The organism is Vreelandella titanicae (assembly GCF_014697095.1).
Classification (GTDB): domain Bacteria; phylum Pseudomonadota; class Gammaproteobacteria; order Pseudomonadales; family Halomonadaceae; genus Vreelandella; species Vreelandella titanicae.
This window is the reverse complement of the sequence record NZ_CP059082.1, coordinates 2,468,308-2,583,650: the sequence shown is the minus strand read 5'-3', so window position 1 is coordinate 2,583,650 and position 115,343 is coordinate 2,468,308. Positions and strand designations below refer to the sequence as shown.

At 55.0% G+C, this 115,343-nt stretch carries 94 protein-coding genes and 1 tRNA gene (2 of these 95 only partly in view); 38 read left to right on the top strand and 57 right to left on the bottom strand.

Going from position 1 to position 115,343, the window contains the following annotated elements:
* The 8 genes from HZS52_RS11825 to HZS52_RS11790 all read right to left on the bottom strand — a co-directional run.
* Positions 1–321, bottom strand: partial view of a sugar phosphate isomerase/epimerase family protein gene (locus HZS52_RS11825; RefSeq protein ID WP_190374821.1) — the start only. 531 nt of this gene lie to the left of the window's left edge; only the first 321 of its 852 coding nucleotides appear in the window; the start codon lies at positions 319–321; the stop codon falls past the left edge of the window.
* Between the two features lie 9 nt (positions 322–330).
* Positions 331–1,212 (bottom strand): NAD(P)-dependent oxidoreductase, encoded by an 882-nt coding sequence (locus HZS52_RS11820; RefSeq protein ID WP_223828121.1) that lies wholly within the window; start codon positions 1,210–1,212, stop codon positions 331–333.
* 7 nt (positions 1,213–1,219) lie between these two features.
* The gene (locus tag HZS52_RS11815) at positions 1,220–2,479 is read right to left on the bottom strand and encodes a TRAP transporter large permease (RefSeq protein ID WP_190374819.1); all 1,260 of its coding nucleotides are present in this window, start codon (positions 2,477–2,479) and stop codon (positions 1,220–1,222) included.
* Positions 2,476–3,039: a TRAP transporter small permease gene (locus HZS52_RS11810; protein WP_144811024.1), complete on the bottom strand. Its 564-nt coding sequence runs from the start codon at positions 3,037–3,039 to the stop codon at positions 2,476–2,478. Before HZS52_RS11810 ends, HZS52_RS11815 begins: the two co-directional genes overlap by 4 nt.
* Before the next feature lie 15 nt (positions 3,040–3,054).
* Positions 3,055–4,035: a TRAP transporter substrate-binding protein gene (locus HZS52_RS11805; RefSeq protein ID WP_190374818.1), complete on the bottom strand. Its 981-nt coding sequence runs from the start codon at positions 4,033–4,035 to the stop codon at positions 3,055–3,057.
* Positions 4,036–4,124: 89 nt separating this feature from the next.
* On the bottom strand, positions 4,125–5,120 hold the full coding sequence (locus HZS52_RS11800; RefSeq protein ID WP_190374817.1) for a transketolase family protein: 996 nt from the start codon (positions 5,118–5,120) through the stop codon (positions 4,125–4,127).
* 12 nt (positions 5,121–5,132) lie between these two features.
* The gene (locus tag HZS52_RS11795) at positions 5,133–5,993 is read right to left on the bottom strand and encodes a transketolase (RefSeq protein ID WP_190374816.1); all 861 of its coding nucleotides are present in this window, start codon (positions 5,991–5,993) and stop codon (positions 5,133–5,135) included.
* Between the two features lie 577 nt (positions 5,994–6,570).
* Positions 6,571–7,593, bottom strand: a complete 1,023-nt coding sequence (locus HZS52_RS11790; protein WP_190374815.1) for a LacI family DNA-binding transcriptional regulator — start codon at positions 7,591–7,593, stop codon at positions 6,571–6,573.
* Between the two features lie 263 nt (positions 7,594–7,856).
* On the opposite strand from HZS52_RS11790, the gene HZS52_RS11785 reads away from it, so the two are divergent.
* From HZS52_RS11785 to HZS52_RS11770, 4 genes are read left to right on the top strand one after another with little or no spacing between them, the layout of a single operon-like run.
* Positions 7,857–8,855 (top strand): tripartite tricarboxylate transporter substrate binding protein, encoded by a 999-nt coding sequence (locus HZS52_RS11785; protein WP_190374814.1) that lies wholly within the window; start codon positions 7,857–7,859, stop codon positions 8,853–8,855.
* A 30-nt stretch (positions 8,856–8,885) separates the two neighbouring features.
* Positions 8,886–9,356: a tripartite tricarboxylate transporter TctB family protein gene (locus HZS52_RS11780; RefSeq protein WP_022522477.1), complete on the top strand. Its 471-nt coding sequence runs from the start codon at positions 8,886–8,888 to the stop codon at positions 9,354–9,356.
* 4 nt (positions 9,357–9,360) lie between these two features.
* Complete coding sequence (locus HZS52_RS11775; protein WP_190374813.1) at positions 9,361–10,887, top strand: tripartite tricarboxylate transporter permease; 1,527 nt, start codon at positions 9,361–9,363, stop codon at positions 10,885–10,887.
* Complete coding sequence (locus HZS52_RS11770) at positions 10,884–11,672, top strand: HpcH/HpaI aldolase family protein (RefSeq protein WP_027959990.1); 789 nt, start codon at positions 10,884–10,886, stop codon at positions 11,670–11,672. The genes HZS52_RS11775 and HZS52_RS11770 overlap by 4 nt, the downstream gene beginning before the upstream one ends.
* Positions 11,673–11,776: 104 nt before the next feature.
* On the opposite strand, the gene HZS52_RS11765 is transcribed toward HZS52_RS11770, so the two are convergent.
* From HZS52_RS11765 to HZS52_RS11725, 9 genes are all read right to left on the bottom strand, one after another.
* A complete protein-coding gene (locus tag HZS52_RS11765; RefSeq protein ID WP_190374812.1) occupies positions 11,777–12,682 on the bottom strand; it encodes a ribokinase in 906 nt (301 codons plus the stop codon).
* Between the two features lie 105 nt (positions 12,683–12,787).
* Complete coding sequence (locus HZS52_RS11760; protein ID WP_009288677.1) at positions 12,788–13,741, bottom strand: D-ribose ABC transporter substrate-binding protein; 954 nt, start codon at positions 13,739–13,741, stop codon at positions 12,788–12,790.
* Positions 13,742–13,819: 78 nt separating this feature from the next.
* Positions 13,820–14,917, bottom strand: coding sequence for an ABC transporter permease (locus HZS52_RS11755; protein WP_223828120.1), 1,098 nt, complete (start codon positions 14,915–14,917; stop codon positions 13,820–13,822).
* A gap of 25 nt (positions 14,918–14,942) precedes the next feature.
* Positions 14,943–16,484: a sugar ABC transporter ATP-binding protein gene (locus HZS52_RS11750; protein ID WP_052475594.1), complete on the bottom strand. Its 1,542-nt coding sequence runs from the start codon at positions 16,482–16,484 to the stop codon at positions 14,943–14,945.
* Between the two features lie 9 nt (positions 16,485–16,493).
* Positions 16,494–17,138 (bottom strand): DUF2291 family protein, encoded by a 645-nt coding sequence (locus HZS52_RS11745; RefSeq protein WP_223828119.1) that lies wholly within the window; start codon positions 17,136–17,138, stop codon positions 16,494–16,496.
* 69 nt (positions 17,139–17,207) lie between these two features.
* Positions 17,208–18,314, bottom strand: coding sequence for an MDR/zinc-dependent alcohol dehydrogenase-like family protein (locus HZS52_RS11740; protein WP_159177150.1), 1,107 nt, complete (start codon positions 18,312–18,314; stop codon positions 17,208–17,210).
* A gap of 434 nt (positions 18,315–18,748) precedes the next feature.
* Complete coding sequence (locus HZS52_RS11735) at positions 18,749–19,717, bottom strand: sugar-binding transcriptional regulator (RefSeq protein ID WP_022522469.1); 969 nt, start codon at positions 19,715–19,717, stop codon at positions 18,749–18,751.
* 38 nt (positions 19,718–19,755) lie between these two features.
* Positions 19,756–21,486, bottom strand: coding sequence for a dihydroxyacetone kinase family protein (locus HZS52_RS11730; RefSeq protein WP_159177151.1), 1,731 nt, complete (start codon positions 21,484–21,486; stop codon positions 19,756–19,758).
* 93 nt (positions 21,487–21,579) lie between these two features.
* Complete coding sequence (locus HZS52_RS11725; protein WP_022522467.1) at positions 21,580–22,053, bottom strand: RpiB/LacA/LacB family sugar-phosphate isomerase; 474 nt, start codon at positions 22,051–22,053, stop codon at positions 21,580–21,582.
* Between the two features lie 355 nt (positions 22,054–22,408).
* On the opposite strand from HZS52_RS11725, the gene tal reads away from it, so the two are divergent.
* Complete coding sequence (tal, locus tag HZS52_RS11720; protein WP_009288670.1) at positions 22,409–23,356, top strand: transaldolase; 948 nt, start codon at positions 22,409–22,411, stop codon at positions 23,354–23,356.
* 39 nt (positions 23,357–23,395) lie between these two features.
* A complete protein-coding gene (gene tkt, locus HZS52_RS11715) occupies positions 23,396–25,411 on the top strand; it encodes a transketolase (protein ID WP_190374811.1) in 2,016 nt (671 codons plus the stop codon).
* Positions 25,412–25,490: 79 nt separating this feature from the next.
* Here tkt and HZS52_RS11710 read toward each other — a convergent pair whose 3' ends face one another.
* The 3 genes from HZS52_RS11710 to ybaK form a co-directional block, all read right to left on the bottom strand.
* On the bottom strand, positions 25,491–26,366 hold the full coding sequence (locus HZS52_RS11710) for a PA4780 family RIO1-like protein kinase (protein WP_009288324.1): 876 nt from the start codon (positions 26,364–26,366) through the stop codon (positions 25,491–25,493).
* A 33-nt stretch (positions 26,367–26,399) separates the two neighbouring features.
* Complete coding sequence (gene dbpA, locus HZS52_RS11705) at positions 26,400–27,833, bottom strand: ATP-dependent RNA helicase DbpA (protein ID WP_190374810.1); 1,434 nt, start codon at positions 27,831–27,833, stop codon at positions 26,400–26,402.
* Between the two features lie 99 nt (positions 27,834–27,932).
* The gene (gene ybaK, locus HZS52_RS11700) at positions 27,933–28,400 is read right to left on the bottom strand and encodes a Cys-tRNA(Pro) deacylase (RefSeq protein ID WP_190374809.1); all 468 of its coding nucleotides are present in this window, start codon (positions 28,398–28,400) and stop codon (positions 27,933–27,935) included.
* Between the two features lie 219 nt (positions 28,401–28,619).
* Here ybaK and HZS52_RS11695 point away from each other — a divergent pair, with 219 nt between their 5' ends.
* A complete protein-coding gene (locus HZS52_RS11695) occupies positions 28,620–28,805 on the top strand; it encodes a DUF3008 family protein (RefSeq protein ID WP_035584858.1) in 186 nt (61 codons plus the stop codon).
* Positions 28,806–28,867: 62 nt separating this feature from the next.
* Here HZS52_RS11695 and HZS52_RS11690 read toward each other — a convergent pair whose 3' ends face one another.
* The gene (locus HZS52_RS11690; protein WP_022522459.1) at positions 28,868–29,140 is read right to left on the bottom strand and encodes a hypothetical protein; all 273 of its coding nucleotides are present in this window, start codon (positions 29,138–29,140) and stop codon (positions 28,868–28,870) included.
* 101 nt (positions 29,141–29,241) lie between these two features.
* The gene (locus tag HZS52_RS11685; protein WP_190374808.1) at positions 29,242–30,108 is read right to left on the bottom strand and encodes a cation diffusion facilitator family transporter; all 867 of its coding nucleotides are present in this window, start codon (positions 30,106–30,108) and stop codon (positions 29,242–29,244) included.
* Between the two features lie 115 nt (positions 30,109–30,223).
* Here HZS52_RS11685 and HZS52_RS11680 point away from each other — a divergent pair, with 115 nt between their 5' ends.
* Both HZS52_RS11680 and HZS52_RS11675 read left to right on the top strand, forming a co-directional pair.
* Positions 30,224–31,093 carry a LysR family transcriptional regulator gene (locus tag HZS52_RS11680; protein ID WP_009288327.1) on the top strand — a complete coding sequence of 290 codons (870 nt, stop codon included), beginning with the start codon at positions 30,224–30,226 and terminating at the stop codon, positions 31,091–31,093.
* Positions 31,094–31,308: 215 nt separating this feature from the next.
* A complete protein-coding gene (locus HZS52_RS11675; RefSeq protein WP_022522457.1) occupies positions 31,309–32,718 on the top strand; it encodes a PhoH family protein in 1,410 nt (469 codons plus the stop codon).
* A 74-nt stretch (positions 32,719–32,792) separates the two neighbouring features.
* Here HZS52_RS11675 and HZS52_RS11670 read toward each other — a convergent pair whose 3' ends face one another.
* The 10 genes from HZS52_RS11670 to HZS52_RS11625 form a co-directional block, all read right to left on the bottom strand.
* Complete coding sequence (locus tag HZS52_RS11670; RefSeq protein WP_190374807.1) at positions 32,793–33,776, bottom strand: YihY/virulence factor BrkB family protein; 984 nt, start codon at positions 33,774–33,776, stop codon at positions 32,793–32,795.
* Between the two features lie 39 nt (positions 33,777–33,815).
* Positions 33,816–35,585, bottom strand: a complete 1,770-nt coding sequence (locus HZS52_RS11665) for a complex I subunit 5 family protein (RefSeq protein ID WP_190374806.1) — start codon at positions 35,583–35,585, stop codon at positions 33,816–33,818.
* Positions 35,582–37,087 (bottom strand): complex I subunit 5 family protein, encoded by a 1,506-nt coding sequence (locus HZS52_RS11660; protein WP_190374805.1) that lies wholly within the window; start codon positions 37,085–37,087, stop codon positions 35,582–35,584. Before HZS52_RS11660 ends, HZS52_RS11665 begins: the two co-directional genes overlap by 4 nt.
* On the bottom strand, positions 37,084–38,574 hold the full coding sequence (locus HZS52_RS11655) for a complex I subunit 5 family protein (protein ID WP_190374804.1): 1,491 nt from the start codon (positions 38,572–38,574) through the stop codon (positions 37,084–37,086). Before HZS52_RS11655 ends, HZS52_RS11660 begins: the two co-directional genes overlap by 4 nt.
* Complete coding sequence (locus HZS52_RS11650; RefSeq protein WP_190374803.1) at positions 38,571–39,269, bottom strand: hypothetical protein; 699 nt, start codon at positions 39,267–39,269, stop codon at positions 38,571–38,573. The genes HZS52_RS11655 and HZS52_RS11650 overlap by 4 nt, the downstream gene beginning before the upstream one ends.
* Before the next feature lie 40 nt (positions 39,270–39,309).
* Positions 39,310–39,975 (bottom strand): alpha/beta hydrolase, encoded by a 666-nt coding sequence (locus HZS52_RS11645; RefSeq protein WP_022522451.1) that lies wholly within the window; start codon positions 39,973–39,975, stop codon positions 39,310–39,312.
* Positions 39,976–40,065: 90 nt separating this feature from the next.
* On the bottom strand, positions 40,066–41,835 hold the full coding sequence (locus HZS52_RS11640) for an SLC13 family permease (protein WP_190374802.1): 1,770 nt from the start codon (positions 41,833–41,835) through the stop codon (positions 40,066–40,068).
* Between the two features lie 220 nt (positions 41,836–42,055).
* Positions 42,056–42,262: a cold-shock protein gene (locus HZS52_RS11635; RefSeq protein WP_022522448.1), complete on the bottom strand. Its 207-nt coding sequence runs from the start codon at positions 42,260–42,262 to the stop codon at positions 42,056–42,058.
* 204 nt (positions 42,263–42,466) lie between these two features.
* Complete coding sequence (locus tag HZS52_RS11630) at positions 42,467–44,152, bottom strand: GMC family oxidoreductase (RefSeq protein ID WP_052475598.1); 1,686 nt, start codon at positions 44,150–44,152, stop codon at positions 42,467–42,469.
* 26 nt (positions 44,153–44,178) lie between these two features.
* Complete coding sequence (locus HZS52_RS11625) at positions 44,179–45,690, bottom strand: CoA-acylating methylmalonate-semialdehyde dehydrogenase (protein WP_190374801.1); 1,512 nt, start codon at positions 45,688–45,690, stop codon at positions 44,179–44,181.
* Positions 45,691–45,840: 150 nt separating this feature from the next.
* On the opposite strand from HZS52_RS11625, the gene HZS52_RS11620 reads away from it, so the two are divergent.
* The 3 genes from HZS52_RS11620 to HZS52_RS11610 all read left to right on the top strand — a co-directional run bounded on the left by HZS52_RS11620 (position 45,841) and on the right by HZS52_RS11610 (position 49,064).
* Positions 45,841–46,749: a LysR family transcriptional regulator gene (locus HZS52_RS11620; protein ID WP_190374800.1), complete on the top strand. Its 909-nt coding sequence runs from the start codon at positions 45,841–45,843 to the stop codon at positions 46,747–46,749.
* Between the two features lie 107 nt (positions 46,750–46,856).
* On the top strand, positions 46,857–47,480 hold the full coding sequence (gene msrA, locus HZS52_RS11615; protein ID WP_190374799.1) for a peptide-methionine (S)-S-oxide reductase MsrA: 624 nt from the start codon (positions 46,857–46,859) through the stop codon (positions 47,478–47,480).
* A gap of 201 nt (positions 47,481–47,681) precedes the next feature.
* The gene (locus tag HZS52_RS11610) at positions 47,682–49,064 is read left to right on the top strand and encodes an NAD-dependent succinate-semialdehyde dehydrogenase (RefSeq protein ID WP_190374798.1); all 1,383 of its coding nucleotides are present in this window, start codon (positions 47,682–47,684) and stop codon (positions 49,062–49,064) included.
* An 89-nt stretch (positions 49,065–49,153) separates the two neighbouring features.
* Here the strand turns inward: HZS52_RS11610 and HZS52_RS11605 are convergent, their stop codons facing one another.
* The 5 genes from HZS52_RS11605 to HZS52_RS11585 all read right to left on the bottom strand — a co-directional run bounded on the left by HZS52_RS11605 (position 49,154) and on the right by HZS52_RS11585 (position 56,529).
* The gene (locus tag HZS52_RS11605; protein WP_009288337.1) at positions 49,154–49,642 is read right to left on the bottom strand and encodes a phosphatidylglycerophosphatase A family protein; all 489 of its coding nucleotides are present in this window, start codon (positions 49,640–49,642) and stop codon (positions 49,154–49,156) included.
* Positions 49,642–50,388 carry a tellurite resistance TerB family protein gene (locus tag HZS52_RS11600; protein WP_022522432.1) on the bottom strand — a complete coding sequence of 249 codons (747 nt, stop codon included), beginning with the start codon at positions 50,386–50,388 and terminating at the stop codon, positions 49,642–49,644. Before HZS52_RS11600 ends, HZS52_RS11605 begins: the two co-directional genes overlap by 1 nt.
* Before the next feature lie 129 nt (positions 50,389–50,517).
* On the bottom strand, positions 50,518–53,583 hold the full coding sequence (locus HZS52_RS11595) for an AAA family ATPase (protein WP_190374797.1): 3,066 nt from the start codon (positions 53,581–53,583) through the stop codon (positions 50,518–50,520).
* Positions 53,580–54,728 carry an exonuclease SbcCD subunit D gene (locus HZS52_RS11590; protein WP_190374796.1) on the bottom strand — a complete coding sequence of 383 codons (1,149 nt, stop codon included), beginning with the start codon at positions 54,726–54,728 and terminating at the stop codon, positions 53,580–53,582. Before HZS52_RS11590 ends, HZS52_RS11595 begins: the two co-directional genes overlap by 4 nt.
* Before the next feature lie 151 nt (positions 54,729–54,879).
* Positions 54,880–56,529 (bottom strand): DASS family sodium-coupled anion symporter, encoded by a 1,650-nt coding sequence (locus HZS52_RS11585; RefSeq protein ID WP_223828118.1) that lies wholly within the window; start codon positions 56,527–56,529, stop codon positions 54,880–54,882.
* A gap of 302 nt (positions 56,530–56,831) precedes the next feature.
* Between HZS52_RS11585 and HZS52_RS11580 the strand changes: the two genes are divergently transcribed.
* The 8 genes from HZS52_RS11580 (at position 56,832) to HZS52_RS11545 (ending at position 71,644) form a co-directional block, all read left to right on the top strand.
* Entirely contained in the window at positions 56,832–65,483 is an 8,652-nt protein-coding gene (locus HZS52_RS11580) for a glycoside hydrolase family 94 protein (protein ID WP_190374795.1), read from the top strand.
* Between the two features lie 99 nt (positions 65,484–65,582).
* A complete protein-coding gene (sstT, locus tag HZS52_RS11575; RefSeq protein ID WP_009288341.1) occupies positions 65,583–66,803 on the top strand; it encodes a serine/threonine transporter SstT in 1,221 nt (406 codons plus the stop codon).
* Positions 66,804–66,959: 156 nt separating this feature from the next.
* Complete coding sequence (locus HZS52_RS11570; protein ID WP_022522427.1) at positions 66,960–67,490, top strand: helix-turn-helix domain-containing protein; 531 nt, start codon at positions 66,960–66,962, stop codon at positions 67,488–67,490.
* Positions 67,487–68,227 (top strand): AzlC family ABC transporter permease, encoded by a 741-nt coding sequence (locus tag HZS52_RS11565; protein ID WP_039860494.1) that lies wholly within the window; start codon positions 67,487–67,489, stop codon positions 68,225–68,227. The genes HZS52_RS11570 and HZS52_RS11565 overlap by 4 nt, the downstream gene beginning before the upstream one ends.
* Positions 68,224–68,559: an AzlD domain-containing protein gene (locus HZS52_RS11560; protein ID WP_027958561.1), complete on the top strand. Its 336-nt coding sequence runs from the start codon at positions 68,224–68,226 to the stop codon at positions 68,557–68,559. The genes HZS52_RS11565 and HZS52_RS11560 overlap by 4 nt, the downstream gene beginning before the upstream one ends.
* Positions 68,560–68,667: 108 nt before the next feature.
* Positions 68,668–69,612, top strand: coding sequence for an ABC transporter substrate-binding protein (locus HZS52_RS11555; protein ID WP_423250067.1), 945 nt, complete (start codon positions 68,668–68,670; stop codon positions 69,610–69,612).
* Complete coding sequence (locus tag HZS52_RS11550; protein ID WP_190374794.1) at positions 69,606–70,610, top strand: FecCD family ABC transporter permease; 1,005 nt, start codon at positions 69,606–69,608, stop codon at positions 70,608–70,610. The genes HZS52_RS11555 and HZS52_RS11550 overlap by 7 nt, the downstream gene beginning before the upstream one ends.
* Positions 70,607–71,644, top strand: a complete 1,038-nt coding sequence (locus HZS52_RS11545) for a FecCD family ABC transporter permease (RefSeq protein WP_190374793.1) — start codon at positions 70,607–70,609, stop codon at positions 71,642–71,644. The genes HZS52_RS11550 and HZS52_RS11545 overlap by 4 nt, the downstream gene beginning before the upstream one ends.
* An 84-nt stretch (positions 71,645–71,728) precedes the next feature.
* Here the strand turns inward: HZS52_RS11545 and HZS52_RS11540 are convergent, their stop codons facing one another.
* Positions 71,729–73,867 carry a TonB-dependent receptor gene (locus HZS52_RS11540; protein ID WP_190374792.1) on the bottom strand — a complete coding sequence of 713 codons (2,139 nt, stop codon included), beginning with the start codon at positions 73,865–73,867 and terminating at the stop codon, positions 71,729–71,731.
* Between the two features lie 282 nt (positions 73,868–74,149).
* Here HZS52_RS11540 and HZS52_RS11535 point away from each other — a divergent pair, with 282 nt between their 5' ends.
* Positions 74,150–74,986, top strand: coding sequence for an ABC transporter ATP-binding protein (locus HZS52_RS11535; RefSeq protein ID WP_190374791.1), 837 nt, complete (start codon positions 74,150–74,152; stop codon positions 74,984–74,986).
* 50 nt (positions 74,987–75,036) lie between these two features.
* Here HZS52_RS11535 and HZS52_RS24630 read toward each other — a convergent pair whose 3' ends face one another.
* The 4 genes from HZS52_RS24630 to HZS52_RS11515 all read right to left on the bottom strand — a co-directional run bounded on the left by HZS52_RS24630 (position 75,037) and on the right by HZS52_RS11515 (position 80,983).
* Positions 75,037–75,162 (bottom strand): hypothetical protein, encoded by a 126-nt coding sequence (locus tag HZS52_RS24630; protein WP_263365926.1) that lies wholly within the window; start codon positions 75,160–75,162, stop codon positions 75,037–75,039.
* 120 nt (positions 75,163–75,282) lie between these two features.
* A complete protein-coding gene (locus tag HZS52_RS11525) occupies positions 75,283–76,626 on the bottom strand; it encodes a serine hydrolase domain-containing protein (protein WP_190374790.1) in 1,344 nt (447 codons plus the stop codon).
* Between the two features lie 168 nt (positions 76,627–76,794).
* Entirely contained in the window at positions 76,795–78,858 is a 2,064-nt protein-coding gene (locus HZS52_RS11520) for a TonB-dependent siderophore receptor (RefSeq protein WP_190374789.1), read from the bottom strand.
* A 250-nt stretch (positions 78,859–79,108) separates the two neighbouring features.
* Positions 79,109–80,983, bottom strand: coding sequence for a putative bifunctional diguanylate cyclase/phosphodiesterase (locus HZS52_RS11515; RefSeq protein WP_190374788.1), 1,875 nt, complete (start codon positions 80,981–80,983; stop codon positions 79,109–79,111).
* Between the two features lie 457 nt (positions 80,984–81,440).
* Between HZS52_RS11515 and HZS52_RS11510 the strand changes: the two genes are divergently transcribed.
* Positions 81,441–82,160 (top strand): Crp/Fnr family transcriptional regulator, encoded by a 720-nt coding sequence (locus tag HZS52_RS11510; RefSeq protein WP_190374787.1) that lies wholly within the window; start codon positions 81,441–81,443, stop codon positions 82,158–82,160.
* Positions 82,161–82,358: 198 nt separating this feature from the next.
* Positions 82,359–83,072: a Crp/Fnr family transcriptional regulator gene (locus HZS52_RS11505; protein WP_190374786.1), complete on the top strand. Its 714-nt coding sequence runs from the start codon at positions 82,359–82,361 to the stop codon at positions 83,070–83,072.
* Between the two features lie 127 nt (positions 83,073–83,199).
* On the opposite strand, the gene HZS52_RS11500 is transcribed toward HZS52_RS11505, so the two are convergent.
* From HZS52_RS11500 to HZS52_RS11480, 5 genes are read right to left on the bottom strand one after another with little or no spacing between them, the layout of a single operon-like run.
* Positions 83,200–84,426, bottom strand: a complete 1,227-nt coding sequence (locus tag HZS52_RS11500; RefSeq protein ID WP_190374785.1) for a metal-dependent hydrolase family protein — start codon at positions 84,424–84,426, stop codon at positions 83,200–83,202.
* Positions 84,427–84,461: 35 nt separating this feature from the next.
* On the bottom strand, positions 84,462–85,769 hold the full coding sequence (locus HZS52_RS11495; protein WP_190374784.1) for a TRAP transporter large permease: 1,308 nt from the start codon (positions 85,767–85,769) through the stop codon (positions 84,462–84,464).
* Positions 85,770–85,779: 10 nt separating this feature from the next.
* Positions 85,780–86,280 (bottom strand): TRAP transporter small permease, encoded by a 501-nt coding sequence (locus HZS52_RS11490; RefSeq protein ID WP_027958583.1) that lies wholly within the window; start codon positions 86,278–86,280, stop codon positions 85,780–85,782.
* Positions 86,277–86,906 carry a TetR/AcrR family transcriptional regulator gene (locus HZS52_RS11485; RefSeq protein WP_190374783.1) on the bottom strand — a complete coding sequence of 210 codons (630 nt, stop codon included), beginning with the start codon at positions 86,904–86,906 and terminating at the stop codon, positions 86,277–86,279. Before HZS52_RS11485 ends, HZS52_RS11490 begins: the two co-directional genes overlap by 4 nt.
* A gap of 56 nt (positions 86,907–86,962) precedes the next feature.
* Positions 86,963–88,099 (bottom strand): C4-dicarboxylate TRAP transporter substrate-binding protein, encoded by a 1,137-nt coding sequence (locus tag HZS52_RS11480; RefSeq protein ID WP_190374782.1) that lies wholly within the window; start codon positions 88,097–88,099, stop codon positions 86,963–86,965.
* Positions 88,100–88,273: 174 nt separating this feature from the next.
* Between HZS52_RS11480 and HZS52_RS11475 the strand changes: the two genes are divergently transcribed.
* The 4 genes from HZS52_RS11475 (at position 88,274) to nadS (ending at position 90,073) form a co-directional block, all read left to right on the top strand.
* The gene (locus HZS52_RS11475; protein ID WP_190374781.1) at positions 88,274–88,996 is read left to right on the top strand and encodes an AzlC family ABC transporter permease; all 723 of its coding nucleotides are present in this window, start codon (positions 88,274–88,276) and stop codon (positions 88,994–88,996) included.
* Complete coding sequence (locus HZS52_RS11470; RefSeq protein WP_190374780.1) at positions 88,993–89,304, top strand: AzlD family protein; 312 nt, start codon at positions 88,993–88,995, stop codon at positions 89,302–89,304. Before HZS52_RS11475 ends, HZS52_RS11470 begins: the two co-directional genes overlap by 4 nt.
* A gap of 149 nt (positions 89,305–89,453) precedes the next feature.
* Entirely contained in the window at positions 89,454–89,792 is a 339-nt protein-coding gene (locus tag HZS52_RS11465; RefSeq protein WP_190374779.1) for a type II toxin-antitoxin system RelE/ParE family toxin, read from the top strand.
* Positions 89,789–90,073 carry a NadS family protein gene (gene nadS / locus HZS52_RS11460; protein ID WP_190374778.1) on the top strand — a complete coding sequence of 95 codons (285 nt, stop codon included), beginning with the start codon at positions 89,789–89,791 and terminating at the stop codon, positions 90,071–90,073. The genes HZS52_RS11465 and nadS overlap by 4 nt, the downstream gene beginning before the upstream one ends.
* A 285-nt stretch (positions 90,074–90,358) precedes the next feature.
* On the opposite strand, the gene HZS52_RS11455 is transcribed toward nadS, so the two are convergent.
* A tRNA-Ile gene (locus HZS52_RS11455) sits at positions 90,359–90,435 on the bottom strand.
* Positions 90,436–90,547: 112 nt separating this feature from the next.
* Between HZS52_RS11455 and HZS52_RS11450 the strand changes: the two genes are divergently transcribed.
* Complete coding sequence (locus HZS52_RS11450; protein ID WP_035584989.1) at positions 90,548–91,138, top strand: hypothetical protein; 591 nt, start codon at positions 90,548–90,550, stop codon at positions 91,136–91,138.
* A 17-nt stretch (positions 91,139–91,155) separates the two neighbouring features.
* Here the strand turns inward: HZS52_RS11450 and HZS52_RS11445 are convergent, their stop codons facing one another.
* The 5 genes from HZS52_RS11445 to HZS52_RS11425 all read right to left on the bottom strand — a co-directional run bounded on the left by HZS52_RS11445 (position 91,156) and on the right by HZS52_RS11425 (position 96,968).
* On the bottom strand, positions 91,156–92,964 hold the full coding sequence (locus tag HZS52_RS11445; RefSeq protein ID WP_190374777.1) for an ABC transporter ATP-binding protein: 1,809 nt from the start codon (positions 92,962–92,964) through the stop codon (positions 91,156–91,158).
* A 131-nt stretch (positions 92,965–93,095) separates the two neighbouring features.
* The gene (locus HZS52_RS11440; RefSeq protein ID WP_190374776.1) at positions 93,096–93,914 is read right to left on the bottom strand and encodes an ABC transporter ATP-binding protein; all 819 of its coding nucleotides are present in this window, start codon (positions 93,912–93,914) and stop codon (positions 93,096–93,098) included.
* Positions 93,911–95,008 (bottom strand): FecCD family ABC transporter permease, encoded by a 1,098-nt coding sequence (locus HZS52_RS11435; RefSeq protein WP_423250072.1) that lies wholly within the window; start codon positions 95,006–95,008, stop codon positions 93,911–93,913. The genes HZS52_RS11440 and HZS52_RS11435 overlap by 4 nt, the downstream gene beginning before the upstream one ends.
* A 38-nt stretch (positions 95,009–95,046) precedes the next feature.
* Positions 95,047–96,015, bottom strand: a complete 969-nt coding sequence (locus HZS52_RS11430; RefSeq protein WP_159177955.1) for a FecCD family ABC transporter permease — start codon at positions 96,013–96,015, stop codon at positions 95,047–95,049.
* Between the two features lie 53 nt (positions 96,016–96,068).
* Positions 96,069–96,968 (bottom strand): ABC transporter substrate-binding protein, encoded by a 900-nt coding sequence (locus tag HZS52_RS11425; protein WP_370657680.1) that lies wholly within the window; start codon positions 96,966–96,968, stop codon positions 96,069–96,071.
* Positions 96,969–97,270: 302 nt separating this feature from the next.
* On the opposite strand from HZS52_RS11425, the gene HZS52_RS11420 reads away from it, so the two are divergent.
* Entirely contained in the window at positions 97,271–99,403 is a 2,133-nt protein-coding gene (locus HZS52_RS11420) for a TonB-dependent receptor domain-containing protein (protein WP_190374774.1), read from the top strand.
* A 155-nt stretch (positions 99,404–99,558) separates the two neighbouring features.
* Here the strand turns inward: HZS52_RS11420 and HZS52_RS11415 are convergent, their stop codons facing one another.
* Positions 99,559–101,523: a ligand-gated channel protein gene (locus HZS52_RS11415; protein ID WP_190374773.1), complete on the bottom strand. Its 1,965-nt coding sequence runs from the start codon at positions 101,521–101,523 to the stop codon at positions 99,559–99,561.
* A 203-nt stretch (positions 101,524–101,726) separates the two neighbouring features.
* Here HZS52_RS11415 and HZS52_RS11410 point away from each other — a divergent pair, with 203 nt between their 5' ends.
* The 5 genes from HZS52_RS11410 (at position 101,727) to HZS52_RS11390 (ending at position 107,778) form a co-directional block, all read left to right on the top strand.
* Positions 101,727–102,641: a LysR family transcriptional regulator gene (locus tag HZS52_RS11410; protein ID WP_190374772.1), complete on the top strand. Its 915-nt coding sequence runs from the start codon at positions 101,727–101,729 to the stop codon at positions 102,639–102,641.
* A 79-nt stretch (positions 102,642–102,720) separates the two neighbouring features.
* Entirely contained in the window at positions 102,721–103,596 is an 876-nt protein-coding gene (locus HZS52_RS11405) for an AEC family transporter (protein WP_022522400.1), read from the top strand.
* 83 nt (positions 103,597–103,679) lie between these two features.
* Positions 103,680–104,867, top strand: coding sequence for a PQQ-dependent sugar dehydrogenase (locus tag HZS52_RS11400; protein WP_190374771.1), 1,188 nt, complete (start codon positions 103,680–103,682; stop codon positions 104,865–104,867).
* Positions 104,868–104,920: 53 nt separating this feature from the next.
* Entirely contained in the window at positions 104,921–106,366 is a 1,446-nt protein-coding gene (locus HZS52_RS11395; protein ID WP_022522398.1) for an ATP-binding protein, read from the top strand.
* Positions 106,367–106,377: 11 nt separating this feature from the next.
* Positions 106,378–107,778 (top strand): sigma-54-dependent transcriptional regulator, encoded by a 1,401-nt coding sequence (locus tag HZS52_RS11390; RefSeq protein ID WP_027958616.1) that lies wholly within the window; start codon positions 106,378–106,380, stop codon positions 107,776–107,778.
* A gap of 161 nt (positions 107,779–107,939) precedes the next feature.
* Here the strand turns inward: HZS52_RS11390 and HZS52_RS11385 are convergent, their stop codons facing one another.
* The gene (locus HZS52_RS11385; protein ID WP_223828115.1) at positions 107,940–108,377 is read right to left on the bottom strand and encodes a hypothetical protein; all 438 of its coding nucleotides are present in this window, start codon (positions 108,375–108,377) and stop codon (positions 107,940–107,942) included.
* Positions 108,378–108,773: 396 nt separating this feature from the next.
* Between HZS52_RS11385 and HZS52_RS11380 the strand changes: the two genes are divergently transcribed.
* The 4 genes from HZS52_RS11380 (at position 108,774) to HZS52_RS11365 (ending at position 113,733) form a co-directional block, all read left to right on the top strand.
* The gene (locus HZS52_RS11380; protein WP_190374769.1) at positions 108,774–109,976 is read left to right on the top strand and encodes a quaternary amine ABC transporter ATP-binding protein; all 1,203 of its coding nucleotides are present in this window, start codon (positions 108,774–108,776) and stop codon (positions 109,974–109,976) included.
* On the top strand, positions 109,976–110,806 hold the full coding sequence (locus HZS52_RS11375; protein ID WP_009288360.1) for an ABC transporter permease: 831 nt from the start codon (positions 109,976–109,978) through the stop codon (positions 110,804–110,806). The genes HZS52_RS11380 and HZS52_RS11375 overlap by 1 nt, the downstream gene beginning before the upstream one ends.
* 167 nt (positions 110,807–110,973) lie before the next feature.
* Entirely contained in the window at positions 110,974–111,849 is an 876-nt protein-coding gene (locus HZS52_RS11370; RefSeq protein ID WP_022522395.1) for a glycine betaine ABC transporter substrate-binding protein, read from the top strand.
* Positions 111,850–112,092: 243 nt separating this feature from the next.
* Positions 112,093–113,733 carry a BCCT family transporter gene (locus HZS52_RS11365; RefSeq protein WP_190374768.1) on the top strand — a complete coding sequence of 547 codons (1,641 nt, stop codon included), beginning with the start codon at positions 112,093–112,095 and terminating at the stop codon, positions 113,731–113,733.
* Between the two features lie 124 nt (positions 113,734–113,857).
* Here the strand turns inward: HZS52_RS11365 and HZS52_RS11360 are convergent.
* A protein-coding gene (locus HZS52_RS11360; protein WP_223827930.1) for an IS3 family transposase occupies positions 113,858–115,215 on the bottom strand; the annotation gives its coding sequence in 2 pieces (ribosomal slippage) (positions 113,858–114,733 and positions 114,736–115,215; 1,356 coding nt in all).
* A gap of 94 nt (positions 115,216–115,309) precedes the next feature.
* Positions 115,310–115,343 carry the end of a 3'-5' exonuclease gene (locus tag HZS52_RS11355; protein ID WP_022522392.1) on the bottom strand. Its footprint extends 692 nt past the window's final position, so the window shows 34 of its 726 coding nt (coding positions 693–726); its start codon lies off the right edge, out of view; its stop codon occupies positions 115,310–115,312.

Here is a 115,343-nt window from a genome sequence, read left to right as displayed (position 1 = left end):
CGTGGCGGCGTTAGTAATTACACAGGAGGCCCCTAAAGACGCAGCAAAACGACAGCGTGCTTCAAGCCGGGCGGCTGCGTTCTCAATGCCCAAATCAATATGGCCGGAAAAATAGCGGCACTGTTGGCCATGGCGCTGCATTTCACTTTTTAGCTCAGCTGCGAAAGCGGCAGTAAAATCGCTGTCGGTGAAGGCCTCTACATAGCCATCAATAAAGGCAAACTCCACATTCCTTATGCCACACCGCGCTAGCGATGGCAGAATCACATCGAAATCATAGCCGTCGTAAGCCGCGGTACTGACAGATATAAAACTGGGCATTGTATCCCCTTAGGCCGTTCCATTAAGCAGTCGGTAAGTGCGAATCAGCTGGCTGTCATCTAACTTGCCCTCTCCTCGCTCAGCGCTGGAAACAAATAGCTGACGCGCGGTTTCAGCCAATGGCGTAAACGCCTTGGAGGCCTTGGCTGAGTCGCAGACAATTCCCATGTCTTTGCAGAAAATATCGATCACACTGGTAATATCACTGGGCTCGGCGATCATCCGAGGGCCACGATCCTTCAGCATCCAACTGGAAGCTGATGAGCCCTGTAACAGGGTTAGTATTGTTGAGGCCTCTATACCGCTCTTCTCTGCCAGTGCCAGCGCTTCTGCAGCAGCGGCAATGTGCACACCGCACAGCAGTTGATTGACTGCTTTCATCGCCGCGCCCTGTCCTGGCTGCTCTCCGGCTTCAAATACAACTTTGCTCAACACTTCAAACGCTTGACGGCATTTCGACAAAGCATCTTGGGTGCCCGCTGCCATAATCGTGAGTTCACCCGCCTCGGCGCCTACCACTCCGCCTGACACTGGGGCATCTATGAAGTTAAGGTCAGGCCTAATCGCCGCGACTTCTTGTGAGATAGCCGCCGCATCGTCCGGGGCAATGGTCGACATTTGGACAACACAAGCACCTTGCCTAAGCGACTCAATACTGTTGGTACCCAACAGTACAGAACGCACCTGACCTGCATTTACCACCATGATAAAAAGCGCTTCGCAACGGGTCAGTCCGCGCTGTTTTTGCTCGGGAGACATCACCTGGTCGTTGAAAGCCGTTTCCGTTGACTCAACGGCATCCATACCCAGCACCTTGAAACCACCTTTTTTCAACCGGGTTGCCATAGGCCACCCCATGGCGCCAAGCCCTGCAAATGCGATAGTTTGCATAACCACCTCAGTAAATAATCAGAGCTGGCACGTAGGACACCAGCAGCAACACGACAATGGCCACCAAATAGAAAGGCCCCAGCTCCTTTACCACGGCGCCAATACGTTCACGGGCAATAGCAGAAGAGACAAACAGAGTGGTACCAATGGGGGGCGTGAACAGACCAATACTGAGGTTCACGCACATGATGATGCCAAGTTGCACCAGATCTAGCCCAATCGCGTTGGCGATGGAGACCAGCGTTGGCCCTAACAGCAAGATGGCAGCGGGCAAATCGAGAAACATGCCGATAAATAGCATCAGCAAGTTGATCGCCAAAATGATTAAGATAGGGTGTTTCAGATACTCCACCGCCCATTGGGCGACAGCCTGCGGGACACCGCCTGACGTCAGAATATAAGCAATGATGTTGGCCGCCGCGATGATGAGCATCACAATGCCAGTGGTAATCACTGTATTTGTCAGCGCACTCATGACGCGTTCAGCCGTCAGATCCCGATAAATAACCGTACTGACCACCAGCGCATAGGCAACGGCAATGACACTTACCTCAGTGGGTGTGGCAATTCCCGCACGCAGTAGCACAACGATAAATACCGGCATCAACAACGCTGGCAAAGCGGTGAACAGCGTGTTTCTTATTTCAGCGCCCGTATACTTGAGCGTAAGACGGGGGAACCCACGACGTCTGCCAATGATATTGCAGGCCAGCATCATGCCACCCGCGAGCATCAGTGCGGGAATCACTGCGGCAATGAACAGTGATGCGATGGAGGTGTTCGAGACAGTAGCAAACAGGATGAGTGGGATAGAAGGCGGCATCAGGCCAGCAATCACAGAAGAGGCTGAGGTAACAGCAGCACCGAAAGCGCCAGGATACCCCTCTCTCTTTTGCCAAGGGATAAGCATGGAACCCAGTGCGGACGCCTCCGCTACCGAAGACCCTGAGACCCCTCCAAATACAGTGGAGCCCACCACGGTGACCTGGCCGAGCCCGCCGTGATATTTACCCACCAACATGGAGGCTAAACTCACTAGCTTCTGTCCTAGCTTGCCGGACATCATCAGCCCACCAGAGAGTATAAAAAAGGGTATCGCCAGCAGAGGGAAACTTTGCGTCGGTTGAAAGATCTTCATAACCGCCATACTGGATGGCATAGGGCCAAAAACGGATAGTGCCGCCCATCCGCTTATAACCAGCGAGTAACCAACCGGCATCGCCATTAACAGCAACAAGACAAAGCCAATGAGCATCTGGGCCGTCATATCCCTTCCTCCCCGTGAGAAACTTGAGGTTCAGAGGATTGATCTCCCCCGGTAAGCACCATTGCGATGTTGATGAACGAAATAACAGCTAACCCCATAAAACCAACGACGACTGACCAATAAGCCCAGGACATACCAATCCGGGTTATCGGCAATCGCTGGGAGCCTGCAATTTCAACGACATCCAATCCGTTAACGGCCATGAAGCTAAAAGCGATCATTGCTATTAGGTTGACGGCCAATACCACTAAGTTCTTCGGTAGTCTTGGCAGCTTTTCGACTACCAGCTCGACGCCAATATGCTCGTTTCTTGCCGCAGCGGCGACGATGGCGCACATGGTTAACCAGGGAAAAACCAAGTTGGGCACTTCCGCTACCCAGCCCAAGTTGGTAGAAAACACATAGCGAACCACCACACCCAGTAATAGCGACACGAAGATAGCCACAACGGCGACGATGGATACCCATTTGAAGATGTGATAAATCACACGCTTTGAGCTCGCTAACAGTGAAGTGGGCCCGCCCACTCCACTGTCGCGGCTCTCTATTGAGAGCGTCATGAAAAGCCCCTTCCGTTATTGCGCTTCACGCTGAGCCGCATTGACGACCATCTCGACCAATTCTGGGTACTCTTCTGCCCACTGGTCATAAACGGATGAAGTGGCTTCGACGAAAGGTTCAGGATTTACTTCGTTAAAAGCGACACCCGCCTCTTCCATCTTACTTCTCAGCGCATCGTCGGCCTCAAGTGACGCTTGACGATTGAACTCACCCGCCTCGACGGCCGCTTGCTGAATCACTTCTTGGTATTCGGGTGAAAGCGTATCCCAGACCATCTTGCTCATAAGCAGCGGGGTTGACTCATACTTGTGGCCGGTTAAGGAAATATAGTCCTGCACCTCGTGAAGCTTGGATGAGTAAATATTCATTAATGGATTTTCCTGACCATCAACGACCCCTTGTTCAAGAGCAATATAGAGTTCAGAGAAATTCATTGGGGTGGGGTTTGCGCCAAGCGCCTCAAAGATATCAACCGTCATCTCATCGGGAGGGGTTCGAATCTTAAGGCCTTCCAAGTCATCAGGGGTCTCAATAGGGCGAACATTATTGCTGACATGACGAATGCCGTTATCCCACAGCGCCAGTAGTACAAGCCCCTTCTCTTCAGAAAGCCTTTTCAGTTCATCGCCGACTTCGCCGTCCATAACCTCCCAAGCGCTGGGAAGAGAGTTGAACAGAAACGGTAGTCCCAGAATGGAGAACTGCGGTACAACGCTGGATGTCGAGCCCTGGCTATTGGTACTAAACGCTAAGGTACCCATTCTCATCTGGGTGATGGCTTCCATATCGTCGCCATACTGCGCATTACCACCAACATCGACTATTAATTCCCCATTGGTTCCTTCTTCGACGAGCTCTGCGAAGAGTTCTGAAGCATCCCACTTGGGGTTACCTTCCGCCGCATTGTGGGCGAGTTGCAGGGTTTGCTGAGCGGCGGCATTACCACTAATGAAGAAGGCGCTGGCAATGACAGAAGCAAGAACTGTTTTTTTCATGACGTTTCTCTCTATTAAAATATTTGTTGTTAGAAATAGCGGTTATCAAACGTAGCTGGAGTCTTAGTTTTTTGATTTAGTTAGTAGATTCATGCAACGTGCTGCTTTAGCGTTTTGATCACCTCCTTGGTGGAAATACCGTAACGATCATGCAGAGTGGGTAAAGCACCGGCATCCAGAAACTCATCGGGAAGGCCGATCTGATTAAATTTGACAGATACACCCTCTTTCATCAGCAGCGATGCGATGCTTTCGCCCAGACCACCAATGATTGAGTGGTTTTCGGCCACGAAGACGGGACGTTCAGGATAGCGACGAACCTCCTCCAGAATGGTATCGGTGTCTAGCGGCTTGATTGTGGCGCAGTGTAAAACCGCCACGTTGGTGCCTTTCTCTCTCAGCTCATCGGCAGCCTCAATCGCACGCATCGTCATCAGCCCAGAAGAGATAATTAGGGCATCTTCTCCATCTAGCAGCCTTTTAGCCTTGCCGATCTCGAATTGGTAACCTTCAAAGCGATCTAAAACACGGGGCACCTTGCCACGCAGTAGGCGTAAGTAGACGGGGCCATCAAACTCGACCATCGCTTGAACTGACTGCTCGATATCAACCGCATCACAAGGGTCGATGATGGTCAGGTTCGGCATGCCGCGGAAGATTGCGATATCTTCGGTAGCCTGGTGGCTCGGGCCATAGCCCGTGGTAAGCCCAGGAAGTGCGCTAACAATTTTGACGTTGAGTTTCTCTTCGGCAATAGCTAGGCAAATAAAGTCGTAAGCACGACGTGAGGCGAAAACGCTATAGGTCGTCACGAAAGGGATAAAGCCTTCGCGTGCCATACCCGCACCGGCCATCATGAGTAGCTGCTCAGCCATGCCCATCTGGTAGTAGCGATCCGGGTAGGCCTGGGCGAAGATGTGCAGGTCGGTATATTTGCCCAGATCTGCAGTCATACCAACAATCTTGGGATTTTTCCCAGCAGCCTCTACCAACGCATGGCCGAAGGGCGCAGCGGTCGTTGGCTGGTCTTCGCCCGCGATGGACGCAATCATTGCCGAGGTCTTTAGCTTCTTCTTGGCGCTCATTTCATTTCCTCCTTACTGGACACCGTAAACTTCATCGAGCTGTTTGAGCGCCACACTCCACTCATTCTCATCAACACGAATAAAGTGGTTCTTGTCACGTTCTTCGAGGAAAGGCACACCGCGCCCCATCAGGGTGTCGCAGATAATCACCCGGGGCTTATTTGAGTCACTTGCTAGCGCACTGTCGAAGGCTTCGACTAGCGCTTCAAGATCATTGCCATCAACACGGTAGGTTTCCCACCCAAACGCAACCCACTTATCGGCGATCGGCTCGTAGTTGAGTACGGTGGAGGACCTGTCGTCGGCCTGCTGATCGTTGACATCGACAATGGCAATCAGGTTATCCAACTTCCAGTGGGCTGCGGATGCGACAGCTTCCCAGGTCGAGCCTTCATTTAGCTCACCATCTGAAAGCAGGTTAAAAATCCGTGAAGTACTCTCTTTGCGCTTGAGGCCCAGCGCCATTCCTACGCCGATACCCAGACCGTGACCTAGCGAGCCACCGGTGATTTCCATGCCCGGCGTGTAGTCGGCCATACCTGACATGGGCAGAATACTGTCATCGCTGCCGTAGTCTTCGATCTCTTCCTCGCTGATAACACCAGCCTCGATCAAAGCGGCGTACAAGGCGATGGCGTAATGCCCGATAGAGAGCAAGAAACGATCTCGTCCTTCCCAGTCAGGGTTCTTGGGATCCAGCTTCAGGGCATGGAAGTAAGACACCGCCAAAACATCGGCAATCCCGAGCGCTTGACCAACGTACCCCTGCCCTTGCACCTCACCCATCCGCAGAGCGTGGCGGCGAATTTTGTAAGCTCGCTGCCGAAGCACCTCAATAACACCAGCCCTCGACGCGGTAGCTGTTTGACTCATTCCAGTCACCTCCAAATGGTTGACCATTTTAAGATAGAGATAATTGCGGCGGCTTGAAACGAAACTTTAGTCTAAACAATAACGGAATCGCGCATTAAACATCAGTAAAATCGCTCAAAGCCAATGCGCATTCATAAAAATAGTGTTTAAAAACATAAACATGTAATTATTTAAAAAACCATCACTGCCCAGTGAAATAAACCACAATCACTGACTTTGAATACCAGAGGAAAAATAAAAACACCTCAACACTCAAAATGGTCAACCATTTTGAAACATTTGAAAAATAGCTGGATAGATCCTCACGACAGGACAAGCACTGATGTATCGAATGCTGCTGCTAAAAGAATTCCATACCGGGTAGACCAAACAATGATGCCGACACCTACGTTCTTGTACGGCCAAAGTGACGCCCTAACGCTGATAACGTGGGCATCATGGGTGTAGGTTTAGGTAGGTTGGGTTGGGTTGGGTTGGGTTGGGTAGCGCAGGATCGGATCGATAGGCGTCCATTTCAGGACGTTCAGTTACCATCACCGCTATCTTCGCCATAGCAGAGGTCAGGTGAGTGCGAAACTCATGCTACCGGCCCGGTACTCGCCCGCACCACCAGCTCGGGCGGCACCACCTTCCGAACCGGCGGAAATTGCTCCCCCGCCATACGAGAAAGCAGCAACTCACTGGCACACTGGCCAATTAGGTCAGTGCGCACCCGCACACTGGTCAATGCTGGTGCCGAGTAGGCGGCCGCAGCCATATCATCGAAACCGGTGACAGAAATATCCACACCTGGGCGCACCCCATGCCGGTAGCACGCCGCCAGCACACCAAAGGCGATAATGTCCGAAAAACACATAATTGCGGTCGGTGGTTCCGGCATCGCAAGCAGCCGCTTTAGCATGGCGTCACCGAATTCCAGTGTCGTTGGCCCGTGGTGAACCGAATCACTGGTGACAGGCAAACCGGTAGCATCCATCTGCTGCCGGAAGGAGCATTCTCGATCACGGGCAGTGGACGTATCACCGCCACCACCCAACCAAGCAAAGCGCCTATGCCCTGCTTCATATAAGTGTTCGAATAAAAGACGGATGCCTAGCACATCGTCGTTGATGACTCGATCGAAACTTGTATCAGCGACATCCCGGGAAATCAGCACCAGCGGAAAATCCTGTAGATGCCTTACCTGCGGCCCATCAAGATCTTCTCGGGTGGTACCGGCGACAGGCACTAAAATCAGCCCCGCGGCACCATGCTCGGCCATCTGACGAATGAAGCGCGCCTGGATCGATGGTGTTTCATGGGCATGGCAGAACAGCATCATGCGATCCGCCTCGCGGAAGCGCGCTTCCATATGCCCAAGGAATTCGGTGAAAAAGGGGTTGCTCAGATCATTAAGGCATACCGCTACAGTGCCGCTATCGCCTCTCCGCAACCCCGCCGCATGCCGGTTATAGACGTAACCCAGCTCCTTCGCAGCCTGTTGGATACGCTCCCGCGTCGCTTGGGAAATTCGCAGATCATTACGCAGGGCTAATGATACTGCGGAAACGGTGACGCCTACCTGATCGGCGATAGTTTTAAGTGTCGGACGACTTGCCATATAAAAAACTCAACTCCCATGATTTATAGGCGACGGAACGCGATCTAGTACGCCAGCCTCCTTTTGGAATTATGAGCAACATACTCTCATAGCGGCTTTTTTAGTGATATCGCAAGCCTCGTAAACACGGAATTCCAATTCTATAACGACCAAAGTTGTATTTATTCAATCGATTGAACTAGGTAAAAAATGACAATGAAGGCATCCCAACAACTATCAAAAAACGCCGTCAATATCCCTCGCCACTGCCAGGAGCACACAGCATGACACGCACAAACTCGACAACAATAATGACTATCTCACTGGCCCTATGGGCCTCGTTGGCAGCCACTTCCGCCTCAGCCGATAACACTGAAACCTGTCACTGGCAGCCCGAACGAGCCGTTACCTTCATCGTTCCCTGGGGTACTGGTGGCGGCACCGACGCCAATGCACGTCGGTTGGCCAGCCTGCTTGAGGAACAAATGGGTGTGCCCTTCAACGTCATCAACCGTACCGGTGGAAACGGCGTTGTAGGCCACACCTCGCTCGCGCGTGGCAGACCTGACGGCTATACCATTGGTGCCGCCACTGTCGAGATCGACACCATGCACTGGCTCGGCCTAACGCCGCTGACTTACCAGGACATCACGCCCATCGCATTGATTAACCGCAGCTCGCCTGGGGTAGTGGTACAAAATAATTCGCCCTACGAAACGCTTGAGGATCTACTCGACGAGGCACGCCAGACCCCCGGAGAATTGACCGCATCGGGAACCGCCCAGGGCGGCATCTGGCATCTCGCCCTAGCCGGTATGCTCAAGGCCGAAGGACTGGCTCCCGACGCCATTCGCTGGATCCCCAGCCAAGGTGCTGGGCCTGCACTCAAGGAACTGATGGCAGGGGGCATTGATGTTGCGACACCTTCACTCGCTGAGGCCCGCAACCTGATCGAACAGGAGGAACTAAAGGCGCTGGGCTACATGAGCGATACTCCGATGGCACAGATGCCTGAAGTCCCTTTGACAGCTGACACACTGGAGAGTGGATGGACACTGAGTGCCTTTGTGACGGTCAGCGGCCCTGACGGTCTACCGGACGAGATCTCCTGCACCTACGAGCAAGCAATCGAGACAGCTATCAACAGTGAAGCCTGGGCCGAGTTCAAGCGCAGCAGTGGCACTCAGGTAGTGTTCGAAAATCGTCACGAGACCGCTCAACTCCTCGCTGAGGCTGATCGTCAATTGGGCGAAGTGGTCGAAGCGATCGGCCTCGCCAAATAAGCGAGGCCGATTGATAAGCAGGAGGTGTTCATGTGCAATGATCGATTGTCGGGGAGCCTACTGGTTCTCTTCGGCGCACTGGTGCTCTGGCGCGCCTCAACCTTCCCGTCCCTGGCCGGGCTGGAGTACGGCCCCGGCCTGTTTCCCTCTATCGCGGCGATTGGCCTGATAGTTTGCGGAGCGCTAATCGGCTTTGGGTCGCGGGGGCGGCGGAAGGCGCCGAGCACTTCGACAATGCCACCTCGGCAAACAGGCTGGAGGATGGCAGCACGCCCCATGGCCCTGCTGATCGTGATACTCGGCTATGGCCTATTGCTCGATCTCCTGGGCTTTCATATTGCTTCCTTCATGGCAGTCTCCGCCACAGCCCTGATCTTCGGGATGCGTGCTGGGGGCGCAGTGCTGCTAGCACTCCCTCTGGTGATCGGCGTGCATCTGCTGTTCTATTCACTGCTGCGCGTCCCGCTCCCCTGGGGCCTGCTGACGCCAATGGCATGGTGATTGTATGAGCGCCTCTACTCTCGCCGCCCTGTTCAGCCCAACGTCCTTAGCGGTCATCCTCGCCTGCACGCTCTACGGCACTTTCATCGGCGCCATGCCGGGCCTAACCGCTACCATGGCGGTGGCCCTTCTGGTGCCCTTTACCTACTTCATGGATCCGTTGATCGCCATCAGCGCCATTGTCGCCACAACTACCACAGCGATTTTCGCTGGCGACGTACCCGGCACCTTGATGCGTATCCCCGGCACGCCCGCCTCCGCGGCCTACGTCGAGGACGCTTACCGCCTGTCACGCGCAGGACGCTCCCGCTCGACGCTGATGGTGTCATTGTTCGCCGCCTGCATTGGAGGCCTGGTTGGTGTCGCCCTTCTAGCGCTCATTGCCCCTCAGTTGGCCCGTGTCGCAGTGCAGTTTTCCAGCTTCGAAACCTTCTGGCTGGCCTGCCTAGGACTGAGTTGCGCGGTACTAACTAGTAACGGTAGCGTCGCCAAGAGCTTTTCCAGCCTCTTCCTCGGCCTATTTATCGCCACTATCGGCATCGATGTCGCCGTCGGCCATCCACGCTTCACCTTCGGCAATTACGAACTGTTCGATGGCATTAGCTTTATTCCCGCCATCATCGGCCTGTTTGCGCTCAGCGAGATTCTGCGCAGTGCACAGATAGGACATCGCGACCAACCTGCCAATGCAGTACAAGAGTCATTTTCCAAAGCGCTGCGTGAGGCAGCGCTCGTACTGCGCCGCTTCAAGCGCAACATCGCCCGCTCCAGCGTACTTGGCACCCTGATCGGCGCGCTGCCCGGCGCCGGGGCAGATATCGCCGCTTGGATCTGTTATGCGATTTCACGGCGCTTCTCGCGCCATCCCGAACGCTACGGTACGGGGTACATTGAGGGCGTAACCGATGGTGGCTCCGCCAACAATGCCGCTATCGGTGGCGCCTGGACGCCAGCATTGGTGTTCGGTATCCCCGGCGATAGCGTCACGGCTATTGCCATCGGCATCCTGCTACTCAACGGGATGTCACCTGGGCCGCAGATATTTACCGAGTCACCAGAACTGGTACATACCCTTTACGGCGCCTTCGCACTAAGCAATCTCGCGATGATCCCTGCTGGCCTGTTGGTGATCATGGCTTCCAGTCAGGTGGTACGTATCCCGCGTCGGGTCCTCATGCCCTGTGTACTACTGTTCTCGTTGGTGGGAGCTTACGCCATTACCAACTCGGTCATTGCCATCTGGACAGTATTGGCGCTGGGTGTCCTGGGTTACGCCATGGAGGCCAATGGCTTTCCACTGGCACCCGCCATACTGGGTATCGTTCTCGGCACAATCGTCGAGGAAAACTTCATGACATCGATGATGAAGGCCCAAGGCGACTTGCTGGCCTTCTTCGATCGCCCCTGGGCGGCGGCGCTAGGCACACTCACCCTGCTGCTCTGGGCGTTGCTGCTGACTCGCGGTATCTATGAGAGTGTTCAGCGTCGTCGCCATCCTAGCCCCTCTGCGGAAACGGAAACCTATCCATGAGCCATCGCAACCGTACCAAACTTGCCCTTAAGCAGGGTCGAGCCATTAGCGCCCTGTGGTTGGAAAGCGCCAGCCCCGAACTAGCCGAAATTGCCGTTTGGGCCGGTTGGAAAACCATTCTGATCGACAACGAGCACGGTGTCTCCAGCCTCGAGCATACCGCGCATCTAGTTCGCGCCATCGAAGCAGCAGGTGGTGAAGCGGTTTTACGCATTCCCGCCAACGACCCCACCTACCTGAAGAAGATCCTGGATATGGGGGTACGCTCGATCATGGTGCCGATGGTCAATAGCGCTGCACAGGCTCAAGCTATCGTCGATGCCTGCCGCTACCCTCCTCATGGACAGCGTGGCTATGCGGCTCCTATCGTACGCGCCTCAGGCTACGGCGCTTTCAGTGATTACGCCAGTCAAGCCAACGATGACCTGCTGTTGATCACCCAGATCGAGCATACTGAAGGGGCAGATAACGTCGAGGCGATCGCCGAGGTCGATGGCATAGACATGCTGTTCATCGGCCCCAACGACCTGGCGGGCTCAATGGGCTTGCTCGAACGTCTCGAGGCACCCGAGGTACGCAGTCTGATTGAGGATCTTGAGCGCCGCATCGCCAATAGCGGGCGCTGGATGGGCACCATCACCGGGCCCGGTCGCGATGTCACCACTCTGACCAATAGTGGCTACCGCTTCGTGGCCGGCCCCAACGACATCGCACTGCTCGCCAGCACCCTACGCCACGAGGCGGCACTATGGCGTGAACAATCCGCTGATTTCGGAGGATCCTGATTCGGATATGGTCCTTAGTGGCCGGGGCGTCACTGCCGCCGGCCTTCTGAAGACGCTAAGATAAAGTGATTAAGATAATGCTGAAAACAAATCGCTGCCGCACTCTATAGCGCTTCTTGTTGACACATCAATCTATCAACCTCTTCCGCCATTGGAATACTACTGGCAGCGCCGCGTTTTTGAACCGCCAGGGCAGCCGCCGCTGTTGCTCTTTGCAAACACTGTGAAGGCTTTAGGCCAGCTTGCCTAGCGGCAAGGAAGTAACCCACAAAGGTATCGCCTGCGGCCGTTGTATCGATGGCCTTTACCTTTAAAGCCGATTGAAAAAGAGTCTCACTGCTGCGCTGATACCAAGCCCCCTCGCTACCTAGGGTAAGAACCACCTCGACATCGCCAAGCGATTCTTTACAACGCCTTAGCAAATCTGCGGCGCTCGACTCTACCGGCATCTCTAATAAAGCGGCGGCCTCTGTACGGTTAAAAAAAAGCAGTTCACATTGGTCTAGAGGGAGTGATGATACCTTCGAGGTCATTGGTGCTGGGTTAAATATCACCTTGCAGCCGTGGCTCACTGCTAATGGAATAAGCTGATCAAGCCCGTTACATTCGTTCTGAATAAGTATTGTGTCGCCAGGAGCGGTGTGCGCAATAAGAGCCGTCATTTTCTCCTGCGTAAAACCATGATTGGCGCCAGAGAACAAAAGAATAGCGTTTTCACCCAGTGCGTCAATTTGAATAATGGCATGCCCACTTGGCTCTGAGGTCAATTCGACATCTTTCACACCAACACCCGCAGACTCAAGCTCACTGGTCACCCAGGCATCTATCGATGAAACTCGCCCCCAGTGACTCACCCTTCCTTTGGCACGCGCTATTGCCAGTGACTGATTGACGCCTTTTCCACCTAACCCAATATTATAATCACCGCTTTCCAAGGTTTCGCCAGGGCGGACAAAATAGGGTACACGGTAAGTATAATCGATATTGATGGAACCAAAATTAAAGATCATTGACACCCCCTCTTATTCAAAAAGCCAGCCAGCTTTAAAGCTGACTGGCCTCTAGGCAAGTTCCTCTAACACCTACTCTTCTAACGCTTACTCTTCTAAAACCTATTATTCCAACACAAAGGGGGAGGTATAGCTATCTACATTATCTTGAGTAATAAGGAAACAGTCATAAAGCTGTTTTTCACTATCCAACCCTGTTTCTCCGGTATTAATATAATGATCAGCAATTTTTACTGCATGTTCTGCAAATACGGCCACCGGCTGTAGAACGGTATAGGCCAGTTCACCCGAGCGAACCGCATCAACAGCATCTGGTGAACCGTCAAAACCACCTACTATTACATCGTCTAGCCGCCCCTCCTGTTTTAGAGCCACAATGGCACCTAAGGCCATTTCGTCGTTACCACTAATGACGCCTCGAATATCAGGATGAGAACGGAGCATGCTCTGCATTTTATTGCGCCCTTCCGTCCGATCCCAGTTAGCGATGTCAGACGCAGCAAGGCTAAGATCGGGGTATTGGCTAAGCACCGTCTCATAGCCATTGGATCTTGTCGCAGCATTATTATCAGAAGGGGGTCCCTTTAACTCTATATAGGATCCCTCGCCATCTAGTTGCATTGCCCACTGTTGCGCTCCTAACGCGGCTCCTTGCGCATTATTGGAAACCAGTTGCGCTTTGGCCAATCCCTGCTGGTTAATCTCAGCGTTAATAATAAATACCGGAATTCCCGCCTCGATTGCTCTTCGCACAGCGCCAATGGAACCGTCCGCATTAGCAGGGTCGAGAATGATTGCTTTAGCCCCATTGGTAATTGCCGTATCGACCTGATTGCTTTCAGTGTTGGTGTCACCCACATGGGAACTTACATTTGCATCATAGCCCAATTCTTCTGCTGTACGCTCAGCAATTGTTCCTTCCGTTTGCCAATAGGGGTTTGACATATCATTGACAATAATTGAGATCAGTCCCTTGTCCTGAGCAACTATAGAGCTACTAAAGAGCATCGAGACACTGGCGAGAGCTGTAAAAAGCACTTTTTTACTTTTTGGAAGCATGATTATTACCTCATAGTTATGATTGTTGGTCTTTGAATCGGTAGACCTGAGCAGGCCACACTTCTAAGCAATGCTACGTTAAGTAGCACTTGCTCTAGAACCTTCACGCTTACTTTCTGTCGTTTTCTCGGCTTGTTGAGAGGACTTGTGTTTAGCACTGTATTGGACATTATTTAACATGACAGCAAAGACAATCACGCTACCCGTGAAGACCATTTGCCAATAAGCAGACACACCGATGATGACCAGACCGTCGGCGAGAAAGCCAATTACAAATGCGCCCAATAAAGTATTTCGAACCGTGCCACGTCCCCCCATCAGTGAGGCGCCACCGATAACAACAGCAGCAATCGCTGTCAGCTCATAGGTAGTACCTGCCGTAGGCCCAGCAGAGGTCAACTGTGAGGCAAGCACAATCCCAGCCAGGGCTGCGCACACGCCGGAAATAATGTAGACGGAGAGCTTAACGCGATTGACGGGCACCCCTGATAGCTCTGCAGCACGCGCATTGCCACCGGTAGAGTAAATCCACCGGCCAAACGGCGTACGACTGAGCGCCAACATGCAAATAACCGCAGCACAAAAGAGAATCAAAACACCTACAGGTATACCGAATAGTTTATTAAACCCAAGCCATTCAAACCCAGTATTACCTAATGTAGGGTCACCACTTAAACTATTGAACGTTAACCCATCGGTTAGCAGCAGTGCGGCTCCACGCGCGACATACAACATGCCCAGTGTGGCCACGAAAGCAGGCACTTTGAAGTAGGCAACTAATACGCCATTGATAGCCCCCACGAGGCCGCCCAGTAAGCAGGTAAGGACCACGACGACCCACACTGAAGGAAAGAAAGCCAAATTAAACGCTTCAATCTCCACCCCTTCTAACAACATACCCGCGAACACTCCGCAAAGTGCCAACGTAGAGCCAACCGATAAATCGATACCGCCAGTCAGAATGACAAACAGCATGCCAATGCCTAGCAAGCCAAAAACAGCCACATGCGAAGACATGGTTAAAAAATTACCCGTTGAAAAATAAACAGGCGAGAGTATGGAAAAGACAATAATGATCACGATTAATGCAAAAAAAGCCCTACCTTCCAGCAAAATCTTGACGATATCGATACTGTCTTTTTCAACTTGTAACGCGTTATTGTTGTGATGAGACATAGTCATTACCTATCCGATTGAATAATCATGCAGCAACTGATTCGCCCGAAGCAGCCATAATTTCATCTTTCGTTACACCCGGTTTGAATTCAGCGGAGATCCGTCCTTTGCTCATCACCAGCACTCTGTGTGGAATACTCAAGCACTCGCTCACTTCAGATGTTGTAAAGACAACCGCCAACCCCCGCCGAGCCCCTTGGCTCAATAACTTGAACACTTCGGCCTTGGCACCCACGTCGATACCACGGCTTGGCTCATCAAGTATGATGACGTCTGGATGGGTAGCCAACATCTTACCGATCACCACTTTTTGCTGGTTACCGCCAGACAATGAACCAATGGAAGCCTCCCCGCCGTCTGTTTTAATGTGCACCTTATCGATAGCTGAATTAATCATTTCTGCCTCCAAGCTGGAAGAAGTAAGCCCCTTGCGAGTAAACGCATGAATACTGGCTAGCGACAGATTTCTACCGACTGACAGGGTGGGTACTAACCCATCACGCTGGCGATCCTCAGGCACTAACACCAACCCTCTCTCGATTCGCTGTGCAATGTTGTAATGGGATACGTCAGTTGAGTTGAGCAAGATATCTCCCTTGGACTGCCGGGTTCGCCCTGCCACACACTCCAATAACTCAGTTCTTCCAGCGCCCATTAGCCCATAAATGCAGACAATCTCGCCTGCGCGCACATCAAGAGAAAGATCCTCAACAACATAGCGACCTGCCACTTTATCGTCGCTTATGTAAAGGTTCTGAATAGAGAGCGCGGTGGAGCCCTGCTCATACCCTGTGGGCGGTGAGCCAAGGTCGAAACTCTCTCCTACCATATGCCTGACGATCCACTGCAGGTCGATATCACTACGTGGGGCATAAGCAGTCATGACCCCATCACGGAGAACAACGGCATGATCGGTAATCTGCAGCGCCTCCTCCAAATGGTGAGAAATATAAACAATCGACACACCCTTGTTTTTGAGATCCTGGACGACTTTGAATAACGTCTCGACTTCCGTGGCACTCAATGCGGAAGTCGGTTCATCCATAATCAAAATGCGAGAGTTCTTAGACAGCGCTCTCGCGATTTCAACGATTTGTTGCTGCCCCACCCGTAGATCTTCGACCAGGGTAAGAGGGTGGATCGGTTCATCCAGCTCCTCCATTAACAATTCAGCCTGACGTGCCTCTTCTTTATAGTCGACGCTGCCTCTTCCTTTAGTCAGCTCACGCCCCATAAAAATGTTGTCACGCACATTCAGGTTAGGGGCCAAGCTCAACTCCTGATGAATAATGGTAATCCCCAGCGCTTCAGCATCCGACGGTGAAGAAAAGCTGACGCTCTCTCCTTCCAATACAATCTCCCCAGCCGTCTGAGCAATGACACCAGACAAAATTTTCATCAGCGTAGATTTACCCGCTCCATTTTCGCCAAAGAGCGTTGTCACCTGTCCTCGATATATATCGAAGTTCACTTCTTTGAGGGCTTGCACGGCACCGAAACGCTTTTCGATATTGCGTGCAGAAAGAATCACCGGAGCCACTTCCACTGTTGATGTATCGATACTCATAGCCGCCCCTCACTCAATGATCGCTATACTCACCGGCGTAATTAGCCAGTTTTTGGGATTTATCATGGTAAAAGAGCCAACTACCTCTAACGTTTTTCCGGTTAACTCTTGTCCGGAAATATCCGCAAGCACTTGACGCTTCATTTCATCATTGAGCGCTGCGCCGACATCTTGGTACTCAATCTGATTGGTAAAGTCGCCAAATTGAATATTGCCGGTTGTATCTCTCAGCGTAGTGCCATTAATGGCTGGGCCTGTTTGCACACGAATGACGATATCTGAAGGCACATCGGCAACCTCTAGGGTGTAAACGCCCCCCCGGCTTTCTACAGCAACTCCGGATAAAGAGACCGGCACAATATGGCCAATGCCGGCAGCGACGCCGTATTTCTCACCTGCCGCTCCGGCATCCTGGAGAACCTCTGGCGCCAATACCGATGCATTTACAGCGTTATTCTCGACATACGCTTGGATCTCTGGAAATGTTTCCTGAGCAAATTGCTGTGGTGAAAACCCCACCGCGCTCTCAAGTTCAGTAAGACTAATGACTTTAGTATCAAGCGCCATGAGTGCAACCAGCGCTAAAGCAAAAGCAGCTGCCACATAGGCCCTGATACGCTTATCACCGGGCACCGAATTTAATGTCGCCGACATAATCACTCCGGTTATCATTGTAGTTATAAATAAGTTATAAATAAGTTATAAATAAGAAACTTCCACTACCTACTTCCCGCCAGGTATAAGCACAACCTTTAACGCGTTAGGGTCATTGCGCATTAGATCTAGCCCTTGATGAAATTCGGCTAACGGCAGCTTATGGGTCACCACATGGTCCGTTGGGAAATCACCATTACCAATGCCTTCAATGACAGGTGGGTAACAATAAGGGCCTAGATGCGCACCCAGTACATCCAGCTCTTTACGATCGCTAATAATGCTCCAGTCAACAGTCACTGGCTCTTTGAATACACTAAATTCGACAAAGCGACCCAATTTACGGATCATATAAAGACCTTGCTCTACCGACTGTACCGCACCGCTCGCCTCAATATAGATATCGCAACCATAGCCTTCCGTTATGCCTTTAACGTAGTCAATAACATCGACTTCAGCGGGATTCAGGACAATGTCAGCACCAAACTGTTTAGCAAGTTCTAAGCGCTTGTTATTGAGATCCAGTACGACCAGCTTGGAAGGCCCGGACTTTTTGATCGCACCGATCATTCCTAGCCCTAAGGTGCCTGCCCCGGAGAGGACAACCACATCTCCCAGTTCAATCTGCGCACGCTTAACGGCATGTAACGAACAAGCATAGGGTTCAATAAGAACCGCTTTCTCCATCGGAATCTCATCTGGCAACTTGTGATTAATGGCTTCTTTGGGAAAGACCATATATTCAGCCATACCGCCATTTACGTTGTGCTGAAATCCATACACATCGTGCTTTTCGCACATCCAGTACTGCCCACGGTTACAGAAACGGCACTCCCAGCAAGGCACGATTTGCTCGGAAATAACGCGATCACCGACCTCAAGGTTTTTAACGCCCTCTCCTAAAGCCATCACATGACCAATAAACTCATGGCCTGGAATCATCGGTGCTTTGATATAAGCGGGCTGGGTTTCGTCTCCCCAAAAGCTGGGGGCGCCTTCATAGGCTTTGAGATCGCCTGCGCAGATTCCGCACGCTTCAACCTTTATCAGGACTTCACCCTCTCCCACCTTCGGCACGCCCACCTCTTCAAGACGATAATCACCAGGCGCGTAGGCTACGACGGCTTGCATGGTCAGAGGCAGTTCGGTGTGATTGTTGTTATCGGCGTTATGCATTACTCACTCCTAATATATCTTGTATTGCTTGGCTAGCGGCGCACGCTTTACAAAAGATCTTGTTGTGTACATATGAATTAACTGCTTTAAGCATAGCTGAGTCAATCCATAATGGAATTTTCTAATCTTATACTTTAGACCAATAGCATAATTGGCTGTTTTTTATATTTAAATTTTAAAAATGGAAACTATTTATTATTACGGCCATGCGAAAGCATCACTTAAAGCCATGCTATATGTTCCAGCATCGTACAAATGTACAAGCACCCGCCAAATATCACTGACATCGGAGCGAGGGACAAGGGGGAAACCAAGCATGCCAAAGAGTGCCCACATGCCCAAGAAAAGCCAATAAATGCAACAGAGGAAGTTGGGCCGACCTAAGCGTAAGGTGCCGAGAAATCCTAGATTTTGAATACAAATCAAGCGCGCACTTACCCGGTAGTCGCTTCATCGAGACGCAGAATGGTGTGCGCGTTAGTGACACTAGTCGCCAAGGTATCGATAACCCCGGTACGCAGCGCCCCCAGTATCCCAACCGCTTTAGTATTTTCACTGGCGATAGCAATAACGTCTGGAATACGCGTGAGATCCTGTATATTAAGTCCCACCACACGCCCCTGCATCTGCGTTGCGGAAGGCTTCCCATGGATATCGATAAAGTCATAGCCCATCATATCGCCCACGGTTCCAGAGAGCCGTGCTTCTGCAATTTCCTGGGCCGAAAACCACCCCATACGCACCATATTACTGTCTTCACTTACGTCACCCACGCCAATCAAAGCGGTATCCGCACGGCGAGCCCGGTCTAGCGTCTGGCGCACGGTAGAGTTTTCATACAATGCATCCCTAAGTTCACCGCTCTGTACCAGCGCAGGGGCATAAAGCGTCTCACTATCACCTCCAAACCTACTCGCCAAACGTCGACAAATATGATCGGGATTCATATGCTCGCCTGCGCGCAGCGAGCCACCAATTGCGCACACAAATGAAACCTTCAACGACTCCGCCAGGAAAACGTTATCCGCCACGGCGGCCACGTTACGACCCATGCCAACGGCTACGATCTGGCCATCGGTCAAACTACGCGACAGATGGTCTGCCACTAGGCTAGCGACTGACGAGCGCTGCACATCCGGGTCGGCATTATCCAGAGCAATCAACGCTCGCTTCAGGCCAAAGCGCCGTTTGAGCTCCTGCTCAATCTCAACACTAACGGCGGGATGCAGGCGCACTCGGACATCGACAATTCCTTCTGCCTGGGCACGCTTGAGCAGCCGCCCTATTCGCACACGCGAATGCCCGAGCCTATTTGCGATCGCTTCCTGCGTCTCCCCCTGCACATAGTAGAGCGTTGAAATCTCTGTCATTAAGTCTATATCTGCAGCGTCTTGACCATTCATCCTCGGCATCCAGGGGTTATTGAAGGGCATGTATCATGTCAGCTTGCTTGACACTTTTTCAACACAGGAATCAGCGCCTGAATAATCAGCGCCAATGAAACAGAGCCGGCATCAGGCGTACCCACGCTTTTTTCAGCCAATGGGCGTGCGCGGCCAACACGGGGAATTAATTGCCTGGTAGCCTCAGCAGCCTCACTCGCTATGCGTGCAGCGGATTCCCAGCAAGCCAAAGCTCCCTGGCCTTTCTCAGCCTCCCACGACAGGGCATCGGCAAAAGGCACCAGCACGTCGACAAGCGTTTTATCGCCCAATTCAGCCTTACCAAATGCCATGACTTGCTGGCGAGCATTGACCACGCCAGCAGCAAGACGCTGTCCTGATAACGGCTTCTCATTACCAAGCGACTCCCCCATCGCTTTTAAGATAACCCGCCAGATAGCACCAGAGGTACCGCCCGCTTCGTCTGACCAGCGCTGCCCAGCCCACTGCAGCACTGTCTCCGCGCCCGCGCCGCCATCAAGAGCCTCTTTGGCCGCTTCAAGCGCAGCCCTGCTGCCCCGCTGCATACCAATACCGTGATCACCATCCCCAGCCACAGCATCAATCTGGCCCAGCATCTCGCAGTTTTCATTGACCGTATTTGCGAGCACTTCGAGCGATTCAACGACGCCGCACGCTAATTTTCGCGAGGCATCGCTAGCCTCGGGAATCTCATCTTGCGTCACCACCTCTACCTCGGCAGGATCCAGCGCCTGCGCTGGCGTCACGCTGCCTTTTCGATAGCCCGGCGCATCCGCAGCGGCGGTCCACAGCGGCTCCATGTCTTTATCAAGCCAGAACAACGTCAGCGAAACCCCGGCCATATCAAGACTGGTCACCAGCTCGCCCACATCAGGCTCCACAATGCTTAATCCAGCTTCCTGCAGCAACTCGTCAACCTTGCGATAAATAACGAACAGCTCTTCATACTTAATAGTACCCAGGCCATTGAGTATCGGTGCCACCCGAGCTCCTTGGAGTCTGATACCGTCAGGAACTTCTTCCAATAATCGGGCAACGAGGATTTCTGCCAAGCCATCTGCGGAAGGAATATCCGTCTCACTAATACCCGGCTCGCCGTGAATCCCCAGCCCTATGGCCATCCTGCCTTCGGGCACATGAAAGAGCGAATCGGCTGCACCCGGTAACGTGCATCCCTCAAACGCCACTCCAAAAGAGCGCGTGCAGCGATTTGCCTCTTTCGCCACTTGAACTACTTCTTCCAGTGATAATCCCTTTTCTGCTGCAGCGGCGGCGGCCTTGAAAACGGTTAGATCACCTGCGATGCCCCGGCGCTTATCAATCTCCGCCAAGGGTGCACTGGCGACATCATCAGTGACCAGCACGATTTCACAGGGAATACCGTCCGCAATCAAACGCTCGCGCGCCTCACCAAAATGCAGCACGTCCCCCGCATAATTCCCAAAAGAGAGCAGCACACCACCGCCGTTGTTGGCGGCTTTGGCGACGGAATAAACTTGCTGTGCAGAAGGCGAGCAAAACAGATTTCCCATGACCGCCCCATGGGCCAACCCTTGCCCTACCAACCCCGCAAAGGTGGGGTAATGGCCGCTACCACCACCAACCACGACCGCAACACTATCTGGCTGGCTGCGCGTACTGCGTACGACACCTCCCGGCACAGCCATCAGCTTATCGCGATGAGCAGCTACTAAACCTAAACGAGCTTCTTCAGGGAAATCATTTGGATCATTAAATAGGCGTGTCATTATTATATCCTCTGGAGTGAGGCCAAACTGCGTGATCACAGCTTGCATGCTGTTGTTATTAATCAGCGTCGACGAATATGAGCGATACCACGGTTACGGAGTATTCAATCGAGACTCATATTCGTCAATCTTTGCTATTTTTAATTCGGAATTTCCACCCGAAAAGTTGCTGCCCAAAAAGGTTGCCACTATTGATTTAGCCAACTCTGGCCCAATCACTCTGGATCCCAGCGTGACAATCTGTGCATTATTACTGGTGCGCGCCTTTGCTGCTGAGTAAGTATCGTGCGCCTGCGCAGCGCGGATACCGGGCACCTTATTGGCAGAAATAGCCACTCCGATTCCCGTGCCGCATACCAGTACTGCACGATCGAAGCGCCCCTCCTTAATCGCCGTAGCCACCTCAAAGGCAACATCGGGGTACAGCACCGGCTGGGCATTAAAAGTGCCAAAATCTTCAACCTCGTAGCCTAACTCTCGGATATAACCAATGAGAATCTCTTTCAAGTCGTAAGCGGCCTCATCACCGCCAATGGCGACTCTGAGAGAAGACGTCGCACTAGACATTCATGCTCTCCCTTTCTAGGAAATAGAAACGCGGACGACTAACAACGATGAAAACCACCACGCAGTTGCCAGCCGTCTACTGACGCTATTCAATCTATCACTAACCGAGCATTTGTAAACACACCGATCATAAGATCTAGTTGTATTTTTTTGGAGGATTCAGGATAAAAACCAAGAAACAATCAATAATATATTGATAATAAAAGAATTATATGGATATAAAGCATTATCTACCAAGCACTATACTTTGTTCAATGACCTTAAAATCGATTTCAGTGGCACGCTGATTTGACTAAATCGGTCTAAATGGACAATCATTTGAACACAGAATGTTCATTTTTAAGGAGAGTAGGCAATGTCGCTTCTGGATGGATTACGCGAACACTCACTGGTCGTGGCCGACACGGGCGACTTGGATGCCATAAAGCGCTATCAACCGCAGGACGCTACCACTAACCCCTCATTGATTCTCAAGGCCTTCGAACTGCCTCGTTATCAAGAGTTGATCGACAAGGTGCTTGCTGAATCATGTAGTGATGAGAGCGACCTGAGCCGAATAGTTGACCAACTTTCGGTTGCGATTGGCGGGCAAATTGCCAATGTGGTACCTGGACGAATATCGACAGAAGTGTCCGCACACCTCTCTTTTAATACCCAAGCCAGTATTCACAAGGCCTACGAACTGATTGAGCGCTACGAAAAAATGGGCATTAACCGCAGCCGTGTGCTGATCAAGCTCGCGTCTACCTGGGAAGGGATCCGTGCGGCTCAGCAATTAGAGCGTGAAGGCATCAACTGCAACTTAACGCTCTTGTTCAGCGATGCTCAGGCACAGGCCTGCTTTGATGCTGGGGTGTACCTGATATCGCCCTTCGTTGGCCGCGTTAGCGATTGGTATCAAAAGACAACAGGTGAACAGTTCACACCAGAAGAAGACCCTGGCGTGCTATTTGTAAAGGGGATTTGCGAGAGGGCTGCCGCTGGTCATTATGACACTGTCGTCATGGGGGCAAGTTTTCGTACCACCGATCAAGTATTAGCGTTGGCGGGCTGCCATCGCCTGACCATCTCTCCCGCACTGCTAGAACAGCTTGATAGCATGGAAGGAGAGGTGGCCTCAAAAATCCAGCAGAAAACCGTCACTCGTAAAGCATTCACACCGCTATCAGAAGCTGGCTTTCGTTGGCAGCATAACCAAGATGCAATGGCCAACGAGATGCTGGCTGACGGGATCCGACGCTTCGCCAGCGACCAACAAACATTAGAGTCGCTGATTGCTCAACGCTTGACTGCTCGCGCCTAACGACACGCTACTCAATATAACAACTAAGGTATCACTGCTATGAATAACCGTTTTGAGCTGGCCAATGCCATTCGCGCCCTGTCCATGGATGCCGTTCAGAAGGCCAAATCCGGCCACCCGGGCGCCCCCATGGGTATGGCTGATATCGCCGAGGTGCTATGGAATGACTACCTCAAGCACAACCCCGAAGACCCCAAGTGGGCCGATCGTGACCGCTTTGTGCTCTCCAATGGCCACGGCTCCATGCTGCTTTACTCGCTGCTCCACCTCAGCGGCTACGAGCTGAGCCTGGAACAGCTGCAGAATTTCCGCCAGCTGCATTCGCCCACCGCGGGCCACCCGGAATTCGGCTACGCGCCGGGCATTGAGACCACCACTGGCCCGCTGGGTCAGGGCTTTGCTAACGCCGTGGGTTTTGCCATCGCGGAAAAAACCCTGGCGGCGCAGTTTAACCGTCCCGGTCACACCATCGTCGATCACCACACCTGGTGTTTCCTGGGTGACGGCTGCTTAATGGAAGGTATCTCCCACGAAGCGGCCTCGCTGGCCGGTACCCAGCAGTTGGGTAAATTGATCGCCCTTTATGACGACAACGGCATCTCTATCGATGGCGAAGTGGAAGGCTGGTTCACCGACGATACCGCCAAGCGTTTTGAAGCTTACGGCTGGCACGTGGTGCCCAATGTGGATGGCCACAAGCCTGAAGAGGTTAAAGCCGCTATTGAGCTGGCCAAGAGCCACGACGATAAGCCGAGCCTGATTATCTGCAAGACCATCATTGGCTTTGGTGCCCCCAACAAGCAGGGCAAGGAAGACGCCCACGGCGCCCCCTTAGGCGATGACGAAGTGGCTCTGGCGCGCACTCAGCTCGACTGGCCCCATGCGCCCTTCCATATTCCCGAGCCGATCTACTCCGCCTGGGATGCCCGTGAAGCGGGCAAAGCGGCTCAGCAGGCGTGGGACGCGCGGTTTGCCCGCTACGCGGAAGCCTTCCCCACAGAAGCGCGGGAGTTCACCCGCCGGATGAAACGTCAGTTGCCCGCGGAACTGCCCACCGAAGCCTTGATCGAGCAGGCCCAAGAGCGCGGCGAGACCATTGCGTCACGCAAAGCCTCGTTTGAAGCACTCAATGTGATCGGCCCGCAAATGCCGGAACTGCTGGGCGGCAGTGCCGACCTGGCGCCGTCTAACCTGACCTTCTGGAAAGGCGCCAAAGCGATCACCCCGGAAGACGCCAGCGGCAACTACCTGCACTACGGTGTCCGTGAGTTTGGCATGGGGGCGGTCATGAACGGCATCGCCCTGCACGGCGGTCTGGTACCTTACGGTGCAACCTTCCTGATCTTTATGGAGTACATGCGTAACTCGATCCGCATGGCGTCTCTGATGGGCCAGCAGGTGATTTACGTGTTTACCCATGACTCCATCGGCCTGGGTGAAGATGGCCCGACTCACCAGCCCATTGAGCAGCTCACCAGCCTGCGTACCACGCCGAACCTCAATACCTGGCGCCCCTGTGATGCGGTGGAAACCGCCGCCGCCTGGGATGCGGCCATCAAGCGTCACTCCGGCCCCACGGCGCTCGTACTGTCACGCCAGAACCTGCCTCACCAGCAGCGCACGAAGGCGCAGTTGGCAGCGATTCAAAACGGGGCTTATGTTCTTAAAGACCCGGTTCTGAAAGATAGCGAAGGCACGCCCAAAAAGCCGGAGTTGATTCTGATTGCCACTGGTTCTGAAGTCGGCCTGGCCATGGACGCCGCCGCCGAGCTCGAGCAGCAAGGCAAAGCGGTACGCGTGGTCTCCATGCCTTCGGCCTATCGCTTTAACGGCCAGGACGCCGAGTACCGTGAGAGCGTACTGCCTAAGGCGGTCACCAAGCGTATCGCCATCGAAGCCGCCCATGCCGACTACTGGTACAAGTATGTGGGTCTTGACGGCCGCGTGATCGGCATGACCACCTACGGTGAATCCGCACCAGCGGGGGATCTGTTCAAGCACTTCGGCTTTACCGTCGACAATGTGGTCAAGCAAGCGAATGAACTACTGGGTTAAATCTTAAAAGCAGGCAAAAGCTCGAACCTGGCTCCTCACTTTGCTATCAAACGAGAGGAGCCAGCTTTATTGAGGCTTTTCAGTAAGGCTGCGGAATCTCGCCGTCGTCATCATCGTCGCGCATACGCGCCTGGCGTTCCGCCTCTTCCTCTTTGGCATCGTCGATGACTTCCATCAACTCATCGACGTTAGCAATATGGGTATCGGCATCGAAGTGGCCGGTGAGCTTGCTATCCGGATGCAGTTCACCGGTTTCATACAGCGCCCACATCTCTCTGCCATATTCGGTATTCAGAAGCTCTGGCGCGAACTGGCCGAAGTAATTGCGCATGTTATCCACATCGCGATACAGCATCGCGGCCGCGCTGTTATTACCGGCAGCGTCAACGGCCTGGGGCAGATCGATAATCACCGGGCCAGAGGCATCGACCAGCACGTTAAATTCCGACAAATCGCCGTGAATCAGGCCCGCGCACAGCATCTTAACCACGTCTTGAATAACCTTGGCGTAGTAGGTCTCGGCCTGCTCTGGGGTAAGCGTGACTTCGTCCAAGCGCGGCGCGACGTTGCCTTCGGCGTCGCTGATCATCTCCATCAACAGTACGCCGTCCACAAAGCCATGAGGCTCAGGTACCCGCACACCCGCCGAGGCAAGACGGTAGAGCGCGTCGACTTCGGCATTCAGCCACGCCTGCTCCTGCTCTTTCTGGCCGTAACGGGTTTTTTTGGCCATCGCCCGTGAACGGCGGCTGTTGCGCTCTTTACGCCCCTCTTGATATTGAACGGCCTGTTTAAAGCTACGCTGTTTGGCCTCCTTAAATACCTTGGCACAGCGTACTTCTTCACCGCAGCGCACCACGTAGACCTGCGCTTCCTTGCCACTCATTAACTGCACCAACACCTCGTCGATCATTCCATCATCGACCAGGGGTTGTAATCGCTTAGGGATTTTCATGGTTAGCTGCGTCGGCTCCTCTTTGGTACGCGTTCAATAACGGATACGGCGAACACGGAAAGCCCGCCCTTTTAATTTATCACGCTCGAGCTTGGCCTGAGCCTGCTGAATCACATCGCGGTCAACGGCCACATAGGCACTGCGGGCGAGCACTTTAATTTTACCCACTTGATCGCCGCGCAAGCCGCCTTCACTGGTCAGTGCGCCAAGAATATCGCCGGGGCGCAGCTTGTCTTTTTTGCCACCGGCTAACTGCAATGTCGCCATTAGCGGCTCGAACGGCACCGAGTGCTGCGGTTTAGGCAAGGGCTCAGTTTTAATCGCCTGCTCCAGCAACCCTTCCAGTCGCTCCAGCCGGTAACTCTCTTTAGGGGTTACCAGCGTACAGGCAATGCCACTGGCCCCGGCACGCCCGGTGCGACCTACCCGGTGCACGTGAACATCAAGCTCGCGGGCAATTTGGTAGTTAAATACCGCGTCCAGCTGGGCAATATCAAGGCCGCGGGCGGCAACGTCCGTGGCCACCAGAATAGACGCACTCTGATTAGAGAACAGAATCAGAATGCGATCACGATCCTTCTGCTCTAAATCGCCATTGAGCGCCACGGCGCTAAAACCAGCATCGGTCAGTTGCTCAGCCACTGCCTGGGTTTCGCGTTTAGTGTTGCAGAATACCACGCTGGTCGCGGGCCGATAGACCAGCAGCAGTTGGCGCAGGGCGTCAAATCGCGCCTCTTCATTGGCGACACTGTAGAAGTGCTGTTGAATCGTCGTGGCGTCGTGCACCTCGGCGATTTTCACCATCACCGGTTCACGCATGACGCCACGGGTCATCTCGGTTAGACCGCCCGATGTCTGCTCGTCTGGGAAGGTCGCGCTGAACAGCAGCGTTTGACGGTCAGTTGGGGTCTCGGCAATGATGTCATCAATGGTTGCCTGGAAGCCCATATCCAGCATGCGATCCGCTTCATCTAACACCAGCATCGCGAGGGATTCCAGAGTGAGCGAGCCTTTGCGCAAGTGCTCGTCAATACGCCCTGGTGTGCCTACGACAATGTGTGCCCCGTGCTCCAAAGAGCCGAGCTGCGGGCCAAAGGGTGCACCGCCGCAGAGGGTCAGTATTTTTACATTGGCCATGCCGCGGGCTAAACGGCGCAGCTCTTCAGCCACCTGGTCAGCGAGCTCCCGGGTAGGACACAGCACTAGGCCTTGCACCGCAAAGCTCTCGACTCTCAATTTAGCCAGCAGTGCCAAACCAAACGCCGCCGTTTTGCCTGAACCGGTTTTCGCCTGCGCCAGCACATCGCGCCCGGCCAGCATCGGCGGCAGGCTCTCTGCCTGCACCGGCGACATTTCGTGGTAGCCAAGGGACGCAAGGTTGCTCAGCAGAGCTTTTGGCAACGCTAACGAGGAGAAAGAGGAGTCAGACACGATATTACCTTGCTTGGGCCACAGGTAGATGGCCATCGGAAAACAGCGCACGCAGCCTAAAAGACAAACGACACACGCAAATATTACCGCACCATACCAGAAAGTGCCTGGGGCTGCGCCGCCATCACAGTGACATCAGGTTGCCAGGGGCACAAAGGTAGCCTGACTCAGCGTGGCTAAATCCCCCGGGGCCAGCTCGATTTCAAGTCCACGACGCCCGGCGCTTACATAGATACTGGCAAAGCTTTCGGCAGAATGATCAATAAAAGTGGCCAAGCGCTTTTTCTGACCCAGCGGGCTAACACCGCCCAGCACATAACCGGTTGTGCGCTCTACTTCCGACGGTTCCGCCATGGTCGCTTTCTTTGCGCCGGCGGCTTTAGCGATCTGCTTTAACCCCAGCAGGCCATTCACCGGCACAATGCCTACCGCCAGCTGTTTGCCATCCAGCTTGACCACTAAGGTTTTAAATACCTGCTCCACCGCGACGCCGAGTTTTTCAGCCGCCTCCAATCCATAGGAGTGCGCGGTGGCGTCGTGATCGTACTCATGGATTTGAAAGGCAATGCCTGCGTGTTTTGCACTATTGATAGCCGGTGTCATGGCGTTCTCTTCATTAATAGCGTTGATACGATGACTTTACTGAATGGCACACTTCGCCCGATAGGTTAATAGCGCGACAGGCAAATGGAAGTCAACCGGTGGCTGAGCATGAATGTTAGCACGCTATAAATGGAAAGCTGAGCGCCAGCTACTATGCTTAAAGATGCAATGCTCAATAGTGCAGTAGGTAAACGGAAGCTAAATGAAAGGAGTTCAACAATGCCAGCAACCTCCAAGGCGCAACAGAAAGCGGCGGGCGCGGCACTATCCGCTAAGCGCGGAGAAACCAAGCCCAGTGAACTTTATGGTTCGTCTAAAGAGATGTATGACTCCATGAGCGAGGAGGAGCTAGAAGATTTCGCGAGTACAAAGCGCAAAGGCAAACCGGAAAAGAAACAGGATTAACTATCCTCTTTGATATAAAACCGCCAGCTTATCGAAGCTGGCGGTTTTGGTTTTGCTAACGACTACTGCTTGCAAGGCACCACTTTACGCAGGGTGTCTTTTGCCCATAGCGTTTGGCCATCCGGCGTACGGCCATGCTCATTCCAGCGTTCGGCGGTTTCCAGGCAGAACGATCCAGCGCTTTCAACGCTCGCATCGCGATTAGCCGGGCGCTCACCGCCAATCCGCATAACATCAGGATTGTCGGTGGTATAACTTGGCGCAATGGTAGAACTTGCACAGCCAGCGACCAGTGCGGTCAGTAGCAGTACGGGTAAACAGCGGCGCAGTGGCATGTTTTTACAACCCTCAACGTAGCACTATTAAGCCGACACCTATTGTCGGTAGCGCTAAATAGCACTGCCTGTAACAGAACGTCAATCTTTTTTCACCCTTCTCAGCCAGCGACTAAGGTTAGACTGGTAATAGGGCGCAGGTTTAGCCGTTTACAGCGCTTCTCTACACTCTCCACTATCTCTTGAGCGTCGTCGAACTGCTGCTTGTCGAGCTGGATATCGACCATTAAAAAGCTGCCCACCTGGGCCAGGCGCACATCGTCGGCAGAGACATCAAAGTCAGCTATATCCTCCACCACATCGCGTCGCACGCTGCTGCATGAACCGCCAAACATCAGCTCACGCAGTGCTCCCTTCACCATGCGAACCGGCGTGGGCAAGAAGTAGCCTGCAATGATCAGCACCATCACCGGGTCGGCAAAGCGCGCGTAGCTGGCCCATGGCGACTGGGTTAACACCCAGGTAAGCCCAAACCCCAACATGACAGCGGCACTTAGCCAGGTATCCATCTGCCACTGTCGTAGCTCGGCGGTCAACAGCGAAGAGCGCGCTACACCGGCGTAGCGCGCCAGCCACCACCAAGTTAATAAACAACCCGTGACGTTGACCACACCAAACATCAGCGCCAAATCCAGCGTGACCAACCGCCCACCATCGAGCAGGCTCCATAGCGCGGAGACCAATGACACGATACACACTATCGCGATCACTACGCCTTTGAGCAGCACTGCAAGCGGCTCTACCGTCAGCCGCCCAAAGGGGTAGTGTTCATCCGCAGGTTTACGCGCCTGCTGAAGTGCAAACAGAGACAACGATGCCAGCACAAGGCTCAGCAGCGAGTAGCCGCTGTCAAAAAGAATCGTTATAGAACCGCTGGACAGCCCTAGCGTAAGCCCGGCAAACGCAAATAGGCTGGCTGAAATGGCTGAAAATCTTAGCGCACGGCGCTCGGCAACAAAGGGGGTCACGCGGATAACTCCATCACTTTAAGCGAATTATGCGCCATAATAGAGAAGAGTTATGACAATCACGAATCGCTCAGCGCCAAGTTAACTGGCGCTCAAGGCGTTAAACGAGGCGACTATGCGTGCAGAACAGGTACAGGCCTTTATTGATGTCACCGAGCATGGCTCCTTTGCCGCAGCAGCAAGACATACCGGCCTTAAACGGAGCACACTGAGTGCCGCCGTCAATGCGCTTGAGGATAGCCTGGGCGTGGCGCTATTTGAGCGTTCGGGCAATAGCCTAACGCTCACCGCCGTGGGCGATAGCGTGCTTCCTGACTGCTACCGCCTGCTGACCAGCGCAAGCCGAATCAAAAAACACTGCCACCAGCATTTGCAGGGCGTTGAAAGCCAACTCGGCATCGCCCGTGATGACGCCCTGCCCGAGGTGTTTTGGCGTCAGGTAATGCATGATTTAAAACAGCAGTTTCCGCTAACCGCGATTTCAGTGTACCTAGTGCCACCCCAGGAACACACCCAGTTTGTGCAGCGCCAAACGGTGGATATTGCCTTCGGTCTGTATACCGCTGAAGGCATTGATACCAACGCGGCCAACCTTGCTCCCGTCAGCATGCGTTTAGTGGCAGCGCCCCATCACCCTTTAAGTCGCCTCCCTAGCGTTAACCGCGACGACTTGGCCCAGTACACCCAAGTGTGTTTGACCTACGTACAGGATGACAAGCTGATCAGCGAGGCGCTGTTTTCAGGTAATTATCTGGGTTTAACCATGTTTGAGGTGATCCGCGATGCCGTCATCAACGCGACCGGCTGGGCGCTGCTGCCTTACCCGCTGGTTAAAGGCGCCCTAGAGGCAGGCACGCTCTGCACGCTAAATCACGATCTAGTGCTAGACAGCCACTATTACCGCTATGTGGAGAGCGATAACCGCGGCGTGGTGGCCACCGCCTTGTTAAACAAAGTGGCGCACTTCTTAGCTTCCCAGAACTGAGCCCTGGGCGAATACCAGGCTAACACTCAGGACTTGCTGACATATCGTTGAAATCTTTTTATGGAAAAAAACACCAAAGCCTTCCACGCTATTACAAAGAGCTAAATAAGGAGCCGCCAGGACACGCCACGTGAGGAACACTGGCGAGTGTCATCTGGGCGTAATACGCACCTGCCAGTGTCGATGTTGCCGTCAACCAAGGAGTGATTCCAACGATGGTACGACTCGATAAGAAAGCCACTCGGCTGTATGTGTTGGACACCAATGTCCTGATTCATGACCCCACCGCGCTCTACCACTTCGATGAGCACGATGTCGTTATCCCCATGACCGTCCTGGAGGAACTTGATAAGCACAAAAATGGTGTACGTGAAATTGCCCGCACGGCTCGCCAAATCAGCCGTACGCTCTCCGACCTTACCAGCCAAGTCACCTTTGATGAGATCCAACGCGGTATTCCGATTCCCCGTATCAGCGGCGACACAGGACGCCTGCACTTTTTATGCTACAACGATTTAAAGCTCTTTGACGCCCTCGACGATAGCCCCGATAACCGCATACTGGCGGAGACCTGCCGCCTTCGCGAAGAACGCCCCGACGCCTCGGTCATCCTGATTACCAAAGATATCAACCTCCGCGTTAAAGCCGCCGCGCTGAAAGTGCCCGTTGAGGATTACCTCAACGATCGCGCCTTCTCCGACAGCGACGCCATGATTGAGGGCGCCCAGGTCTACGCCTCCGCTGGCCAGCATGGCGCTTCACTGTGGGAAGCGTTGAATGTTGATGTCACAGTGGAACGACTCGATCACCACACTTTCTACCAACTCACCGGCACTATGCCCCGCCACTGGCACGTGGGCATGCTGGTCTCGGATAGCGAAAACGGGGCGGAGTTCGAAGCAATCGTTCGTGAACTGGGGCCCTCTTCGGCGCGCCTGCAATTGCTGACGAACTATCGCCACCACGCGGGCGTTTGGGGCGTTCACGCCCACGACAGCCGGCAAAACTTCACATTAAATCTACTCATGGATCCCGATATTGATCTGGTTACCATTGCGGGTAATGCCGGTACGGGTAAAACTTTTATGACCCTGGCCGCCGCCTTTCAGCAAACCCTGGATGCCAAGCTGTTTGAGCGTATTGTGTTTACCCGCGCGCCAATCCCCATGGGGGAAGACATTGGTTTTCTACCCGGCACCGAGGAGGAGAAGATGTCACCGTGGATGGGTGCCTTCCACGACAATATGGATAACCTGCTGCGCAACGAGGAGGGAGAAACCAGTTGGGATAACGGCGCCACGCGGCAGTTGATTGGTTCACGGGTACAAATCCGCTCGCCGAGCTTTATGCGCGGTCGTACCCTAAACGACACCTTTTTAATCATTGATGAGGCGCAAAACTTCACCCCCAAACAGCTTAAATCGCTAGTAACACGGGCGGGGCGCAATACCAAAATCGTCTGCCTGGGCAATGTCGGGCAGATTGACACCCCCTACCTTACCGCCAACACCTGCGGCATGGCCGCAGTGGTGGAGCGCTTCCGTGATTGGCCCCATGCCGGGCATATTACGCTGAAAAGTGTTGAACGCTCGCGCTTGGCCCTGGCGGCGGAAGAACTGCTTTAAGCTTTCTTCTTTAAATCTGCTTTTGTTAAAACCAACTGCCTCCCACCGCTGGTGGGAGGTGCTTTTCTACACCCTCAGGTATCGTTACTCTCCTCAATGTCCTTCCATGGCCGGGGGGCGCCAATGGTGTCCGCGGCAAACGCCTCGCGCTCCCCTAACGGACGCGCCTCGCCAATGGTGGTGTCGGTGAAGGTTTGGCGCTCCATCTCACAGTTGATCTCCGCACCCAACAGCACCACAAAGGCGGAAAGCCAGAACCAGATCATGAGCGCCACCACCGCCCCCAACGAACCGTACAGCTCACTAAACATAGAAAAGTAGCGTACATAGAGCGAAAGTCCGCCGGAGCCCAACAACCACATCACCGTCGCCAGCAGCGTCCCATAGCTTAACCAACTCCACTGAGCTGAGCGCCGATAAGGGGCGTAACGGTAGAGCAGCGCAATTAGCATACTCATTACCACCAACAGCGCTGGCCAGCGTAGCCACTGAAGGATCTGGTTCAATGGAGGATCAATCGCCAAAGAGTTGACGACTACTGGCACGATGGCGATAAAACCCAACGAGATCAGCGTCATAATAATCAAGCCAAAGGTCAGCGCGATCAGTACCGTACTGCGGTGTAGCAGGCTGCGCTTTTCAGTTTCTCCGTACACCACGTTAAGGCCAATGACCAACACCGCCACCCCTTTGGAAGCGATAAACATCGCAATCAGCAGACCAGCTAAAGCACCCAGGAAATTACCCGATTCCGCACTCTCCACGACCTTTTGAGCCTGCTGATCAATCAGCTTGGCAGCATCCGGCGGCATAAAGCGGCTGATTTCATACAACTGCTGACCGGCTTCATAAGGGTCAAACAGTAATCCCCAGAGAGAAATGACCGCCGCGATAGTGGGAAACAGTGCCAGCAAGGCGTAGAACGCCACACCGGCGGCCAACATGGTAATGCGGTTACGACGAGCGGCGCGCACTACCCGCCAGGTAATATCTTGCCAACCCCGCTGGGGAATATCACCGGGTACCTGCGCACGGCGACCGCGCGGGAGCTTACCCATAGCAAGCTCCTGACAAGCACAGTCCACACAACCATCTCATTACTGACCTTCCCACATCATTAGTGCCACAAGTAGTACGGCAAGCAACATCATCAACCCACTGACATGGTGACGCAACCAGGACTCCGTCGACAACAGGCGAGTTAAATGGCCCATCAACACCTCTTCTGTTTTTTGTGCGCTTGCCACGCTTGTCGCTTTAAGCTCGGCGCAGCAGTGCCCAAGTCGACGTATCGGCACCAATGCAGCGCCGACAATCCCCGCATAGAGCCACCATAGATCTCCCGCGGGGAGGGATTTACCCTTAAGCGGGCGCGTTAATAGCCAGCCCACCCCGGCGAAAAGTACCCCCACCGGGAATGGCCACATAATCCCCAACCACTCTTTCAGCGGCGGCATCTCAATACTGCCCGCAGGGAGGGGAAGCCAAAGTGGCGTGAACAGCGCTGCCGCTATGGCAACTAACCAGGCGCCCCACTGCTCTCGGTTACTGCCTCCTTTATGGCGCTGCTGCCACTGACGCCATAAAGCAACGCTTACCAGAGCCGCCGTGCCAACAGCCGCCCAGCTGAGCAGTTTGATTAACGATTCATGGTGCATTTCGTAGAGTGGACTCTTCACCCCCCACTTGCTGATCATGCCCGCCCCAATGGCACCCGCAAGCGAGATACCCGGCAGTGCCAGCAAACCCCAGACCAACGGCAGCGGCCACCGGGGGAGATGTTCACTGATACTGGTGCCCATAAACAGTGAGCCTTTAGCCAGCGCGTGGTGGGCAGCAAACAGTACCAAGCCTGGCCACAGCAGCGACCATACGTCTGGCGCGACTAACCCCATGGCCACCAAAGCGGTCATCATGCCCATCTGGCTGATACTGGAGTAGGCTAAAACGGCTTTAGGGTGGCGCTGAAAAACGCCATACAGCGCGGCGCCAAACGCTGCCGCCAGCCCTGCCATTAGCATGATGTTGCCAAACTGGGCTAAGGAAGCTGAAATCTGCTCATCACCTAACGGCAGCACACTGATCCAGCCCAGTAGCCCTGCTTTAATCATCGCGCCGCTAAGCACCGCGCTGGCAGGGGCCGGTGCCACCGGGTGAGCTAACGGTAGCCATACGTGTAAGCCAATAACCCCTGCTTTCACGCCAAAGCCCAAGCACAACAAGGCGGCCATCCATGCGCCTTGCTCTGCGACTAAAATGCCTTCACGCAGGCCTTGCAACGTTAATGTGTCAGCTTCACCGGCTGCCCATAGAAAGCCGCCTATAATAAGCCCTTCACCCACCACGGCTAACATCAAATAGGCCTTGGCCCCCAGCCGGGCCTCTGCGGTACCGCTATGCACTACCAGTGCGTAGGCGGCGAAGGTCATCAGCGCAAAGCCTAGATAAAAACTGGCGATATCCTGGGCAATAATCAGTAGTACGTTGCCCAGCAGTGTCAGCGGCCAAAGCAGCGCTAAGCGCAACAGGCGTCGCTGAGAATCCTGATCACCCTCCTGGGCCTTCGCCTGTTCCGTCGCAAAATAGCCCCTCGCGTGGATGGCTGCCAACCCCCAGAGCAGCGCGGTAAACGCAAGCCAGGGGCGGCTTAGCGAGTTAAGCGCCCATTCGCCGCCCAGCATCCAGGCATCCATCGTCCACTGCGCTTCACCGCCATAGGCTAGCAGCAGCGCTGGCCAAGCGGCGCTTAGCCATAGTGCTGAAAAATAGCTTTGATGAGCAGCGGGAGCGCGGTAGGCGCTCCATAGCGTCCAGCCGATGACGACCAGCGGCCAAAGTAGCGCCAGGGCAAGCAGCATGGTCATCATGGCAGATACTCCCCGTTGGCTACCCGAGTCGCCCAATCCAAGGGGCTAAAGGGGAGCCCGGCAAACAGCCCGGCCCCCAAACTCACCAAGGCGGTAAACACCATCGGTAACAGCAGCCAACTATGAGTTTCAAAACGGCCTAGACGCTGCTCTTTGGGCCAACTGCCTTTGCCATGGGCGGGCCCTGAACGGAACCACAAGCGGTGCACAATGGGCAAAAAGTACATGGCATTGAGGGTACTGCTCGCCACTAGCACGGCGACGACCCAGTACATCTCGGCCTGAATCGCGCCAACGCCGAGGTACCACTTGGTAATAAACCCCGCAACGGGCGGAAGGCCAATCATGCCAAACGCGCCGATAGTAAACGCGATGCTGGTCAACGGCATACGTTTACCGGCGCCATCCATTTCATCAATACGATGGATCCCCAGCTCTTCGGCATAGTTGCCCGCACAGAAGAATAGCGTGACCTTCATTAAGCCCTGATGCAGCAAGTGCGCTAAAGCACCGACGGTGCCGAAAGGGCCAAACAGGCCTATACCGAGAATGACATAGGAGACCTGACTGACGGTGGAGAACGCTAGGCGGGGCTTGAGCTCCTCTTGGGCAATGGCCCTTAATGAACCATAAATAATCGTAAATGAGGCAGCTACCGCTAGCGCGGTAATAACGCCGAGCTCCACGCTCAGCTCAATGCCAAACAGGTCGTAAACTACCCGCAGAATCCCGAAAGCCCCCGCCTTCACCACCGCTACCGCGTGTAGCAGCGCACTCACCGGCGCGGGGGCGACCATCGCCCTGGGTAGCCACCCATGCAGCGGTACCATGGCCGTTTTTACCGCTAACCCACCCACTAGCAGGGCAAATATTAGCGTTAGCAAACCGCGATGATCGTTTAAATAGTCGCCCAACCCCTCTTCTGAGGAGAATGACTGATCCCCGGTCAAGCTATATAGCAACACGGTGCCAAGCAGCAGTACCACTCCAGCGCTTAAGGTGTAGCGCAAATAGACACGCCCTGCATCGAGTGCTTGCTGGGTACCGTTGTGAACCACCAAGGGGTAGGTGGAGAGCGTCAACATTTCGTAGAAAATCAGGAAGGTAAACAGGTTATCAGCCAGCGCAATGCCGATCGTGCTCGCAACGCAGAGGCTAAAAAAGCCAAAAAAGCACTTCCGGTTAGCTGAACCTTCCAAGTAGCCAATGGCGTAGATGGTGGTGCATAGCCACAACAGTGACGATAGTCCAGCAAACATCACCCCCAGTGCATCGCTGCGCAGTACAAAATCAACGCCACCGATCACTTGAAAGCTAAAAATATCCTCATGCCCCGCGGCGACCCGCCTGACCATAAGAGTAACCAGAATAATCTTAACCACTGCCGCCGCTAGGTTAATCGTCGTGCGCAGCCGCCGGGCGTCTTCCGGCAGCGCAAAGATAATCACCACCACCAATAGCGAAGTGGCCAGAGCCGTTAGCGGTAACCAGGCGGCGTTCATGGGCTACCTCCATGCATCAATTCCAGCGGGAAATGCGCCAATAACCCTAGAGCGAACGCAATCAGAGCAAGCGTTAGTGCGATCAGATCCATGCCCGGCGCCAAGGGTTGATAACGATGCCGTGGGTCCGTCTCATCAAAGCAGTAGCGAAACATGCGAAATATATAGGCAGCAGTGAGTAGCGTACCGGTTAAAAGCGCGGCCACCGCCCACCACTGCTGGGATATCACCATCGCCTGTAGCAGCATCCACTTGGCGGTAAACCCCGAGCTGGGCGGCAGCCCCATCAAAGTAATGGAGGCAATACCAAACACTAATAGCGAAAGCGGCAAGCGGCGGCTGGTACCGGCCAGGCCTTTGAGCGTACTCTCCCCGGTGGCCAGTATCAGGTTGCCTGCGGCCATAAACATGGCGGCTTTAGCAAAGGCATGGCCCATTAGCTGCAGCCAGAATCCTTCCCAAGCCAAAGCGCGGGGTAGCGGGGCAATATCCGGCCCCAGTAGTAGCGGAAAAGCCACCATCAGGTAACCCAGCTGACCTACGGTAGAAGAAGCGACCAGGGTTTTAAGTGAATCGGTACGCCACGCAAGTAACCCGCCCCATACAATCGCCAGCAGGCCTAACCAAGCGATAACACGCGGGGCGTAGAACGTATCGGGGAGCAGAATGCTCCACAGCTGCAGCAATATAAACAGCGACGCCTTGATCACCAGCGCCGCATGCAGCGCGCTCACCGGTGTCCAGGCATTCTCGTGGACAGGAGTCAGCCAGGCATGCAGTGGAAACAGCGCGGCTTTCAAGGCCAGCCCGGCGCCTATCAATGCGGCGGCAAACCACGCCACCGGCCCAGGCTCGACGACCTCAGCCAAGCCCTGCAAATCCAACCGCCCCCAGTGGCCCAAAATCAGCGCGACCCCGAGTAAATAGGTTAACGAGCCCATCAGGGCCAAGAGCAAATAGCGCATTCCCGCCACCAACGCGGCTACCTTGCCCGATAGCATCAGCATGCCGACCGCCGCAAGGCCCAACAGCTCCAGCCCGGCATAGAGGGTCAACAGGTCAGTGGCCAACCAAATTAACGAAAGCGCACTCAGCACTACGCCCATCAGCGGCCACAGCCAGCGTGCCAACGGCCCGGTTTCGCTTAAGCGCAGATACCCTGGCGTATAGATCGCTGCCGCAACGCCAATCATCTGAGTCATTAATAGCAACAGCGCGCTCAGCCCGTTTAAGCGCAGCGACAGCTGAACGCCTGCTATGTCCCAATGCCAGCGCAGTAGTCCCGCTTGATCGTAAGCAGATAGCAGCATTAGCCCAGAAGCCAACACCGGAACACTCGCCAGCACCACGGGCCATGCCCGCTTAGGGGGGAATAGTGCCGCCAGCATGCCCAGCAGCAGGGGTAAGCCAAGCGCAACTAACAGCGCCCAGTGGGTAGGGAGAAGGGGTTCAAAGGTGCTATCGAAAAGGCCAAAGCGCCAAATCATGTGGCGCCCTCTTCAGTTCGACCGTCACGCCCCAAAGCCTCGACCCCTTCGATATGCAAAAGCTGCCGAATCAACAGCGCACCCAGCATTGAACCCAGCCAAGCGACTAGCAGCCCTAAACTAATTAGTGCCTGAGCAGTCGCCGAGGTGCCTGCCACGCCAGCCAGTAGTATAAATACCGCCGAGCCGAGCAGATTAAACGCCAGCAGCCGACGCAGCAGATGACGGTGTAGCGCAAACGCCCCTAAGGCGGTAGCGGCAATCACTACTCCAGCAACAAGCAGCGGATGCTCTGACGGTGCATACGCCATATCGGCGACGACATAGCGAATCGCGGCGCCGACCATGACAAACCAAGCCAGTGCCAACAACACCCGCATCGCCACCCGCGACCAAGGCTCGCTGAATTTATCGCGCTCTAAAGGTGAGGAAGCGCCGGGTAAGACATGGCCCAGGGCATAAAAAAAGCAGGGCCCGGTTAACCCTACCCCTAGCACCAGCTCGACAGCCGCCAGCCAGGGGGCACCGAGCTGCCACCAGGCCGCAGTCATTGCGGCCGTAAAAGCCACAAAAAAGTAGCAGGCGCGCACCAGGTGGCGGTCAAACAGGCATACTAGCGCTGATGCCGTGAGGAACAGCGCCAGCAGCACTTCTATTGCGTCAAAAGATTCTATTGCATCTAAGGAGGCTGTCATTCGTTTTCGCTACATCCTTGCATCGGTCACGAATAGGCGCTTAGTGTAGGCGAGAACTCAGCCACTTGCCGATATCATTCACTTGCTGGGGGCAGAGCGCATGGGCCATGGGGTATTGACGGTAGTTGACCGCGTAACCCATCTCTTTCAAGCGGTCGGCTCCGCTACGACCCAGGCTTTCAGGCACAATGGGGTCAAAGTTACCGTGCTGCACTTCTATAGGGATTTGACGATTGGCTTCCGCCAGGTCGATATTGTCCGCGGTCGCGAAGTAGGTCGACATGGCCAATAAGCCCCCTAGCGGCGCTGGGAAAGTCAGCGCGGCGTGGTAGGCAACAGCACCACCCTGCGAAAAGCCCGCCACAATAATACGTTGGCTATCGATACCCTGGTCGATCTGCTCTTGAATCAGTGTTTGGATTCGCTCAGCAGATTTCTTGAGCTGGATCTCATCGACCCGACGCCCCAAATCCATGGCCAAAATATCGTACCAAGCGGGCATCACCATACCGCCATTAATCGTCACCGGCAGCCGTGGCGCATGGGGCATGATAAAGCGTACGTGGGAATCTTTAGGCAGCGCTAACGCGGGCACCAAGGGTTCAAAATCGTGCCCATCCGCGCCTAAGCCGTGAATAATAAACACACAGGCATCGGCGGGTTGACCATCTTTCGGCTCAATAATCAGTTCGCCAGGAGCAGTCATGACATCGTATTCCTTATTCAAAAAGGGCCACCCTAGCGCAAACCCGCGTTAACAGCGAGCCATGGCATGCTTAAAAAGGTCACGCCACGCTCAAAAGGGCCACACGAGGGGAATCAAAACGAGCGCTATGGCACCCGTCAGTATATTTAATCCACCGCCCAACCGTAGAAAATCACTCACCCGGTAACCACCCGGGCCATATACCATCAGGTTGGTTTGGTAGCCGATGGGGGTTAGAAAGCTCGCTGAGGCGGCAAACATTACCGCCACCACATAGGGCATCGGGCTCGCGCCCAAGCTTTCGGCTGCGCTCATCACCACCGGAAAAATAATCACTGCCGCTGCATTGTTGGTCACCAGCTCGGTGAGTAGCGCCACCACGCAGTAAGTGCCTACTAACAGTAGCAAAGGGTTCCCGGCCACTAAGGTGAGCACTCCGCCGGCCATTACCTCGGCAGCACCAGAGCTTTGCAGCGCGGCCCCCACCCCAAACGACGCGGCAATGGTGAGCAACACCTGGGTATCCAAGCCACGCTTGGCGGCGCCCACCGAACAGCAGCCCGTGAGTAGCGCCAATGCCGCCCCCAACATGGCAGCGTTGAGCATACTCAGCACCCCGAAGGCGGCGAGCAGCACGGCGCCTAACAGCACTCCCCACGCTAGCGGCGCTTTCTCATGGATCGGCCGCGCCGCGCCATTCAACTCACTAATCAGCAAAAAATCCCGCGACTGGCGGTGCCGCTCAATAAAAGGCGGCCGCGCCTCCAGCAGCAGCACATCGGCAGGCTGCAGCCGCACTTGGCCAAGATTACCCTTAACCCGTTCACCGCCACGGCAGATCGCCAGCACTGCTGCCCCATAAAGGGTTCTAAAGTGACCATCGCGAATACGCTGGCCAATAAACTGGCACTGATTTGAGACCACCGCCTCGACCAAGCGACGCTCTTTAAACTCTTTCTCCAAACTGGAAGTACCATCCCGGGAAGGGATTAAGCCACGAATTTGCTGCAACTCCACCGCCGCATCAGAGGTACCTGCAAACACCAGCCGATCGCCACCTTTTAGCTGCTCGCCAGGACCAACAACGCTAACCACGTTGCCTGCGCGCTCAATCTCAACCAGAAACAACTCCTGCAGGTGGCGTAGTCCCGCCTCTTCGACAGTGCGATCCACCAACACGCCTGACGGGTCGACTTCCATTTCGATAGTGAATTCGCGTGGGTTGGCAAACGCATTGGCCAGCCCTTCCCTGGCAGGCAACAACCGCGGCCCGAGCAAAATAAGATAGCCAAGCCCTACGACGGCGACGGGAACACCGACCCAGGCCAAATCCAACAGGCCCATACCGAGTTCTGGGTAACGCTCCAGCAATAGCCCGTGCACCACCAAGTTCGTGCTGGTACCAAAGAGCGTGATGGTGCCGCCGAGGATAGAGGCGAAACTGAGCGGCATCAGCAGCCGCTGGGGAGACAAGCGCAGCCGACGGCTCCAGCTCATGACCGCGGGAATATAGGTAGCAACGACGGGGGTATTATTGACAAAACCGCTAAGCGTGGCCACGGGGAGCAGCAGGCGAACCAACGCGCCTCGCTCGCTTTTTGGCCGTTTGAGCACATAGCGAATGATCAGGTCGATGCCGCCGGTTTCGCGAATGCTGGCCACCAGCACATACATAAACGCCACGGTAAACAGGCCGCTATTGGAGAAGCCCCCCAGCGCCTGCTGTGGGTCAATCACCCCCAGCGTCATTAGCAAAATCACCGCGCCCAGCAAAATAATATCCGGCCCCAGGCGTGAAAAGGCCATCAACGGGAAGATGGTGAGCACCACCCCGACCGCTATCCAAGCATCCAGCGACATAACCACGACATCCTTAACAAATAAGCATGGCGGTATTGTGAAGCCAATCGCATATTCTAAAAAGTTATTTTTAGAAACATTTAAAGATCAAAATGGAATATGAGGTGTGAGGAAAGCATAAGGATTGCCTTAATTATACAGATACAAAAAACCCCGCGCTCGGCGGGGTTTTCTGGTCAATCAACGCTAGGCGGTGATTGTTAACACCTTAGTAAAGGAATTAACCTTCTACTTTGATGTTAGAAGCCTGAAGGCCTTTTTTACCCTGGGTGACGTCGAAGGAAACCTTCTGGCCGTCTTGCAGGGATTTGAAGCCTTCTGCCTGAATTTCTGAGAAATGCGCGAACAGATCGTCGCCATTGTCGTCAGGAGAAATGAAGCCGAAACCTTTAGTGTCGTTGAACCACTTAACGGTACCAGTTGCCATGATCGAAATCCTCGATGTTGCTAATTAAACCGGGAAATACCCGAATTGCAGTGGGTATAACAAGAGACTTTCACCAGATTTAACGCTAGAGGCGCTTCTATACTGCTGACAACGTTCGACTTGCTAACCAACTGTAACTATTCTGCGCTCAACCACCCTCCTGCGTCAACACCTCCATAAAACGCTGCTTAGTAGATTTTGTCGCTAGTAAACCTCACGCCTCTCAGCCAGTATCCAACCGGCGGCCTTCTCTGCAATCATCAGCGTCGGAGAATTGGTGTTGCCACTGGTGATGGTCGGCATAACGCTGGCGTCAGCCACTCTTAGCCCGCTAATACCGCGCACTCTCAGCCGTGCATCGACCACTGCCATCGCATCATCTTCCTGGCCCATACGTGCGGTGCCCACCGGGTGGAAAATAGTCGTGCCGATATCACCAGCCAGCCGGGCTAGTTCATCGTCGCTTTGGTACTCAAGGCCGGGCTTCACCTCTTCCGGCGCGTATTTGGCAAACGCAGGCTGCTCGGCGATACGCCTCGTCACCCGCAGAGAATCCGCCGCCACTTTGCGATCTTCAGGGGTGCTCAAGTAATTGGGAGAAATCGCCGGTGCCTGGCGCGGGTCGCTGCTTTTAAGTCGCACGGTGCCCCGGCTGGTAGGGTTCAAATTGCATACGCTGGCGGTAATCGCTGGGTAGGGATGCAGCGGCTGACCAAAGGCTTCCAGGCTTAGCGGCTGCACGTGGTACTCAATATTGGGGTGCGGCTGATCCTTCGTGCTGCGGGTAAAAGCCCCCAGCTGCGAAGGTGCCATGCTCATCGGCCCAGAGCGCTTAAACAGGTACTCAAGGCCAATTCCCGCTTTACCCCACAGCGTGCTGGCTATGGCATTGAGGGTTTTGCCATTAGTAATCCGATATATCGAACGAATCTGCAGGTGATCCTGCAAGTTCTCGCCGACGCCCGGCAGCTCATGCACTACCTCAACGCCATGCTTACGCAACGACTCTGCGGGCCCCACACCGGAAAGCTGCAGCAGATGCGGCGTACCAATCGCGCCTGCGCAGAGCACTACTTCCCTGTTCGCCATGACGCGAAGCGGGCTGCCCTCACGCTCCACCTCCACCCCTGTGCATCGCAGCATGTTGGCACTTTTTTCGAACAGCAGCCGATTGACTTGAGTGGAGTGCCATAGTGTGAGGTTTTTGCGCTTAAGCGCGGGGCGCAAAAACGCTTTGGCGGTATTCCAGCGCCAGCCCGAGCGCTGATTGACCTCAAAGTAGGCCACGCCTTCGTTAGAGCCACGGTTAAAATCGTCGGTACGCGGGATGCCCGCCTGCACGGCAGCTTCGGCGAAATCATCCAGCACCTGCCACTTGAGGCGCTGCTTTTCGATCCTCCACTCCCCACCGTGGCCGTGAAAATCCCGGTGCTGGGCGTCTGCATCTCCGCCCTCGTCCAGACGGTAGTGGTCTTCATGTTTGATAAAGTCGGGTAGGCAGTTCTCCCAGCGCCAGGCATCGTCGCCGGTGACTTCCGCCCAGTGGTCGTAGTCACGCGCTTGGCCGCGCATATAGATCATGCCGTTGATGCTAGAGCAGCCGCCCAGGGTTTTCCCCCGTGGGTAGATCAGCGAACGGCCATTGAGGCCTTTATCGGGCTCGGTGCGAAACAGCCAGTCGGTACGTGGATTATTAATGCAGTAGAGGTAGCCCACCGGAATATGAATCCAGTGGTAGTTATCGCGACCGCCCGCCTCTATCAGCAGTACCTTATTATTGGGATTGGCACTCAAACGATTAGCCATCAGGCACCCCGCGGTGCCTGCGCCGATCACGATATAGTCGAAGTAACTGATATGGTCGATATTGTTATGGGTAGATTCTGACATTGGTTGGCTCCGGTAACGTTTAGTCGCTACTTCGCCGTGGGCATTACAAATTCAGCCCCGGCATCAATCGAATCCGACCAACGCTGCATAATCGATTTCTGCTTGGTGTAGAAACGCACGCCTTCTTCCCCATAGGCGTGGGTGTCACCAAACAGCGAGCGCTTCCAGCCACCAAAGCCGTGCCATGCCATAGGTACCGGAATGGGCACATTGATACCCACCATGCCGACCTGAATACGGCGGCCAAACTCCCGCGCCACCGTACCGCTTTCGGTAAAGCAGCTAACGCCGTTGCCAAACTCATGGTCGTTAATCAACTGGATTGCAGTGGCGATATCCGGCACCCGCACGCAAACCAGCACCGGGCCAAAAATTTCTTCTTTATAGATCGTCATCTCGGGAGTGACATTGTCAAAAAGCGTGCCGCCCATCCAGAACCCGTCGGCGCAGTCCTCGCCTGCCGATGAAGCATTAAAGTTGCGTCCATCAACCACCAGTTCAGCACCTTCAGCCACGCCTTTTTCGATATACCCAGTAATCCGCTGGTGGGCTTGACGAGTCACAATGGGGCCCATTTCCGCATCCAGCTGCATACCATCTTTTACTTTCAGCGCTTTAGCCCGCTCAGCCAATGCTGGCACGACTTTATCCGCCACATCACCTACCAACACCGCCACGCTAATCGCCATGCAGCGCTCGCCGGCGGAGCCATAGGCGGCGCCAATCAGTGCGTCGACGGCTTTATCCAAATGTGCATCCGGCATCACTACCATATGGTTTTTGGCCCCGCCCAAGGCTTGAATGCGCTTGCCGTTGAGCGCGCCGCGCTCGTAGATCAGGTTGGCAATTGGCGTTGAGCCTACAAACGACAGCGCCTTAACATGCGGATGGTCGATCAGCGCTTCCACAGAGTCTTTATCACCCTGCACAACGTTAAACACGCCGTCGGGCAGGCCCGCCTGCTTCAACAGGTCGGCCATTAGCAGCGAAGCACTGGGATCAAGAGGGCTGGGTTTCAAAATAAACGTATTACCAGCGGCAATCGCCAGGGGGAACATCCACATCGGCACCATGGCCGGGAAATTAAATGGCGTTATACCAGCGACGACACCTAACGGCTGGCGCATCGTCCAGTTATCGATCCCGGTACTCACCTGCTCGGTGTAGTCACCCTTTAACAACTGCGGGATACCACAGGCAAATTCAACAATATCGATACCACGGGCCACTTCACCCTGGGCGTCGGTGAACACCTTGCCATGCTCTTTGGTAATTGCTTCGGCTAGCTCATCTTTATGAGCGTTTAACAGCTCTAAAAACTTGAACATCACCCGGGCGCGGCGGATCGGCGGGGTATCGGCCCAGGCAGGGAAAGCGGCTTGTGCGGCCTCTACCGCCGCATTGACGTCCGCCGGGGAAGCGAGCGACACACGACCGGTAACACGGCCAGTGGCGGGGTTAAAAACGTCCTGGGATTGAGCAGACTCACCAGCGGTGACCTGACCATTAATAAAGTGCTGAATCGCTGTTGTTGTCATGGGAGTACCTAGTTAAGAACGCATGTTTAAAGCGTGTGCAAAAAGCTTACTTTCAGCCTAGCCTACTGGGCCTAACGAACGGGTCAATTGAGTTATTTAAAAGCCAGTTATAAGATTTTCTAATATCACAACGAGTATTTGAGGCTAATCATGCAAGAGTACGCCACCCTGCGCGCCTTCGTGGCCGTTGCACGAACAGGCAGCGTGTCACGCGCCGCAGAACAGCTGCACCTGACTCAGCCGGCCATTAGCCTAAAGTTGAAGCAACTGCAGTCGAATTTAGGCCTCACGCTGTTTAGTCGCCGTCCTCAAGGCCTTGCTCTGACGCCCGACGGCCATGCACTGCTACCTGCCGCTGAAAAGGCCCTGGCCAGCGCCCTGTCGTTTGAGCAAACCGCCGGGACATTACACAGCACGCTGTGCGGCAAGCTCTCAATTGGCACCATTGTCGACCCCGAATTTCTCCGTCTAGGCGCCTTTTTGAGCCGCTTGATGGCTCGTACGCCGCAGTTAGAAACCGAACTTCACCATGGTATGAGCGGCAGCGTGCTTAATCGTATTGAACAAGGCGACTTAGATGTTGGGTTTTACCTGGCGCCGCCCGCTCAAGGCCCTGGAAAAGGCCATGAGACGCTTGCTTGGCGTGAGCTAACCCATTTTGATTATCACGTGATTGCCCCAGCAGGCTGGGAAAATCGACTCATTGATACTCGTTGGGAGCACTTAGCCACGCTGCCCTGGATTGTTACGCCACAGGATTCCGCCCACCACCGGCTGTTAAAACAGGCGCTGGCACCGAGCGGCGCAGTTCCCAACCGGGTGGCCCAAGTTGACCAGGAGGCCTGCATGCTTGACCTGGTGCGCGCAGGCGTTGGCTTAAGCCTGGCCCGGGACGCCCTGGCGATGACCGAGCGCCAGGAAAGCGGCTTGGCAGTGGCAGAGAATATTCGCCTGCCCTGCGCGTTAAGCTTTATCTGGCGTCATGAAAGCACCAACGAATCGACCGTTAACGCTGCGCTAAGTACGCTGGATGAGGTATGGCCCCATCGTCTAGGCTAAGTCATAAAAAAAGGGTTGTGACAAAGGGGCTGTAAGGAAAGGGAACACCAAGCGACTAATCAACTTCATAATGAACAGTAACTCGCCCTGCTACTGGAGTGCTTGCAATGATCCGTCTGTCCCCTCTTCGTCCATTTACGCTTGGCGTATTGGCGGCCGCTGGCCTAGCCAGCCCTTCGCTTCAAGCCCAAAGCAGTGCAGAAGCCACGTTTGCAGGCGGCTGCTTCTGGTGTATGGAACCCCCTTACGACAACCAGCCCGGTGTTAGCGCCACCATTTCCGGCTATATCGGCGGCGAACTAGAGAACCCCACCTACGAAGAAATCTCCCAGGGCGGTACTGGCCATGCTGAAGTCGTGCAAATCGAATACGACTCCGAGCAGATCAGTTACGAGCAGCTATTAGAAATCTTCTGGCGCAACATCGACCCCTTTGCGGTCGACCGTCAGTTCTGTGATGTAGGCGATCAATACCGCTCGGCGATCTTCTATCATGACGAAGCCCAGCGTGAACTGGCCGAAGCGTCCAAAGCCGAAATGGAAGCACGCTTCGACCGGGAGATCGCCACCCAAATAGTACCAGCCACCACGTTCTGGCCTGCTGAGGAGTACCACCAGAACTATTATCAAAAGAACCCTGTGCGTTATAAGTTCTACCGCTACAGCTGTGGTCGCGACGGACGCCTGGAAGAAGTGTGGGGCGAAGAAGCCGGTGGACCTTCGTTTGAGTAACAAGCGGTACACCATGAACACATTGATTGAATGTGATGGGTTGAACTGTTTGCTTTAATCACTGCCGGAAAGGTAACGCCAATGTTATGCATGGTCGTTCTTTTTGTACTACAGTGACCGTGCACCAGTAATAGACCGGTCGATTAGGCGCCCTGGAGCTAGGCGCTTTGACCCCACGTTGATCTATAGATAGGAGATCTTATGAGCAACAGTATCAAGACGATTAATCCCACCAATGGTGAAACCCTCGAATCCTATACGCTAATGAGCAGCGCGGAAGCCAAGCAGATAGTGGACGCCTGCTACGAGGCGTTTCTCGATTGGCGCCTAGAATCGCTGGAAAGCCGCGCTAAAACGGTTAAAGCCATTGGCCAAGCGATGCAAAAGCATAAAGAAGAGCTTGCCGACCTGATGGTCAATGAGATGGGTAAACTGCCTTCTCAGGCCCGCCAGGAAGTCGATCTTTGCACCGGCATCTGTGATTACACCGCTGAACATGGCCCCAAAAAGCTAGCCGACGAAGAGCGTCAGCCTGGCAATGGTGAACGCGGTTTCGTGACCTACTCACCGATGGGTGTAATCTACGGCATTCAGCCCTGGAACTTCCCCGCGTATCAGGTTGTACGTTACTCCATCGCCAATATCATGGCGGGTAACGGCGTGCTGCTAAAACACGCTGAAAACGTGACCGGTAGCGGCTTGCTGTTGGAAAAAATCTACCGCGAAGCGGGTCTTCCGGAAAACGTCTTCCGTACGCTGGTGATCTCTCACGATGTTTCTGATGAGGTGATTGCTCACTCTGCAGTGCGGGGCGTAACGCTAACGGGTAGCGATGGTGCGGGCCGCAAAGTGGCCGGCAAGGCCGCGGAGCACCTTAAAAAGACCGTGCTTGAGCTGGGCTCCAACGACGCTTACCTGGTACTCGATGACGCCGACATGGATGTGGCCATCGACACCTGCGTGCAGGGGCGCGTCTACAACGGTGGGCAAACCTGCGTTGCCGCCAAGCGTTTTGTAGTGACTGAAAAGAACTACGAAACGTTTAAACAGCGCTACGTAGAACGTATGCAGGCGCTGAAAGCAGGCGACCCAACTCAAGAAGGCAGCGACCTTGGTCCCATGGCTCGCGTTGATCTGCGCGATGGTCTCCACGACCAAGTGGAAGAGAGCGTGCGCAAAGGCGCGAAAATTCTCTGCGGTGGCGAAAAGCCATCCGGTAAGGGCGCGTTTTACCCAGTCACCGTGCTGGACAACGTCACCCCCGGCCAGCCCGCTTACGACGATGAGCTATTTGGCCCTGTCGCTGCGCTGATTCGTGCCAAAGACGACGAAGATGCCATGCGCATTGCCAACGATAGCCGTTACGGCCTGGGCGGCGGAATCATCTCTAAAGATGTGAAACGCGCTACCGAGCTTGCCAGCAAGTACTTTGATACCGGCATGGTGTTTATCAATGGCTTTGGTGTTGCGACACCGGAAATGCCTTTCGGTGGCGTTAAAAACTCCGGTTACGGTCGCGAACACGGCGGTTTCGGCATGCACGAGTTCGTCAATGCCAAGTCGGTGATTGTCGTTCAAGAGTAAGCCTGTAAGCGCTCAAAATCATGAGCGATAAGATAGAGCGCCGCTAGCTTTTTATTAAGCTAGCGGCGCTTTTTTCGTTGCGTGTTCTATTACGAGTTTAACTGTTGCCCAGAGGTTCGACGCTGCCAAAGCTTGAGCCCAATAGCAATCACCACCCAGGTCACCAACGCCGCGATAACATCATCCAAAACAATGCCAAAACCGCCATGAACATACTCTGCCAGATGAATCGGCGGCGGCTTCAGCGCATCGAAAAAGCGGTAGACAACGAATGCCAACGCCATAACCAGCGGGTGACGCGCAGCTTGCAACCCGATGACCGCCAGCGGGAACGCAAAGTACTCATCAGCGACGATGCTGCCATGATCCAAACCGTCATAGTGCCAGGCGGCGATGTGGCAAACCGGTATCGCAAGTAGCAGCAGAGCTGCCATGATAGCGCCTTGTTGACCTAGCGGGCGGCTTAACAGCCACCACGCCAGGGGGATGCCCAGCAGCGAGCCGAAGGTACCCGGCGCCATCGGCGCTAGCCCCAGGCCAAAGCCGGTAGCTAGCCAAAAATTAACCGTATCCAGCATTAACCCGCCTGCTGCGCTTGACGCTCAAGTTCGTCAGTCATCTCTTTGGGTAAGTTAAGTGCATTGCCCAACTGATCAAGCCAGGCACGCTCCATGGGGTTTTGATCATCGGTCACGGCCACGCTGATCAGGTACATTTCACGGGCCGCTTGAGGGGAGTCCGCTTCGCGGGCCAGTGCCTGGGCATCCAGCGGTGCTTTTAGCTGCTGCTCCACCCAGTTATGCATCTCTTGATCAGCACCTAGGGCGTCAATCTGTTCAGTAATCAGCGCCTGCTCCTGCTCATCAATATGGCCATCGGCCCGGGCGGCCATAATCATCGCCTGCAGCAGTTCCAGGCTGCGACGCTCTTGGTACTCGCCACTAAGCGCTTCTACCCGCTCGCCCTCTGTCGCATTCTGGGTCGTATTTTGCTGGGCATTGCCATTTTTCGCCGCCTGAGAACTCTGCCACGCTTTCCATGCCAGCACGCCCACCCCAGCAATGGCGCCGTATTTTAGTGCTTTGCCGCCCATGCTACGGCCACGTTTGGAACCCACCAGTAAACCCATGGCACCGCCACCAAGCAGGCTTTTCATATCAAAGCTACTGGAGGAGCCGCCACCTTGACCGCTGCTACTGCCACCGCCTAGCTGCTTAGAAAGCCCGCTCAGCATGCCTTTAACATCGACACCACTGCTACTGCCGCCCTTCTGGCTTCCGCCGGCTTGCTGCATCAGCTGCTGTAAAATTTTGCTTGCGTTCATCCTTGTACTCCTAAGTAGATAGTATCTTTAGGGCTCGTTTGACGATTCATTTACTTTATAAAACATTCTATATGAACCCAGCATGAACCAGGCCTTGTAAGAAAACTGCTTGCACTCGGCCATGCGGCGTTAGAGAAGTACGCCCTTTACTTCCACCGTGCTCCCGTGGCGGCTGGCACTTACGTCTATACGAACTGGCATTTGCTCTTTGAGTTCGCTGACATGGGAGATCACTCCAATCATGCGCCCGCCCATTTGCAGTTCGCTGAGCATGGCAATCGCTTGATCCAGCGCATCCTGATCCAGGCTGCCAAACCCCTCATCAATGAATAGCGTATCCAGTTGAATACCGCCAGCGTAAGCCTGCACTACATCCGAGAGCCCTAGCGCCAGCGAGAGCGCGGCCATAAAAGACTCCCCGCCGGAGAGTGTCGCTACCGAACGGTTCTTGCCGGTGTAGGTGTCGGCCACATCAAGCTCCAGACCCGACGCTCTGTTACCTTTGGAGGGATCTTCCCGACGCACCAACTGATAACGCCCGCGGCTCATGCGCACCAAACGCTCCGAAGCTTGAATCAATACGTCATCCAGCAGCACACCCAGCACAAAGCGCTGCAGGCTAATACGGTGCCCCGTACGACCATTAGCGACCTCGCTGAGCGTGCCCCACAGCTGATACTGGGCTTCGAGCTCTGCCTGCGCCCTGTGGGCAGTCGCAAGCTTTTGACGAATACCGCGCAGCGTGGTCAGCCTCCCATCCAGCCCCCGCCACGCCTCTAGCTGGGTGTTCTCTTCGACCTGGGCCGCCTCGGTTAGGCTGGTCAACGCGGCCATATTCGGCGGCGTTTTTTCCGCAAGCTGAGTTTGGTAGTTCTCCAGCGCGCCTTCAAGCTCGGCCAGGCGGCGTTGGTACGCCTCTACTTGGCGAGTCAACTCTTGCCGCTGGGTATCATCCAACTGCGCAGCCTGAAACGCTGCTTCATCTTCAAAGGGGCTGGCCTGCAGGGCGGCTTGCCACTCAGCTTGCACCTGCTGAAGCGTCTGCTCGCTACGTTCGATTCGCTCGTTCGCACCGCGTAGCTGCTCTTCCGCCCGCGCCAGTTGGGTTTGGCTGGTCGAGAGCATCTGCTGGGCGCTCTCCCAGGCTTTTTCGAGCTGTGCGATCTGGTGTTCAAGCTCAGTGAGGGTTCGGCGCATTGCCTCAGGGTCGCGGGCATCTTCCGGCAGCGATTGGCTCAGTTGATCGCGCTGACTCTCTAGGCGCAACGCGTCCTCTTTTGCCTTCTCCACCGCGGGCCGTTGGGTTTTAAGCTGCTTATCCAGCGCGCCCCACTCGCGGCGCAGCGCTTCGCGAGCAACGGTTTGCTGGCTAATCTCACGTTCAACGCTTTCCCGGCGCTGCACTTGGCGGCGCAAGCCTTCGCAGGCATTTTGCAGTTCAAGCAGCGGTTGGCTAGCCCACTCGCCCAGCTGTTGGGTAAGCCGCTGGGCCTGCTCTGTATTGTAGTTAATCTGCTGAGTGAGCTGATGATGGTAACGCTCGGCGCTCTGTTGTGCTTGACGAGCCTGCTCTTGCGCCGCCCTGGCTTCTTCAACCTGCGCTTGGCTGACCACGTCGGCACTGTTAACCGCTGGGGCTGGATGCTCCAGGCTGCCGCACACCGGGCAAGGGACATCCTGTTCAAGGGTGAGCGCTAACAGCGCGGCCTGCCCCTGGTGCCAACGCATCTCCTGCTCAGTGGCGTGGCGTTGCGCTCGTTCTGCTTCGCTTTGCTGGCGGTTGAGTGCCTCCGTCGCCTGCTGCTGTTGGCTGGTTAACTCATGCGCTTGCCGGGTGAGTTCATCCAGCTCTTGGCGCTGGGTCAGCAGGTCGTTATGTCGGCTGAGCTCAGCGGGGGCGCTGGCCAGTTGCTGAAACTCTGTCTGTAAGCGTTCCAGGTTAACGCTAATCGCTTCGCCCTGCTGGCGAATGTTATCTAGCTGCGCCTCATCACGCTTGAGCGCACTATCGGCTTGTTGCCAGGTGGCCTGCGCCGTTTTAAAACGCGCCTGCAACTCGCTTAACTGCTGGCTTTTATGAATAAATTCGCCCAATTGGCGATGCCGTTCACGGAGCGCGGGGAGCTCTGCCTGACGCTGGCGTGCCACTTCTGACGCCTGCTGCGCCTGTTCGGCGTTAGTACGTTGAGTGGCTAATTCGGCTTGCGCCTGTCGCTGATCGGCCTGGGCGGTGATCAACGCCTGCAGCGCTTGGTCTAAGGCAGCTCTCTGTGGGCGCAGCGCCTGGGCGTGGGTGCTTTGCGCTAAGCGCTCCTTAGTGCTTTCTATCTGTGTGTGCTGCTCAAGATGACGGGCTTTATCCGCCGCCAGCCGATCGCGGGCCTCAAATTGACGCTGCAGCGCCAGCGCCTCATCGCGCTGCTTTTCGGCGCTACGGCGCTGCTGCTGCGCGGTTTCAAAACGTTGCCGCGCTTGGTCTACCTGGGGTGTCAGCGCTTCAAGCTCTTGCGCTAACGCGGCTTCGCTCTCAAGCTCCCCCCCGGCGAGGATGCCGCTGATATGCTGGCGATGATCACTCACTGCCCGCTCGATTTGATTGGCCTGGGTGCGCAGGCGCTCTTCGATGCGCTGAAAAATCTGGGTTTGAAACAGCTGGGAAAAAATCACTTCACGCTCTTTGGAGCCTGCCAGCAGCAATTCGCGGAACTTGCCCTGGGGTAGCACCATCACCTGACGAAACTGGTTGGCATCCAGGCCGATCAGGGTTTGCAACTCCGCGGTGGCATCATTGACCTTGCGTGCTACCAGGCAGGATTCCACTTCACCCTCTGCCTTTAATCGCCACAGCTGGGCTTCTGCATTATGGGTGGTCGTGCCTTCGCCGCGCGCCTTGGGACGCTCCTGCTGGGGCACGCGGCGAACCCGGTAATCCACGCCGCGCAGGCGAAAATCCAGCGTCACTTCCGTTAGCAGCGAAGCGTCAGCCTGGTCGCAACGCATCTGCGCCGGATCGCGTTCATTGCCCGCGGTTTGGCCGTAAAGCGCAAAACAGATGGCATCAAGAATCGAGCTTTTACCGGCGCCGGTAGGGCCATTAATCAAAAACAGTGGGCTTCTTCCCAGCGCGGTGAAGTCGATGGTCTCACTGCCCGCAAAGGGCCCGAACGCCTGCATGGTAAGGGTTAGAGGTGTCATCCCTGAGCCTCTTCGTCACGACTAAGCTCGCCTATCAGTTCGCTTATCGCCTCGGCTTGTTGGTCGGTCATGGGCTCACCGCTGGTTTGGGCGAAAAAGTCACTGAACATATCCAGTGCGCTGAACTTCAGCCGCTCACGGTCAAGCTGCTGATTACCCTGGGCATCCAGCATGCCGGGCTTCTCGAGATGCAGCACGTTAGGATACACCTCACGCAACTTGCCCATGGGGTCGAGAATGGCGTGGCGATCGGTTAACCGCACCAGCAGGTAGTCGTCGGCATTGGCGTCTGTTCGCCCCTGGGCAATCAACGCATCGATCTCGCCCTCTAATACGCGAACTTCACGACTGGGTATAAGGGGTATCTGCTCGATCTTGGTGACGCCGCTCGCATCAAGATCCACCAGCGTCACGCCTTTACGCTGGCTGGCTTCGGAAAAGCTATATTTGAGCAGCGAGCCGCTGTAACGAATATGCTCGCCGCCGCGGTACTGGGGGCCGTGAAGGTGGCCAAGCGCCACATAGTCAAAGCCTTGCATAGGCTCCCAGGCGACGCTTTCGGCACCGCCCAGGGTCAGCGGGCGTTCAGAGTCCGAGGCGCTGCCGCCATCCACAAAGCAGTGGCTCATCAATATGCACGGGCGTGTCGGGTGACGCTGCTCTTCGATGCGCTCAACCAAATAGCGGTGGGCGCCGTCAAAATCGCGCACCTCCACGTTAAACTGGCTGCGAACATGTTCGGGGTCGGCGTAGGGAATGCCGAACACATCCATCTCAGCGCCCTTAATCGTCAGCGTTACAGGTGTGTCAAAATCAGCTAAGTCGGAAAGAATATGCAGACCGGCCTGACGCAGGTGGCGCGCGCCGAAACGAAGCCGCTCAGCACCATCGTGGTTACCTGAAATCATGATCACCGGCAGCTTGCGCTCCTCGCAGAGCGCGTGGAGCACCTCATCCAGCAGCGTTACCGCCGCCGCAGGCGGCACCGAACGGTCGTAGATATCGCCCGCAATCAGCACCGCATCGACGTTTTCCCGGTCGACAATCTCGATAAGCTGGTCGAGCACATAGCGCTGATCATCTAGCAACGACAGGTTGTGGAACAGCCGCCCCAGGTGCCAATCGGCGGTGTGAAGTAGACGCATAACAGGCTCAGCAAAAAATAGTGTAGCGGCATGATAACAACCCGATACTCAATCTACCCACAAAACTCCTCTCCTACATAAACGACCGACAAAAAGCCCCGCTCAATGGCGGGGCTAATCGTTTCTCTAAAGGCTCTAGGCTCAACCAGCGCTAGCGACGGAAGGCGTCTGGATAGCTGGTGAGATCAACTCCCCACATGACCGGCAGTAGGAAGTAAACCGCCGCCACAATCAGCAGCATGGCGATGATGTTGATCCAGAAGCCGGTGCGCACCATCTCGATAATTTTCAGTTTGCCAGTGGCGAAGATGATGGCGTTGGGCGGCGTACCAACAGGTAGCATAAAGGCACAGTTGGCAGCCATGGCGGCGGGCACCATCAGCACGAAGGGGTGGATATCCAGCGCCAGCGCCAGCGACGCCAACACCGGCAGAATCATGGTGGCCGTGGCGGTATTCGAGGTGATTTCGGTCAAGAACAGCACCATGCCGGTCGCCAGCAGGATGACCAGCAAGAAGTTGGCGCCTTCCAGCACGCTCATTTGCCCACCGATCCACTCCGCCAGGCCGGAAGAGCCGAAGCCTGCGGCAATCGCCAAACCGCCCCCGAACAACAGCAGAATGCCCCAGGGTACGTCTTTCGCCACGTCCCAACCCAGCAGGCAGCCACCTTTGTTTTTTGAGGGAATCAAAAACAGCAGCAGCGCAGCGACAATCGCGATCATGGTGTCATTGATGCCGGGGATATTGATGATCTGCCCCTGCCACAAGAACGAGCGGGTGATCCACATAAAGGCAGCGAACAAAAACACCACTAGCACCGCTTTCTCTTCGAAGCTGGTGTTACCCAGCGCCGCTTTTTCTTTGTTAATCAGCTCTCGGCCACCTGGTAGGTGACTAAAGTCAATGCGGAAAAACACCCGCGTAAGTAGCAGCCAGGTGATAAAAAGCAGTACACACACAATGGGAAATGCAAACATGAGCCAACCGGCAAAGGAGATCTCGATGCCAAACAGCTGATTTACAATTGCGGCGAGTATGATATTCGGTGGGGTTCCAATGAGCGTGCCCAGCCCCCCAATGGTACCGCCATAACCGATACCAAAAATCAGCGCTTTGCTGAACTTATCGATTTCAGCACTGTGATCGCCGTCACTTTTCGCCAGCTCTTGGCTCACCTGATACACGATAGCGGTACCGATCGGCAGCATCATCATGACCGATGCGGTGTTGGAGACCCACATGGACAAAAAGCCCGTCGCGGCCATAAAACCAAACACGATGCTATTAATACTGGTGCCCAACACGGCAATAATCGACAGCGCGATACGCTTGTGAAGATCCCATCGCTCCATTGCCAGCGCGATCATAAAACCGCCCAGAAACAGGAAAATAATCGGGTTACCGTAGGCGGCCGTGACGGTATTGCCATCCAACGCGCCGGTAATCGGTAAAAGCACAATGGGTAGCAACGAGGTCGCGGGAATAGGAATAGCTTCGGTGATCCACCATACGGCCACCCACAGAGTGGTAGCGAGCACCATACGCCCTTCAAAGCTTAAGTCTTCAGGGTGAAAAAACATCACCACAAAAGCGAACAGCAGCGGACCAAGCAACAGGCCAATCTTCTGCGGCGTGGTGTAGGCAGGCGGCTTAGGTTGAGGGGAAGGATTACGCTTGGTATTCGAAGCCGCGGCGTTGGCGGCCCCGCCCGTAGGTAGCGCGCACATCAATAGTTTTTTGGCTTGGTAGTGGGAGTGCCATAGCTGATCCCATACCGTCATCAGGGCAGTTTTATGCATACAATTTGCGCCACTTACGGTCAGAGTGAAAAGAACAAATCGAGGATCAACATTCCGATATATATGCCGCACGATGGGCGACACGGAACCTCCTTTGGCGCCCTTTATTAACTGCAATAGGCAATTAGTCCAGTGATTTGCCATTAATTACAACCAAAGTCTAACAACTTTAGTTTAACTATGCGCAAATACTAACAGTGACATAAGCGCAATGTGCGCTAGCGCACGGACGAAATCTCACATCACGACCATTGTTCTGGTAAGGAAGCATCGTTGGTGCACCGAGGTGCATTCTCACCAGGATGGAATCTGTGAAACAACTTCTCCGTTTTGTGCGTCCGCACCCTACGTTTGCAGCGCCGTGGAACTCGACTAGCCCCGTCAGGGAAGAGCTCTTCAGCGCAGAGCGACTTGAACAGCACGCAGGAAGCTTGGCGCTTAACCAAGCAGTGACCAGCACGCCACTCAAAGTAGTATCGTTAACACGACGGCTCAACGATAACGCGCGCGCCCTGCTGGACGTTTACCGCGCCAGCGCCACAGCGCTGGCAGGTGGGCGAGAAATTGTGCCCGCTGCCGCCTGGCTGCTCGATAATTACCACCTAATTGAAGCGCAAATTCGTGAAATACGCAGCGACCTTCCCCCCGGTTATTACCGCCGGCTACCGAAGTTAGCCAACGGGCCTTTTGCAGGCTACCCGCGGGTATTCGGTATTGCCTGGGCCTTTGTGGCGCACACCGACAGCCATATCGACCAGGATAATTTGCAGAACTTTATCACCGCGTATCAACGCGTTCAGCCACTGACCATTGGCGAACTATGGGCAGTGGCAATCACGCTTCGCATTGTGCTGATCGAGAACCTGCGCCGACTTGCCGACCAAATTATCAGCGAACAAACCGCAAGGGACGAAGCCGATGCATTGGCCGCTAAATGGCTAACGCCCACGGATCGGCAAACCTCCCAGGAACGTCATACCTTTCACTTGGAAACCAGCACGCTCAATATTCATAAAGGGCCATTAGCAGAGCCCTTCACCGCTCAGCTCGCTAAGCGGCTACGCGGCTTAGACCCCCGCTGCAGCCCGCTGGTAGGTTGGCTAAACGAGCAACTTAGCCAGCAGGGTGAAAGCATTGACGACATGGTTCAGCACGCTCAGCAGCGCCAAGGCGCCGCCAACGTAACCGTGCGCAATATCATCACCAGCATGCGCTTCGTTTCCAGCATCGACTGGGCGGAGCTGTTTGAGAACGTTAGTTTAGTGGATAGCCGGTTACGCCAGCAAAGCCACTTCAGCCAGCTCGATTTCCCCACCCGCAATCAGTATCGCAGCGCCATAGAACAACTCGCCCGTGGCTCTCGTTTCAGCGAGTTTGAGGTAGTCGAAGCGGCGCTCTCACTCTCCCAGCAGGCAGGGGACGCCACCAGCGACCCGGCCGAAGCTGCACGCCGGGGAGACCCTGGCTACTTCTTGGTGGGCTCAGGGCGGATAACCCTTGAGCGGCAGATACGATTTACCCCCTCCTCACGCCAATGGCTGCGCCGGACACTCATTCACCACGGCATTCGCAGCTATATCGTACTGATGGCCGTGGTGACATTGGGCCTGATGACGCTGGCCGGTGGACTGCTGCTTTCGTTACCGCTGGCGATGGGTGATGTACCGTTACCCTGGCTTATGCTGCTAGGGGCGTTCGGTTTCCTGCCCATTATGGAAGTCGCGACGCTGATCGTGAACCGCCTGATTATCTACTCTATCGACGCTCAACCGCTGCCTGGGCTCGACCTTGCCAAAGGCATTCCGCCACAGTTAAGAACCCTTGTGGCGGTGCCTACGCTGCTGACCAGCGAAGAAGATCTGCGCGAACAGATTGAGCGTCTTGAAGTGCACCACTTGTCCAGCGGTGAGGGGGCGCTTGGCTATGCGCTGCTGCTTGACGGCGTGGATGCCCCCCAAGCGGAACTCCCCCATGAGGCCGCGCTGTTAACGGCTGCCCAAGCAGCGGTGGAGCAGTTAAATAAGCGTTATTGTCCTCTCGCCCTGGATAGCGATAAACGCTTCTTTTTGCTTCATCGGCGGCGGGTATTTAACGCAAGCGAGAATACCTGGATGGGGTGGGAGCGTAAGCGAGGCAAGCTACACGAGCTAAACCGCCTACTACGTGGCGCCACGGACACCACCTTTATCGAGCCGCCGCCACTGCCCAGTGACGTGCGCTACGTCATCACTCTAGATGCCGACACTCGCCTGCCTCGGGGCGCAGCCAGCCGGTTGATCGGTAAAATGGCGCATCCGTTAAACCAGCCACGAATGGATCAACAGTTACGCCGGGTCGTGGAGGGGTATGCAATATTGCAGCCTCGAGTGACGCCGTCGCTGCCCACAGGGGGCGAAGGTTCTATCTACCAGCGGCTATTCTCCGCGCCTGGGGGCATCGACCCTTACGCCGCCGCTATTTCAGATCTCTATCAGGATCTGGTCGGTGAAGGCTCGTTCGCCGGTAAAGGTATTTACGCGATCGATGCCTTTGAAGCCTCGCTGGCTGGCCGGGTGCCCGACAATAGCCTGCTCAGCCACGATTTGTTCGAAGGTGTATTTGCCCGTGCGGGACTCGCCTCCGATATCGAAGTGATTGAAGACTTCCCGGCCCGCTATGATGTAGCCGCCAAGCGCCAGCACCGCTGGACACGCGGTGATTGGCAACTGCTCCCTTGGCTAATCGCCTCGGCGCTGCCGCTCACTGGGCGAATGAAAATGCTCGGCAACCTGCGCCGCTCGGTAACGCCACTATTAGTGTTGGCAAGCCTTGCGGTTAGCTGGCAGTTGCCGCTGAGCATGGCTATTACCAGTACACTGCTACTACTGGCCGTTGTCGGGGCACCGGTGTTGCTCTCCCTAACGGCCTCATTCGTTCCCTTCCGGGCGTGGTCTAGACTACGCCACCACTACCACCTTTGGTTTGACGAGCTAAAGCTGGGTAGCGCACAAATGCTGCTACTGATCCTGTTTTTACCTGACCAAGCATGGCGCATGCTGGATGCCATCGCCAGAACGCTCGCCCGCGTACTGGTCACCCACCGGCGTCTACTGGAGTGGACATCTGCCGCCCAGTCGATGAAAAGCCCGCCGCTGACCGTACTGGGATTCTATCAGCGCATGGCCCCAGGCACCGCACTGGGGCTAGCGGTGGTGATCAGTGCACTCTGGACAGCCAGCCACACATGGCCAATCACACTTCCCATGGCACTGCTTTGGTTGGCGGCACCAGCAGTGGCTTCTTGGTTAAGCAGCAGCACAAGCGCCGTTGTCCAACCCACCATCTCAGAAGAAGAAGCCCTTGAGCTACGGGTTATTGCTCGGCGAACCTGGCGCTTTTTCGAAACCTTCGTGACTGCCACCGATAACCGCTTACCGCCGGATAACTTTCAGGAGGATCCTCAGCCCGCCCTCGCCCAGCGCACCTCGCCGACCAATATGGGGCTCTATCTACTCTCCACCCTGGCGGCACGGGATTTCGGCTGGACAGGTACCCATGAGACGCTTGAGCGACTCGAAGCCACCCTGGGCGTGATGCTGGGACTACCCCGCTACCGGGGGCACTTCTATAACTGGTACGCCACCCACGACCTGCGCCCGCTTAACCCCCGGTATGTGTCAACGGTGGATAGCGGCAACCTTGCAGGGCACCTTATCGCTATCGCCAATGCCTGCGAAACCTGGCAGACGGCAGGCTATCTAGCTGACCCACGCGAAGGCATTGCCGACACCCTAAACCTGGCCCGTCAGACACTTAAACAAGCATCCACTTTGTCGAAAGAGTTCACGGCTCAGCTTAGCGTGCAGTTGGAGGCCATAGACGCTCAGTTGAAAGGCAAAGTGATGTCGACGGGATGCTTGGCAACTATCGCCGCATTGACGGATAGTACGTTAACGCTTTCGCGCACTCCTCTCAGCGAGCATAACGACCCATACAGCGAAGACCTGCTGTTTTGGTTGCAAGCACTGCACGCCTCAGTGGCGCAACACCGCCATGACAGGGAATCCCAGCCAAACCTTGAAGAGGGTGCACTCGCCCTACGCCTGCAGCAGCTTGCGGACTCGGCGCGACGCCTGGCACTGGGCATGGATTTCGCCTTTCTACTCGATAGCGAGCGTCAACTGCTGTCGATTGGTTATTCGCTGGATGACAACTGCCTGGATACCAGCTGCTACGACCTGCTGGCCTCTGAGGCGCGCCTGGCTAGCCTGTTTGCAATTGCCAAAGGCGATATTCCCACCCGCCACTGGTTCAAACTCGGCCGTGCTGCCACCCCGGTCACCTTTGGCTCGGCATTGATCTCCTGGTCGGGATCGATGTTTGAATACCTGATGCCCTCGCTGGTGATGCGCGCCCCTGGGGGCAGCCTGCTGGAGCAAACCAACCGGCTAGTGGTAAAGCGTCAAGAGACCTACGCTGCCCAGCTCTCCGCCCCTTGGGGTATTTCCGAATCCGCTTATAATGCCCGTGATCGGGAGTTCACCTATCAATACTCTAATTTTGGGGTGCCGGGGCTGGGGCTCAAGCGAGGGCTCTCTGCTGATCTGGTGATCGCACCCTACGCCACCGGATTAGCCGCCATGGTTGACCCCAACGGCGCCTGTCGTAATTTCAAACGCTTGGCGGAGATGGGTGCAGTAGGCCGCTATGGCTTCTATGAAGCACTCGATTTCACTCGCTCGCGGCTACCCGCAGGTGAGAAAGTGGTGATTGTGCGCAGCTTTATGGCCCACCATCAGGGCATGACCATCGCGGCTATTGCTAACACCCTGCATCACGGCCAGATGCGCGCTCGCTTTCACCGCGAACCGATGATTCAAGCCAGCGAACTGCTGCTTCAAGAGCGGGTTCCGCGTAACGTGGCGATTGCCCACCCCCGCGCTGAAGAGGTGAAGTCAAACGCGAGCCAAATGATTAACGAAGCACAAACTATTCGCCGTGCTTCAACAACAGCCAGTGGCGCACCCGTTACCCATTTACTCTCCAACGGCTGCTACTCGGTGATGCTAACGGCCACCGGCGGTGGTTACAGCAGATGGCGCAACGTAGCCATTAGCCGCTGGCAGCCGGATGCCACCCGCGACCACTTAGGCAGCTTTATTTTTCTGCGCGATGCCAAGCACCCCGGCGTGTGGACAGCCACAGGGCAAACGGCGGCGCACCCGGCCGGCGCTAACGATGAACATAGCCATGCGATATTTGCCGAGGATTATGCTCGCTACAGCCATCGTCATGACGACATCACCAGCCACATGGAGGTGCTGGTTTCAGGCGAGGACGACAGCGAAGTTCGCCACCTTTCGCTCACCAACAGCGGTCGTCACGCCCGGGACATCACGATCACCTCCTATCTAGAATTAGTCTTGACCGCTCCCAGTACCGACAATGCACACCCCGCTTTCGCCAAAATGTTTGTGGTGACCGAGTACCTTGAAGCCTTCAACGCCTTGATCGCCACAAGGCGGCGGCGCTCACCCGATGAAGAGCAGGTGTGGGCGGCTCACTTTGCGGTGGTAGAGGGCGACACCGTGGGCGAGCTGGAGTTCGAGACTGACCGGGCCCGGTTTTTAGGCCGCGGCCGAAGTACGCTGCATGCCTCAGCGCTGGCAGAGGGCCAGCACCTTTCAAGCAGTGTTGGTAGCGTACTGGATCCTATTTTTGCACTGCGCTACTGCCTGCGCGTAGTCCCCGGCAAAGCGGCCCGAATCGCTTACTGGACTGTGGTCGCCTCCTCCCGTGAGGCGCTGATGGATCTAATTGATAAACACCACGACCGCAGCGCCTTTGAGCGCGCCAAAACCCTCGCCTGGACTCAGGCACAGGTGCAGCTTCGCCATTTGGGCATTCAGCCTGAAGAAGCCGCCGACTTTCAGCGTCTTGCCGCGCCAATTCTTTACCCTGATACCCGCTTTAGAGCGCCTGCCGAAGCCATTGAGCGTGGTGCCGGGCCGCAGTCGCGACTCTGGCAACACGGCATTTCCGGTGACCTGCCGATAATTTTAATGCGCATTGATAGCATTGATGACATTGGCCAGGTACGCCAACTGCTCCGTGCCCACGAATATTGGCGCATGAAGCGGCTGGGCGTGGATGTGGTGATTATCAATGAGCGCTCCTCCTCCTATATTCAGGATCTGCAGCAGGCCATTGAAACAGCGGTGCTTAGCAGCCAAACACAACCTCGTCTTAAAAAAGATTTCGCTCAGGGCGCCGTGATTGCATTGCGTGCCGACCTAATAAGTCTGGAAGTACGTATGCAGCTTCAGTCGATCGCCTGCGTTGCATTAATGGCCCATCGCGGCAGCATAGCGAATCAATTAGCCTTGACGCTGCCCACACGCCTTGCCACAACACCGCCCCAAGCGTTGGTCAAACGTCCCCTACCCAGGCACACCCCGCTCAATGCCAGCGAAACGCCACTCCCAACGCTTGAGTTTTTTAATGGCCTGGGCGGCTTTGCTCAGGATGGTCGTGAGTACGTCACGGTACTTGAGACAGGGAGCTCCACGCCCGCGCCGTGGATCAACGTGATCGCCAACTCAGGCTTCGGCTTTCAGGTATCAGCAGAAGGCGCAGGCTATGTATGGGCGGATAACAGCCGCGAAAACCAGCTCACAGCCTGGTCAAACGACCCCGTGATGGATCCAAGTGGCGATGTGATCTATGTTCGCGATGAAGAGACGATGGCGCTCTTCACCGCGACTGCCCGACCTTTGCGGGATCATGGCCGCTACATGGCACGACACGGCTTCGGCTATAGCCAGTTCGAGCACCAAGTGGATGGGATCGCTCTGGAGCTTCTGCACTTCGTGCCCCTAGAGACCCCGCTAAGGATTTCACGGCTACGCCTTAGCAATCACTCCGGGCGACCACGCAAGCTCTCGGTGACGGCTTATGCCGAGTGGGTGCTAGGGACTTCACGTAGCGGCTCGGCGCCTTTTCTGATCTCGCACCCAGACGCCGACAGCGGCGCGCTGCTGGTGGAGAATCCCTGGAATATAAATTTCCCTGGCCGGGTAGCGTTTCTGGATATCGGCACCCAACCAACTTCCTGGACGGCTGACCGCTGTGAATTTATCGGCCACGGCGGTAGCCTGGGGGCGCCCGCGGGGCTGCGCAGCCAGGCTCCGCTTTCCGGCACCCACGGTGCGGGGTTGGATCCCTGTGCCGCGCTTAACCGCAGCGTAACGCTAGGGGCAGGAGAAAGCGTCGATATCGTTGTACTGATGGGGCAAAGCAGCTCAACCGCTGAAGCCAAATCGCTGATCGCGCGGTATCGCCAGGCGGACATTGACGCGGAGCTCGCACTGGTCACTGCGCACTGGCAAACGCAGCTTAACGCGGTACAAGTGGCCACCCCTGACCGCGCCATGGACATCATGCTTAACGGCTGGCTGATGTACCAAACCATTGCCTGCCGAATCACCGCGCGCTCAGGGTTTTACCAAGCCAGCGGCGCCTATGGTTTCCGCGACCAGTTACAGGATGGCATGGCGTTAACCTTCACTAGCCCCGAAGCCACTCGCCAACACCTGCTGCGCGCCGCCTCACGCCAGTTTGTCGAAGGCGATGTCCAGCACTGGTGGCTGCCCCATTCCGGCCAAGGGGTACGTACGCGCATTTCCGATGACCGGGTATGGCTGGCCTATGCCTGCGCCCGCTATATCGCCACCTCCCACGACGCCGCCGTGCTCGACGAGCCGGTGAGTTTTCTGGAAGGTGCCGAATTAGCGCCTGAAGAGCACGACTGTTTTTTTCAGCCGATGATCGCAGGGGAAACCGCCTCGCTGTTTGAGCACTGCGCCCGAGGCTTGGATCAAAGCATTGATCTAACCGGCGAGCACGGCTTACCGTTGATCGGTGGCGGCGATTGGAACGATGGCATGAACCGCGTTGGCGAAGCGGGCGAAGGCGAAAGCGTGTGGCTTGGCTGGCTGCTGGTGCATACCCTGGAGCTGTTTCTACCCTTTGCCCAGCAGCGCGAAAAGCAAGCGCCTTCAGCGGCTAAGGACTCAACCACACTGGACTCAACCACACTGGACTCAGCCACAATGGACACTCCACGCGCCGAGCGTTGGCGCGCCCATATCACCGCGCTGCGTAGTGCGCTGGAAAGCAACGCCTGGGACGGCCAGTGGTACCGCCGGGCGACCTTTGATGACGGCAGCTGGCTGGGCAGTAAAGGGAGCGACGCCTGCCAAATTGATTCGATTGCCCAGACCTGGGCGGTACTCTCGGGGGCAGCAGACCCCCACCGCGCAGCCCTCGCCATGGCGTCACTGGAACGTGAGCTGATCAGGCCCGATGAGCAGCTTGCGCTACTGTTCTGGCCCCCCTTCGATCAGCCCCAGCGCGACCCAGGCTATATCGGCGGCTACCCGCCCGGTATGCGCGAGAACGGTGGGCAATATAGCCACGCCGCAATGTGGGCAATTCTCGCCTTTGCAAAGCTCGGCGAGGGCAGTAAAGCACATGGGCTTTTTGCGCTACTCAACCCGATCAATCATGCCCGCACCACCGAAGAGGTCGCTCGTTATCACGTAGAACCCTATGTGGTGGCTGCAGATGTCTATTCGGTTGCGCCTCATACCGGACGCGGCGGCTGGACATGGTACACAGGCTCAGCGGGCTGGATGTACCGCGCCGGAGTGGAGGGCATTATGGGCATTCGCCGAGAAGGTGGCTGGCTGGTGATTGCCCCCTGCCTTCCCCACGACTGGCCAGGTTTTAGCGCAACGCTAACCATTGCCTCCACCCACTACGCGGTTAAGGTTACCACCACCGATGAGGCACCCAGCGCGCAGCTCGATGGCCGAATACTGACCCGTCAACAAGGTGAAGTACGCATTCCGCTGGATGGCAAACAGCATCAGTTAGAGGTATTTATCAAGCCAAACACAGTCGCTGAAAAGTAACGGAGGCAGGTCGTAGCTGATAGAATACCGCCCCTTTCAGGCGCGTTAGCGGCTAAACGCCGATACGCCACCCACCTTTTACTACCTGAGAGTTGCGCAATGATCGCCACCGCCCGCACCGTTTTCCGGCCACTTATTCGGCTGGGCCTTATCCCGCAGATTTTAATCGGTATCGTTGCCGGGGTAGTGCTCGCCCTGTTTTCACCGGGCATTGCAAGCGACGTGGCCCTACTTGGCCAGCTCTTTATCGCCGCATTGCAGGCAGTGGCGCCCATTTTGGTGTTTGTACTGGTAGCCGCTGCGATCTCTGCTCATCAAAAAGGTCAACCCACCCATATTCGCCCCGTGCTGGTGCTCTATGTGGTGGGCACGCTGATCGCCGCGCTCATTGCAGTGGCAGCCAGCTTCCTGTTTCCCACGGAGCTTACGTTAGATTTGGGGCAAGTTGACGGCAACCCGCCCGGGGATATTTTTAGCGTTCTACGCGACCTGCTGCTAAACGCGGTTGCCAACCCGGTTAGTGCGCTGATGGAGGCTAACTTTATCGCTATTTTGGCCTGGGCTATCGGTTTGGGTTTAATGCTGCGCCAAGCCAGCGATACCACCCGCCAAGCATTGAGCGATTTATCCGCAGCGATCACCCGCATTGTGACACTGGTGATTCGTTTAGCGCCGCTGGGTATCTTTGGTTTAGTGGCAGGCACGCTGGCAGAATCCGGCGTTGAGTCGCTGCTCAACTACGCCCAACTGCTGGGTGTGATCGTGGGCTGTATGCTGTTTGTCGCGCTGGTTAGCAACCCGCTGCTGGTTTACTTCACCACCAGGCAAAACCCTTATCCCCTGGTGTTTACGTGCCTGCGCGGTAGTGCGATTACTGCCTTTTTCACCCGCAGTTCGGCCGCGAATATCCCCGTGAACCTGGAGCTTTGCCGCCGCCTAAAGCTCGACCCTGACACCTACTCCATTTCCATTCCGCTGGGTGCAACGATCAATATGTGTGGCGCAGCCATCACCATTACTGTCATCACTCTGGCGACCACTCATACGCTAGGCATTAGCGTCGACTTTCCCACGGCGCTGCTACTTTGCGTGGTTTCAGCGCTGGCGGCCTGCGGCGTTTCAGGCGTGGCGGGCGGTTCACTGATGCTGATTCCCATGGCCGCCAACCTGTTCGGTATTCCCACGGAAGTGGCCATGCAGGCGGTGGCGATTGGCTTTGTGATCAGCGTGGTACAGGACTCCACCGAAACTGCGCTCAATTCCTCTACCGATGTGCTGTTTACTGCAGCGGCCTGCCGCTCCAAGGAAGCGAACAACTAGCACTGCCCGGGGCATAGTGCCCCATTAGGCATACTCCCAGCGCGCCGCCGCTAGAGGGTGCCACTTCCGAATAAGGCTATTGTTGCCGAGCGAGGCCATTGACAGACGAACGTTCCTTATATAGAACGTTCTATATAAAGAACAGCGGACAGCCTTATGGATAAGCTCTCACTCAACACGTTGGGCCAGCACCTTCAAGCACTTCGCCTGGAGCGGGGCTGGTCACTGTCGCAGTTAGCCAATGAGGCGGGGATTGCCAAATCCAACCTGTGTCGCCTTGAACAAGGCAACGGCAATCCGACCCTGGATACCATTTGGCGGCTGGCGGTGCAGCTCAATGTGCCTTTCGGCACTCTGGTAGCGCCAATCAGCGTGCCGCTGGGTGAAGATGGCGTACAGGTGCGTTTAATCGATCAAGGCAAGGATTCCCCTCAGGTGGACGCCTACTGGATGCGCTGCGCACCGCATACATTGCGTCATGCTGAAGCCCATACACCCGGCACCCGTGAATCACTCACACTGATCAGCGGCTGGCTGGAAGCGGGGCCCGAAGGGGCAACCACGGTACTGACACCGGGAGAGGCCATCACCTTCGCCGCCGATCAACCGCACCTTTACCGTACCCACGAAGCGGAGGCCACGTTGATGATGACCATCACCTATGGTTTGGAAGGCCAAACATCATGAGCCAAGCTGCCAGCCACTCTCCTGTTCGTAGCGCGCTGCAGGGCGTGCGAGAAGCCATCCCACTATTGGGCGGCTACATTCCCGTGGCGCTGTCATTTGGCTTAGTCGCCACCCAGGCCGGCTTTAGCACGCTGGAGGCCACGGCTATTTCAGCGCTGATTTACGCCGGTGCTTCGCAATTTCTATTTGTCGGTATGATCGCTACAGGCGCCCCGCTGTGGCTGGTGGTAGCGATGACGCTGCTGATTAACGTGCGCCATGTGGTGTACGGCCCTAACCTGGCGGGACTACTGCCGCGCAGTCGCCACTGGCCCTGGTTAATGCACGGCCTCACCGACCAGGTGTTTGCACTGGCCCTAACCCGACTGCCCCAACTGCCTGAGGTAAAGCGTTTTAGTTGGTTTTTGGGCGCATCACTGCTGGCCTGGGGCGCCTGGATAATTGGCACCGCGGTGGGGGCTACCGCCGGTGAGGCCTTTACCGCCCGCTGGCCGCTGCTGGGTGAGATTATGCCCTTCGCGCTGCCCGCGCTGTTTTTGACCATGGTGGCGCCGCGCTTTACCGACAAGCGTTGGGCAGTCGCCATGGGCTGCACCATTTTAGCGGCGCTGTGTTTGACCCTGGTCGGCTGGGGCAACGTGGCGATTCCCTTAGCCGCCGCCTGCGGCGCGCTGTGCTTCTACTCCACGCAGTTCTATACGCAAAGATTCGCCACCAACAGGAGGCGTGAATCATGAGCACTGCACTTTGGATAGCGGTCGCGGTTTCTGCCATTGGCACGTTGCTGATGCGGGTTGTGCCGTTTTTATGGATGCAGCGCCGCCTCAACAGCGAAAGTGGCCTTAATAACATGCCCCAGTGGCTGGGTATTCTTGGCCCACTGATGATTGCCGCCGTGCTGGGGGTATCCATTGTACCGGTTAACCCAAGCGCTGTTTCCTGGATCGCCACCGCCATCGGGCTTTCTGTCACGCTGCTGGTGTGGTCGCGGGTACGCTCACTTGGCTGGCCGGTCGCGGCCGGCGTCGCGGTATTTGGGATAGTTGAGGTCGCGGCCTTCATTTGGTAATGCTTTGCATTAGCTTTTACGTCATGCCATCATCCTGGCTCTTAAGTCCGAGCCAATCGTAAAGTGACATTAATGTTAAAAGCACACACCCATCGCAAGAAGGTTTTTATGAGTGTGTTGCTGTTAACGCAGGCGGCGCTAATGCCCTTTATGGCAGCCGCTGACACGCCGAGCAGCCCCCCGGAACCGCCAAGCATTGTGACGCTTTACCAGGGGGCTACCGACAGCGCCGTAGCCCTTGGACTGACGCCTATTGGCGTAGTCGATTCCTGGCTGGAAAAGCCCATGTACCGCTATCTGCGCGATGCGCTTGATAGCGTCGAGCATGTGGGGCTGGAAACCCAACCCAATCTGGAAAAGATTGCCTGGCTTAATCCTGACTTGGTCATTGCCAGCGACTTTCGCCATGCGCGAATAGCGCCGCTATTGGAGGCCATCGCCCCCACTGTATCTGCCCCGACAGTGTTTAACTTCAAGACCACGCTGAACATGGTGGCCAATGCTACTGGCCGCGAAGCGCAGGCAAATGAGCTGCTTGAGCAATGGGATGATCGTGTCGCCGACTTTCGCCAGCAGATCGCCGCCAAGTTGAGCAGCGAGTGGCCGCAAAAAGTGGCCGTGGTGCGGTTTAAAAGCGACCACGTGCGCATCTATACCAGCGGCTTTACAGGCTCGATTCTTGATGAGCTGGGCTTTAATCAGCCGGATACACTGCAAAGCCAGAGTTGGGGAATGAAGCTTTCCAGTACTGAAAACATTCCGGTGCTGGATGCCGACGCCCTCTTTATTCTGCTTGAGCCCGATGACCCCGCTATTGCAGATAATTACCAACACTGGGCCTCCCACCCACTCTGGCAACAGCTGTCAGCGGTACAAAGCGGGCGCGTATTTGAAGTTGAGCCGGTGAGTTGGATGATGGGTGGTGGCATACTGGCGGCCAACGCCATGCTGGATGATCTGTATAGTCACTACGGGCTGTTGCAACCCGAAGCGGCGCCGCATCAGGCTTGCCTGCCTCGCTCTTCTGGCCACGGGGAACCTATTTCATGCTAAGCAGTGCTGCCGCAAAAAGTATTGGCCTGCTACTTGGCGTGCTGGTGGCACTAGGCGCCTTTTTCGCCAGCGTGATGTTAGGCACAACGGAGATCGCCCTCTCCGCTCTGTTCGGTTCGCTCTCCCATTACGACCCTAGCAACATCGCCCACATCATTCTTTTAACTGAGCGCTTACCCCGCGCGGTGATTGCCGCTCTGGTAGGCGCCAGCCTCGCGATTGCCGGAGCATTGATGCAGACCATGACACGCAACCCGCTGGCATCGCCAGGCATTCTCGGCATTAACGCTGGCGCGATGTTTTTTGTGGTGGTGGCAGTTTCGCTATTGCCGCTGCACACGCCCGCTCACTACGTATGGGCCGCGCTATTAGGGGCACTCGTTGCGGCCGTACTGGTGGTAGTACTTAGCCGCGGCCGCCACGGTGAGCTCTCCCCGCTGCGGGTCGTGCTGGCAGGTGTAGCAGTGACGGCAATGTTTGTGTCGTTCAGCCAAGGGCTGTTGGTGATTGATCAGCAGAGTTTTGAAAGCGTGCTTTACTGGCTGGCGGGCTCAGTGTCGGGGCGCGACCTCTCTTTGGTAGCGCCCTTACTGCCGCTCTTCGGCGGAGCACTGCTGCTCAGCGCACTGCTGGTACGTCACGCCAATGCACTGTTACTGGGCGATGACATGGTCACCGGGCTGGGCATGCAGGCCACCACCATCAAGCTGCTGCTCGGGCTTATTGTGATTGTGCTGGCAGGTAGCTCAGTGGCGCTGGCGGGCATGATCGGTTTTGTCGGTCTAATTGTGCCCCATATGGCGCGAGGGCTGTTCGGTATTGACCACCGCTGGCTGCTACCTGCCTGCGCCCTACTGGGGGCCTGTTTGCTGCTACTGGCCGATCTTGGCTCGCGCTTTTTAATTCCACCCCAGGAGATCCCGGTCGGTGTGATGACCGCGTTGATCGGCACGCCCTTCTTTATCTATCTGGCACGACGCAAGATGGCTGGCCAATGAGAGCAGACGCCACGTTACCCCTTAACAGCGAAGCAAAAAGCGACAGTCATCACTTACTACGTCGCCTGCTGATGCTAAGCCTTTTATTGCTAGCAAGCGCCGGGCTATCGCTCTGTTTAGGCAGTTTTCCCACACCACCGCTGCAGGTGCTAAATGCACTAGCAGCCCCGCTAAGTAGTGATATTACCTTTATTATTTGGGAGCTGCGCCTTCCGCGCATCGCTCTAGCGGTATTGGTCGGCGCCGCCCTGGCAATCGCGGGAGCGATTCTGCAAAGCATTGTGCGTAACCCGCTGGCCTCCCCGGATGTCATCGGCATTACCAGCGGTGCGGCGCTGGCGGCGGTGGTGTTCTTATCCCTATTGAGTTCGACCCTTAGCATTCACTGGCTGCCCGTTGCCGCCATGCTGGGAGCACTGGTTTCTGCACTGCTGGTGGTGAGCTTGGCCTGGAAAAACGGTGTTAGCCCATCGCGCATGGTACTGGTCGGCATTGGCCTGGCCGCGGCCATGGGCGCTGGCACCACCCTGTTAATCGTGATCAGCGATGACTCTGCCGCCATGACCGCCTATGTATGGCTAACCGGCAGCCTTTACGCGGCGCAATGGGACGATGTGTGGAGCCTATTGCCGTGGTTAGTCGTCGCGGTGCCTATCAGCCTACTCTTCGCCCGCCATGCGGATGCCATGGCCCTGGGTGATAGCGTTGCCGAAGGGCTTGGGGTGGCGATTCTGCGCAGCAGATTGGTATTGCTGGCCTGCAGCGTGGCGCTGGCAGGTGCCGCTGTGGCTTTTGCCGGTGGCTTAAGCTTTGTGGGATTAATTGCCCCCCACCTGGCCGCTAGGCTGGTGGGGCGGAACATGGCACGCCTGGTGCCTACATCAGCGTTGGTCGGCGCCTTGATAGTGCTTTACGCCGACCTGCTGGGCCGGGTAGCGTTTTTGCCCAAAGATTTACCTGCGGGCATCTTTGTTGCCGGAATAGGCGCGCCCTTCTTCGTTTATTTACTGCATAGATCGCGAACTCGCTTTTAGAGCGAATTGACGAAAAAAAGCGGCGCCCCAAAGGCGCCGCCAAACAGTATCGAGCACAAAACATAGAAAATAGAAAGCGGCTGACTAGAAATCCAGCTGGTACCCCAGAGTGAAAGTGCGGCCCCGCCCAGTGAAGTAGTACTCATCGCTGATGCGTGCGGCTTGAGAGTAGTAAGTGAGGTAATCCTCATCGGTGAGGTTTTCGATACCTACTGACACCCTGCCGGTGGGCAGGCGATAAGCTAGAGAAGCATCCACTAAGCCGTAGCCGTCAAAATCAAGTTCAGGATTATCGACGCTTCGATCGAAGTAGTAACTACCCTGCAAGCGCGTGGAGATACGGTCGTTCCAGGTAGCGCTCCAGCCCAGTTTGAGCGTATCCGGGGCGATATTGATACCGGTGAGTTTGGTATCCACACTGCCATCGCCATCCTGATCAGACTTGCCCTCAGTGTGGGCATAGGAGAGCGATAGATCGTGCTTGTCTGCCACCTGCATGTCGCCGGTAATCTCAACGCCTTGGATCTCGGTCTTCTCCCGGCTGCCTACCCAGGTACCATTCTGCTCGGTAAGCCGCTGGCCGTAATCCGAATTGGACTCATAGTAGCTAATCTCTAGCCCGTAGCCATCCCAGTCAAAACGCGCGCCGATTTCCCGGTTATCGGTAACAATAGGCTGAAGTTGCAGCAGGGTATCCACATCCTGGCCCGCCGTGCCAATACCGCGCAGCACTCGGCCCACGTCGGGCATGCCAAACCCTTCCGAGTAGTTGGCATACAGCTGAGCCCAATCAGTGGCTTGATAGGTTAAGCCGACGTTGTAAAGCGTCTCATCGAAGCTGGGATTGCCGCCATCAACGGTAACGTTGTCTTGAGTGACATTGCTGCGATCAATTGTTTGGAAGGTATCCACATCAAGTTCGGCATACTCGTGACGCACCCCGGCGTGCAGCGTGAGCGGATCCGCGAGCTTAAACTGGCCCTGCAGAAAAGGAGCCAAATTACGATAACGGCTTTCCGGCACGTAGGTACGCCCGGTATGCACCAGCATCTGGCTTGTTTCGTCTTCCAGCACGTCCAAACCAACCGTCACCCCCAAACGGTCGTCCAGCATGCCGTCACGGTTCAAGGTGAATTTGGCGCCTGTTTTATCAGATTCATTTCGCGTTTGGTCGTATTGGGTATCCCCCGCACTATCCACATAGGGGAAAAACGGCGTGGTGGCAAAGCGTGCACGAAAGCGCTGGTGATAGACCTGGGCATCCAGCTCGTTGCCAAACCAATCCGCGTGGGAATAGGAAAGCCGAGCGGAGGTCACTTCATTAAATCCAGGCTCGCCGTCACGACTGCCTTTGCGTGCCGTAGTGGGAACACCTGCGGAGCGGTCTCCTGTTACCGGTACGTAGTCGTTGCCCTCTTCCAAATCGAAGTGGTTCAGCGAGAACTCAATATTCTGATTGTCGTCGATCCAGTAGCCCAGCTTGCCGAAAAGGTCGTAGCTTTCCGAGTTTTGCAGCTCGCCTGGGTAGGCGATACCGACCACCTCATCGTTGCCATCGTAAAAAACCCCGCGCTCCTGACGCGTCGCCGCGGCAACGAAATCCCAGTCGCCTTGCTGACCGCTAATGCGGTAGTCCAGCTTGTGGCCTAGCCCACCGGATTGAAAATCATCGTCCGTGGTCAGGCTAATGCCTGCGTGCTGGCTAATGCCTCCGCCTTCGGCACGCCGGGTCACCAGGTTGATCAAGCCCCCCGTAGCACCTAATCCGTGCTCGGCGCTGGCGCCATGGATGACTTCAATACGCTCTACCATGGAAAGGTCAATGGTATAGCTATCCCGGGAGCTGTCCCGCAGGGGATTGGACTGCGGCACTCCGTCAATCAGGAACAGGGCATCGCGGCCGCGGAATGTCTCGCCCGCGTTGGAGAGCTTTTGGCGGCTGGGGGAGTAAGAGGGAATAAGATTACTGAGCACCTGGCCCGGGTCATCAGTAATCGCTAGCTGCTGCTCAATCTGCTCACGGGTAATGACCGTTACCCGCTGCGGCGTTTGGCCCGCTTCTCTATGGCTGCGGGTGGCCGTCACCACCATGGTCGAGTCGGCATCACTGGCGCCGCTTTGCGATCCTGTGGAAGCAGACTCCTGTCCATAAGCGTGGCTGGCAGCTACCAAACCGGCAAGCGTTACCGTAGGCCAAAATACCTGGCGTTTCTTAGTGTACATCTAGTTTTTATCCCCCTGCTTTTGAGTGAACCCTACTCTTAAAACGCAATCTACATCTAAATAATAATGATTATTTTATGCATATAAGTCACAAAGGTCTACTTAAGCGGAACGAACCGTTCAGGATAACGACACTATTTCTCCCCTTTCTTACCCCCTCTTTCCTCTACGGCCGACGTTTAAAGCAGTGAGCAATTGCTTGCTGAGCAATGGCAAGTATTGAAAATGAGAATATTTTGGCTTACGGTTCTGCCTGCTTAAACAACCCCAATGAGCACATTCATGACTCAACCTTCTCATCAGCCACCTCGCTTGACGGGCGAAGCCCTGCACGCGGGCTATGACACTCGGCGTGTACTGGATGGTGTCGATATTGCGATTGAGGAAGGCAAGCTCACGGTGCTTTTGGGGCCGAATGGAAGTGGCAAGTCGACGCTGCTAAAAACTCTTGCCCGCACGCTTACGCCTAGTGGCGGGCATGTGTATTTGGACGGCAAGGATATCCATCGCAGCAAAACGCGGGAGGTCGCCAAGCGCCTGGGAATTCTGCCTCAAGGCCCGGTAGCGCCCGAGGGGCTGAGCGTAAAGCAGTTAGTGGGGATGGGCCGTTTTCCACATCAGGGGTTATGGCAGAAAAATGCTCAGCAAGACGCCGCTGCTATTCGTGAAGCCATGGCTTATACCCACGTGACTGAGTTTGCCGAGCGCAATGTCGATGCGCTCTCCGGCGGCCAGCGCCAGCGCTGCTGGATTGCCATGGTGCTGGCTCAACAAACCGATCTGATTCTGCTTGATGAGCCCACTACTTTTCTGGATCTGAAGGTACAGGTGGATTTGCTGGAACTGCTTTCGCGCCTGGCCCATGAGAAAGGCCGCACCCTGCTACTGGTGCTCCACGATCTAAACCTGGCCGCCGCCTACGCTGATCATTTAGTAATGATGTGCGATGGCCGTATCGTTACCAGCGGCGCACCCAGCAAGGTCTTTACCGCCACCAACCTTAAGCGCGTGTTCGACCTGGATGCCCATGTGATCCACGACCCCGAAAGCGGCAGCCCGATTTGTGTGCCACGGAAACGCAGCCAATCCATTGCGAAAACGGAGACAGTTGTGCAATAACGCTGCGGATCATAAAAGTATAAGCCACCTTACGCAGGAGGAGGCGATAGCTAGTTGACACGTTTTGGCAACGCTAATTCCAGCCCGCCCTCAGTGGCAAAACGCTGATGAATACGACTTCCCAACCCACCCTTTTGCGGCTTTACTAGCGTATTGCGAAGAATATCTTCTTCCATAGAGAGCCCCTGGCTCGCCGCCTAAATGCGGAGCTGCGCTTTGAGGTCACCCTCTAAATTATGCACCGTAATAGTCACCATCATTTAATTACCCCACAAAGAAAAACTGGCAACTCTAGCCTACGGTGCATTCTCCAACAAATACTCAGCCACTGCTTGATAAGCTGGGAGCGAGGAGGGGTCGTTAGCAGCATTGCCTGCCACCGGGTGAGAGGCAAAGCGCACTATTACCATCTCCGCGGTGGGGTCGATATATATCGTTTGCCCATGCACGCCGCGGGCAGCGAAAGCACCATGATCATTATGCAGTGACCACCACATGCCACGGTAGCTGCCGCCGGGTAAAGTGCGGTAGCCTGCAGCGGAAAACGCTTGCCTGTTGCCCCCTTGACGAATGCGCTTTACCGCGGCAGCGGGAAAGAGCCGTTCGCCATTTATAACGCCTTCATTCAGCACCAACTGCCCTACTCTAACCATATCTCTTAGGCCTGCACTTAAGCCACCACCAGCAAAGGGTGTTCCGATGGAGTCAACGGTAAAGTAGCCATCCTGCTCGGCGCCTATGCGTTGCCAAATTCGCGACGACAGTAACGACGTCACCGACTCGCCCGTGGTGCGCGCAATTACCCAACCGAGCGCATCGGTATTGATTGTTTTGTAGCCAAACACCTGACCATGCTCACCTTCCGGCTGCACGGTGGCTAAATACTCATAGTAAGTGCGTGGCCCAGAGTAGCCTTCTGGCTTAGGAAGTGGGCTTGCCGCTGCGTTGTACGCCCATATTTCCGCACTGGGGTCGCTGTAATCTTCGCTATAGGCAAGGCCTGTAGTCATTTCTAACAGCTGCTGCACGGTGGCATTGCCAAAAGCGCTATTGGCCAGCTCTGGCAATATATCGCCGACGAGCGCCTCTTCATCCAACGCTCCTTCCGCTACCAGTATTTCCCCCAACAGGCCGGTCATCGACTTAGTCACCGACATTGCCCCATGCTGGCCCGCCTCATCTAAACAGCCTGCATAGTACTCATACACCACTTGCCCCTGATGCAGAATCAGCAAGCCATCGGTGTAATTCTCGTTCAAGGATGCCTGCCATGACATGGGTTCACTGCCGTCAAGCGGGGTAAACATCACATCATTGATAGCGTCATCCAGCGCGTAGGTAAGCGGCGAAGGTGATCCTAACCCACGGCTTACCTGTTTAGTGGGCAGCAATTCGCGGAAGTGGCACACCGTCCAACGCATTTTAGGAAAGCTAAAGTAATTGGAGTCAGGTTGGCCAATTACCCGTTCAGAAACAGGCGGAAATCCCTGCATCCAACCCAAACGGTTGGGGTCTGACTCCTCGGCGCTTAACATGCCACTGTCATGTGTATGCGCGACGGCGGAGGAAGCCCAACCAACTAGTATCGCGTGCAGCGCAAGCGGAAAAACACTGTTAAATCGACGGATTAAACGTGGCATAACTGACTCCTGAGTTAGCTGTTCTGCATAGAAGAAGAGCAGTCAGCGTCCTCAGTATAGCTAGAAACACACGATACCGTACCTAGATATACCTCAAGCCCCTAAGACATAACCCAGATGCGCAAACGCCCGACCTATATGGCCGGGCGCTGTGGTTTGCAATGGGCTTTACCAACTATATTTCACGCTGCCAATCACACTGCGGGATTCACCGTAATAGCACCAGTACTCACAGCTGGCCACGTACTCTTTATCGGTGAGGTTGTTGACGTTGACCTGGGCCTGCCAGCCGTCAGCAAACTCATAGCCCACCATGGCATCAACCAGAGTGTAGCTATCCACGGCTGTGTTGTCGGCGACGCTAGTATCAACGGTGCTGCCCACATAACGTACACCGCCACCTAGCGTCACACCATTTAACGCGCCGCCGGTGAAGGAGTAATCCAACCATGTAGAAGCCTGGTGGCGCGGGATTAACGGCGCACGCTCATCGCCTTCTAGGCGAGCGTCGGTGTAGGTGTAAGCCGCGGTGACTTTTAACGCATCGGTAATATAACCAACACCTTCCAGCTCAAAGCCTTGAGAGGTACGCTTACCCTCTTGTACCTGGAAGCCTGCTGGAGAGGTCACTAGAGTATTGGTCTCTTCCAAATCAAAAACCGCCGCCGTTACATAGCCATCCCAGTCGAACGGCGCCAACTTAGCGCCTATTTCCCACTGACGACCTTCACGGGGATCATACAGGTCGCCCGCATCGTCAACTCGGCCCACTGGATCAAATGACTCGGTGTAGCTAACGTAAGGATTAACGCCGTTATCACCCAGATACATTGCGCCACCTGACCAAGACACTTGGTCGTCATCTGAGCGCTGAGTGGTTCCTGCGGTTTGATTACGGTTATCAGTTTCCGCTTGGTCGTAGCGTACGCCGCCCAGCAGCACCCAGCGGTCATCAATACGCAGCTGGTTTTGGGCATACAGACCGGTCTGCTCTTTATCGATTTCCCGAGTTAGCAGATCTTCTTCTGCAATCGGCGTAAAGTTGCCGTAGGTTGGGTTAAAGATATCAATCGGCTCGCCGAACGCATAGTTATCCCCTTCCTGACCACTAAGGCTCAAGTTTTGATAATCAACCCCCAGCAACAGCGTATTTTCGGTGCGATCACCGTACCAAGTACCCACCATGCGGTTATCAATCGTCCAGCTATCAATAGAGCCATCGCGATAAACCAATCCACGGGATGCGCGTCGATCATCTACCATGGAAAGTGCGTAGGTGCTACGCAGCTCTAAGTCCAGTTCGCTATAGCGCAGATCTTGCTCAAACGACCAGGTGTCGTTAATAGCATGGCGCAGCTCATAACCAAGCCCCCACTGAGTGCGTTTATCCTGGTCGTAACCAGGCTCGCTCAAGTTGGTTTGCGGGTCGATGTGGCCAAAAGGGGTGTTTTCTACAGTGCCATAGGGCAGCTTAAAGCCATTAACGGGAACGCCATCATCTTTTTGCACGCTGGCTAAAAAGGTAACGGTAGTGTCTTCACTAAGATCAACCGCCAGGCTCGGCGCAAAGTAGTAGCGCTCGTTATCGGTGGCGTTTAAATCGCCGTCACGCTCTTTATATAACCCCACCAAACGATAGCGCACATCGTCTGACTCTCCCAGCGGCCCGCTGGTATCAATGCCGACTTGGCGGTGGTTGCGGTTGCCGAGCTGTAAATTAACCTCGCCTTGCGGCGTATCAGTCGGACGCTTACTGACCGCATTAATCAAGCCCCCAGGAGGTGCTTCACCGTAAAGAATCGATGAAGGCCCTTTAAATACCTCGATACTCTCCAAACCATAAGGCTCGGGTAGCCACTGATAAAACCCTTCGCGGTAGATACGCAGACCATCTTGGTAAGTCGATTGATCAAAACCGCGCACCTTGAGCCAATCGGTATTGTTATCGCTACCGTAATGGCCCGACAACACGCCCGCACGATAGCGGAACGTTTCATCTAGCTGTTGGACGTTACGGACTTCCAGTTCTTCACGGTCAACGCTTGAGACCGGACGTGGCGTCTCTACTAGCGGGGTATCGACTTTCAGCGCTGTGGCTGTGACCACAACGGTATCGTTGGAAGTGGTTTCTTCCTGGGCATAGGCAGATGCGCAAAAGAGCGCCGCAGTGACAGGGATCAGTGCGGAAATTGAGCGCGCCAAAGGACGACGAGCAAACGGCAGACGAGGCATGATAGGATCTCAGTAGGAATTAGGAGCAAAGAGAAAACAGAGCAACAAACATCATGATAATCGTTGTTATTAGTATTCATGATAGTGCTTTTGGATAGCTGCTTTCAATTGCTTAGTGCGGGGATTTTCAACGCTACTCGATAGCGGGCAGATACTCAAAAGGGCTTGGAGCGTGGCTTATTACACTGGTTTATCGCTGGAAGATAACAGACATCTTGGTGCAACAATGCCGAAAGGTATAAGTGGATCTTTATTCAGGGGGAGTTAACTTAGAGCTTAAAGTATTACTAGGCGCTGCAGAGCTGTGTTTCAACCGGAGATCGCCAGCTACGAGTAACGCTTGGTAATCGTTGGCCGAAAGGGGTTTACTGAATAAAAAGCCCTGGGCACCATCGCAACCTTGCAATATAAGCTGATCCAGCTGTGTCTGGGCCTCAACTCCTTTGGCGATGACACGCAAAGCTAAACTCTGTCCAAAATTGATAAGGGCTTTGATAAAATTGAGGTTCTCTAAACTTTCTAGCATGTCATGGACAAAGCAGGGCGCAATGTTGATCGTGTTGATTGGAAAGCACTTCAATCGCTTCAGGCTCTCGCTCCCGGCACCAAAGTCGTCAATGGCAATACGTATTCCTAAATTATTCAACTCAACCAGGGTCGCTATTACGGCCTCGTCCTGGTGATACATGAGGCTACTTTCGGTGACCTCTATCTCTAAAAAATGTGCGTCTAACCTCGTTTCAGACAGCATCTCAGTAATACGAGCGGGTAACGACCTATCGCGCAGTTCCATGGCCGACATATTCACTGCAATAGGCACGATTTCAAGGCCCTGCTCACGCCAACGCTGTAACTGGTGACAAGCCTCAAACAGTATCCAGTGCCCTATCGGTCGAATAAGCCCACAAGCTTCTGCGACAGGCAAAAACGCCGAAGGCTGTACAAGCCCCAGCGCCGGATTGCGCCAGCGAACCAACGCTTCGGTACTGCACAAGTAGCCGTTGGCAATGTCTATTCTGGGCTGGAATTCAAGAAAGAGCGCTTTTTCCTTCAGCGCCCTATGCAGTTGAAGCTCGATTTGGCTACGTTGCTCTCTCAGCTCATTCATGTCTGCTCTGAACAACTGGAAATGGTTAGAACCGCTACCCTTCGCATGGTACATAGCCGTATCAGCATTATTGAGCAAAGTTCGCGCATCGATGCCATGATCGGGATAGAGACTGATGCCGATACTGGTCGTAATATGCAACTCATGGTTATCAATTCGATAGGGCACCGCTAAGGCACTAAGGATTTTCTGCGCAATCCTGGCAGCATCCTCCGGTTCTTCAATCTCACTTAGCAACACTACGAATTCATCGCCGCCCTGGCGGCATATTGTATCTGTATCCCGGACACATTCGCTAAGTCGACCAGCAACCAATTTTAAGAGCGCATCGCCTACCGCATGGCCTAGCGAGTCGTTGATAGGCTTGAAAGCATCAAGATCCAAGTATATCAGCGCGACCTGATGCTGATGCCGTTTTGCCAGACCTATAGCCCTAGAGAGGCGTTCTGCGAGCAGGACACGGTTGGGCAACCCGGTGAGAGAGTCATGTTGTGCCTGGTGGGCCAGCTTCAACGATTGGGCAGGCGATTGGCAGGCATCATGGAACACAATGACCGCCCCCTTAGTGCAACCGGCTCGATCATGGATGGGCGCCGCTGAGTCTTCAATGTTCAACTGGCTCCCGTCTTTGCGAATCAGCACACAATCCATAGCGAGCCCGACTGTTCGGTTTTCTTCCATGGCACGCTGCGCAGGATTAGGGGCTGCCAGGAACGTATGACCATCAACGAGTGTGAGTACCTGCGACAAGGGCTTGCCAAACGCATCAATACTCATCCAGCCAGTCAGGTTTTCAGCAACGCGGTTGAGGTAGGTAACGTGACACTCTAGATCCGTCGTTATGACGGCATCGCCAATTGAGTTTAGCGTCGACTGAGCCCACTCTCTAGTGTCCTGTAAAGCGGCTTCAGCGTCACGCAATCGGGCTTCAGCATGTTCCAGATCGATGGGATGATTGTTTTGACAAATATCTCCTATATGGCAGTTAGCGATTAGCATGTACTTTTTCAACGCCATCGATCCGCTCCTTATTCTCTAGAACGCCAGTCTCCTACTTTTAAACAAACGGAGGGCATCTTTTTTTACCGATGAAAAAGCCATTTAAATTTTGCAAATTAAACAGATAGCGCTGCGCTCCTTGCAGCGCATAGTGGAACATCCTGCATTGGCATTTCCGTTGCCTCACCCAGTTTAACGTTACAGGATAACGCCCTAGCCGAATGTGCGCTTGCGTACATAGGTGATGGAGTGACTCAAAATTCACCTTTTAGACTACCCTATTGGTGTGGTAGAGGTATGCTTAAACACGCCTAGGTTCGGTAGCGTACAGACTTTATTTGCCAGCCTTCTACAATCAAAGTCTATTGCTCTATATTTTTGAAATATATGCATATTTATGCATACACGAGGAAGTGCCGCAGGTATTAGCTAATCAGAACATGCGCTACAGCCAACCATAGGGGGAGAGATTTCTATGCATGAAACTGAAGGTTTGCGCAAGAATGCTCTACTTGGCCTGCTATCAGAAGAAGAGCTAACCCCTTTACTGCCGCATTTCGAGAGGGTGGAGCTGACGTTAGGGCAATCACTGTCTGAGTCAGGCATGCAAATGAGTCACGTCTACTTTCCACTTGATGCCATCGTTTCGCTGCTCTGTGTAATGGAAGATGGCGCCTCGACAGAAATTGCAGTAGTGGGCTATGAAGGGATCGTTGGCGTTTCTCTGTTCATGGGCGGAGAGACCACGCCAAGCCGAGCGATTGTGCAAAGTGCGGGCGCTGCTTATCGCCTAAAGGGGCAATTACTCAAAAACGAATTCTATCGCGCTGGCCCCATGCAGAAAATACTTCTGCGCTATACCCAAGCCTTGCTGACGCAAATGGCACAGACAGCGGTATGCAATCGCCATCACAGCGTCGATCAGCAGCTATGCCGCTGGCTGTTGCTCAGCCTTGACCGGCTGCAGGGTGATAAACTGATTATGACCCAGGAGCTCATTGCCAATATGCTGGGCGTGCGCCGCGAAGGCGTGACCGAATCCGCTGGGAAACTCCAGCGAGCAGGGCTCATCTCCTACAACCGCGGGCATATCACTGTCCTTGACAGGCCAGGGCTAGAGAAGCGAGTCTGCGAATGCTATGCGGTGGTTAAGCGTGAGTATGACCGTCTACTCAACCACCATAACGTAATGTAATCCTTCAGCCCGCACCATCAACCTCCCTGTAACCAACATTCCCATGCTATGTACGCTAGCGTGCCGACGCTTGATTTACTGAATGTTAATATGCACATAGCCCGTCACTTCACTCATGACAGCTCATCTGCAGCCGACATCAAAATGATTTAATCCTTCATTGTGCCGTTTGCCAGGTTCTTTCAACCGGAGAGGCACATGGCGTATATTTTAAGCGTTTCCGCTGCCAATCAGCTGCTTGCTAAGCTGCCGGAAATCGAACAACGAGCTTTTATGGCGGAGTGTCAAACAGTGCAGCTTGCTTTTGGAGAAGTACTGCTCCAGCCCGCCGAGATTTTTACCCACGTCTATTTCCCCATCGACAGTTTTATTTCGTTGATTACCGTCATTGACACTGACAACCGGCTTGAAGTGGCAATGGCAGGCCGGGAGGGTATGTTAGGTATACCCCTGGTACTCAATGTCAAAGAATCTCAATCGATCGCTTTGGTTCAAGGCGCGGGGTCGGCCCTTCGCATGACTGCTGAAAGCTTTCAGCGTCTACTACTCTACAGCCCCGTATTACATCAGCGCCTGAAGCGCTATACCTATGTTGCGATGAGCCAATTGGCGACATCAGCGGCGTGTAACCACTTCCATCGGATTGAAGAGCGCCTCGCCCGCTGGTTGCTGATGACTCAGGATCGTGCGGGGACTGATCAGTTGAATCTGACCCACGAGTTTCTGGCCATGATGCTCGGGGTTCGGCGCGCAGGCATTACCCTGGCGGCGATCGCCCTGCAGGCTCGTGGCCTAATCTGTTATCAGCGTGGAACCATCACGGTGCTTGATCGGCTAGGTCTGATCGAGGCGTCCTGCGAGTGCTATAGCAAAGACTGCGCGTTGTACGCCAAAATGTTGCCGGTGTTATAAAGATTGGAAGCGTAACGCTTGAGCAAGCGTTTAATAAGCCCCCTCTGCAACGCCAACGGGCTACGTAAAGAGGCCATTGGCTAGCCTCTTCATTACGCAGCGTTTTATTAAGCAGCATTAAGCCTGACTACAGAACATTTTTGTAAGCTACTCCCCCTTTCATAATTAGCATGAGCTGCTCATCGGGCTGAGTAAGAACATTAATATCGTCCAAAGGATTGTCTTTAAGCACGATTACGTCTCCCCTTGCGCCTGGGATAATCTCGCCAAAATCGCCGGTGTGACCATAAGCGTCGGCGGCGTGGCTAGTGGCTGCACGAATCAGCTCGTCGGTGGGCACTACATCTTTGCGTAAATGAAATTCGTTGAGTTGATGGCGTTGCATCCGGCCAAGAAGATCAGAGCCGTATAGCATCTTGACACCGTATTGTTGAGCCATTTCCAGTGCCTTACCGCCAGCATCCAGCACATCATAAACCTTGCGCTGTAGGTGCTCGGCCATCCCGGCCTCGACGCCCTCCTTCGCTAAGGCATCGTAAGTGCAGAGAGTCGGCGTTAGGTAAGCGTCGTACTCAAGGAATAGCCGACAGCTCTCCTCATCCATTAGGTTGCCGTGCTCTATAGTCTTGACGCCTCTTGGGATAAGCCGGTTGATAGCCCGAGCCGTATAAGCATGTGCCATGGTGTGAATATTGGCGGCGGTAGCCTCTTCCACAATGGCATCAATTTCCTCAAGCGAAAACTGAGTGCTGTCGATACGGTCGGTAGGTGAAGAAACGCCGCCAGACGCCATAATTTTGATCTGAGTGGCCCCTTTTCTAATCTCGTCCCGGGCGGCCCGGCGTACTTCGCTGACACCGTCGCAAACACGACCTAGACCCGCGCAGCAGAAGCAGCCTTCAAAGGTTTGTTGACCTGGGCCGCGCATATCGGCGTGGCCGCCGGTCTGGGAGAGCGCATTCCCTGCGTACATGATGCGCGGGCCAACCAGAGCACCTTCATCGACAGCCTTGGCTAGACCGTAATCTGCACCGCCAGCGTCGCGCACGGTAGTGAATCCGCGCATCAACATGGCTTCCAATAGTTCACTTGATTTGGCACCGACATAGAAAGGAGAAAGCGTCTCAAGCAGAGCAAAATTGGGTGTAATTGCTGTGACGTGCACATGTGAATCAACCAGACCGGGCATCAGGAAGTGGCCTTGAATATCGATGACTTGATCATCACTGCCCTCTAGCGGCGAATCGCTCACATCGACGATACGGCCATTCTGAATACGCACCTGCTGGTTGGCGAGTACCTTTCCGTTGCGCGTGTCGATGACGTTGGCATTAATAAAACGTGTCGTTGTCATGAGTATTCCTTGTGAGTGTTCTTGTGAGAGTGGCGTTAAAACATTTTTTGAGGGAGGTAGAGCGAAAGTGCTGGAATCAGCACGATTAGCAATAGGGCAACAATATCCATAACGATGAACCAGGCGACGCCCTTAAAGACTTCAGACAGTGTGACGCTATTGCCCAAGGCACCTTTGATGACATACACATTGAGCCCGATAGGCGGGGTAACCAGACCCACTTCAAGCAGCTTGACGACGATGATGCCGAACCAGATCAAGTTGAGGTCTGCACCTTCTACTAAGGGCAGGATTAGCGGCAGAGTGAGTAGTAGTAAGCCGATGGAGTCGATGAACATACCCAGCACAAGGTAGATCACTGCCACAGCAAGAATGATCCACCAGGTCTCGGTACTGACGCCGAGGATTATTTCGGAGAAAGCAGCAGGCACGCCACTCATGGCTAGAAAGCGGGTGAAAAACAGCGACCCAATGAGAATAATAAAGATGCTTGCCGTGCTCACCGCAGTGCGAATCAGCGCTTCCCGAATGGCTGAAAAGGTGAGCGTGCGCCGTGCCAATGCAATCAGAGCTGCAATGGTTGTACCCACGGCCCCCGCTTCGGTAGGTGAGAAAATACCTAGGAAAATCCCGCCAAGAACTGAGCCGATCAGCAGCGGCAACGGCCAGATATGCTTAAAGGCATCCCATTTTTCGTCCCAGCTAGAGCGGACATCGGTGTTGCCCGCCAGGCTGGGATTCAGCTTGGTTCGCACCATAATCATGGCGATGTAAAGCAGCGCCGAAAGCACACCGGGGATGAATCCCGCCATAAACAGTTGACCCACCGACACCTGGGCATAAACACCATAGAGCACCAGCAACACGCTTGGGGGAATCAGCGAGCCGAGTGTTCCAGAGGCGGCGACGGTACCGGTGGCCAGCCCCTTGTCGTAGTTATGCTTGAGCATTTCGGGCACGGCAATCCGCGACATGGCCGCCGATGTTGCGACGCTAGAGCCGGAGGCTGCAGCAAAGAAGGCAGAGGCCATAACACTGGAAACAGCCAGGCCGCCTGGCAAGCGCGCCAGATAAAGGCGCATGGCATGAAACAGGCCTTGAGTCATATTGGTGCTGGTACACAAATAGCCCATAAACAGGAACATAGGTGCCGCGGTCAGTTCCCAGGTGCCTGCAAAGTCGAACGGAGTGGCCGAAATCATCCCCCAGGCCACACGCATGCTGGTCATTTCGCCAATGCCGATAATCGACACCAACCCCAGTGCCACGCCGATTGGTACGCGCAGGGCGATCAGGGCCAAGGCGATGGCAATGCCTGCCACACCTATCTCGATATTACTCATTAGGAAACTCCTACAGGGCTTGGCGTTGTTGCAGCGCCTTAATCATGTTGGCGATGATGGCCAGGCACATGGCTGCGAAGCCAACCGGTAACGCCCAGCGACTGGGCCATAGATAGAAGGTGAAATTGGCCATGGCCGTTTCCATTCGAACCGTAGCGCGCACTGCATCTAGATAGCTCTGGTAACAGAGCATGCCGAAATAGAGGAGCCCAAGGGTGCTGGCGAACAGGTAGAGTGTCAGTTGGGCTACCGGCGGGAGCCTTCCCACAAGCACATCCACGCTGATGTGTTCGCGCTGAAGTTCGACATAGGCGAGCGGCAGAAAGACGACGGCGACCATGTAGTAAAAAGACACAAACTCCAAGGTGCCGGTAAACGACTTTCCGAATAAGTAGCGCAGCCCAACATCGAGTGAGACATGCAGTGCCATAAGCACCAGAAAGAGGGCCGCCAGCACCATGGCACTTTTGGCAACCCACTGGCTCAGTGATTCGAAGTGTTTGGCCATCATGCGGGCTCACTCCTCTGCGCATCCGGGGCAGAAAAGCCCAGTTCTAACAGGGTCTCTTTCCAGAACAGCAGCATATCGCGGTAGAGTTCGGGGTCATCTCGCCAGATGCTTTGCGCCCCCATACCCCGCATCATGCACAAGGTGGCATTCAGGGCGACGCGATTCTGATGTGACGTGTGCTTGGCGCTGGCGACCAGTTGCTCCCAAATCTGCTCCAAAGAGTCATTGAACTTTGCTGCCAGCGGTATCAGCACTTTCATGATATCGGGGTCGGTTCGCGCATTAGTGAGGTATTCGAGAGTCACCATATAAAGGTCACCCTTGAAGTGCTCATGCAGCGCTTTAAGCAGGCTGTCAAAGTTAAGCTCACCCGCTTTAACCTTTACGGCCATCTCCCTTACGCTTTCCACTTCGCGACTAAGCAAGTCCTCAAGCGCCGCCTGCATCAATAATGTCTTAGAGGGGTAATGGTGAACTAAAGCGCCACGGGAAACGCCCGCCAGACGTGCAACATCTACCGTTGAAGTGGCACGAATGCCCTTCTCAAGAATGCATTCGATAGTCGCTTGCGTCACCCGAGCCTGGGTTTGGCGTGAGCGTTCTTCTTGATTCTGTCGCTTCGTCATAGCGAACCCTTATTTGGCCTAGGCCGCCTCAATGCGGCGGCCTCAGTGTTGCAGCGTTAATAGATTCCGTAGTCAGCAGGAAGCTTATTGTAGATTTCTTGCATGGCCAGTTCGGCCAGGGCCTCTTCGTCTTGGCGATCAACTTCGCTGATTAAGGCATCCCACTTTTCGTAGGTCGCGATAAAATCATCAATCAGCGCCTCGGGGTCTTCAACGCCATACTCATCGCGGGCCTTATCGTAGACATTGGCCAAGGCCTCATCGCGGAAAGCCTCCACGGAAGCCATCAGATCCTCTTCGGGCTCGTAGATGTTGTTGCCGTGAGAAGCGGCTTCTTCCAGTGCGGCTTCAGAAGCGCCCAGATACTGGACAATCATGCGGGTCATTGCCTTGGCAGTCGCTTCTTTGAAGACATCACGTTCCTCATCGTTGAGGCTAGCCCAGAAGCCCGAATTGAAGCCCCACTGAGGGCCAGACCAATACATGCCGGTAGGCAGCAGCGTGGTGTGCTCGGCAACCTCCCACAATGACCGGTCAATCAAGTCGTTAGCCGCATTAGAGGCGCAGTCCAACGAGCCACGATCGAGGCCGCTATACATCTCACTGGAAGGCACATTGACGGGCGTTCCCCCGGCTTGCTCGACCCAGGCGGAAACAGTCGAGCCAGCCGTACGAATACGTTTACCGCGTAGCTCTTCCAGGTTTCGGACTGGCTCGCGGCAGAACAGCACATAGGAAGGCGTGTTATAGGCGCCCAGGTAGACAATATCCAGCTCCTCCCACTCGGCTAGCTGAGTGGGATTATTAAGGCTGAAGTCTGTCACCGCCAGTATGCCAATCAGCGGGTCATCATAGTTAAACCCCAACTCCTGCACGGCATTCGCGACCGGCATTTCAGAAGGCGTGTAGATAGCCGCATGGTGAGCAACCTGAACCACGTTATCCTGGATACCCTGCAGGTTAGCGCGTGGTGCCAGCAGTACGGTGCCGGTATAAACCTCGGGTTGCAGTTCGCCGTTCGAGAGTTCCTTGACCATTTCTGCCCACTCGATGTAACCGTAACGGGAGTGGGGATGTTGTTGGTCGTAGAACGAATTGGCAATAAAGGAAGTTGCGGCATGGGCCGAAGAAGCAACAACAGGCAAGACCAGCGCTCCAACGGCGAGTGTCAGCGTATTACGAGTGAAGTTCATATAGTTTCCTGGGCCGATTTAATCGGCTGTTTTTTTCTGTTGTATTGTTTCATCTTGTTGACACGTCACCAGCTGTGGCGCGTGCACATAATTCAATCTAGACTTCAAATAATAAAAAAACAAGCAGGTCTGTTTGTTTTTGATACGACCTGCTTCGCATAGAAAGGTTAAGCAATGAAAATAAAAGAAAATCCTACTCGGCTGGATATTGCGGGCACTTGGCGAGGGATTCGCATGATGCTGCCTTTAGCGGTTTTTACGATCGCGTTTGGATTGGCGTTTGGCGTAGCCGCCGTGCACCAAGGGTTGGCCGGCTGGGAAGCGATGCTAATGAGCCTGTTTGTCTTCGCGGCTCCATCGCAATTTGCTGCCCTAGAGATGTGGCATTCGCCTCTGCCACTGCTTGCTCTGGCGGCGGTCACACTCGCGATTCATACCCGGCATATGCTGATGAGTGCGGCGCTTTATCCCTGGCTCAAGGCGTTACCTCAACGCCAGCAATTCGCTATGGTGATTTTGCTAACCGACTCCAACTGGGCAATGGCGCTGGGAGAGTATCAGCGCGGCGAGCGAAACCTGGGCATTCTTCTAGGTGGCGGGATCGCGCTGTGGGGCGCCTGGGTCGGAGGCACTGCGATAGGGCTAGCCTTTGGTGGAGGCATTACCGAGCCTGAACGCTTCGGCCTTGATGTGATCATGCTGTGCTTTCTGTTGATGATCGTTGTAGGTGGAAACCCAAGAGCGGCAATGGCCCTGCCCTGGCTGGCAGCAGCGACCAGCGCACTAATGGCGTACTGGTGGCTGCCGCCTTACCTACATGTGATGGTGGGTGCCATTACTGGTGGCGTGGTGGCCGTATTGTTGCCGGGACGCTGGTTCAGGGAAAGCGCCTTATGAGCTCATCATCAGTGTGGCAGTCGTTGATAGCCATCATGCTAATGGTAGTCATTGCTTATGGCTCCAGAGTGCTGGGGCTTCTGGTCATGTCGCATGTACCGCTAAGCCCACGCGTCCGACGATTCGTCGATGCCATGTCTAGCTCAGTCCTGATTGCCGTTATTACGCCTATCATCGTGTATGGGGATGGTGGCGTTCGGCTTGCGGCCATTGCGGCGGGTACGGTGGCGATAGTATTGAGAAGCCCGCTGGTGTCGATTGCCATGGGTATGCTTTGCGCTGCGGGTTGGCGCTGGTGGGTTGGGTAATATCGTAAAAAAACGGCGGAATTTAATACCTCGGACGCGCGCATGTCATAACTAGAATCAGGTTGTAAAGCTTGGTCGAATAGTTGATGACTCACAATGTACTATGTACACTTAAAGACGCGCTGGCTAGCTAAAGGAAGTGCTCCAACGTGAGTAATGCGATTGAATTTATCGAAACCCCAACGTTCACACGCCAGATCCAGGCCATTGCAACAGACGATGAATTGAAGGAGCTGCAGCGTACCCTGATAGCTCAACCTGACAAAGGTGACCTTATTCAAGGGACGGGTGGCTTAAGAAAGATCCGTATGGCGTTGGGCAACCAAGGTAAAAGCGGCGGCGCTCGGGTTATTTACTTTTTGGCAACGGCAGAAAAAATCTACCTGATACTGGCCTACCCCAAGAGCGTGAAGGACAGCTTAACGCCCGCTGAAAAGGCCGCTCTGAAAACACTGACCCACCAACTGAAGGCAGAGGTTTCCGAATGAGCATTTTTGACGAACTGCAAACATCGCTGCAGGAAGCCGTTGAGATCAAACAAGGCAAAGCTCAGGCTAGCCGCATCACACGCCATGAGGTGGCTGATGTAAAAGCTATTCGCGCCCAGCTACACGTCTCTCAGGCTGAATTTGCCGAGGCTATGGGAACCAGCGTGGACACCATCAAAAGCTGGGAAACCAAGCGCCGTAACCCGACGGGGCTCGCCGCGAAGGTACTGGCTACGATTCAGGACAACCCCGCTTTTTTCAATGAGCTTGCTTCGCACTAACACTTAATTCATTAGCATGGGAAGAGGGTAATTCAACGTCGTACTGGTACGTACGGAAGACATAGCTTGAGCTGGTATTGACCGCCACACTTGCGGCTTCAAAGCGGCTTGCTTACCAACGCTATAAATAAACAATTAAAGACCAATATCATACACGCCCATCAACTGGCGATAAGCCATCAAGCGCAAGCATGCGAGACGTAAACGCGGAGGAAGGGGAAATCGAGCAGCTTATTACCACAGAGAACCAAGGGACTCATAATCCCTTACTTGAACAAGCAAGAATGGTGGGCCCAGTAGGACTTGAACCTACGACCAAGGGATTATGAGTCCCCTGCTCTAACCAACTGAGCTATAGGCCCGAAAAGCGTGCATATCATAGCGAATGTGGCCGGGTGAGGCTAGCCCCTTTGCGCTATCTTGATGTCATTACGGCACTTTATGTGGATTGGGCAGTCTGGTGAGTAGTTCTTTATGCGGAGACGCGCTGTGAAAGCATTGATTGCTCTATTTCCCTTATTGTTGGCGCTGCCCGTGCACGCTGACTGGCAGCTTGATCCTGGCCAGTCGCGGGTGCAGGCGTCGATTACGCAGTTAAACGGCGAAGCACCGCAAACTCATCACCATCAGGTGCGCGATCTGCAGGGTGATATCTCCAGCGATGGCACCCTGCGCTTGCCGTTAAAGCTCAGCCAAACGGATGTGCTGGAACGCTTTGGTGAGCTGCCGCCGTGGATAGGCTTGCTGGCGAACACCACCTTGGTGACGCTAGAGGCGCAAATGCCGCCAGAGCGGTTGGACGGTTTGGATATTGGCGAATCCCTGGTTGAGACGCTGACCTTTAGCGTTCAATCAGACATGGTAAACCAACAGGAATCCGTGCCACTGCGGTTCACCCGTGAAGGCTTGAACGAGATACGTGTGACACACGCCGAGCCGATGGCGATGGACGGCAGAGCGCTGATGGCCAACACCACGGTGCGCACCGTACTATCGTTGCTGGGCTATAAGGAGATTGACGAGCATGTGCCCGTCACCCTCAATGCGCTGTTAGTTAATCGGTAGTCATTAACTGTTAAAGATTAACGACTGAGTACTTCCATATCCCCCACCTGGGCCTCTCCGGTTTGTACCCGCCACTGGGCGGCATAGTGGCCGTTAGCTGCCAACAGGCTGGAATGGGTGCCTCGCTCGGCCACTTGGCCCTTCTCAATCACCACGATCTCATCGGCATGCACAATGGTAGAAAGTCGGTGAGCAATCATAATCACCGTGCGGCCATGGGCAATACGCTTGAGCGAACGCTGAATAGCCGCTTCGGTTTCATTGTCCACTGCGCTAGTGGCTTCATCCAGTACCAAAATAGGCGGGTCTTTAAGTAGCGCCCGCGCTAAAGAAAGCCGCTGGCGTTGGCCGCCGGAAAGCCGCACGCCCCGCTCCCCTACCGGCGTATCCAACCCTTGGGGCAGCGTTTCGATAAAGCTCCACGCCTCGGCGGTTTTTGCCGCGTCGATAATCGCGGCTTCGTCGGCATCGGGCTTACCGTAGGCGATGTTGTCGCGAATGCTGCCTTCAAACAGGTAAACATCCTGGCTGACCAGGCCAATCGACTGGCGTAGCGAATTCATGCTGACGTCGGTAATCGGCTGGCCATCGATGAGTACTCGTCCGTTTTCAGGATCGTAAAAGCGCAGCAGCAGCTTGATGAGGGTCGATTTTCCCGAGCCGGTCGCGCCTACTAATGCTAGAGTGTTGCCTGCCGGTGCGTGTAAATGAATGTTTTCCACGCCAACGCCACTGGTGGCATAGTGAAAGCTCACATTGTCGATGGTCACTTCGCCGCGCACCGGCTGAGCGAGCGGAGTGGTGCTATCGTCTTTAACGGTAATCGGCACTTCAAGCAGATCAAGAATCCGCCGCGTGCTGGCCATGGCGCGTTCGAACAGGTCGATCACCTGGGCCAGGCCAGTGAGCGGCCAGAGCAGCCGCTGCGTCAGGAATACCAACACACCGTACGCACCCACATTCAGCGAGCCGTTGAGCGCCATCATGCCGCCCACAGTAAAGGTGGCCAGAAAGCCCGCCAAAATCGCCATGCGGATCACGGGAATAAACGCGGAGCTAACCTTGATCGCCCTTCTGTTGGCGTCTACGTAGGCTTCGCTAGCCTGGCGCAGGCGTTCAGCTTCGCGGTCTTCACTGGTAAAGCTTTTAATCGTCGCGATACCGCTTAGGTTGTTGGATAAACGGCTGGCTAAATCGCCCACCTTTTCACGCACGTCGCTGTAGAGCGGCCCAGCTTTACGCTGGAAGAAGAACGCGCCCCAAATGATCAACGGAATCGGTGTAAACGCCAGCAGCGCAATCAGCGGCGAAAGCACAAAGAATACCGCGCCAATCACCACTACCGTCACCACTACCTGAACCATCGCGTTGGCGCCACCATCCAGAAAACGCTCAAGCTGGTTGACGTCATCGTTCATGGTGGCCACCAACTGGCCAGAGCTTTTCGACTCGAAAAACGCCATATCCAGCCGCTGAGCGTGCTCGTAGGTATCTTGGCGCATATCCGCTTGTAAGCGTTGGGCTAAGTTACGCCAGAGAATCTGGAACAAGTACTCAAACAGCGATTCCCCCGCCCAGATAACAAACGTCAGCACCGCCAGCATGGTGATCTGCTGCTGGGGCGTTTCAAACCCGAGGCTGGCCACAAAGCTTTGCTCTTGGTTGACCACTACATCGATGGCGACACCAATCAGAATCTCTGGAGCAATATCAAACAGCTTATTGATAATCGAGCAGGCGGTGGCGGCAATGATGCGCCGCCGGTAGCCTTTGGCGTAGCGCAGTAGCCGCAGCAACGCTTGAAAACTGTGTGCAGGAGAAGACACGAGTGTTCCTTACTGAGGTTGTTATAGCTGAAATAGGTTTAGAGACGATAGAGTAATGAAATCGCCCCGCTATCTCTAGCAGGGCATCAACTTAATGCAACTTTAGCAAGCGGCGAAAGGCTGGAGACTGCCTAGTAAGCAGGCGCCGTGGAGCGGCGAACATTGGCCAGCAACGGGCTGCCGGTATCAGGGTCGGTGAGTAACGTGCACTCCACTTGATAGAGCGTTCGCACTAGGTCAGGCGTAACCACCGTAGCCGGAGCCCCTGCCGCGATAGTCTGACCTTCACGCATGGCGATGAGATGGTCAGCGTAGCGGCAGGCGCTGGCGAGATCGTGCAGCACCATCACCACCGTACGGCCTTGGTGGGCAAGATGCTTCACCAGCTCGAACACTTCAATCTGGTGGCCAAGATCCAGCGCGGAGGTGGGTTCATCCAGCAGCAGCAGCGGAGTTTGTTGGGCGATGGTCATGGCAATCCAGGCGCGTTGGCGTTGGCCGCCGGAAAGCGCATCAATTGGCCTGTCAGCGAGTTGTTCCAGCCCTGCCGCCGCTAGCGCATGCTGCACCACGCGCTGGTCTTCTGCTGACCACTGGCGCAGCCAGCCTTGGTGGGGCTGGCGACCAAAACGAATCAGTTCGGTCACGGTTAGCCCCTCCGGTGCGACGGCCTCCTGGGGCAGTAGCGCCAGCTGAGTGGCCAACTGGCGCGTGGGCAGGCGCTGAATATCGGCGCCATTGAGCAATACGGCACCGCTATCAGGTTTGTGTAACCGAGCAAGCCCGGCCAACAACGTCGATTTTCCGCAGCCGTTAGGGCCCACAATGGCGGTAACTTGGCCGCTGGGCAGGGTGATATCCAAGCCATCAATCACCTGCCGGGTGCCATAACTCATGCCGAGCGACTGAGTGGCAAGAGAAGGCATGGTGGGTGTTGGAGATTGTCTCATGTGAAACTCCGTTGCGGACGCATTAATATCCCAAGTAACCAGGGCCCGCCGACCACGGCGGTAACGATACCCACCGGAATCTCGATAGGTGCCAGCAGCGTACGCCCGGCCAGGTCGGCGAGTACCATCACCAACGCCCCCGCCAGGGTTGCCGCCAAAATAGGCACGCTGCGCGAACTCGCAAGCGACCGGGCAATCTCCGGGCCAATCAACCCCACCATGCCCACCGGCCCGGCAACAGCGACCGCCAACCCCGTCAAGGCGACAGATAGCAGCAGCACTTCCACCCGGCGTCGCTTGACGTTTACGCCTAGCCCGCTAGCGGTAGCATCCTTGAAACGCAGTAGCGTTAGCGAACGGGCTAACGCCATGGCAGTGGCCAGCCCTAACACCAACCCGAGCATGAGTAATTGCAGTGCGCCGCTGGGGCGGGCATTGAGCGAACCCACTGTCCATGGATAAGCAGCATTGGCGGTATCAATGGCGACTCGTGCCAGCATCAATTGCGTTATCGCGCCAAACACCGCGCCCACGCCAATCCCCGCCACGATAAAGCGATACCCCTGGGTGCCGTTGCCCGCAGCTAAACCAAAGGTGAGTACCGCGGCGGTGGTCGCCCCGGCTAGCGCCATGGCAGGCGGCGCGATAGAAACGCCAATACCCACGATGGAGGCCACTGCAAATGCCGTCGCGCCATTATCAATACCGATAATACCCGGCGTCGCCAAGCGATTGCGGGCCAGGGTTTGCATCAGTATGCCCGCTAACGCGAAGGCCGCCCCGGTACTAGCGGCTGCGGCTAAACGCGGCAAACGTAGCTCCTGCACTACAAAGCTCGCCATCATGTCTGCATTGCCAAACAGCGCCTGCAGCACCGCCCCAGGGGCGACCTTAACGCTGCCCAGGCTTAGGTAAATAGCGCTGGCAAGCAGTAACGCGCCAAACAGGCCCAGGTTAACGGCCACCGCACGCTGTTCAAACAACAGGCTGTTCGCACTGTTCCCGCTTCGCCAGGCGAATCGCCAGTAACCTTGCGGTGGAATTACGCTGTCATTGCCGCCCGCGCGGAACTGGTCTTCCGAAGAGAAAGGCATAGCCGAGCTTTTTATCTGCGTGGTTTTCATTAGCGAATTCATAGCATTGGTAGGCGGCGCGCACGTACAACCGCTATCAGTACGGGGGCGCCGCACAGCGCCGTGAGTACGCCCAACGGTAGTTCCGATGGAGCGACCACCACCCGAGAAATGATATCGGCCGCGAGGACGATCAGCGGCCCGATGGGCAGACAAAACCATAGCGTGCGACGAATATCAGGCCCGGCAAAGGCCCGTGCGACAAACGGCACCACCAACCCAACAAAGGCAATGGGCCCGGCGATAGCGGTGGCAGCCCCCACCAACAGCGCCACGCAGGCGATGACCAACCAACGAATGAGGTTGGGGTGGTGGCCCAAACCAGAGGCCACTCGTTCGCCTAGCGCCAGGGCGGCTAACGGCCGAGCAATCAGTGCAACCATCACTGACGCGACCAGCATACTGGGCAGCACGGCAAGCAGGTCGTCCAAGCGGCGGCCTGCCAAGCTGCCAATCACCCAGAAACGAATTTCATCAGCAGCACGCTGGTCATAAAGCAGTATCAATGAGGTTAAAGACGCCAGCAGACCAGAAAATGCGGCTCCGGCAAGCACGAGCCGGATGGGGTCGTTACCCACACCGCGAAAGCGCGCCACGCTCAATACGCACACGCAGCCCACCAGCGCACCTAACTGCGCAACTGAAATGCGTAACGTGGCGGCGCTGGCACCCAGAACCAAGGCCAGCGCCACGGCAAACGCCGCCCCCGCGCTAACCCCTAAAAGCCCCGGTTCAGCCAGCGGGTTGCGTGCCACCGCTTGCAACAAGGCTCCAGCAACGCCTAGTGCCATGCCCACGACAATACCAATTAAGGTGCGCGGTGCGCGCAGTTCCCAGACGATGAAGCGTGCTTCATCGTCCTGGGCGCCGCTGAGTAGCGCCAGGGCCCTGCCGGGGCCAACGCTACCTGCGCCGATTAATAAACTAACGAGACTCACCGCCACAAGGGCGGTGAGTAGCAGCAGCATTAGCGTTCGGGGAGTAGCACGCCTAACGTTAGGCGTTGCAAAACGTGGAACCGTCACGGCAACAGCGCTGCCTCTATATCGTCAAGAATCGCCTGGGCAGCCAGCGGGCCATTGGCACTTGTCCATAGCTGGCCATCTACCGGCACTACGTGGTCTTGCTGCACCACGTTTAGGCGCGTAAAGGCACTGCTCTGCTTGGCTGCGTCCACCGCCGCTTGGCCATCTTCGTTGAGCGTTGCCAGGAACAGCCAGTCGCCGTCCACTTGGGAAAGGTTTTCCAGGCTCAGCACATCGCTATGCACGCCGCGCTCGCCCACTAGGCCAGCGTCCTGAACATCCAGCCCCGCTTGGGCTAACAAACCTGCAGCGAAAAGGTTTTCCGACATCACCATAGGGCCACCGGGCATCCAGCGCACCAAGAAGGCGCTACCACCGACACCGGCCTCTTCCACTGCCTCGGCGACCTCGGCGGCGCGTTGCTCAACGGCCTCAATCGCTTCTGCGATGGCGGCTTGGCGATTAAGCGCTTCGCCGTAAAGGCGGGCTTCGTCTTTCCAGTTATCCGGCGCAAGTGGCTGAGTGGGTGGCACCACCGTAGGCGCAATACGTGACAGCAGTTGATACTGCTCATCAGAAAGCTGGGCGGGCGCCAAAATCAGATCCGGCTGCTGCGCTAGCACGGCTTCGATATTGATCTCGCGCACCACGCCCATAATGGCAGGCGTGTTCTCGCCAAGGTGCGCTTCAATATAGCTTGCCACGTTGTCGCCACCACGCGTCGTCACAGCGCCTAGCGGGTTCACGCCTGCCGCTACGGCAGCGTCCAAAGCGCCTTCGTAGAGTGTTACGACGCGCTCTGGGGTTCCCTCAACGTCTACGTCGCCAAAGGCGGTTTCCAGCGTGCGCGCTTGCGCAGTGCCTGCCACAAAAATACTTAGCAATACGCCGACCATACCTAAACGCCCGCTCTTAGCGAGGATGGCGGCCATTGATGTCGTTTTAACCAGCATAAGTTTCTCTCAATACGGTACCTTGGCAAGGATAATAACGATTCTCAAAAGCGCTTGCACTACTATTCCAGCGAATGGCGTGTTCCATTTCCTGCAACTCCTCCACCCTCTCACTGTTTCAGTATGCGCAACGCAACGTTCCTCAATCATTCCCTCGCGTTTGGGAACTTTTCTTTTTAGACTCCCGCCTTTATTTGATAATTAATATCATTGGCTAATAATTATCGTAACCAAGAGGGAATGACATGCCACGCTTTACTCGCTCTGTTCTGGCTAGTGCCGTCACGTTTGCTGTTTCTGCAGGCACAGCCACCGCTCAAGAAGAGCAACAGCTGGACAATATCGTTGTCTCGGCCAGCGGGTTTGAACAGGCGATGGTCGATGCCCCCGCCAGCATTTCGGTGATCTCTCGCGAGGAGCTTTCGCGTCAACGGGTTACCAGTATTGCTGATGCCCTGCGCAACGTTGAGGGGGTGGATATCGGCGGCTCAGTGGGCAAAACCGGTGGTAGCAACATTAGTATTCGTGGCATGCCCAGCGACTACACGCTGATCCTGATTGACGGCCGCCGCCAGAATACCGCCGGCAGCGTGACGCCCAATGGGTTTGGCGAAACCTCCACCAGCTTCTTTCCCCCCATTTCCAGCATTGAACGAATTGAAGTTATCCGTGGGCCGATGTCGACACTATATGGCTCTGACGCCATGGGTGGGGTAATCAACATTATTACCCGCCGGGTTGGCCGCGAGTGGACTGGCTCTATCGGGGTCGAAAACACCTTTAACGAAGATCGCGATTTTGGCGATCGTCGCGAGATCAACCTGTATACCAGCGGCCCTTTGGTGGAAGATACCCTTGGCCTTCAACTGCGTGGCCGGGTTTATGAGCGCGATGCTTCTGAACTCACCTACACCGACGGTGACGGCAATCCTATTGAGGTCAGCCAGCGCGGCCCCAGCCCGGTGGAAGGCGATACCTACAACATCGGCGGCAAGCTAGCCTGGACACCCTCTGATAGCCATGACCTGTGGCTAGATGGTGAAGTCAATCGTCAACGCTATAACAACGACGAGTGCCAGCTAGGCACCCTGGATGGACGCACCCGCAGCTGCGCGCCCGACCCTGGCAGCGCCACCGGCTATTCGGATGAACTCCGTTTTGAGCGCGAGCAAATCGCCATTGGCCACACTGGACGTTTTGCCTCGGGTACGTTGGAATCCAGCCTGATGCGCAATACCACCGAAACCAAAGGACGCACGATTCCTGGTGATGTGGGCGTCGCTTACGAAGGCTTTCCTAGCATTGTCGGCGGTGCGCCGCGGGAGCTGGAAACCACCAATACCGTGCTCGACAGCAAATTCATCATGCCGCTGGGCAACCACATGACCACGTTGGGCCTGCAGTGGTGGGATGCCGAGCTGGACGACGGCTTGGCCGGTGAGACCTTTGCCCAAACCACCTGGTCGCTGTTTGCTGAAGATGAATGGATGCTGCGGGACGATTTGGCCCTGACCCTAGGCGGCCGTTACGATCACCACGACGCCTTTGGCAGCCAGTTCAGCCCGCGCGGCTACTTGGTGTGGAACACGACGCCCAACTGGACATTAAAAGGTGGCGTGAGCCGCGGCTATAAAACGCCCACGCTTAATGATTTGCACGATGGCATCAACGGCGTTACCGGCCAAGGCACCGTGCTGACCATTGGCAACCCGGATCTTGAGCCTGAAACCAGCACCAGCAGCGAGATAGGCGCCCATTACGACAACCAGCAAGGCTTTACCGCCAGCGCCACGCTGTTCCACAACCAGTTTGACGATAAGATTGCCAGCGGCAGCGATATCCTGGTGGAAAACGACCCGCTGATTCCTGACGGCCTGTATAGCCAGGATATCAATATCGATGAAGCGATCACCCAAGGGGTTGAGCTCTCTACCAGCTACCAGTTCGCTCCCGATTGGCACGTTAACGCTAACTACACCTATACCGATAGCGAGCAGAAGAGTGGCGATAACGAGGGTGAGCCACTGACGGATACCCCCGAACACGCCATCAACGCCACCCTGCACTGGCAGGCAACGGCAAAGCTGGACACCTGGCTCTCCGCTGAGTACCGCAGCGAACGCTACCGTAACCGCGAAAGCGTTCGCGGCGCACCCTCGTTTGATGACCTGGGCGACTTTAAAGCCTATTCACTATTTCACTTAGGCGGAAATTACGCGGTCACCGATCAGCTTAATCTGAGCGCGACGATCTATAACCTGTTTGACAAAGACTTTGTCGACTACCGCGCCTACGGCGATGGCACCAGCTTTGGCAATGTATACGCCAACAGCGAAGAAGGCCGCCGCCTGTGGCTGTCCGCCCGCTACGAGTTCTAATCGGTTTCAGCTCGCTACTGTTTCAATGCTGACTTCTGCCCCGGCCATGCGCTGGGGCTTTTTTTGTTTACTAACCTCTCCTTTTCTAACAACCAAAAAAGCGGCTATCGCTGGATAGCCGCTGCTGTATTGCGTTTATAACGGGAACCTAGCGTTTAGAAGGCGACGTTGAGACCTAGCCAAACCCGGCGGCCATCTTCCACATAGCCGTACTCATCGTAGTCAATCGCTTCGTCGAAGAGATTGTAGATACCCGCGTTCAGTTGAGTCGATTCATTTAGCTGGTAGCCAACGCCTGCATCTACAAAGGAGTAGGAAGGGGCCACAATAGAGCTCTGAGAAGGGCCGGTAGTCGGTTGGCTCTCTTCGCCGCGGTAGGTCACTTTTGTCCACTGGCTGAGCTTGGCCGAGGCTTGCCAATTCAGCGTGGCCGATACTTGGTGGCGTGGCAGTTGAGTTAGCGGCTCGCCGGCATACTCACCGCTTTTTTGCTCGCTATCAGTAAAGGTGTAACTGGCCGTTAGCTCAACGGTATCGGTTAAAGGCGCAGCCACACTCGCCTCTACGCCCTGGGTCACCGCTTCATCAACGTTAACGCGATAAGTCGGGTCGCTGCCAAACTGGTTAGCGCCATCCGTACAGATATCGATGGGGCAAGCTATTCGGGTAATTTTATCGTCAAAGTCGTTATGGAATAGCGTGACGCTGCCGCTCAGGCCAGAGTCGTTGGCATAAAGCAGGGCCAGCTCTTTATTGAGCGAGGTCTCTGGCTCAAGGTCAGGATTACCGTAAATATTGCCACCACGACTGACCTGCCCCCAGTCGGGGGTGATCTCGCGCAGGTTGGGCGCTCGATAACCGGTTGAAACGCCGCCTTTCAACGTCCAGTCAGGCGTCATATTCCACACGCTATAAAGACGCGGGCTTAAATGACTACCGTAGTTGTCGTCATCATCAACACGTAAACCGCCGGTCAATGCCCAGGAATCGGTAAGCATCCATTCATCTTCAACAAAAATTGCCCATTGGCTATTCTCAATCTCACTACGATCAGAGTCAGGCAGTCTGTTCGTTGTACTATCTTCAAGCGACTCTTCCTCGTAGTTAGCGCCTAGCGTCACCATATGCATGCCTAGCGGAATGACAGCGCTGGTTTTGGCGGTAGTGTTGGTGATTTCAATATCCCGCGATTTATTTTCGCTGCGCTCACGTTGCAGGTAAATTTCGCTGGTACCCCAATCGAAGCGGCCACTGTGGGTTAACGCAACGTGCTGATGGGTAAAGTCATTGAAGCTATCGGAACAGCCCCCCTTACAGCCCTCTGATGGCGCTGAGTTGCCCATCAGCGATTCGCGCTCCTGCTCGGTAATACCCGCCTCAAAAGTGAAGTCATGGTTACCAGTCGCCGCAAAACTCAGCCGTGCAGTAAGACTTTGCAGGCTTTTATCTTCGTAGCCGTTAAGAATAGTGTCTTCATCGCGCTGAGAGGCGCGACCATAGAGCTGAAGACCTAAACGATCCCCTACCAGCGGGCCACTGAGGTAAAAATTAGCCTGACGGCTATCGCCGGAGTCGCTGTCTTCCTGAAGCACGGTGTCGAGTTGAACATTACCGTGCCACTCCTGCGCAACCTTGCGGGTAATCACGTTAATGACCCCGCCGATGGCATCGGAGCCGTAAAGCGTCGACATTGGCCCACGCACTACTTCAATACGCTCAATGGCCTGTAGTGGCGGTAGCCAGTCTTGCTCAAACCCGGCGCTACCGTTGGGACGGGACTCGCGGGAATTCTGCGGGCGCCCATCGACCAATATCAGGGTGTACTGGGAGGGCATGCCGCGAATAGAGATATCCTGGCCGTTATCCCCTCTCCCACCGCCGGTGACAATCACACCGGGCACATCGCGCAGCGCATCGGTAACACTCTGATAGTGGCCTTGTTCCAACTCTTCGCGGGAAACCACGCTGATAGACGCGGGGGCATTGGTAATCTGCTGTTCAAAACCTGACGCAGTTACCACCAGATCGTCTAAGCGGGGCGCGTCTTGTGCCCAAAGAGCACTACTGGCAAGCGAAGAGATAGCGCTGGCCAGCAGCGTACGGCGCAAACAGGGAGACATAACTTCGTCCTTCATAGTGTGTTAACAATATGTGTGAGAATTTGCCACATTAAATGCGAATTATTAGCATTAATATTTTTACACACTCTTTGCACACTGGGGTGAGACAGCACGTTCAACTCTACGGAACACAAATGCCTATTATTTTCATTCGCACCGAAAAATGGCACAATTAGCGTTCACCCTTTTCCGTGGGCCTGACCATGTATGACTTTGACGAACTTACCGCCTTTGCCGATGTGATGAGCACAGGCAGTTTGACTCGCAGCGCTCAAAAGCTCGGATTAGCCAAATCGACCCTTAGTCGCCGTATCAGCCAGCTAGAAACCCGGCTTAACCAGCCGCTGCTGCGCCGCCAGGCCAACCGCTTAATTCCTACCGAAGCAGGGCTGCTGTTTCACAACTACTGCACCGAGCTGTTGGCAATGGCGGCTCATAGCCAGGAGGCGCTGGCAGAGCTGCGTGAGGAGATTAGCGGAGAAATTACCCTTGAAGTGCACGGTGCCCTGGCCCGCAGCTGGTTAGCCAGTGCCATTGATGCGTTCTTAAATCGCCACCCTAAGGTAGAGCTAACGCTACACACTCGGGAAACGCCGCCTACTAAAATGCACAGCAATAGCGTGCATGTCTGGCTTGGGCCGACTCATGAGTGCGGGCTAAACCAGGAGCGCCTGGGCCACCTATCCCGCGGGCTTTATGCTAGCCCACGCTATTTAGCAGCCGCTGGCACGCCGCACCATCCCGATGAGCTAAACCAACACGCCTGGATAGACCTGCTGGGCACGGCTTCTGACGGGCTACTGCTCACTCATCCAGAGCATGGCGAATACACCTTTAACCCGCCCCGTTCACGGCTGCGGGTAGATCTCACTACCCTGCATATAGATGCCATTGCGCGCAGCCAGGGTATCGGCTTGCTCTCACACTGGTTAACCGCAAAACGCGAACAGCATCATCCAGGCGAGCTGATTAACTGCCTGTCCGGCTGGGAGCCGGTGCCACTTCCTATCACACTGCTTTATGCTTACGGTCACCAGACCCGCCGTACCCACGCGCTGTTAGAGTTTTTACGTGGCCAAGTGCCCGCACCGTGGCGCACGTCAGCCGCGACCGTGTAAGTTAATTCGAGTGTTTACCTTGCCAGTTAGCCCGCTTATTAACGACAATAGGCGGCTACCGATTAGCCAAGGACTGTAAATGCTCGCCGAACTCTTTGCTGTCATGGCGCCCGTGCTGGCGGGTGCAGGGCTCGGCTACTTGTGGGTACGCCTAGGCCATCCCTACCCGGTCGACTTTATTACCCGGCTGGTGTTTAACATTGGCACGCCTTCGCTGGTATTGGCCTCCCTGGCGGGTGCTGATATTGATGCCACCACCTTTGGCCAGACGATGTTAGCCGCCGCGCTGGTCATTCTCACCATGGGGGCGGCGACCTTTGGCGTGGCAAAACTGCTGCGCCGCAGTTGGCGGGTACTGCTTGCGCCCATGATGTACCCCAACACCGGCAACATGGGCTTACCCGTGGTGCTTTACGCCTTTGGTAGTGCCGGGTTTGCCTACGGCATCACCGTGATGGTGACCGTCTCGCTGTTTCAGTTCACCCTAGGCGCTGTGCTTAATAGCCAAGGCAACCCGCTTAAAACCCTTGCCAAAACGCCTACGGTGTATGCCATTGCGATTTCCATGGCGCTACTGCTAACGGGCACCTCCCTGCCCCCCTGGCTGGCGAATACGGTGGACTTAATGTCGGGGTTCACGGTACCGCTCATGCTCATTACTCTGGGCGTATCGCTAGCCAGCATTCAGGTGAAGAACCTGCGTTCAGGGCTCGGATTTAGTCTGGTGCGCGTGCCCCTCGCTGCCGTGGTCGCCTGGTTGATCGCTGGCTGGGTGGGCCTTCCGCCACTGGCCCAAAGCATTTTAGTGGTGCAGATGTGCATGCCAGTGGCGGTCTTCAACTATCTCTTTGCTCAGCGCGCCCAGCGCGAACCCGTCTATGTAGCCAGTTTGGTCTTCTGCTCGACGTTGTTAGCGCTGTTTTACCTGCCCGTGCTACTCGCCCTGCTCATGTAATAGTGGAACCCACACGTGACTAAAAGGTCACTGCTAGACTACTGGCAAGGATGCCAATGATTAACGTCACCAGAGGGCACGCTATGCTTCACATGAACAACCATACCCAACGCCCACTGCCCCCTGGGGCTTGGGCAAGGATCAGTGGACTAGTGCTGGCGGGCGCTATTAACACGGCAAATGCGGAAATCGTCCAGGAATCGCTGGAAACCGACCATTTAAACCTTTCCATTGAGCGTATCGCCGATGGTTTTGAGCACCCTTGGGCGGTGGCGTTTTTACCCGATGGCCGCTACTTGGTGAGCGAACGCAGCGGGCAACTGAAACTTGTCGACCCCGAGAGCGGTGAAGCCAGTACGTTGGAAGGCATGCCCGAAGTGAGTACTCAGGGCCAGGGCGGTTTGCTAGACGTAGCGTTACATCCTGATTTTGAAGGCGGAAATGGCGAGGGTGATAACGACTGGATCTATTTCACCTGGAGCAAGCCCGAGGGCAATAACAGCCGTTCAGCATTATCGCGAATAAAATGGCACAATGACCAGCTAGGAGAGGTCGAACACTTGTTTGAACAAGATCGCGCCTCTGGGCCGGGCCGCCATTACGGCTCGCGGTTGGCGTGGCTGCCCGACGGTACCCTGCTAATGAGTATTGGGGATCGCGGCAGTGAACCGCCCCGCGCCCAGGCAAGCGATGACCATGCGGGCTCTACCCTGCGTCTTACCGCTACTGGCGGCGTTCCCGATGACAACCCTTTCGTTGGTGATGACACCACCCTGGATGAAATTTACTCCATGGGTAATCGCAATATTCAAGGCATGGTCGTGCTCAGTAACGGCGAAGCCTGGGCGTCAGAGCATGGCCCCCGCACCGGCGACGAGCTGAATCATATCGAAGCGGGCAATAATTACGGCTGGCCAAAGGTCAGCCAGGGCAATGACTATGCAACCAACGAGCCGATTGGCGAAGATTCGCTCCCCGGCATGGTTGATCCAGTGTATGTATTTGAAGGCCGCTTCGCCCCCGCTGGGCTTGCCGAAGTGACTAGCGACGCCTTTAGTGAGTGGCAAGGCAACTTATTAGCCGGTGGGCTAGGTAGCGAGAAGCTGTTGCGCCTGCGCTTGGAAGAGGGCCGTGTCACCGAGGAAGAGCTGATTTTACAAGGCGAAGTGGGTCGCATTCGCGATGTTCGCCAAGGCCCTGATGATGCCATTTACTTACTCACTGACGCCCCCCAGGGCGGCTTGTACCGCCTAGCGCCAACGAACCAGTAGCGCTTCATTCACTGGCTGATATTAAAACGTATTAAAACCACCATGGATGCCCCATGCGACTACGCAATTTGATTATTTTGACCGTGATTGTGCCGCTGTTTGTCATCCTGGTGGTTTTTAGCTTAGTGGCGATCAAGTCGCTCGAAGATAACGTACGCTCAAAGTTACAAACGGAAGTTGAGATTATTACCCGTACGCTGAGTTCGTCGCTCAGCTACGCGGTTACGCCAGATAGCAACACGCCGCTTGAAGAAGCGCTACAGTCAGCATTCTCGTTCCATCGAATTTACGGCGCCTATGTATTCGATACCCAGGGTCGCGATATTTACGGGCTAGGCCTTGGCAAAGATATTTTCAGCCGTGAAGAGATTCAGCAAATCATCGAGCGCGATGATTTATATAGCAACTATCGCCAACACGATGGGTGGAATTACTACTCTGCATTGACACCCTTGCGCTCACAAGATGGCACTGTATATGGGGTACTGCAGGTTAATCGGCTAAATACCGGTATTGAGAACTACACGGGTTTTATCAGTATTGTGGCCGTGTTGGTGTTTGTGATTGGCGCCGCCGGAATCGTGTTTAGTATTTGGTGGGGGTTTCGCCGCCATATCGAGCGCCCGCTTAACCGGCTGCTGCACGTAATGCAGTTGGTAGAAAAAGGTGACCGCAGCCAACGCGCCACCGAAGACGGCCCTATCGAATATCGCCACCTTGCCTCCGGTTTGAATGGCATGCTGGATGCGATGGCCGAAAAAGACCAAGAGATCGAAAATCGCCAACGGCGCGAAATTGAGCTTGAAAAGCGCCTGCGCAAATCGAAAAAGCTGGCTGAACTGGGCGTATTGGCAGCCGGCGTTGCCCATGAGATAGGTGCGCCGTTAACGGTGATCAATGGCCAGGCCCAGCGTTTGGCTCGCCGCGATGTGATTGGCGATGACGAACGCGCACGACTAGGGCGTATTCGTGGCGAAGTCGAGCGCATCGTTGAAATTGTGCGCCAGTTGATGGAATTAGGCCGCCAACATAACGTAGAGAAAGGTGAACTGGCGCTTGATCAGCTTATTATGAATGCCAGCGATTTGGTTGAAGACGAGCTGGAGCCACGCAATATTCGTTTAGACATTGAATTACCGTCGCCGACACCCAACTTACTCGCCAACGGCCAACAAATTGTGCAGGTGCTGACCAATTTGCTGCGCAATGCAGCGCAAGCCCCCGAAGTGAACAGAATTCGAGTGCGCGCCCAGCAGCAAGAGCACGAATTAATACTGTGGGTGGAAGATGATGGCCCAGGGATACCCAGTGCCCATCATCACAAAGTGTTCGACCCATTTTTCACCACCAAACCGGTCGGTCAAGGCAGCGGTTTGGGACTCTCTATGGTACATCGCATTATTAACGACCACGGCGGTACGATCGGCGTGTTTGACAGCGCCCTTGGCGGCGCTGGATTTGAAATCACACTACCTATTAGTGAAACCGCATCCGCGTGAGGACAACGTTTGTGACCCAACAGGATCCCCTTTTACCTTTGTTGGTGGTTGAAGATGACGCCGCTATACGTGAGTTATTAGAAGAAGAACTGCAGGATGCAGGCTACACGACGCTCGGCGTACCTAGCGCTGAAGAGGCTATCGCCTTACTAAGCCACACCACCGTCTCACTGGTAATTACCGACGTGCGACTGCCGGGTATGACCGGCATTCAGCTACTCCAGCAGCTCCGCCAAGCAGGCAGTGAGCTGGGCATTATTGTGATTACCGCTTTCGGTACCATCGATCAGGCGGTTGAGGCACTTAAGCTAGGGGCTGACGACTTTTTAACCAAGCCGTTAGACCTTGATGCCATCCGCGATGCCGTATTTCGTGTGCTGGAACGCCAACGCCTGGCGGTTTTCCACGACACGGATATCAGCCATTTCCACGGCATTGTGGGTAAAAGCCAGGTCATGCAGACACTGTTTCATGACGCCTCCCGCCTTGCCAAAAGCGATGCCCCCATTTTGATCTTAGGGGAAAGCGGTACCGGCAAAGAGTTACTCGCCCGCGCCATTCACCAGGAAAGCCCTCGCAATGACCAACCCTTTGTGCCGGTTAACTGTGCGAGCATTCCCGCAGATTTGATGGAGAGTGAGTTCTTTGGTCATGTAAAAGGCGCCTTTACCGGGGCTAATGAGGCGCGCAAAGGGCTCTTTCAAAGCGCTCAGGGCGGCAGCCTATTTTTAGATGAGATTGGTGAAATGCCCATCAATCTGCAGGCTAAACTACTGCGGGCCTTGCAGGAGAAAACCGTGCGCCCGGTGGGCGGCGAGCGCGAAGAGCCAGTAGATGTCCGCATCATCGCTGCGACTCACCGCAACCTGGAGAAGGAAATCGAGCAGGAGAATTTCCGCAGCGACTTGTTCTACCGTTTGGAAACGTTCTCGCTGCGCATTCCCCCGCTACGCGAGCGCGGTACCGATATTGAGCACCTTGTTTTTGCCCTTATCGACAAGCACTCCGAGGCCCAGGGCAAGCAGATCGAGCAAATCGAGCCAGAAGCGCTCAACAACCTGCTCAACTATGCCTATCCCGGTAACGTTCGCGAACTGGAAAACGCCATCATGCGGGCAGTTACCCTGAGCGAAGATGGCTCGCTCAGCCATAAAGATCTGCCCGAACGGCTGCGCGAACAATCAACGGTGGAAAGCGGTACCCCACTGGTGCCTACCGTCAGTGGCGAAGTGCTGGCAGGGAGCCAGGTGCCCTCGGCAACGCCAATCCGCTGGCCTAGCCTAGAAGAAGTTGAAAAGCGCTATATTAACAAGGTATTAGAAGCAACGGGTGGCAACAAACGACGCACCGCAGAAGTGCTGGGCATTGCTCGTCGGACACTCTATCGCCGCCTGGAAGACAGTGAAGAGTAACTACCAGGATACTGATAAGGCGGGATGCGCTAGCTAGAAAGCAAACAAAAAAACCCCCGCGGGCGCGGGGGCGGAAAGGATGGCAAATCGTGTGGAGCAGCCGCAGGGAACAAACAGCTGAGGCGATTTACCATCGTAGGGAGCGGTACACTTGCTAAAGACTAGTTACTGGTCGAATTTTCATCCTCTTCCTCAGCGCCAGGCATAGGTTCGGTTCCTTCACCAAAGCCAGGCTCGTCGTCAGGGTTCATAGTGCCCTCTGCGGGCTCGTCCATGGTGTCATCCGGCATGGACTCTTCTGGCATAGGATCTTCTGCCATCGTTTCTTCAGATTGCGTCATGCTGTTTTCTGCTGCTGGCTCTTCACTTAAGCCTGGATCCTGCTCCATCGCTGACTCTTCACTCATACCCGGTTCCGGCTGAGTGGTGGCATCCTGCTCTAATGGTGAAGGCTCTTCAGCAGGTGGCGCTGTTTCTTCGTTATCACCGCAACCAGCTAACACAATTACACTTGCCGCTGTCGCCATCATGCACAGCGTTAACCAGCGTGGGCGATTGGAAATTTGCTTGCTCTCAATGTGGTCGTGTTGCTTATCCATAATACCCACCTCCATTACTTACGCTGCTTGTTTCTAAACATTTCACTGGAAAAATCGACAGTCAGCTTTCCGTACACGTATACAAGTTATTCACAACACTCTACTTAGATTACAATCACTTTACGTGCCAAAAACATAAAAAACCAATATAAACAATTAATAATCAATATCTTATAAAACATTAGCAATGCCATTATGTACTTATAGGCAGCCCGCGCGAGTGGGTAAAAAATGACACATGTAGCGTTAATTGCCCCGTTGAGCGAGCCGTTGTGACACACAGGCCCCACCTATGTATAATAATTTTTAATAAATTATCCGACTCAAGCTCTTATTTCTTTATGAATGGCGCAATAACGACACACGCCCATTCAGCTCAACAAAAAGGCATCGCCGATGGACGAGACACGACCCGTCAAAATTAAAGTGCGCGGATTAAGCAAAGTCTTTGGTAAGCACCCACAAAAAGCCATTGAGCTACGTGATCAAGGAATGAAGCGCCCCGAAATTCTGGAGAAATCCGGCCAGACGCTGGGGCTATCCAATATTTCGTTTGATGTCTATGAAGGCGAACTGCTGGTCATCATGGGACTCTCGGGGTCAGGCAAATCGACCTTGATCCGTTGTCTTAACCGTCTAATTGAGACCACCGAAGGTGAGATCATTATCGACGGCGAAAACATCCCGACGCTAAAAGAGAAAGCGTTACTGGAGTGCCGCCGCCGTCACTTCTCTATGGTATTTCAAAATTTCGCGCTATTTCCCCACCGCACTGTGCAGCAAAATGCCGAGTTCGGTTTGGAAATTCGCGGCGTAGAGAAAACAGAGCGCCATAAAATTGCCCATGATGCGCTTAAGCAAGTGGGCCTGGAGGGCTGGGAAGACGCCTACCCGAATCAACTTTCCGGCGGTATGCAGCAGCGCGTTGGCCTCGCCCGTGCTCTGGCAAACGATGCCACCGTACTGTTAATGGATGAAGCTTTCTCAGCACTTGACCCGCTAATTCGCAAAGACATGCAGCAAGAGCTTTTGCAGCTGCAATCCAAAATGCAAAAAACCACGGTCTTCATCACCCACGATCTGGATGAGGCGCTCAACATTGGCGACCGTATCGTGTTGCTGAAAGATGGCGAAGTGGTGCAGATCGGCACGCCGGAAGAGATTCTGACCAAGCCTGCGGATGACTACGTGCGTCGCTTTATCGAAGGCGTTGACCGGGCACGTATCTTGACCGCCGAGAGCGCCATGCGGCCACTGCGCTCCACCGCTCGGGAAAGCGATGGCCCACGCACGGCGCTACACCGCATGCGCGACCATGCTATCGACTCTATTTATGTGGTTGATCGCAACCGCCGCCTTATCGGGCTACTCGAGGCCGATACCGCCAGCCGGGCCATTGAAGAGAGTGCCGATTCGATTATTCCCTACTTAACCCAGGATTTCCGCAAAGTCCCCATGGATGAGCCACTGCATAACCTGTTTGCCATGTTTAGTGAAAAGAGTTTCCCTATCGCCGTTATTGATAAGCAAGAGCAACTGCTAGGCGTGGTGGTTAAAGGCGCAGTACTCGACGAACTGGCACGAGCAGGAGAGCAATAATGGATATCCCACGCATCCCGCTAGGTGATTGGATTGAAGGCGGCCTGACTTGGTTGACCAGCGAATACTCTTTGGTTACCCGCGGCATCTCTCGTTTCACTCAAACCGGTATCGATGTTTTAAATGACGGCTTGATGTGGTTACCCGAGTGGGCGCTGCTTGGCTTGATCGCCCTGCTCTGCTGGAAGCTGGCGGGCACTCGCCTAGCCATAGGAGCTGCTGCGGGCTTGGCACTGATCTGGAACCTGGGGCTTTGGAACCCGATGATTGAAACGCTCACGCTGGTAGTGTTCGCTACCATGGTGGCAGTCGTCATCGCGTTACCTGTGGGTATTGCCGCGGCGCTGTCTAACCGGCTTTACCGGGTCATTATGCCAATTCTCGACTTTATGCAGACCATGCCAGCATTCGTCTATTTGATCCCGGCTATTCCATTTTTCGGTATTGGCTCGGTGTCGGCGATTTTTGCTACGGTGATCTTCTCGATGCCTCCGGCCATTCGCTTTACCACCCTGGGTATTCGTCAAGTACCGGTGGAGCTGATTGAGGCCGCCGATGCCTACGGCGCTACCCGTGGTCAAAAGCTATTCAAAGTGCAGCTACCGCTGTCACTGCCCACAGTAATGGCAGGTATCAACCAAACGATAATGCTCGCTCTCTCTATGGTAGTCATCGCCGCCATGATTGGTGCAGATGGTTTGGGCAGCGAAGTATGGCGCGCAATTCAACGCTTGCGCCCTGGCGACGGCTTTGAAGCAGGCATCGCGGTGGTCATCCTGGCCATGCTGCTTGACCGCCTGACGCAATCGCTTAGAAAAACCCGGCAATAGCGAAAACGCGCGATAGAGTAAAACAGCAGAAGCGGCTGCGTTGAGCCATTAGCTTGCTAAGTCGCTCTTTGCTTACCATGCTGTGTTTTGCAGCAACCGTGCTCGTTAAGCATCATGCACGTTAATAACCAGTACATTTATATTTTAATACACAAGGGAGAAAGTGAATGAAACATCGCACATTGAACCTCCGTATCCGTCTTGCTTCGCTGGCACTGCTAGCAGGTGCTGGTGTGACCGTCAGCAGCGCGGCGCAGGCTGAAGAAGAGAAAGGCATGGTTAACCTGGCCTACGTAGAGTGGTCTTCCGAAGTCGCTTCAACTAACGTGGTCGCTGCAGTACTTGAGCAAGCGGGCTATGACGTCGAGCTAACCTCACTCTCAGCGGCGGCTATGTTCCAGGCGCTCTCCACTGGCGATGCGGATGCCATTGTCGCTGCTTGGCTGCCAACCACTCACGCCGATTACATGGAACGCCTGGGCGATAGTATTGAAGACCTTGGCCCCAACCTGGATGGCACCAAGCTGGGCCTTGTGGTTCCAGAGTATACCGACGTCGACTCGATTGCAGACCTTAACGATAACGCCGACAGCTTTAACGGCGAGATCATCGGTATTGACCCCGGTGCAGGCTTAATGAGCCTCACCGAAGAGGTTGTGGATACCTATGACCTTGAGCTGAATCTGCGTAGTGGCAGCGGTGCCACCATGACAGCGGCACTGTCGAGTGCAATTAATAACGAGGAAGATGTCGTTGTTACTGGCTGGACGCCCCACTGGATGTTTGCCCGCTTTGATCTCAAATATCTAGAAGACCCTGAAAACGTCTATGGCGGTGCAGAGCAGATTCACACCGCAGTTCGCCAAGGCCTGGAAGATGACATGCCAGAAGCTTATGCCATTCTCGATGCTTTCGAGTGGACGCCAGAGCAGATGGGCGAAGTCATGCTGATGAACCAGGAAGATGGCAGCGACCCCTATGAGAACGCGAAGCAGTGGGTTGAAGATAACCAAGACGTAGTCACAGAGTGGCTCGATAGCTAAACGAGCCAAGCAGTTACGGTAGCAGGGGGCGGGTGGCCCTCTGTTGTCGTTTTAAGAACTGTTTTAAGCCCTGCTATTAAGTACTGTTTAAGCGCCAAGGTTCACATTACGTTGAATACTCTCATAATAGATTTGCTACTGTGAGCACCTAAGCGCGCACCATGCAATGTGGGTTGATGACCACATTTTGGTTTCTGTTCACCCTTTTGATCGACACTTCTTGATCGAAATAGAGAGGTTCCTGTGGATAACCACGACGATAAACGCCCCCCTAAAGAGCCCGCCTCTGAGGGCATACCCGCCCCAGACGGTCCGGCTAACCTGATCGATACCGATTATGTCATCGGCCAAGACAACATCACTACTAACACCATGGGTCTCAATCTTGACCTGCACGGCAAGGTGTTTAGCATTTCGGCAATCATCGTGCTGCTGTTTGTGGTGCTAACCCTGGCGCTGCAAGATACGATTGCGCCTATTTATGATGCTATTTTTGGTTTTTTGACCGGCAACCTTGCGTGGTTCTTTATTTTAGCGGCGAATATATTCGTCATCTTGTGTATTGGTCTGATCTTCTCTCCTCTAGGTAAAATCCGCATTGGTGGCGCCGATGCCAAGCCTGATTTTACCTATATGGGTTGGTTTTCAATGCTGTTCGCCGCGGGCATGGGCATTGGCCTAATGTTCTTCGGTGTTAACGAACCGCTGACACACTTTGGCACTTCATTTGACGGTGGCAGTTGGGCGCCGCTTGCGGGTGCGGAAGGCAATGCTGCCGGTGCTGAAGCGTTAGCTATGGCCGCAACCATCTTCCACTGGGGCCTGCACCCCTGGGCGATTTACGCGGTGGTCGCGCTTTCCCTGGCGCTGTTCTCTTTCAATAAGGGCCTACCGCTATCCATGCGTTCAGTGTTCTACCCCCTTTTGGGTGAGCGCGTATGGGGCTGGCCAGGCCACGTGATTGATATTTTGGCAGTGTTTGCCACTTTATTTGGTTTGGCTACGTCCCTTGGTTTAGGGGCAACCCAAGCAGCAGCAGGCCTCACTTACCTGTTTGGTGCGCCGGAAAGTGATATCACCATGATCCTGTTGATCATCGGTATTACGATGATCGCCATCGGCTCAATCGTGGCAGGCGTTGATAAGGGCGTACAGCTGCTCTCCAAAATCAATATTATTCTTGCGGCAATGCTACTTTTCTTTGTGATTGCTGTTGGCCCTACCCTGATGATTGCCACGGGCTTCTTTGAAAACCTTTGGAACTATGCGGTTCATCTACCTGCGTTATCGAATCCTTTTGGTCGTGAAGATGCCAACTTCAGCCAGGGCTGGACAGCCTTCTACTGGGCCTGGTGGATCTCCTGGTCTCCGTATGTCGGTATGTTTATTGCGCGGGTATCCCGCGGTCGTACAGTACGTGAATTTCTGGTCTCGGTGATGCTGGTGCCGTCCACTGTATCAGTACTATGGATGACCACGTTTGGTGGCACAGCCATTGATCAGTACATCAGCCAAGGCATTGAGGCCGTTCGCGATGCAGGCGTTGATCTGCAGCTATTCATAATGCTCGAGCAGCTGCCGTTATCACAAATCACCTCATTCGTAGCCATTGTGCTAGTCATCGTGTTCTTCGTGACGTCGTCTGACTCTGGCTCGTTGGTGATTGACTCCATCACCGCTGGCGGTAAGGTCGATGCACCGACGCCACAGCGCGTTTTCTGGGCGATCATCGAAGGCGCGATTGCCATTGCGCTACTGCTAGGCGGTGGCCTGACAGCGCTGCAAACCATGGCTGTTTCTACCGGCTTCCCGTTCACCATCATTCTGCTAGTGGCCTGCTATGCCATTATCAAGGGGTTGATGAGCGAACCTAAAGCCGTCTAGCGATGCTTTGAACCGACCATGGTTTTAAACCAATCATAAGTTTAAAGCTTGCTGGTACTGTTCAAATTTAGCTAGTAAACGGGCAACCCAATGAACTGACCCCATAAACTTGGACAGTGAAAAACTAAGCAGCCAAGGCCTGATTTCGGTACTGCACCGGACTCAGGCCTTTTAATTTGGTCTTAATCCGCTCGTGATTGTAGTAATGGATATAGTGCCGAATGCCCGCCTGTAATTGCTCAATGGTGTCAAAGCGGTTCAGGTAAAAATATTCTGACTTCAGCGTACCAAAGAAGCTCTCCATTGCGGCATTATCCAGGCAATTGCCTTTACGTGACATGCTCTGAATCACGCCATGCTCGCTGAGCTTACGCCGGTAAGCTGACATCTGATATTGCCAGCCTTGATCAGAATGCAGTAAAGGCGCGTCTTGGTCGGCCAACTTAGCCAAGGCTTTCTTGAGCATCCCCCCTACCAGCGAGTACTGCGGCTGTTTCTGCATTGAGTAGGACACGATTTCCCCGTTGTAGAGATCCATCACAGGCGACAAGTACAGCTTTTCGCCTCGGATATTAAACTCCGTGACGTCGGTTACCCACTTTTGGTTGGGTCGTTCAGCATGAAACTGGCGGGCAAGAAGATTGGGAACACTGGCCTGTTGTCCACGATAGGAGCGGTATTTCTTCGGGCGTACCAGCGACTTCAAGCCTAGATGCTGCATTAGGCGCTGGACTGTCTTATGGTTGACCTGCTCGCCCGACTGACGCAACGCTGCTGTGATTCGGCGATAACCGTAGCGGCCTTTGTGATGCTCGTAGAGGACGTGAATGCGTCGCTTCAGACCAGCATGCCGATCTTCCAACTGCTGAGCCCTTGCCTGATAATAGAACGTACTACGCGACAATTCTGCTACTTTTAGCAGCACCGCCAAAGGGTGGCCTTGCTTCAGCTCAAGGACTATCTGCGCTTTTTCTGCGCGGCTTGTTCTTTTGCCTGACGCAAGGCCCTCAACTTTTTTAGGTAGGCCACCTCAGCACGCAAGTACTCATTCTCTTGGAGCAGCTGCTCCAGCGAGCTCTTATCCGTCAGTGGAAGTGGGGGCTTTGGGGGCTCTGTTGTAGGCATCTTCGTCGGACGTCCTCGGGCTTTAGGCTCCAACGCTTGGAAGCCTCCTTCATGATACTGGCTTTCCCACTGCCGTACGACGCTCGTACCACCTCGAATATCGAACAGAGTCGTCGCTTGTAAGGCTGATAGCTCCTCTTGCCTCATCTGTTGCAACACCGCTAATTTGAACTCAGCGCTGTAGTGGGTAAACTTTTTCTGCAAGCCACTTAGACCATGCTGTTCAAAGTGTTTAACCCAACGCCTGACGGTTGTAGGGCCAAGACCGTACTGTCTGGCCAGACTCTTGTAACCCTGCTGTCCTTCTGCGTAGCGTTGCACTACTAGTAACTTGAACGCTTCATTATGTTTCGTCATGAAAAACACCCCAATCGTTGGATGAGCGTCCAACTTTTGGGGGGCAGTTCACCAATGGGTTGCCCGTTTTTGTTGGTATGTCGACAGCTAAGCATCAACACCAAATATCTTTCAATGGCGTTTCAGGT

Coding starts and splice junctions, on each gene's coding strand:
- HZS52_RS11820 (WP_223828121.1), bottom strand. CDS start 1,212: ATGCAAACTATCGCATTTGCAGGGCTTGGCGCCATGGGGTGGCCTATG.
- HZS52_RS11815 (WP_190374819.1), bottom strand. CDS start 2,479: ATGACGGCCCAGATGCTCATTGGCTTTGTCTTGTTGCTGTTAATGGCG.
- HZS52_RS11810 (WP_144811024.1), bottom strand. CDS start 3,039: ATGACGCTCTCAATAGAGAGCCGCGACAGTGGAGTGGGCGGGCCCACT.
- HZS52_RS11805 (WP_190374818.1), bottom strand. CDS start 4,035: ATGAAAAAAACAGTTCTTGCTTCTGTCATTGCCAGCGCCTTCTTCATT.
- HZS52_RS11800 (WP_190374817.1), bottom strand. CDS start 5,120: ATGAGCGCCAAGAAGAAGCTAAAGACCTCGGCAATGATTGCGTCCATC.
- HZS52_RS11795 (WP_190374816.1), bottom strand. CDS start 5,993: ATGAGTCAAACAGCTACCGCGTCGAGGGCTGGTGTTATTGAGGTGCTT.
- HZS52_RS11790 (WP_190374815.1), bottom strand. CDS start 7,593: ATGGCAAGTCGTCCGACACTTAAAACTATCGCCGATCAGGTAGGCGTC.
- HZS52_RS11785 (WP_190374814.1), top strand. CDS start 7,857: ATGACACGCACAAACTCGACAACAATAATGACTATCTCACTGGCCCTA.
- HZS52_RS11780 (WP_022522477.1), top strand. CDS start 8,886: ATGTGCAATGATCGATTGTCGGGGAGCCTACTGGTTCTCTTCGGCGCA.
- HZS52_RS11775 (WP_190374813.1), top strand. CDS start 9,361: ATGAGCGCCTCTACTCTCGCCGCCCTGTTCAGCCCAACGTCCTTAGCG.
- HZS52_RS11770 (WP_027959990.1), top strand. CDS start 10,884: ATGAGCCATCGCAACCGTACCAAACTTGCCCTTAAGCAGGGTCGAGCC.
- HZS52_RS11765 (WP_190374812.1), bottom strand. CDS start 12,682: ATGATCTTTAATTTTGGTTCCATCAATATCGATTATACTTACCGTGTA.
- HZS52_RS11760 (WP_009288677.1), bottom strand. CDS start 13,741: ATGCTTCCAAAAAGTAAAAAAGTGCTTTTTACAGCTCTCGCCAGTGTC.
- HZS52_RS11755 (WP_223828120.1), bottom strand. CDS start 14,917: ATGTCTCATCACAACAATAACGCGTTACAAGTTGAAAAAGACAGTATC.
- HZS52_RS11750 (WP_052475594.1), bottom strand. CDS start 16,484: ATGAGTATCGATACATCAACAGTGGAAGTGGCTCCGGTGATTCTTTCT.
- HZS52_RS11745 (WP_223828119.1), bottom strand. CDS start 17,138: ATGTCGGCGACATTAAATTCGGTGCCCGGTGATAAGCGTATCAGGGCC.
- HZS52_RS11740 (WP_159177150.1), bottom strand. CDS start 18,314: ATGCATAACGCCGATAACAACAATCACACCGAACTGCCTCTGACCATG.
- HZS52_RS11735 (WP_022522469.1), bottom strand. CDS start 19,717: ATGAATGGTCAAGACGCTGCAGATATAGACTTAATGACAGAGATTTCA.
- HZS52_RS11730 (WP_159177151.1), bottom strand. CDS start 21,486: ATGACACGCCTATTTAATGATCCAAATGATTTCCCTGAAGAAGCTCGT.
- HZS52_RS11725 (WP_022522467.1), bottom strand. CDS start 22,053: ATGTCTAGTGCGACGTCTTCTCTCAGAGTCGCCATTGGCGGTGATGAG.
- tal (WP_009288670.1), top strand. CDS start 22,409: ATGTCGCTTCTGGATGGATTACGCGAACACTCACTGGTCGTGGCCGAC.
- tkt (WP_190374811.1), top strand. CDS start 23,396: ATGAATAACCGTTTTGAGCTGGCCAATGCCATTCGCGCCCTGTCCATG.
- HZS52_RS11710 (WP_009288324.1), bottom strand. CDS start 26,366: ATGAAAATCCCTAAGCGATTACAACCCCTGGTCGATGATGGAATGATC.
- dbpA (WP_190374810.1), bottom strand. CDS start 27,833: ATGGCCATCTACCTGTGGCCCAAGCAAGGTAATATCGTGTCTGACTCC.
- ybaK (WP_190374809.1), bottom strand. CDS start 28,400: ATGACACCGGCTATCAATAGTGCAAAACACGCAGGCATTGCCTTTCAA.
- HZS52_RS11695 (WP_035584858.1), top strand. CDS start 28,620: ATGCCAGCAACCTCCAAGGCGCAACAGAAAGCGGCGGGCGCGGCACTA.
- HZS52_RS11690 (WP_022522459.1), bottom strand. CDS start 29,140: ATGCCACTGCGCCGCTGTTTACCCGTACTGCTACTGACCGCACTGGTC.
- HZS52_RS11680 (WP_009288327.1), top strand. CDS start 30,224: ATGCGTGCAGAACAGGTACAGGCCTTTATTGATGTCACCGAGCATGGC.
- HZS52_RS11675 (WP_022522457.1), top strand. CDS start 31,309: ATGGTACGACTCGATAAGAAAGCCACTCGGCTGTATGTGTTGGACACC.
- HZS52_RS11670 (WP_190374807.1), bottom strand. CDS start 33,776: ATGGGTAAGCTCCCGCGCGGTCGCCGTGCGCAGGTACCCGGTGATATT.
- HZS52_RS11665 (WP_190374806.1), bottom strand. CDS start 35,585: ATGATGACCATGCTGCTTGCCCTGGCGCTACTTTGGCCGCTGGTCGTC.
- HZS52_RS11660 (WP_190374805.1), bottom strand. CDS start 37,087: ATGAACGCCGCCTGGTTACCGCTAACGGCTCTGGCCACTTCGCTATTG.
- HZS52_RS11655 (WP_190374804.1), bottom strand. CDS start 38,574: ATGATTTGGCGCTTTGGCCTTTTCGATAGCACCTTTGAACCCCTTCTC.
- HZS52_RS11650 (WP_190374803.1), bottom strand. CDS start 39,269: ATGACAGCCTCCTTAGATGCAATAGAATCTTTTGACGCAATAGAAGTG.
- HZS52_RS11645 (WP_022522451.1), bottom strand. CDS start 39,975: ATGACTGCTCCTGGCGAACTGATTATTGAGCCGAAAGATGGTCAACCC.
- HZS52_RS11640 (WP_190374802.1), bottom strand. CDS start 41,835: ATGTCGCTGGATGCTTGGATAGCGGTCGGGGTGGTGCTCACCATCTTC.
- HZS52_RS11635 (WP_022522448.1), bottom strand. CDS start 42,262: ATGGCAACTGGTACCGTTAAGTGGTTCAACGACACTAAAGGTTTCGGC.
- HZS52_RS11630 (WP_052475598.1), bottom strand. CDS start 44,152: ATGTCAGAATCTACCCATAACAATATCGACCATATCAGTTACTTCGAC.
- HZS52_RS11625 (WP_190374801.1), bottom strand. CDS start 45,690: ATGACAACAACAGCGATTCAGCACTTTATTAATGGTCAGGTCACCGCT.
- HZS52_RS11620 (WP_190374800.1), top strand. CDS start 45,841: ATGCAAGAGTACGCCACCCTGCGCGCCTTCGTGGCCGTTGCACGAACA.
- msrA (WP_190374799.1), top strand. CDS start 46,857: ATGATCCGTCTGTCCCCTCTTCGTCCATTTACGCTTGGCGTATTGGCG.
- HZS52_RS11610 (WP_190374798.1), top strand. CDS start 47,682: ATGAGCAACAGTATCAAGACGATTAATCCCACCAATGGTGAAACCCTC.
- HZS52_RS11605 (WP_009288337.1), bottom strand. CDS start 49,642: ATGCTGGATACGGTTAATTTTTGGCTAGCTACCGGCTTTGGCCTGGGG.
- HZS52_RS11600 (WP_022522432.1), bottom strand. CDS start 50,388: ATGAACGCAAGCAAAATTTTACAGCAGCTGATGCAGCAAGCCGGCGGA.
- HZS52_RS11595 (WP_190374797.1), bottom strand. CDS start 53,583: ATGACACCTCTAACCCTTACCATGCAGGCGTTCGGGCCCTTTGCGGGC.
- HZS52_RS11590 (WP_190374796.1), bottom strand. CDS start 54,728: ATGCGTCTACTTCACACCGCCGATTGGCACCTGGGGCGGCTGTTCCAC.
- HZS52_RS11585 (WP_223828118.1), bottom strand. CDS start 56,529: ATGCATAAAACTGCCCTGATGACGGTATGGGATCAGCTATGGCACTCC.
- HZS52_RS11580 (WP_190374795.1), top strand. CDS start 56,832: ATGGAATCTGTGAAACAACTTCTCCGTTTTGTGCGTCCGCACCCTACG.
- sstT (WP_009288341.1), top strand. CDS start 65,583: ATGATCGCCACCGCCCGCACCGTTTTCCGGCCACTTATTCGGCTGGGC.
- HZS52_RS11570 (WP_022522427.1), top strand. CDS start 66,960: ATGGATAAGCTCTCACTCAACACGTTGGGCCAGCACCTTCAAGCACTT.
- HZS52_RS11565 (WP_039860494.1), top strand. CDS start 67,487: ATGAGCCAAGCTGCCAGCCACTCTCCTGTTCGTAGCGCGCTGCAGGGC.
- HZS52_RS11560 (WP_027958561.1), top strand. CDS start 68,224: ATGAGCACTGCACTTTGGATAGCGGTCGCGGTTTCTGCCATTGGCACG.
- HZS52_RS11555 (WP_423250067.1), top strand. CDS start 68,668: ATGAGTGTGTTGCTGTTAACGCAGGCGGCGCTAATGCCCTTTATGGCA.
- HZS52_RS11550 (WP_190374794.1), top strand. CDS start 69,606: ATGCTAAGCAGTGCTGCCGCAAAAAGTATTGGCCTGCTACTTGGCGTG.
- HZS52_RS11545 (WP_190374793.1), top strand. CDS start 70,607: ATGAGAGCAGACGCCACGTTACCCCTTAACAGCGAAGCAAAAAGCGAC.
- HZS52_RS11540 (WP_190374792.1), bottom strand. CDS start 73,867: ATGTACACTAAGAAACGCCAGGTATTTTGGCCTACGGTAACGCTTGCC.
- HZS52_RS11535 (WP_190374791.1), top strand. CDS start 74,150: ATGACTCAACCTTCTCATCAGCCACCTCGCTTGACGGGCGAAGCCCTG.
- HZS52_RS24630 (WP_263365926.1), bottom strand. CDS start 75,162: ATGGAAGAAGATATTCTTCGCAATACGCTAGTAAAGCCGCAAAAGGGT.
- HZS52_RS11525 (WP_190374790.1), bottom strand. CDS start 76,626: ATGCCACGTTTAATCCGTCGATTTAACAGTGTTTTTCCGCTTGCGCTG.
- HZS52_RS11520 (WP_190374789.1), bottom strand. CDS start 78,858: ATGCCTCGTCTGCCGTTTGCTCGTCGTCCTTTGGCGCGCTCAATTTCC.
- HZS52_RS11515 (WP_190374788.1), bottom strand. CDS start 80,983: ATGGCGTTGAAAAAGTACATGCTAATCGCTAACTGCCATATAGGAGAT.
- HZS52_RS11510 (WP_190374787.1), top strand. CDS start 81,441: ATGCATGAAACTGAAGGTTTGCGCAAGAATGCTCTACTTGGCCTGCTA.
- HZS52_RS11505 (WP_190374786.1), top strand. CDS start 82,359: ATGGCGTATATTTTAAGCGTTTCCGCTGCCAATCAGCTGCTTGCTAAG.
- HZS52_RS11500 (WP_190374785.1), bottom strand. CDS start 84,426: ATGACAACGACACGTTTTATTAATGCCAACGTCATCGACACGCGCAAC.
- HZS52_RS11495 (WP_190374784.1), bottom strand. CDS start 85,769: ATGAGTAATATCGAGATAGGTGTGGCAGGCATTGCCATCGCCTTGGCC.
- HZS52_RS11490 (WP_027958583.1), bottom strand. CDS start 86,280: ATGATGGCCAAACACTTCGAATCACTGAGCCAGTGGGTTGCCAAAAGT.
- HZS52_RS11485 (WP_190374783.1), bottom strand. CDS start 86,906: ATGACGAAGCGACAGAATCAAGAAGAACGCTCACGCCAAACCCAGGCT.
- HZS52_RS11480 (WP_190374782.1), bottom strand. CDS start 88,099: ATGAACTTCACTCGTAATACGCTGACACTCGCCGTTGGAGCGCTGGTC.
- HZS52_RS11475 (WP_190374781.1), top strand. CDS start 88,274: ATGAAAATAAAAGAAAATCCTACTCGGCTGGATATTGCGGGCACTTGG.
- HZS52_RS11470 (WP_190374780.1), top strand. CDS start 88,993: ATGAGCTCATCATCAGTGTGGCAGTCGTTGATAGCCATCATGCTAATG.
- nadS (WP_190374778.1), top strand. CDS start 89,789: ATGAGCATTTTTGACGAACTGCAAACATCGCTGCAGGAAGCCGTTGAG.
- HZS52_RS11450 (WP_035584989.1), top strand. CDS start 90,548: ATGCGGAGACGCGCTGTGAAAGCATTGATTGCTCTATTTCCCTTATTG.
- HZS52_RS11440 (WP_190374776.1), bottom strand. CDS start 93,914: ATGAGACAATCTCCAACACCCACCATGCCTTCTCTTGCCACTCAGTCG.
- HZS52_RS11435 (WP_423250072.1), bottom strand. CDS start 95,008: ATGCCTTTCTCTTCGGAAGACCAGTTCCGCGCGGGCGGCAATGACAGC.
- HZS52_RS11430 (WP_159177955.1), bottom strand. CDS start 96,015: ATGCTGCTGCTACTCACCGCCCTTGTGGCGGTGAGTCTCGTTAGTTTA.
- HZS52_RS11425 (WP_370657680.1), bottom strand. CDS start 96,968: ATGGTCGGCGTATTGCTAAGTATTTTTGTGGCAGGCACTGCGCAAGCG.
- HZS52_RS11420 (WP_190374774.1), top strand. CDS start 97,271: ATGCCACGCTTTACTCGCTCTGTTCTGGCTAGTGCCGTCACGTTTGCT.
- HZS52_RS11415 (WP_190374773.1), bottom strand. CDS start 101,523: ATGTCTCCCTGTTTGCGCCGTACGCTGCTGGCCAGCGCTATCTCTTCG.
- HZS52_RS11410 (WP_190374772.1), top strand. CDS start 101,727: ATGTATGACTTTGACGAACTTACCGCCTTTGCCGATGTGATGAGCACA.
- HZS52_RS11405 (WP_022522400.1), top strand. CDS start 102,721: ATGCTCGCCGAACTCTTTGCTGTCATGGCGCCCGTGCTGGCGGGTGCA.
- HZS52_RS11400 (WP_190374771.1), top strand. CDS start 103,680: ATGCTTCACATGAACAACCATACCCAACGCCCACTGCCCCCTGGGGCT.
- HZS52_RS11395 (WP_022522398.1), top strand. CDS start 104,921: ATGCGACTACGCAATTTGATTATTTTGACCGTGATTGTGCCGCTGTTT.
- HZS52_RS11385 (WP_223828115.1), bottom strand. CDS start 108,377: ATGGATAAGCAACACGACCACATTGAGAGCAAGCAAATTTCCAATCGC.
- HZS52_RS11380 (WP_190374769.1), top strand. CDS start 108,774: ATGGACGAGACACGACCCGTCAAAATTAAAGTGCGCGGATTAAGCAAA.
- HZS52_RS11375 (WP_009288360.1), top strand. CDS start 109,976: ATGGATATCCCACGCATCCCGCTAGGTGATTGGATTGAAGGCGGCCTG.
- HZS52_RS11370 (WP_022522395.1), top strand. CDS start 110,974: ATGAAACATCGCACATTGAACCTCCGTATCCGTCTTGCTTCGCTGGCA.